The 92007-nt window shown below is 72.4% G+C and carries 74 protein-coding genes, 2 tRNA genes, 4 pseudogenes and 1 riboswitch; of the genes and pseudogenes, 50 read left to right on the top strand and 30 right to left on the bottom strand.

Going from position 1 to position 92007, the window contains the following annotated elements:
- The first annotated feature begins 149 nt into the window (after positions 1-149).
- Positions 150-896 carry a cobalt-precorrin-6A reductase gene (locus tag ACFXI4_RS33735; protein ID WP_384998089.1) on the top strand — a complete coding sequence of 249 codons (747 nt, stop codon included), beginning with the start codon at positions 150-152 and terminating at the stop codon, positions 894-896.
- Positions 897-906: 10 nt separating this feature from the next.
- On the opposite strand, the gene cobF is transcribed toward ACFXI4_RS33735, so the two are convergent.
- Together cobF and ACFXI4_RS33725 are read right to left on the bottom strand one after the other, a co-directional pair.
- On the bottom strand, positions 907-1689 hold the full coding sequence (gene cobF / locus ACFXI4_RS33730) for a precorrin-6A synthase (deacetylating) (RefSeq protein WP_384998087.1): 783 nt from the start codon (positions 1687-1689) through the stop codon (positions 907-909).
- 33 nt (positions 1690-1722) lie between these two features.
- Positions 1723-2178, bottom strand: a complete 456-nt coding sequence (locus ACFXI4_RS33725; RefSeq protein ID WP_384998153.1) for a DUF309 domain-containing protein — start codon at positions 2176-2178, stop codon at positions 1723-1725.
- A gap of 186 nt (positions 2179-2364) precedes the next feature.
- Between ACFXI4_RS33725 and ACFXI4_RS33720 the strand changes: the two genes are divergently transcribed.
- Positions 2365-2441: transfer RNA gene (locus tag ACFXI4_RS33720), tRNA-Pro, on the top strand.
- A gap of 76 nt (positions 2442-2517) precedes the next feature.
- Here the strand turns inward: ACFXI4_RS33720 and ACFXI4_RS33715 are convergent.
- A complete protein-coding gene (locus ACFXI4_RS33715; RefSeq protein ID WP_384998084.1) occupies positions 2518-3039 on the bottom strand; it encodes a hypothetical protein in 522 nt (173 codons plus the stop codon).
- 144 nt (positions 3040-3183) lie between these two features.
- Between ACFXI4_RS33715 and ACFXI4_RS33710 the strand changes: the two genes are divergently transcribed.
- Positions 3184-4065: an alpha/beta fold hydrolase gene (locus ACFXI4_RS33710; protein WP_384998150.1), complete on the top strand. Its 882-nt coding sequence runs from the start codon at positions 3184-3186 to the stop codon at positions 4063-4065.
- A gap of 18 nt (positions 4066-4083) precedes the next feature.
- Here the strand turns inward: ACFXI4_RS33710 and ACFXI4_RS33705 are convergent, their stop codons facing one another.
- Positions 4084-8154: a discoidin domain-containing protein gene (locus ACFXI4_RS33705; protein WP_384998081.1), complete on the bottom strand. Its 4071-nt coding sequence runs from the start codon at positions 8152-8154 to the stop codon at positions 4084-4086.
- 377 nt (positions 8155-8531) lie between these two features.
- Here ACFXI4_RS33705 and ACFXI4_RS33700 point away from each other — a divergent pair, with 377 nt between their 5' ends.
- From ACFXI4_RS33700 to ACFXI4_RS33640, 13 genes are all read left to right on the top strand, one after another.
- Positions 8532-10559 carry a glycoside hydrolase family 27 protein gene (locus tag ACFXI4_RS33700; protein WP_384998147.1) on the top strand — a complete coding sequence of 676 codons (2028 nt, stop codon included), beginning with the start codon at positions 8532-8534 and terminating at the stop codon, positions 10557-10559.
- Between the two features lie 14 nt (positions 10560-10573).
- A complete protein-coding gene (locus ACFXI4_RS33695; protein ID WP_384998078.1) occupies positions 10574-11863 on the top strand; it encodes an ABC transporter substrate-binding protein in 1290 nt (429 codons plus the stop codon).
- Between the two features lies 1 nt (position 11864).
- On the top strand, positions 11865-12803 hold the full coding sequence (locus ACFXI4_RS33690) for a carbohydrate ABC transporter permease (protein ID WP_384998074.1): 939 nt from the start codon (positions 11865-11867) through the stop codon (positions 12801-12803).
- Complete coding sequence (locus ACFXI4_RS33685; protein ID WP_362731221.1) at positions 12803-13651, top strand: carbohydrate ABC transporter permease; 849 nt, start codon at positions 12803-12805, stop codon at positions 13649-13651. The genes ACFXI4_RS33690 and ACFXI4_RS33685 overlap by 1 nt, the downstream gene beginning before the upstream one ends.
- Positions 13648-15696: an alpha-galactosidase gene (locus ACFXI4_RS33680; protein WP_384998070.1), complete on the top strand. Its 2049-nt coding sequence runs from the start codon at positions 13648-13650 to the stop codon at positions 15694-15696. Before ACFXI4_RS33685 ends, ACFXI4_RS33680 begins: the two co-directional genes overlap by 4 nt.
- A gap of 41 nt (positions 15697-15737) precedes the next feature.
- Positions 15738-16511 carry an SDR family NAD(P)-dependent oxidoreductase gene (locus ACFXI4_RS33675; RefSeq protein WP_384998067.1) on the top strand — a complete coding sequence of 258 codons (774 nt, stop codon included), beginning with the start codon at positions 15738-15740 and terminating at the stop codon, positions 16509-16511.
- 40 nt (positions 16512-16551) lie between these two features.
- A complete protein-coding gene (locus ACFXI4_RS33670) occupies positions 16552-17292 on the top strand; it encodes an FCD domain-containing protein (RefSeq protein WP_362729614.1) in 741 nt (246 codons plus the stop codon).
- On the top strand, positions 17289-18434 hold the full coding sequence (gene dgoD / locus ACFXI4_RS33665) for a galactonate dehydratase (RefSeq protein ID WP_384998064.1): 1146 nt from the start codon (positions 17289-17291) through the stop codon (positions 18432-18434). Before ACFXI4_RS33670 ends, dgoD begins: the two co-directional genes overlap by 4 nt.
- The gene (locus ACFXI4_RS33660) at positions 18434-19240 is read left to right on the top strand and encodes a hypothetical protein (RefSeq protein WP_384998061.1); all 807 of its coding nucleotides are present in this window, start codon (positions 18434-18436) and stop codon (positions 19238-19240) included. The genes dgoD and ACFXI4_RS33660 overlap by 1 nt, the downstream gene beginning before the upstream one ends.
- 287 nt (positions 19241-19527) lie before the next feature.
- Positions 19528-20163, top strand: a complete 636-nt coding sequence (locus tag ACFXI4_RS33655) for a bifunctional 4-hydroxy-2-oxoglutarate aldolase/2-dehydro-3-deoxy-phosphogluconate aldolase (RefSeq protein ID WP_384998058.1) — start codon at positions 19528-19530, stop codon at positions 20161-20163.
- Positions 20160-21164, top strand: a complete 1005-nt coding sequence (locus ACFXI4_RS33650; RefSeq protein ID WP_384998055.1) for a sugar kinase — start codon at positions 20160-20162, stop codon at positions 21162-21164. The genes ACFXI4_RS33655 and ACFXI4_RS33650 overlap by 4 nt, the downstream gene beginning before the upstream one ends.
- A 136-nt stretch (positions 21165-21300) precedes the next feature.
- Positions 21301-23118 carry an ABC transporter ATP-binding protein gene (locus tag ACFXI4_RS33645; RefSeq protein WP_384998052.1) on the top strand — a complete coding sequence of 606 codons (1818 nt, stop codon included), beginning with the start codon at positions 21301-21303 and terminating at the stop codon, positions 23116-23118.
- 89 nt (positions 23119-23207) lie between these two features.
- Positions 23208-23873 (top strand): NUDIX domain-containing protein, encoded by a 666-nt coding sequence (locus ACFXI4_RS33640; RefSeq protein WP_384998049.1) that lies wholly within the window; start codon positions 23208-23210, stop codon positions 23871-23873.
- 97 nt (positions 23874-23970) lie between these two features.
- On the opposite strand, the gene ACFXI4_RS33635 is transcribed toward ACFXI4_RS33640, so the two are convergent.
- The 7 genes from ACFXI4_RS33635 to iolD form a co-directional block, all read right to left on the bottom strand.
- A complete protein-coding gene (locus tag ACFXI4_RS33635; RefSeq protein ID WP_384998046.1) occupies positions 23971-25983 on the bottom strand; it encodes a beta-galactosidase in 2013 nt (670 codons plus the stop codon).
- Positions 25980-27305, bottom strand: coding sequence for a glycoside hydrolase family 36 protein (locus tag ACFXI4_RS33630; RefSeq protein WP_384998044.1), 1326 nt, complete (start codon positions 27303-27305; stop codon positions 25980-25982). The genes ACFXI4_RS33635 and ACFXI4_RS33630 overlap by 4 nt, the downstream gene beginning before the upstream one ends.
- A 26-nt stretch (positions 27306-27331) precedes the next feature.
- The gene (locus tag ACFXI4_RS33625; RefSeq protein WP_351314385.1) at positions 27332-28219 is read right to left on the bottom strand and encodes a carbohydrate ABC transporter permease; all 888 of its coding nucleotides are present in this window, start codon (positions 28217-28219) and stop codon (positions 27332-27334) included.
- Complete coding sequence (locus ACFXI4_RS33620) at positions 28216-29196, bottom strand: sugar ABC transporter permease (RefSeq protein WP_351314383.1); 981 nt, start codon at positions 29194-29196, stop codon at positions 28216-28218. Before ACFXI4_RS33620 ends, ACFXI4_RS33625 begins: the two co-directional genes overlap by 4 nt.
- Before the next feature lie 8 nt (positions 29197-29204).
- Positions 29205-30515: an ABC transporter substrate-binding protein gene (locus ACFXI4_RS33615; RefSeq protein WP_384998040.1), complete on the bottom strand. Its 1311-nt coding sequence runs from the start codon at positions 30513-30515 to the stop codon at positions 29205-29207.
- 344 nt (positions 30516-30859) lie between these two features.
- Complete coding sequence (locus tag ACFXI4_RS33610; RefSeq protein ID WP_384998037.1) at positions 30860-31645, bottom strand: GntR family transcriptional regulator; 786 nt, start codon at positions 31643-31645, stop codon at positions 30860-30862.
- Positions 31646-31674: 29 nt separating this feature from the next.
- Positions 31675-33546, bottom strand: coding sequence for a 3D-(3,5/4)-trihydroxycyclohexane-1,2-dione acylhydrolase (decyclizing) (gene iolD / locus ACFXI4_RS33605; protein ID WP_384998035.1), 1872 nt, complete (start codon positions 33544-33546; stop codon positions 31675-31677).
- 311 nt (positions 33547-33857) lie between these two features.
- Here iolD and ACFXI4_RS33600 point away from each other — a divergent pair, with 311 nt between their 5' ends.
- The 5 genes from ACFXI4_RS33600 (at position 33858) to ACFXI4_RS33580 (ending at position 38082) form a co-directional block, all read left to right on the top strand.
- Entirely contained in the window at positions 33858-34877 is a 1020-nt protein-coding gene (locus ACFXI4_RS33600; protein ID WP_384998032.1) for a sugar ABC transporter substrate-binding protein, read from the top strand.
- A 5-nt stretch (positions 34878-34882) separates the two neighbouring features.
- The gene (locus ACFXI4_RS33595; RefSeq protein WP_384998029.1) at positions 34883-35953 is read left to right on the top strand and encodes an ABC transporter permease; all 1071 of its coding nucleotides are present in this window, start codon (positions 34883-34885) and stop codon (positions 35951-35953) included.
- Between the two features lie 4 nt (positions 35954-35957).
- Positions 35958-36869 (top strand): ATP-binding cassette domain-containing protein, encoded by a 912-nt coding sequence (locus ACFXI4_RS33590; protein WP_362725270.1) that lies wholly within the window; start codon positions 35958-35960, stop codon positions 36867-36869.
- Between the two features lie 2 nt (positions 36870-36871).
- The gene (locus ACFXI4_RS33585) at positions 36872-37774 is read left to right on the top strand and encodes a sugar phosphate isomerase/epimerase (protein WP_362725272.1); all 903 of its coding nucleotides are present in this window, start codon (positions 36872-36874) and stop codon (positions 37772-37774) included.
- Positions 37775-37893: 119 nt separating this feature from the next.
- On the top strand, positions 37894-38082 hold the full coding sequence (locus ACFXI4_RS33580) for a hypothetical protein (RefSeq protein ID WP_384998025.1): 189 nt from the start codon (positions 37894-37896) through the stop codon (positions 38080-38082).
- On the opposite strand, the gene ACFXI4_RS33575 is transcribed toward ACFXI4_RS33580, so the two are convergent.
- Positions 38070-38996, bottom strand: coding sequence for an NAD-dependent epimerase/dehydratase family protein (locus tag ACFXI4_RS33575; RefSeq protein WP_384998022.1), 927 nt, complete (start codon positions 38994-38996; stop codon positions 38070-38072). The genes ACFXI4_RS33580 and ACFXI4_RS33575 overlap by 13 nt on opposite strands.
- A gap of 455 nt (positions 38997-39451) precedes the next feature.
- Between ACFXI4_RS33575 and ACFXI4_RS33570 the strand changes: the two genes are divergently transcribed.
- Positions 39452-39685: a hypothetical protein gene (locus tag ACFXI4_RS33570; RefSeq protein ID WP_384998019.1), complete on the top strand. Its 234-nt coding sequence runs from the start codon at positions 39452-39454 to the stop codon at positions 39683-39685.
- A gap of 88 nt (positions 39686-39773) precedes the next feature.
- Here ACFXI4_RS33570 and ACFXI4_RS33565 read toward each other — a convergent pair whose 3' ends face one another.
- From ACFXI4_RS33565 to ACFXI4_RS33555, 3 genes are all read right to left on the bottom strand, one after another.
- The gene (locus tag ACFXI4_RS33565) at positions 39774-40778 is read right to left on the bottom strand and encodes a Gfo/Idh/MocA family oxidoreductase (protein WP_384998016.1); all 1005 of its coding nucleotides are present in this window, start codon (positions 40776-40778) and stop codon (positions 39774-39776) included.
- A gap of 130 nt (positions 40779-40908) precedes the next feature.
- On the bottom strand, positions 40909-41685 hold the full coding sequence (locus ACFXI4_RS33560; protein WP_384998013.1) for an SDR family oxidoreductase: 777 nt from the start codon (positions 41683-41685) through the stop codon (positions 40909-40911).
- A 15-nt stretch (positions 41686-41700) separates the two neighbouring features.
- Entirely contained in the window at positions 41701-42867 is a 1167-nt protein-coding gene (locus ACFXI4_RS33555) for a phytanoyl-CoA dioxygenase family protein (RefSeq protein WP_384998011.1), read from the bottom strand.
- 152 nt (positions 42868-43019) lie between these two features.
- On the opposite strand from ACFXI4_RS33555, the gene ACFXI4_RS33550 reads away from it, so the two are divergent.
- Positions 43020-44051 carry a LacI family DNA-binding transcriptional regulator gene (locus tag ACFXI4_RS33550; RefSeq protein ID WP_384998008.1) on the top strand — a complete coding sequence of 344 codons (1032 nt, stop codon included), beginning with the start codon at positions 43020-43022 and terminating at the stop codon, positions 44049-44051.
- Positions 44052-44057: 6 nt separating this feature from the next.
- Here ACFXI4_RS33550 and ACFXI4_RS33545 read toward each other — a convergent pair whose 3' ends face one another.
- Positions 44058-44405, bottom strand: a complete 348-nt coding sequence (locus ACFXI4_RS33545; protein WP_384998005.1) for a cupin domain-containing protein — start codon at positions 44403-44405, stop codon at positions 44058-44060.
- A gap of 130 nt (positions 44406-44535) precedes the next feature.
- On the opposite strand from ACFXI4_RS33545, the gene ACFXI4_RS33540 reads away from it, so the two are divergent.
- From ACFXI4_RS33540 to ACFXI4_RS33530, 3 genes and pseudogenes are all read left to right on the top strand, one after another.
- Positions 44536-45042 carry a hypothetical protein gene (locus tag ACFXI4_RS33540; RefSeq protein ID WP_362729547.1) on the top strand — a complete coding sequence of 169 codons (507 nt, stop codon included), beginning with the start codon at positions 44536-44538 and terminating at the stop codon, positions 45040-45042.
- Between the two features lie 70 nt (positions 45043-45112).
- Positions 45113-45970, top strand: coding sequence for a dioxygenase (locus ACFXI4_RS33535; protein WP_384998002.1), 858 nt, complete (start codon positions 45113-45115; stop codon positions 45968-45970).
- Positions 45971-45972: 2 nt separating this feature from the next.
- Positions 45973-47033 (top strand): annotated as a pseudogene (locus tag ACFXI4_RS33530) (maleylacetate reductase).
- On the opposite strand, the gene ACFXI4_RS33525 reads toward ACFXI4_RS33530, so the two are convergent.
- Positions 47018-47623, bottom strand: coding sequence for a TetR/AcrR family transcriptional regulator (locus ACFXI4_RS33525; RefSeq protein WP_384998000.1), 606 nt, complete (start codon positions 47621-47623; stop codon positions 47018-47020). The pseudogene ACFXI4_RS33530 and the gene ACFXI4_RS33525 sit on opposite strands and share 16 nt — an antisense overlap.
- A gap of 209 nt (positions 47624-47832) precedes the next feature.
- Between ACFXI4_RS33525 and ACFXI4_RS33520 the strand changes: the two genes are divergently transcribed.
- Together ACFXI4_RS33520 and ACFXI4_RS33515 are read left to right on the top strand one after the other, a co-directional pair.
- On the top strand, positions 47833-49260 hold the full coding sequence (locus tag ACFXI4_RS33520; RefSeq protein WP_384997997.1) for an MFS transporter: 1428 nt from the start codon (positions 47833-47835) through the stop codon (positions 49258-49260).
- Positions 49261-49305: 45 nt separating this feature from the next.
- Positions 49306-49379: transfer RNA gene (locus tag ACFXI4_RS33515), tRNA-Pro, on the top strand.
- Between the two features lie 547 nt (positions 49380-49926).
- Here the strand turns inward: ACFXI4_RS33515 and ACFXI4_RS33510 are convergent.
- Positions 49927-50506 (bottom strand): annotated as a pseudogene (locus tag ACFXI4_RS33510) (cyclase family protein); the annotation flags it as partial.
- Positions 50507-50566: 60 nt separating this feature from the next.
- Between ACFXI4_RS33510 and ACFXI4_RS33505 the strand changes: the two are divergent.
- From ACFXI4_RS33505 to ACFXI4_RS33490, 4 genes and pseudogenes are all read left to right on the top strand, one after another.
- Positions 50567-50874 (top strand): annotated as a pseudogene (locus ACFXI4_RS33505) (PAS domain S-box protein); the annotation flags it as partial.
- A gap of 198 nt (positions 50875-51072) precedes the next feature.
- Positions 51073-51807, top strand: a complete 735-nt coding sequence (locus ACFXI4_RS33500) for a hypothetical protein (RefSeq protein ID WP_384998144.1) — start codon at positions 51073-51075, stop codon at positions 51805-51807.
- Between the two features lie 28 nt (positions 51808-51835).
- Complete coding sequence (locus ACFXI4_RS33495; RefSeq protein WP_362729285.1) at positions 51836-52264, top strand: OsmC family protein; 429 nt, start codon at positions 51836-51838, stop codon at positions 52262-52264.
- 102 nt (positions 52265-52366) lie between these two features.
- Positions 52367-53530: a cytochrome P450 gene (locus tag ACFXI4_RS33490; RefSeq protein ID WP_384997994.1), complete on the top strand. Its 1164-nt coding sequence runs from the start codon at positions 52367-52369 to the stop codon at positions 53528-53530.
- Between the two features lie 124 nt (positions 53531-53654).
- Here the strand turns inward: ACFXI4_RS33490 and ACFXI4_RS33485 are convergent.
- A pseudogene (locus ACFXI4_RS33485) lies at positions 53655-54050 on the bottom strand (iron-containing alcohol dehydrogenase); the annotation flags it as partial.
- Between the two features lie 238 nt (positions 54051-54288).
- Here ACFXI4_RS33485 and ACFXI4_RS33480 point away from each other — a divergent pair.
- Positions 54289-54630: an MFS transporter gene (locus tag ACFXI4_RS33480; RefSeq protein WP_384997991.1), complete on the top strand. Its 342-nt coding sequence runs from the start codon at positions 54289-54291 to the stop codon at positions 54628-54630.
- A gap of 280 nt (positions 54631-54910) precedes the next feature.
- Here the strand turns inward: ACFXI4_RS33480 and ACFXI4_RS33475 are convergent, their stop codons facing one another.
- Positions 54911-55720, bottom strand: a complete 810-nt coding sequence (locus ACFXI4_RS33475) for a hypothetical protein (RefSeq protein ID WP_384997988.1) — start codon at positions 55718-55720, stop codon at positions 54911-54913.
- Between the two features lie 141 nt (positions 55721-55861).
- Positions 55862-56119 (bottom strand): hypothetical protein, encoded by a 258-nt coding sequence (locus ACFXI4_RS33470; RefSeq protein ID WP_384997985.1) that lies wholly within the window; start codon positions 56117-56119, stop codon positions 55862-55864.
- Between the two features lie 435 nt (positions 56120-56554).
- Between ACFXI4_RS33470 and ACFXI4_RS33465 the strand changes: the two genes are divergently transcribed.
- From ACFXI4_RS33465 to ACFXI4_RS33425, 9 genes are all read left to right on the top strand, one after another.
- Entirely contained in the window at positions 56555-57427 is an 873-nt protein-coding gene (locus ACFXI4_RS33465) for a glutathione S-transferase C-terminal domain-containing protein (protein ID WP_384997982.1), read from the top strand.
- Positions 57428-57504: 77 nt separating this feature from the next.
- Positions 57505-57616, top strand: a riboswitch (SAM riboswitch).
- 402 nt (positions 57617-58018) lie between these two features.
- Positions 58019-58999, top strand: coding sequence for an amino acid ABC transporter permease (locus ACFXI4_RS33460; RefSeq protein ID WP_384997979.1), 981 nt, complete (start codon positions 58019-58021; stop codon positions 58997-58999).
- Complete coding sequence (locus ACFXI4_RS33455) at positions 58996-59790, top strand: amino acid ABC transporter ATP-binding protein (protein WP_384997976.1); 795 nt, start codon at positions 58996-58998, stop codon at positions 59788-59790. Before ACFXI4_RS33460 ends, ACFXI4_RS33455 begins: the two co-directional genes overlap by 4 nt.
- A gap of 66 nt (positions 59791-59856) precedes the next feature.
- Positions 59857-60882: a transporter substrate-binding domain-containing protein gene (locus ACFXI4_RS33450; RefSeq protein WP_384997973.1), complete on the top strand. Its 1026-nt coding sequence runs from the start codon at positions 59857-59859 to the stop codon at positions 60880-60882.
- A 344-nt stretch (positions 60883-61226) separates the two neighbouring features.
- The gene (locus ACFXI4_RS33445) at positions 61227-61538 is read left to right on the top strand and encodes a putative leader peptide (protein WP_384998141.1); all 312 of its coding nucleotides are present in this window, start codon (positions 61227-61229) and stop codon (positions 61536-61538) included.
- Positions 61539-61608: 70 nt separating this feature from the next.
- The gene (locus ACFXI4_RS33440) at positions 61609-62829 is read left to right on the top strand and encodes an LLM class flavin-dependent oxidoreductase (RefSeq protein WP_384997970.1); all 1221 of its coding nucleotides are present in this window, start codon (positions 61609-61611) and stop codon (positions 62827-62829) included.
- A gap of 21 nt (positions 62830-62850) precedes the next feature.
- Positions 62851-64224, top strand: coding sequence for an NtaA/DmoA family FMN-dependent monooxygenase (locus ACFXI4_RS33435; protein ID WP_384997967.1), 1374 nt, complete (start codon positions 62851-62853; stop codon positions 64222-64224).
- Positions 64221-65303, top strand: coding sequence for an LLM class flavin-dependent oxidoreductase (locus ACFXI4_RS33430; protein ID WP_384997964.1), 1083 nt, complete (start codon positions 64221-64223; stop codon positions 65301-65303). The genes ACFXI4_RS33435 and ACFXI4_RS33430 overlap by 4 nt, the downstream gene beginning before the upstream one ends.
- A complete protein-coding gene (locus ACFXI4_RS33425; RefSeq protein ID WP_384997961.1) occupies positions 65296-66417 on the top strand; it encodes an LLM class flavin-dependent oxidoreductase in 1122 nt (373 codons plus the stop codon). Before ACFXI4_RS33430 ends, ACFXI4_RS33425 begins: the two co-directional genes overlap by 8 nt.
- Before the next feature lie 111 nt (positions 66418-66528).
- Here the strand turns inward: ACFXI4_RS33425 and ACFXI4_RS33420 are convergent, their stop codons facing one another.
- Positions 66529-67608, bottom strand: coding sequence for a M12 family metallopeptidase (locus ACFXI4_RS33420; RefSeq protein WP_384997958.1), 1080 nt, complete (start codon positions 67606-67608; stop codon positions 66529-66531).
- Positions 67609-67702: 94 nt separating this feature from the next.
- On the opposite strand from ACFXI4_RS33420, the gene ACFXI4_RS33415 reads away from it, so the two are divergent.
- Complete coding sequence (locus ACFXI4_RS33415) at positions 67703-69430, top strand: LuxR C-terminal-related transcriptional regulator (protein WP_384997955.1); 1728 nt, start codon at positions 67703-67705, stop codon at positions 69428-69430.
- An 85-nt stretch (positions 69431-69515) separates the two neighbouring features.
- Here the strand turns inward: ACFXI4_RS33415 and ACFXI4_RS33410 are convergent, their stop codons facing one another.
- On the bottom strand, positions 69516-72080 hold the full coding sequence (locus ACFXI4_RS33410; protein ID WP_384998138.1) for a CHAT domain-containing protein: 2565 nt from the start codon (positions 72078-72080) through the stop codon (positions 69516-69518).
- Between the two features lie 152 nt (positions 72081-72232).
- On the opposite strand from ACFXI4_RS33410, the gene ACFXI4_RS33405 reads away from it, so the two are divergent.
- The 3 genes from ACFXI4_RS33405 to ACFXI4_RS33395 are packed head-to-tail and all read left to right on the top strand — an operon-like array spanning position 72233 to position 74786.
- Positions 72233-73675, top strand: a complete 1443-nt coding sequence (locus ACFXI4_RS33405; RefSeq protein WP_384997952.1) for a S8/S53 family peptidase — start codon at positions 72233-72235, stop codon at positions 73673-73675.
- Positions 73676-73710: 35 nt separating this feature from the next.
- Positions 73711-74310 carry a sigma-70 family RNA polymerase sigma factor gene (locus ACFXI4_RS33400; protein WP_362728466.1) on the top strand — a complete coding sequence of 200 codons (600 nt, stop codon included), beginning with the start codon at positions 73711-73713 and terminating at the stop codon, positions 74308-74310.
- Positions 74307-74786 (top strand): hypothetical protein, encoded by a 480-nt coding sequence (locus ACFXI4_RS33395; RefSeq protein ID WP_384997949.1) that lies wholly within the window; start codon positions 74307-74309, stop codon positions 74784-74786. Before ACFXI4_RS33400 ends, ACFXI4_RS33395 begins: the two co-directional genes overlap by 4 nt.
- 120 nt (positions 74787-74906) lie before the next feature.
- Here ACFXI4_RS33395 and ACFXI4_RS33390 read toward each other — a convergent pair whose 3' ends face one another.
- The 4 genes from ACFXI4_RS33390 to ACFXI4_RS33375 all read right to left on the bottom strand — a co-directional run bounded on the left by ACFXI4_RS33390 (position 74907) and on the right by ACFXI4_RS33375 (position 80934).
- Entirely contained in the window at positions 74907-75698 is a 792-nt protein-coding gene (locus ACFXI4_RS33390; RefSeq protein ID WP_384997946.1) for an N-formylglutamate amidohydrolase, read from the bottom strand.
- A 159-nt stretch (positions 75699-75857) separates the two neighbouring features.
- Positions 75858-77003, bottom strand: a complete 1146-nt coding sequence (locus ACFXI4_RS33385) for a homoserine O-acetyltransferase (protein ID WP_384998136.1) — start codon at positions 77001-77003, stop codon at positions 75858-75860.
- Positions 77000-78364 carry a bifunctional o-acetylhomoserine/o-acetylserine sulfhydrylase gene (locus ACFXI4_RS33380; RefSeq protein WP_384997943.1) on the bottom strand — a complete coding sequence of 455 codons (1365 nt, stop codon included), beginning with the start codon at positions 78362-78364 and terminating at the stop codon, positions 77000-77002. Before ACFXI4_RS33380 ends, ACFXI4_RS33385 begins: the two co-directional genes overlap by 4 nt.
- 353 nt (positions 78365-78717) lie before the next feature.
- A complete protein-coding gene (locus ACFXI4_RS33375) occupies positions 78718-80934 on the bottom strand; it encodes an NADP-dependent isocitrate dehydrogenase (RefSeq protein ID WP_384997940.1) in 2217 nt (738 codons plus the stop codon).
- A 203-nt stretch (positions 80935-81137) separates the two neighbouring features.
- Here ACFXI4_RS33375 and ACFXI4_RS33370 point away from each other — a divergent pair, with 203 nt between their 5' ends.
- Complete coding sequence (locus ACFXI4_RS33370) at positions 81138-82721, top strand: M1 family metallopeptidase (protein ID WP_384997938.1); 1584 nt, start codon at positions 81138-81140, stop codon at positions 82719-82721.
- 62 nt (positions 82722-82783) lie between these two features.
- Here the strand turns inward: ACFXI4_RS33370 and ACFXI4_RS33365 are convergent, their stop codons facing one another.
- The 3 genes from ACFXI4_RS33365 to ACFXI4_RS33355 form a co-directional block, all read right to left on the bottom strand.
- Positions 82784-83875: a mechanosensitive ion channel family protein gene (locus ACFXI4_RS33365; protein WP_362730926.1), complete on the bottom strand. Its 1092-nt coding sequence runs from the start codon at positions 83873-83875 to the stop codon at positions 82784-82786.
- Positions 83876-84170: 295 nt separating this feature from the next.
- Positions 84171-84971 carry a crotonase/enoyl-CoA hydratase family protein gene (locus tag ACFXI4_RS33360; protein ID WP_384997934.1) on the bottom strand — a complete coding sequence of 267 codons (801 nt, stop codon included), beginning with the start codon at positions 84969-84971 and terminating at the stop codon, positions 84171-84173.
- Positions 84972-85002: 31 nt separating this feature from the next.
- Positions 85003-85986 (bottom strand): YbhN family protein, encoded by a 984-nt coding sequence (locus tag ACFXI4_RS33355; RefSeq protein WP_384997931.1) that lies wholly within the window; start codon positions 85984-85986, stop codon positions 85003-85005.
- A 225-nt stretch (positions 85987-86211) separates the two neighbouring features.
- Between ACFXI4_RS33355 and ACFXI4_RS33350 the strand changes: the two genes are divergently transcribed.
- The 3 genes from ACFXI4_RS33350 (at position 86212) to ACFXI4_RS33340 (ending at position 91853) form a co-directional block, all read left to right on the top strand.
- Positions 86212-88077, top strand: a complete 1866-nt coding sequence (locus ACFXI4_RS33350; RefSeq protein ID WP_384998133.1) for an ABC transporter ATP-binding protein — start codon at positions 86212-86214, stop codon at positions 88075-88077.
- A gap of 194 nt (positions 88078-88271) precedes the next feature.
- Positions 88272-89636, top strand: coding sequence for a ricin-type beta-trefoil lectin domain protein (locus ACFXI4_RS33345; protein WP_384997928.1), 1365 nt, complete (start codon positions 88272-88274; stop codon positions 89634-89636).
- A 27-nt stretch (positions 89637-89663) separates the two neighbouring features.
- The gene (locus tag ACFXI4_RS33340; RefSeq protein WP_384997925.1) at positions 89664-91853 is read left to right on the top strand and encodes an RICIN domain-containing protein; all 2190 of its coding nucleotides are present in this window, start codon (positions 89664-89666) and stop codon (positions 91851-91853) included.
- The last annotated feature ends 154 nt before the right edge of the window (positions 91854-92007 follow it).

The raw sequence follows: 92007 nt of genomic DNA, 5'->3' as shown, positions 1-92007 counted from the left end.
GCGTGTGCCAATACGTAAACAACACCCAGCCCCCCCCCACATCGCCCCGCCCGTGTGCGCGGTATTCCATCCCGCGCCCCCCCCCCCCCCCCCCGCGGGCCCCCCGTCCCGCGTCCCGGGCCCGCCGACGGGACCCGTACGCTCGCCCCATGTCCCCGCACGTCCTCGTCCTCGGCGGCACCACCGAGGCCCGCGAACTGGCCGCCGCGCTCGCCGCGCGTCCCGGTGTCCGCGTCACGACCTCCTTGGCGGGGCGCGTCACCCGGCCGGGCGCGCTGGCCGGGGAGGTGCGCGTCGGAGGCTTCGGCGGGGCGGCGGGCCTCGCCGACTGGCTGCGCGACCGGCGTGTGGACGTCCTCGTCGACGCCACCCATCCGTTCGCCGAGACGATCACCGCCAACGCGGCGGCGGCCGCGGCCCGGACCGGCGTCCCGGCCCTGGTACTGCGCCGCCCGGGCTGGCGTCCCGGTCCCGGGGACCGCTGGCACCCGGTCGCGTCCCTGCCCGCCGCGGCGGACCTGCTGCCACGCTTCGGACCCCGGGTCCTCCTGACCACCGGACGCCTCGGCCTGTCCGCCTTCGCCCACCTGGACGACCGGCACTTCGTCGTCCGCTCGGTGGAGCCTCCCGAGCCTCCGGTACCCCCGCACACCGAAGTGCTGCTGGCCCGCGGGCCGTTCACGGTGGCCGACGAGACCGCGCTGCTGCAGGAGAACCTGATCGACGTCCTGGTCACGAAGGACAGCGGGGGAGCGGCGACGGCCGCCAAGCTGACGGCGGCCCGCGGACTGGGCCTGCCGGTGGTCGTCGTACGCCGGCCACCGCTGCCGGCGGGGATGGCGGCGGTGCCCGATGTGGCGGCGGCACTGGAACGGCTGGGGTGGGGACCGGCGTGACGGGGGCCGCTCAGCCCTCCGGCGCGACCTCCGGGTGGCGGCGCAGCAGATAGGTGTCCATGATCCAGCCCTTGCGCTCGCGCGCCTCGGCCCGCAACCGCTCGATCCGCGGACCGGCCTCGGCGATCGGACCGGAGACCAGGATCTCGTCGGGTGTGCCGATGTAGGCGCCCCAGTAGATGTCGATGTCCTGGTCCGCGTACCGCCGGAAGGCCTGGTGGGCGTCCAGCATCACGACCACGTCGTCCACGTCCTGCGGGAGCCCCTCGGCGAGCCGCCGCCCGGTGGTGATCTGCACCGGCCGGGCCACCCGGTTCAGCCCCGTGCGATGCCGCGCCATCAGCGCCGAGACACTGCTGATGCCCGGCACCACGTCGTACTCGAACGCCACCGCGCCGCGGGCCAGCACCTCTTCGAGGATCGCCAGCGTGCTGTCGTACAGCGAGGGATCGCCCCACACCAGGAAGGCGCCGGTCTGCTCCGCGCCCAGTTCCCCGCGGATCAGCTGTTCGTAGATGTCCGCGCGGGCGCTGCGCCAGTCCCCGACGGCCGGCGAGTACGCCCCGCCGTTGGCGGCCCGGTCCCGGTCCGGGTCCCGGGCCTCGACCAGCCGGTAGCCGCGGTCCGGCAGGTGCGTGTCGAGCATGTCCCGGCGCAGCCGGGTGAGGTCGCTCTTGACCTCGCCCTTGTCGAGCAGGAAGAACACGTCCGTGCCCCGCAGCGCCCGGACCGCCTGGAGGGTGAGCTGGTCGGGGTCGCCCGCGCCGATACCGATGACATGAATCTTTCGCACGCCCCGAGTCTGCCGTATGCCACTGGCGAGGGATCACTCCCGGTACGGCCCGGTGCCGCGCAACCGCGGCGCCTCGGCCCCGGCCCCGACGGTCCCGGAATCCTTCTCGTCCTTCTCCACCCGCCCGGCCAGCTCCCGCGCCCACGCGGCGAGCCCGTCGAGATCCATCCCGTACGGGCGCCGGACCCCGCTGCCGGACGACCACTCCTCGACCGCGCCCGCGCCGCGCCGCAGCAGCCGCGCGCCACCGGTCACGTTCCCCCGGGCCGCGTGCGTGAGCCCCACGGCCAGCTGGGCCAGCCCCCGCCACAGCGCCCGCTCCGCCTCGGGCCCCGACTTCCAGGCATCCTCGAACACCTCGTGCGCATGGAAGGGCTTCCCGGCGTCCAGCAGCGCCTGCGCTTCGGCGACGGTCTCCGCCGGGGCCCGTACGACTCCCTCGGCCTGCCGCTCGACGCCCGGAACGCCGTACGGCAACGGCCGCCCCAGCCCGTCCCGCGGCCGGGCGCTGCGCGCCCGCCCCTCGGCGTCCCGGTCCCGTGCTCCTGATCCGGCGTTTCCCGTACGGCCCATACGACCGATTGTCCCCCGTCCCACGTCCTCTTTCGGTCCGCCCGGGGAGGTGGGGTAAAGTGCTGTCCGCGTGATCACGCGGGTCACCGCGAGTGAGCGCACCGGGACGTGGCGCAGCTTGGTAGCGCACTTGACTGGGGGTCAAGGGGTCGCAGGTTCAAATCCTGTCGTCCCGACCAGCCTTGTGGCAGGTCGGAGGCCGTTCTCCCGTAGCCGGGGAGGGCGGCTTCTCGCGTTCCCGGCGCGCGCCGACCGTCAGCAGGATTCCTCGCCCCCGTCCCGCCCGGTGCCGATCGACACCGAGTAGGCGAAGCCCGTGCCGGTCTCGGGCTCGGGGGAGAAGCCGGTGGGACGCAGGTCCACGTCGAGCAGGAGATGCCGGCCCTGCTCGGTCCTGGTCCAGCACGTCTCCGACACCCTGGCGGCTGTCCGCCGGACGAGCCAGCCAGCCGCGGCGGCTGTCTTCGTGTAGTGCGCGAGGACGTCGTCGGGGCCGCCCGAGAAAGCGTACAGGCGGTCCGCGTGCAGCCAGGGTGGTCCGCTGCTGTCGTCGTCGCATCCGGTGGTCACGCCCACCCCGCGGTAGTTGGCGGGTGCCGAGGCGCCGGTCGGGGCCGAGGCGAGCAGCGGCTGCTCGGCCAGCCGCCGGAGTTCGGCGGCCGTGCCGTGGCAGCCGTCCTCGCCGACGACGGAACAGGCGCCGGCGAAGGTCGCCGGCAGCAGCAGGGCGGTCGCCAGCAGGACGCGGCGGCCGACGGACGGTGCGGTGGGGGACAACAGCGCTCCTGGGATCAGCGGACCGGGCGGGTCGGCACCCGCTGATTATCGTCCGGCCGCGCGTTGCGCGGGACCGGTTTCGCGGTCATGGCAGCGAAGGGCAATCCGGGTGCGCCGACCGGCCGGACCTGGCAGGATCCGGATGTGCCGATCGTCGACGTGTCGCCCGGAGTGTCCATCGCCTACGACGATTTCGGTGACCCCGGGGACCCGGCGGTGCTGCTCGTGATGGGCTTCGGTGCCCAGATGATCGCCTGGCACGAGGACTTCTGCCGCGAGCTGGCCGGCCGCGGCCGCCATGTGATCCGGTACGACAACCGGGACAGCGGTCTGTCCACCAAGTTCGACGACCACCCGGTCGACATCGGCCGGTTCCTCGCCGCGGTGAGCTCGGGAGACGTCCCCGGTGCCCTCGCGATGGTCCCCTACGGTCTGGCGGACATGGCCGAGGACGGACTGGGCCTGCTCACCGCGCTCGGTATCGAACGCGCGCACGTGGTCGGAGCGTCGATGGGCGGAATGATCGCCCAGACGATGGCCATCTCCCGGCCGGAGCGGGTGCTCACGCTGACCTCGATGATGTCCTCGACCGGCGAGAGCGAATACGGTCGCGCGACTCCCGAGGCGCAGGCGGTGCTGCTCAGTCCGAAGCCCCGGGACCGCGAGGGGTACATCGCCGCTGCGGAGCGGGACCTCGTGTGGGCGTCCAGGCGCTACGGCGACCCCGCGCTCGTGCGGGAGCTGGCCGCGGACAGCTACGACCGCGCGTACTACCCCGCGGGCGTGGGACGTCAGCTCGGCGCGATGATCCTCGGCGGTTCGCGTGCGGAGGCACTCCGCGGACTCCGGGTGCCGACGCTGGTGATCCACGGCCTGGACGACACCCTGATCGACGTCAGCGGCGGCCGGCGCACCGCGGACCTGGTCCCCGATGCCGAACTCCTCCTCATCCCCGACATGGGCCACGACCGCCCGCGTGAACTCTGGCCCGAGATCATCGACGCCGTCGCGGCCCATACCGGATGAGGTGACAGCCCCCGGTGGCTACCGCGCCGTGGACCGGGGCACGTTGTGCCCCTCGACCTGCAGGCTCGGCCGTGCGACCACCGTGTCGGCCGGCCAGGAGGCGGTGACGGTCCGTGCCTCGCCGGGCAGCAGCCACAGGTAGTTGTCGCTGTAGAGCGTGGGCAGGACGCGCTGTCCCGTGCGGGCGTCGCGCAGCGAGACGCGGAGCATGGCCGCGACGGACGAACCGCGGTTGGTCACCCGGGCGGTCACCGTGTGCCGCTGTGTGCTCGGGTCACGGTCCGTGCCGGTGACGTCGACCGAGACCCGTGTCGCGGGCATCTTGTTCATGGCCCGCATGGCCTCGGGGGTGCGGTACCTCCAGTAGGTGTTCTCCGACAGCAGCGTGTCCCGCGCGTCCGTGAGGCGCAGTCGCAGCAGATGGAGGTCCGGCAGCCCGTCCTCGCTCGCGGTGAACGCGGTCGTGGCGGCGGACGACGCGATGTCGACGCCGGCGCGGCGCTCCGCGGCGACCTGGCGGCCGGACAGGTCGTACCGGCGTGCCACGACCGTGGCACCGCGGATCGGCCGCGCGGTGTGGTTGACGGCGATCACCCTGCCGTCGACGGGACTCGCCTGCACATGGACGGGTTCGGCTGCCTTGCGGGCACCGTAGTAGGCGCCGTTGACGTCGAAGTCGTAGTCGTACGTCTGCCACACCGTGCTGTACCAGGCGGGATGCGACATCCACAGCATCAGTCCGCTCGCGTCCTCCCAGAGCCGGTCGTTCCAGGCCTCGAACATGGCGCGGAAGTTCTCGTAGTTGACGAACTGAGCCTTGCGGCAGAAGTCGTCCAGATCCGTCGCCGTACCCAGCCGTGACTCGATGGCGGCCCGGTAGTTCTGCGGGGCCTGGTTCCCCCTGGTGCTCCAGTCGTGGTAGTACCAGGCGCCCCCGACGGGCCACGCCGGCTCGTCGCCGACGAGGTGGCGCATCGTCTCCGCGGTGGACACGGCCGGCATGCCGATCTCCGTGTGGAACCCGAAGGTCCCGCCGCCGTAGGTCGCGGCGGAGTAGTAGCGCTCCGGCTCGACCCAGCCGTAGGGCCCGCCGCCGGAGACGATCCCCCCGGCCGAGTTGTTCTGGTAGAGGACGGCCGGTGCCTCCGCCTGGACCGCTGCCCGCATGCCGTCGTCCACCGGGCCGGGCGGGTTGCCCTCGTTGGCTCCGCACCACACGGCCACGCTGGGGTGGATGCGGTAGCGCCGTACGGTGTCCTGGGCCACGTCGAGGAAGAGCTGGTGGTCCGGCGGGTCCATGCCCCAGGCGTTGGGGAAGTCGTTCCACACGAGCAGACCGTGCTCGTCGCAGCTGGCGTAGAACTCCTCGCGGTCGGAGCAGCCCACCCAGTTGCGGATCATGGTGAAGTTCATGTCGCGGTGCATCCGCACCGCCGCGTCCATGCGCGTGGCCGGCATCCGCCGCAGCAACTCGTCCCAGCCCCAGTTGCCGCCGCGGCAGAACACCCGGACGCCGTTGACGCTGATCTTCAGCGGCACGGTGGAGTTGTCGACGGACTCGGCGTCCACCCAGTCGGAGCCGTTGTCGGAGACCTGGATCGTGAACGTCTTCGCGTAGGCCTGCTCCCACAGCAGCAGCACCCGGTCGAACCGCACCCGCGAGCCCAGGTCGACCTGGATCCACTGGTCGTCCTCGTACGCCGAGGACCACCGGGTGTCCGGATTTCCGTCCACGGCCTGGGCGGCATGGGTCCCGTCGCTCTCGGAGGACGCGGTGGCCTCCTTGCGCAGGGCCAGGTCGGTGCCCGCAGAGGCGCTGTCCACGACGGACAGGCTCCACAGCGACGAGCCCCAACTGGTCGCCCGGGTACGGCAGAACACCCGCACGTACCGGGCCGTCGCCGCGGTCAGCTCGACGGTCTGCAGGCTCGCCGCGCCGGACGTCCGGAACGGCAGCGGGACCGCCGTGTTGTCGACGTCGCGCACATCGGTCCACTCCGTGCCGTCGGCGGAGGCCTGGACGGTGTACGTCGCTGCGTAAGCCCGCTCCCAGGTGACGACGACGCGGTCGAACGCGACCTGGGACCCGAGGTCGACCTGGATCCACTGGCCGTCCTCGAAGGCGGAGGACCAACGGGTGTCCGAGTCCCCGTCGGTGGCGTTGCCCGGCCCGTTCCCGGGGTCGTCGACGGAGGACGCGGTGGCGTCCTTGTGCAGGGCCAGGTCGTTCGCCGGCACGGAGCTGTCGAGCACCGACAGGCTCCACATGGACGAGCCCCAGTCCGTCGCGCGGGTGCGGCACAGGACGCGCACGTACCTGGCCGTGTGCCGGGTGAAGTCCACGGTCTGGGCGTAGGCGTCGCTGCCCGTCTGGAAGGTCAGCGGCACCTCGTAGGCGTAGCCGAACTGACGTATCCCGAAGCGGGTGGTGCGCCGGTCGCTCTCGGTGCCGTCCAGGGAGGCGGTCAGCGTGAGCCCGTGCAGGGCCGGCTCGCCGTAGCCGTTGGGCCACCACAGCTCCGGGTCCTTCAGGCGCAGTCGCGGATACTCGGCCGGGGTGAAGACGACGTCCGTGCTCTCGCCGGCGGGCACGGTGACCGTCCGCGTCACCCGCACCGTCCCGAAGGCCGCCGCGACGGTGATCCGCGCGGCGTCGGTGCCGGCGTTGCGCACCGGGACGACAACGGTCAGTTCCGCCGTGCCGGTGTCGGGCAGGTCGGGCAGCACGGTGTCCACCCGGGGGTCGCCGAGTACCGCCGCGCCGGTGGAGCGCAGCCGTACGTGGTTCCAGATGCCGGCCGCCCGGTCCCGTACCGCGGGCATCCAGTCCCAGCCCGAAGAGGCGAGGTAGGTCGGCGAGTTGCGGTTCATCATGTTCGCGCCCGCGTCCACGAACGCCAGCCCCGCCGGGCCCTTGTCCGCGGGGCTGCCGGGGAACGGCATCGGGGCGATCCGGACCGCGAGGGCCTGCTCGCCGTCGCCGAGCAGCCGGGTGACGTCGTAGGCGGCACGGGCGAAGGGGGAGGTGAAGTCGCCGACCCGGGTGCCGTTGAGCCAGACCTCGGCCTTGTGGTTGACCCCGTCGAACTCCAGCCAGACATGGCGTCCCGAGCCGGTGCGCAGGCTCTCGGGGAGCCGGAACTCGCGGCGGTACCACCAGGAGTGCCGGGACAGCGCCTCCGGGACGTGGAGGTTGCCGAAGCCGGCCACCGGGTCGGGCAGCCGTCCCTGCTCCACCAGCGAGCCCAGCACGGTGCCGGGGACCGTGGCCGGCAGCCAGCGGCTGGTGTCGACCGACGGCCCCGACAGGGAGGCACCGTCCCCGCCCGCCCGGTCATCCATCGTCAGGACCCAGCCGGACTCCAGGGGAACCGTGCCGTCCGCGTCGGCCCGCAGCGGTTCGGGGGTGTGGTGCCGGGTCTCCCAGTCCGTCCAGCCGGTCACCTCGGGGCGCGCGGTGCGGCAGGTGCCGTACACCTGGAGGCCGTTGAGGCCCAGGGGGTTGCTGTTGGAACGCTTGTGGACCGTCATGCGGACCCAACGCGCGGTGGCGGGCTCGGGCAGCGCGATCTCCATGACCCCGCCGGTGCCGGACTCGGTGCGGTACACCGTGGTCCAGGACCGGTGGTCGGTGGAGGTCTCGACGACGAAGCCGACCGCGCAACTCGACAGGATCTCCTGCCCGGTGGTGTTGTCCCGGGGGCTGCCGCTCGGCGAGTCGGTGAACGGCGGGTCGTCCGCGGTCGCCTCGAAGACGAGCCGGAGCGACTCCACCCGGCACTGCGCCTGGAGGTCGACGGAGATCCACTGCGGATCCCCGGCCGCGGCCCGCCATCCGGTGCCCCGGACGCCGACGGTGTCGAGACCGTCCACGGCGAACTCCGCGGGGGTGGGCGCGTAGTCGGTGGAGGACACCGACACCGGCCGGTAGGCGGCGAGTTCGCCCCGAGAGACACCCGGGTGCGGCTGTCCGGATACCGCCGTGGCGGCGGAGGCGAACGGGCCCACACCGAGCCCGAAGCCGGCCAGCAACGTGGTGCCGGCGGACAGAACGGCACGGCGGGAGGGCGAGGTTGACTGATCCGACATGGACGAGCGCTCCGATCGGGGGAGTTCGAAGAACGGCACAGCCGGGAAGACCAAGTGATGACAACGTTGCCATCGACCATGACAACGTTGCCGAACACTGCACCCCCGCGTTGACGCTGTCAAGGTTCCGTGCTCGCCTCCACCTCGCTTCTATTAAATTAGTAATTAATCTTGACAGTGTTTCGGCCACACGCCACAGTCATCGCCGTGACGTCGTCGGCCTCTGCCGCGGAGCGGCCCGCGTCCTTGTTCTCCTGCTTCCCAATCCCCGGGAGAGGCACGTGACTTTGCACCCGCCCGTACCACCCAGATCCAGGCACCACCGGTTTACCCGGCCCGCCCTCGCGACCGCGATCGCGGCCGTCCTGGCCGCCACCATGGCCCCCGACGCCGTCGCGCGGACGGCCGTCGACCAGGGCGCACCCGGCTTCTACGACAGCGGCCTCGCGCCGACTCCCTACATGGGATGGAACACCTACTACGGACTGGGCGCGCCCACCGAGAAGGAGGTGCGCTCCGTCGCCGACCGGCTGGTCAGCAGCGGTCTGCGCGACAGCGGATACGACATCGTGTGGCTGGACGGCGGCTGGCAGGCCGACAACCCCCGCGACGCGCAGGGGCACCTGGTCGCCAACCCGGACCGCTTCCCGTCCGGCATCCCGGCCCTCGTCTCCTACCTGCACAAGCGCGGTCTGCGGGCCGGCATCTACACCGACGGCGGCACCTACGACGGCGGCAAGAGCTGCGGCCTCGGCAGCCGCGGGTACTACGACCAGGACGCACGGCAGTTCGCGAACTGGAAGATCGACGCCATCAAGGTGGACTTCCTCTGCGGCATCGGCGCGAAGCTCGATCCGGGCCCCGCCTACAAGGAGTTCAGTGACGCGGTCGCCAAGTCCGGCCGCAGGATGCTGCTGAACCTCTGCAACCCGCTCACCGACGACTGGGGCCTGCCGCACACCCCCGAGCAGGACGCCCACAACACCTACGTCTACGCCCCGGCCATCGCCGACTCCTGGCGCACCGGCACCGACATCGCCTGGGGCACCCCGAGCCCCGGCGAGTGGCCCAACATCCTGCGCAACATGGACGCCAACGCCTGGCACCCCGAGGCGCAGGGCCCCGGCCACTACAACGACCCGGACTACCTCATTCCCATGCGGAAGATGACCGACGGGTCGTACGAGCTGACGCAGGAGGAGTCCACCAGCCAGTTCGTGATGTGGGCCGAGATGGGCTCGCCGCTGGTCCTGGGATCCGACCCGCGGACGCTGTCGGACTCGATGCTCGCGACCCTGCGCAACCCGGAGATCATCGCCGTGGACCAGGACCCCCTCGCCGTCCAGGGCGTGCGGGTCGCCACCGACTCGGCCGGAGACGTCTACAGCAAGGTGCTCCAGGGGCGCGGACAGCGCGCGGTCGTCCTGCTCAACCGGTCCGACCAGCCCGCCCAGCGCACCGTCCATTTCTCGGACACCGGCCTCGGCGGACCGGTGCGCGTGCGCGACCTGAGGGCGCGTACCGACCGGGGCACGCACACCGGCTCGTACACCGTCGAGGTGCCCGCGCACGGCACCGCGTTCCTGAAGCTCACCGGCGCCGACGTGCTGCCGGGCACCGACCTCGGGGTCACGGCCACGGCGAGCCCGGCCGTCGCGAGCGGTGGCGCCGCCTTCTTCCGCGGACCGCACGGCTCGCTCGTCGAGAAGGCGGACGGCAGGGCGCGGGACCTCGGTGGCCCGGTCCACGGCGGGATCCTCGGCCAGCCCGCGGTGTACGCCTCCGCCGGCGGCCGGATCGACGTCTTCGTACGCGGCGACGACTCCCGCGCCTACCGGCGGATCTACGCCGACGGCCGCTGGGGCCACTGGCAGTCCCTGGGCGGGCAGTTGGCCGACGCGCCGTCCGTCGCCTTCACCGACCCCGCGCACTGGACGCTGCTGGCGACCGGCACCGACGGCACCGTCGTCCAGCGCGGCCCGGCGTCCGGCTGGTCCTCGCTCGGCGCGCCCGGCGACCGGCAGGTGTACGGCCGCCCCTCCGCCGCCGTCGACGCGCAGGGGCGCGTCCATGTCGCCGTACGCGGCGCCGCCGACGACGTGTGGACACGGAGCCGGGACACCGCGGGGGAGTGGTCCGGCTGGACGTCCCTCGGCGGGACCGTCAGCGGCAGCCCGACCCTGGTCGCCGTCGGCGACACGGTGCTGCTGTACGCCCGGGCGGCCGACTACACGCTGTGGCAGCAGCGGTACGCCGAGGGCGCCTGGCAGGGCTGGAGCAAACGGCAGGAGTTCCCGAGCGCCGCGTTCGACGGTGCGCTCGGCGCGGTCGCCGGACCGGAAGGCGCCGTCGACGCGGTGTTCCGCGGCGTCGACGGCCACGTGTACCGCACCCGAATCAAGTGACTGAGGAAACGACCATGACCGACCAACAGCCCAGCCGACGCCGGTTCCTCGCCGGACTCGGGGCCGCCGGGACAGCGGCCCTGCTCAGCGGCTGCGTCACCGACAGCTCCTCCGCCAAGGGCTCCTCGAAGGGCGCGGTGACCCTCCAGTCCAACCTGTCCGCCCCGCAGGCCAAGTCCGCGATGGAGGACCTGGTCGCGGCGTACGCGAAGAAGGGGTCCGGCAAGGCGAGTCTCAACACGGTCGCCGCCGAGACCTTCCGCACCCAGCTGCCGACCTACCTCACCTCGGCCAACCCGCCGGACGTGTACACCTGGTACCCCGGCTCGGTCGCGGACGCCTACGCGAAGAAGAACCTGCTGCTCGACCTCGACGAGGTGTGGGCCTCCTCGCCCGACCTCAAGCGCTACTCCAAGGCGCTGAACACGCTCTGCACGGCGAGCTCCGGCAAGAAGGTCTTCGTGCCCAACACCTACTACTGGTGGGGCATGTTCTACCGGAAGTCCCAGTTCGCCAAGTGGGGTGTGAGCGAGCCCACCAGCTGGGACGGCTTCCTCGACCTGTGCGACAAGCTCAAGAGCAAGGGCATCGCCCCGATCGGGCTCGGCGCCGGCGGCAACACGCCGTGGGTGGCGTCCGCCTGGTTCGACTACCTCGACATCCGGATCAACGGCGCCCAGTACCACCGCGAACTCCTCGCGGGCAAGCACCGGTTCGACGACCCCGAGGTGCGCAAGGTCTTCGACCGCTGGCAGGAGGTGCTGCCGTACTTCGACCCGAACGGCACCGCCCTGGCCTTCCAGGACGCGACGACCGCCCTGCTCGGCGGCAAGACCGGCATGATGCTCATCGGCACCTTCTTCGCCGACTCGGCGCCCAAGAACGCCATCGACGACATCGACTTCTTCCGCTTCCCGGTCATCGACTCCAAGGTCCCGCTCGCCGAGGAGGCGCCCGTCGACGGCTACTTCGCCAGTGCCCGCACCGGACGCGGCGACCAGGTCCGCGACCTGATGAGCTACCTCGCCACGGCCGAGGCCCAGGAGATCTACATCAAGGGCTCCTCCGGCACCGTGCTGCCCTGCAACCCGGACGCCAAGGACGCCGGCACCGCACTGGTGAAGAAGGGCCGCGCGCACGTCGACGCGGCCGCCGAGATCACCCAGTTCTTCAACCGGGACTCCAGCGACGCCCTCCAGCCCACCGCGGACACCGCGCTCACCAAGTTCTTCGCCAGGCCCAAGTCGATCGGGAGCATCCTGACCGACTGGCAGCGGGACGCCGAGAAGATCTGGAACGCCTGAGATGGCTGTCCTGACCGCTCCGGACCAGAAGTCCCCGGCCCGCCCGCCCGCCCGAACGCGGCGGGCGGGCCGGGGGCCCCGGCACACCCCGCCCCTGGTCCTCGCCTTCGTCCTGGTGCCGCTCCTGGCCGAGGCCGTGTGGGTGTTCTGGCCCGCCGTGCAGGGCTTCTACCTCGCCCTGACGAAGTGGGACGGTGTCTCCCCGCCGCAGTTCGTCGGCCTGGACAACTTCCGGGAGATGGCCCACGACGACGTCTTCCGCAGCGCGGCCGGGCACACCGTGCTGTGGCTGGTCCTGTTCGGCGGGCTGTCCGCCGTGCTGGGCCTTGCCGCCGCGCTGTTCCTCCAGCAGGAGCGGCGCGGGATCGGCTTCTACCGGGCCGCGCTGTTCCTGCCGGTGGTCTTCTCCCTGGTCGCCACCGCCCTCGTCTGGCAGGCGATCTACCAACCCGACGGCGTGCTCAACCAGTTGCTGCAGGGCGTGGGCCTCGGCAGCCTCCGGCACGCCTGGCTCGCCGACCAGGACACCGCCCTGTACGCGGTGATCGTGCCCGCGCTGTGGCGGCAGATCGGCTACGTCATGGTCCTGTACCTGGCCGGCCTCAAGGGCATCGACCCGGCGCTCTACGAGGCCGCCAGGGTCGACGGCGCGAGCGCGCTGCAGCGCTTCCGGCACGTGACCCTGCCCCAACTGCGCAGTGTCAACGCGGTGGTGCTGTCCGTCATCGTGATCGACTCGCTGCGCTCCTTCGACGTCGTCTGGTCACTGACCCGCGGCGGCCCCTACCACTCGTCCGAACTGCTGAGCACCTACATGTACTCGACCGCCTTCCAGTCGCTTCGCCTCGGCTACGGGTCCGCCCTGGCCGTCGTCATCTTCGTCCTCGCCTTCGGGGTCATCGCCTCCTATCTGGTCCGCGCGTTCCGGGAGGCCGACTGATGTCCGCCGACTCGACGGCACTGCGCCGCAGGCGTGCCGCCACCGCCGGATTCCACCTGGGCGCCGGTGCGCTGGCCGTGCTGTGGCTGCTGCCCATCCTCCTGGTCGTGGTCACCAGCCTGCGTACCTTCGACGACATCGCCGGCCACGGACTGGGCAGTTGGCCGCACTCCTTCACCCTCGGCAACTTCCGGCAGGCCTGGACCGACGGCGGCCAGCAGCGCGCGCTGATCAACAGCCTGCTGGTGACCGTCCCCAGCGTCCTGGTGACCCTCGCCCTCGCCGCGATGGCCGCGTTCGCCCTCAGCCGCTACGAACTCCCCTTCCGGCGCTCGCTGCTGCTCCTGATGCTCGGCGGCAACCTGCTGCCCCCGCAGATCCTGCTCATCCCGGTGTCCAAGCTGAGCGAACTGATGGGCGTCTACGACACCCTGCCCGCGCTCATCGGTGTGCAGATCGGCTTCGGCGTCGGTTTCTACGTCTTCGTCCTGCACGGGTTCATGCGGTCCATCCCCGTCGAGATCCAGCAGGCGGCGGTGGTGGACGGTGCCGGGCCGTGGCAGATCTTCTGGCGGATCATCCTCCCGCTGACCCGCCCCGCCCTGGCGGCCCTCAGCGCGCTGTCCTTCACCTGGATCTTCAACGACCTGCTCTGGGCGATCACCGTCCTGCGCAGCGACTCCAAGATGCCTATCACCGCCGCCCTCATCGGACTCCAGGGCCAGTACGTGTCCATGTGGAACGTGATCGCCGCCGGCTCGGTCATCGCCGCCGCGCCCACGGTCGCCGTGTTCCTCCGCTTCCAGCGCCACTTCGTTGCCGGACTCAACCTCGGAGCGGTCAAGTGACGTACACCCGCTGGACCCTGCGCACGGAGCACACCTCCTACACCGTCCGTCTCTCCCCGGACGGCCCCTGGGCCGAGCTCGACGCCTGGGGCCCGCTCGGCGTCGAGGACGGGCCGTCGGCCCTCGACTGGTCCCACCGCACCCACTTCATCACGCCCGCCGACGCCGCCCCGGCCGAGTATCTGCCGTACGGGCTGCGTCCGTTCACCGGCTCCGAGCTGATCGCCGGCGACGAGCGGGGCGTGTGGTGGGAGTTCGACGGCGCGGAGCAGGCGGAGGGCGGGCTGCGGCTGGCCTTCACCGACGAGAAGACCGGGTTGCGCACGGTCCTGTGCTACGAGACCGTGCCGGGCACCGATGTGATCCTGCGCTGGACCGAGTTCACCGCCGCCGGGGAACTCCGCCTGGAACGCCTCGACTCGGCCGCCGTGAACATCCCGGTGACCGGTGCGGCCCGGCTGACCTACCTCGCCGGGCAGTGGTCGCAGGAGTTCCAGCTCACCCATCTCGACCTGGAACGCGGCACGTTCACCATCGGCAGCCTCCAGGGCGCGCCGGGGCACGCCTACGCGCCCTGGCTGGCCGTGCGCAGCGACGGGGACGCGGCGTACGGCATCGCCCTGGAATGGTCCGGCAACTGGCACATCACGGCGGAGGCCGAACCCGGCGGCGCCGTGCGGGTCCGCGCCGGCCGGGTCCCGCACGAGGGCGCCGTCCTGCTGGCCGCGGGGGAGACCCTCAGCACCCCGCGCCTCGCCTGCGCGTTCAGCCCGGACGGCCTCGACGGCCTGTCCCGGGTCTGGCACCGCTACGAACGCCGGCTCACCGGGGAGCGGCTGCACCGGCCGCGCAAGGTGCTCTACAACTCCTGGGAGGCGACCGGCTTCGACGTCGACGCGGCCGGGCAGCTGGAGCTGGCCAAGGCGGCCGCGGACATCGGGGCCGAACTGTTCGTCGTGGACGACGGCTGGTTCACCGGCCGCGCCGACGACACCGGCGGACTCGGCGACTGGTACCCGGACCCTCAGGCGTTCCCGGAGGGCTTCGACCGGTTCGTGGCGGAGGTCCGCGCCCTCGGCCTGGACTTCGGGCTGTGGGTCGAGCCGGAGGCGGTCAGCCCCGGCAGCCGGCTGTACGCCGAACACCCCGAGTGGGTGTACCGCGTCGACGGCCGCCCCTCCCGGCTGGTCCGCAACCAGCTCCTCCTGGACCTCGGCCGCACCGACGTCCAGGAGTTCGTCATCGCGACCCTGGACCGGCTGCTCGGCACCTACGACATCGGCTACCTCAAGTGGGACATGAACCGCCCGCCCACCGAGCGCGGCCGGCCCGGCGCCGGCCCCGTGGACCTGGACGCCGAGCATGTCGCCGGATACCTGCGCGTCCTCGACCACCTGCGCACCGCCCACCCGGACGTCACCGTCGAGGGCTGCGCCGGCGGCGGCGGCCGGATCGAGCACGCCACCGTCGCCCGCACCGACGTCGTCTGGCCCAGCGACAACACCGCACCCATGGACCGGCTGCGCATCCAGCACGGCTTCCTGCACGCGCACGCCCCGCACGTGATGAGCTCCTGGGTCACCGACGCCCCCGGAATCCTCGACCCGCGGCCGCGCAGCCTCGCCTTCCGCTTCGTCAACGCCCTGTGCGGGGTCCTGGGCATCGGCGCCGACCTGCGCGTCTGGACCCCCGCTGAGCAGGCCGAGGCCGCCCGGTGGATCGCCCGCTACAAGGAGGTCCGGGACGTCGTCCACCTCGGCGAGGCCCGGCTGCTGGGCACCCCGGACGACACCAGCTGCGGAGTGCAGTACGACCACGGGGACCGTACCGTCGTCGCCGCGTTCTCCACCGGCCGCCTCGACGGCGCCCCGCTGCTGACCGGCCGCCCCGACCGGCTCCGGCTGCGCGGCCTGGACCCGGCGGCCCGCTACCGGGACACGGCGACCGGAACGACGTACGGCGGAGCCCATCTGCTCCACCACGGCCTGCCGTTCGCCTGGAGCGCCGACCACGATGCGGACCTGGTGGTGCTGACCCGCCGGTAGGCCGCATATGTTTCCAGCAAGCTCACCCTCTAAGGAGCCCGATGGACCAGTCCGTACGACGGTACGGTGCCCGCTTCACCGGCCGTACCGCCGTGGTGACCGGTGCCGCCTCCGGCATCGGAGCCGCCACCGCCGAACGCCTCGCCCGGGAGGAGGCCGCCGTCGTCCTCGTCGACATCGCGGACGAACGCGGGCAGACCGTGGTGGACGGCATCACCAAGGACGGCGGCCGGGCCTGTTACGTGCACGCCGACGTCGCCGCCGAGGACGACTGGGCCCGGATCGTCACCGCCGCCCATGCCTACGGCCCGGTCGACGTGCTCGTCAGCAACGCCTACACCGTCGACGTCCTACCGGCGCACGAGATGCCGGCCGAGTCCTGGCAGCGGCAGCTCGCCGTCAACCTCACCGCGAGCTTCCTCGGCTTCAAGGCGGTCCTCGCCGACCTGCGGGCCCGCCGCGGGGCCGTGGTGCTCACCTCGTCGGTGCACGCCCACGCCGGCATCCCCGGACACCCCGCCTACGCGGCGTCCAAGGGCGCCCTGCTCTCCCTGGGCGGGCAGCTCGCCGTCGAGTACGGGCCCGAGGTACGCGTCAACACGGTGCTCCCCGGGCCGGTCCTGACCGGTGCCTGGGACCGGGTGCCGCCCGAGGAGCGGGAGCGCAGCGTCGCGCAGACCGCCGCCCGCCGGTTCGGCACGCCCGAGGAGGTGGCCGCTGCGATCGCGTTCCTGTGCGCCGACGAGGCCTCGTTCGTCACCGGGGCCAGGCTCGTCGTGGACGGCGGCTGGAGTGTCGTGAAGGACTCGGTGTGAGCGCCGCCGAACCACGTCGTGAACAGAAAGGCTGTACGACATGACGCCCTACGCCCGCCGCGGTGTGCACGGCCAGACCGTGGAGGCCCTGGCGCGCCGCATCCTGGGCGGCGAGATCCCGGAAGGGGCCACCCTCGACCTGGTGGCGCTGCAGCGCGAACTCGACGTCAGCCTGACCGCCCTGCGCGAGTCCCTCAAGGTGCTCGCCGCCAAGGGGATGGTCGACGCCCGCCAGAAGCGCGGCACGTTCGTGCGCGCCCGGGCGGACTGGAACCTGCTCGACGCCGACGTACTGCGCTGGCAGTTCGAGGGCGCCGGTACCGCCGACGCCGACCGGTCGCTGCTGCACAACCTCGCCGAGGTCCGGGCGATCATCGAACCGGCCGCCGTCCGGCTCGCCGCCGAGCGCCGCACCGACGCCGACCTGCTGGCCCTGGAGGCGGCCCTGGACGCCATGGGACGGCACGACGACGCCGACCCGGGCCACGCGGTCGACGCCGACCTCGCCTTCCACCGCGCACTGCTCGCCGCCACCCACAACGAACTCCTCGAACGCATGGAGATGGTGATCGAGTCGGGGCTCGCCCACCGCGACCGCCTCGTGCACAGCTCACCGCACAGCGAGCCCCCCGTCCCCGCCCACCGCGCCGTCCTGGACGCCGTCCGCGACGGCGACCCCGGGGCCGCCGAGCGCGCCATGCGTGCCCTGCTCGACCAGGCGGGCCGCGACCTGGCCCGGCTCGACGGCACCGACGAACCGAAAGGCAACGGCGGCCAGTGAAGATCGAACGAATAGAGACCTTCCTCGTCCCGCCACGCTGGCTGTTCTGCCGTGTCGAGACCGACGAGGGGGTCGTGGGCTGGGGCGAACCCGTCGTCGAGGGCCGCGCCGAGGTGGTGCGCGCAGCCGTCGAGGTCCTCGCCGAGTACCTGGTGGGGCAGGACCCGCTGCGGGTCCAGGACCACTGGCAGGTGCTCACCAAGGGCGGCTTCTACCGGGGCGGCCCCGTCCTGTCCAGCGCCGTCGCCGGACTCGACCAGGCGCTGTGGGACATCGCCGGCAAGACCTACGGCGCGCCCGTGCACGCGTTGCTCGGCGGCCCGGTACGCGACCGGGTCCGGGTGTACGCCTGGGTCGGCGGCGACGAACCCGCCGAACTCACCGAACAGGTCACCGCCCAGGTGGAGGCGGGCTTCACCGCCGTGAAGATGAACGCGGCCGGGGCCACCTCGCCCATCACCACGGCGGCGGAGACCGCGGCCGTGGTCGCCCGGGTGGCGGCCGCCCGCGACGTCCTCGGCCCCGACCGCGATGTCGCCGTCGACTTCCACGGCCGTTTCACCGCCGCCGGCGCCCGCCGGGTCCTCACCGAACTCGCCCCTCTGCACCCGCTGTTCGTCGAGGAGCCCGTCGTCCCCGAGCAGGGTCACCTGCTGCCCGGCCTGGTCGCGGCGAGCCCGGTACCGCTGGCCACCGGTGAACGCCTGTACTCGCGGGCCGAGTTCCTGCCCGTCCTCGCCGCGGGTGTCGCGGTGGCCCAGCCGGACCTGTCCCACGCGGGCGGCATCTCCGAGGTGCACCGCATCGCCTCGCTCGCCGAGACCTACGGCGCGCAGCTCGCCCCGCACTGCCCGCTCGGGCCCATCGCGCTCGCGGCGAGTCTCCAGGTCGCCTTCGCCACGCCGAACTTCCTGATCCAGGAGCAGAGCCGGGGCATCCACTACAACAAGGAGGCCGATCTCCTGTCCTACCTGGTCGACACCGAACCCTTCCGGTTCGTCGACGGGCACGCCCGGCGCGGCGACGCCCCGGGGCTCGGCATCACCGTCGACGAGGCGGCCGTCCGTGCCGCCGACCGGGCCGGCCACCAGTGGCGCAACCCGGTGTGGCGGCACCCCGACGGTTCCTTCGCGGAGTGGTGATGGACGTCCTGACCGACCTCGCGCACGGCGGCCGCTGGACCTCACTGCGCCACGGTGGCCGCGAGTGGCTGTGGCGGCGGGGCGACACCGGACGCGACGGCGTGGCACCCGGCGACGCGTTCGTGGACGCCGGAGGACTGGAGGAGTGCGTCCCCACCGTGCGCGGCACCCCCGATCACGGGGACGCCTGGTCCCGGGCCTGGACCCGGGAGGGGGACGCCGAGCGGGTCCGCTGCGAACGCTTCACCCTGACGCGCAGGCTGAGCGGCACGGCCGACGGCGTCCAGGCCGACTACGTGCTGACGGCCGAACCAGGCTTCCGTTTCCTGTGGGCCGCGCACGCCCTGCTGGACCTCTCCGAGGAGGCCGTGGTCAAGGCCCGGCACACGGCGCCGACCCGGCTGTTCCCGGAGGCGGCACCGCTGCTGAACCGGCCCTGGCCGGACGGCGCCCGCTGGCTGGAGGACGGCTGGCCGGCACCGCTCGGGCTGCGGCTCGACCGGTTCGGACCGGACGACGGGACGGCGGCCGGGGCGGTGCTGGCCGACGGCCGGTGCTGTGTGCACGACGACGGGGACCGGCTCTCCTTCACCGTCGAGGCGGACGGTCAGCCGGTCTCGGTCGCCCTGTGGCGCAACCTCGGCGGCTTCCCGGCGGGCCGGCCCTACCGCAGCACCGGCGTGGAACCCATGCTCGGCCGGGTCTTCGACCTCGCCGACGCGGGCCCGGACGACGCGGCCCGGGTCGGCGCCTCCGGCGAGGTCCACTGGCGCCTCACGGTACGAGCCGCCTGCCGCTGCCCCTGAGAACACCCGAGCCGCGGACGGTGACCGATACCCCCGGGAGAGAGTCCCCTGTCGTAGCGGCGGCCGACGGCGCCTGCGAGTCCCGAAGCTCACGGCGCCCGGGCCCGCCCGGGAGACCTGGCCGCGGAGGTGGCCGATGCCGCCGAGATACCCGGACCTCGCGGCGGCCGGTGTCCTCGAGAGCCCCGAATCGCAGAGACGACCCTCGCCCCACCCGAGAGGCCCGAACCTCGCGGAGGCGGGTGGCGGTCACCCCCGAAACCCGAACCCCACAAGGAGCCCTGGCCGTGGACCTGCGCGCCGCCCTCACCTCCCGCCGACTGCTCGCCATCGTGCGCGGCACCGACCCGGAAGCCGCCCTGCGAACCGTGCTGACCCTGGCCGAGGAGGGCATCGAACTGATCGAGGTGTCCCTCAGCGGCACCGACGCGCTCTCCGTCCTGGCGCGGGCCGCCAAGGAGCTGGGGCCCGGCCGGCCGCTGGGCGCCGGCACCGTGCTGACCGCCGCAGACGCGCGGGCCGCCCACGAGGCCGGCGCCACCTTCGCGGTCACCCCCGGCCTCGGCGCCGGCGTGGACACCGCGCTGGACCTCGGGATGCCGGTCCTTGCGGGTGTGCTGACCCCCACCGACGTGATCGCCGCGCAGGCCCGGGGCGCGGCCGCGCTGAAGCTCTTCCCCGCCGCCGAGGCCGGGGGAGTGGCCTATCTGAAGGCGCTGCGCGGCCCGTTCCCCGACGCCGTGCTGGTGCCGGTGGGCGGCGTCGACGTCCCGGCGGCCCGCGCCTACCTCGCGGCCGGGGCGACCGCCGTCGGCGTCGGCTCCCCGCTGGTCGGCGACGCGGCCGACGGCGGCGACGGCGCCGGACTGCGCGACCGGGCCCGGGCGTTCCTGGCCGCCGTGGCGGAGGACGGACAGGCATGACGGCACCCTGGCGGCCGGCCCCGGGCCGGGTCGTCTGCGTCGGCGAGACCATGGCGGCCCTCGCCCCCGACCCGCCCCGGCCGCTCGCCGAGGCCGAGCGACTGAGGCTGTCCACGGCCGGTGCCGAGTCCAACGTGGCCATGTACCTCGCGGACCACGGCATCCCGGCCGTCTGGCTCTCGGCCGTCGGCGACGATCCGCTGGGCCACCGGGTGCGCGCGGCGGTCGCCGCCGCCGGGGTCGACGTCAGCCATGTGCGCACCGATCCGCACCGGCCCACCGGCCTCCTGGTCAAGAACCCCGGCCCCGCCGGAACCCGCGTCCACTACTACCGCACGGGTTCGGCGGCCTCGGCGCTCGGCCCAGGCGTCCTGGACGGCGAACCGCTGCGCTCCGCCGCCCTCCTGCACCTCACCGGCATCACCCCCGCCCTCTCGGCGTCCTGCCGCGACCTGGTGACCCGCGCCCTCGCCACGCCGGCCGCCGAACGGCCGTACGCCATCAGCTTCGACGTCAACCACCGCGCCGCCCTGTGGCCCGACGGCACGGCGCCGACGACCCTGCGCGCCCTCGCCGACCGGGCGGACATCGCCCTCGTGGGCCTGGACGAGGCGCAGGCGCTGTGGGGCGAGGACCTCACCGTCACCGGCGTGCGGGACCTGCTGCCCGGTCCGCGGATCCTCGTCGTCAAGGACGGCGCCCGCGCGGCCACGGCCGTCACCGCGGACGGCCTTCGCACGGTGCCCGCGCTGCGCACGACCGTGGTGGAACCCGTTGGCGCGGGCGACGCGTTCGCGGCGGGCTTCCTGGCCGGGCTGCTGCACGGCGGGACGACGGACCGTGCCCTGCGGCTCGGCCACATCACCGCCGTCTCCGCCCTCAAGGTGACAGGAGACCACGGTCCGTTGCCCGGCCCTGCTCAGACCCGGCGGCTCCTCGGCCTCGTGGCCGGTGACTGGGAGCGGTACGACGACCGGGTCGACCGCGTGTTCGGACAGTAGCCGCCGTCCGGAAAACACGTGGACTCAGTGACCGTCGTCGCGGCACACTTCCCTTTCCTGACCTGCCGATTCGAGGCCGCCGCAGACCATGCGCCGGCCGACTCGGCATGCCGTACGACGACTACACAGGGTTGAGATGACATCCTCAGTCGATTTACCTGCGAGCGGACCGCGACAAGGTGCCGTCCTGCTCGCACTTCGTTACTACGGACGGGAACTGGCGCGGCTCAAGTGGTTCACCCTGCCCGGAATGCTGCTGCCGGCGCTCGGCAACATCGGCATCAACTACGTGGCGCCGCTGGTCGTCGCCAAGCTGGTCGGCAGGGTCGCCGACGGCCGCGGCCTGGGCCTCGGCGCCGCACTGCCGTACGTCCTCGGCTTCGGCGGTGTCCTGCTGCTGGCGGAGACCTTCTGGCGGATCGGTCTGCACTGCCTCAACCGCCTGGACGCGCTCGGCATCGAGCAGCTGTACGTCACCGGCATGGACGAACTGTTCGCCAAGGACTCCGCGTTCTTCCACGACAACTTCGCCGGGTCGCTCACCAAGCGGGTGCTGAGCTTCGCCACCCGCTTCGAGGAGTTCGCCGACACGCTCACCTTCAACATCGTGGGCAGCTTCGTGCCGCTGCTCTTCGGGTCGGTGGTGCTGTGGCGCTACGAACCGCTCCTGGTCGTCGGGCTGCTCACGATGATCGCGGTCACCGCGGTGTGCGTGGTGCCGCTGATCCGGCGGCGGCAGCGGCTGGTCGCCCAGCGGGAGGAGGCCATCGCACGGGTGTCCGGCCATGTCGCGGACAGCCTGATGAACATGGACACGGTCCGCGCGTTCGCCGCCGAACGGCGCGAGGCCGCCGAACACCGCTCCCGGGTGGCCGAGTCCAGGCGGCGCACCCTGCGCTCCTGGGACTACGGCAACCTGCGCATCGACACCTTCGTCGCGCCGATGTCCGTGGCGACCAACGCGCTGGGCCTGCTGCTCGCGGTCGGGCTCTCCGGCGGCGGGCACGGCGTGGAGGCGGTCGTGGTCGCGTTCACCTACTACACCAACGCGACGCGGATCATGTTCGAGTTCAACCAGATCTACCGGCGTATGGAGAGCTCCATGACGGAGGCGGCCCAGTTCACCGAACTGCTCCTGGACCCGCCGACCGTGCTGGACCCGGTGACCCCGGAACCGCTGGCGCCGCGGGCCGCCGACGTCCGGTTCGAGAAGGTCTCCTTCACCCACGCGGGTGCCAAACCGCTGTTCGAAGGGCTGGAGCTGGACGTGCCCAGCGGCTCGAAGTTCGGGTTCGTCGGCCGGTCGGGCGGCGGCAAGACCACGCTCACCCGGCTGCTGCTGCGGATGACCGACATCGACGGCGGCCGGATCACCATCGGCGGCCAGGACATCAGCAGGCTGAGCCAGGCCGACCTGCGCAGCCAGATCGCGTACGTGCCGCAGGATCCGGCGATGTTCCACCGCACCCTGCGGGACAACATCGCCTTCGCCCGGCCCGACGCCGGCGACGCCGAGATCCGGCTCGCCGCCGAGGCCGCCCATGTCACGGAGTTCGCCGACGCGCTGCCGGACGGCTTCGACACGATGGTCGGTGAACGTGGCGTCAAGCTCTCCGGCGGCCAGCGCCAGCGGGTGGCGCTGGCCCGGGCCATCCTGCGGGACGCCCCGATCCTGCTCCTGGACGAGGCGACCAGCGCGCTGGACTCCGAGAGCGAGATGCTGGTCCAGGAGGCGCTGTGGCGTCTCATGGAGGGCCGCACGGCACTCGTCGTGGCGCACCGGCTGAGCACGGTCGCCTCCATGGACCGGCTGGTGGTCCTGGACCGCGGCCGGATCGTCGAGCAGGGCACGCACCACGAACTGCTCACCGCCGAGGGCGCCTACGCCAAGCTCTGGCAGCACCAGTCGGGCGGCTTCCTCGACGAGGGCCCGGCACGGGCCGAGGCGCACTAGGACCGGTCCGGCGGACCAGTTCCGCGGGCGGGTGGTAGACAGGGGATCGTGAACGATCCGAACGCTCCCGCCCGCCCGGCGGGCCCGCGGTGACCGCCGGGGCCGACACCCCCGACCGCCGGGGCCGCACCGGACTCGACCGCACGGGCCTCGACCTGACCGGCAACCCGCGCGTGCGGGTCCGGGAGGTGAAGCTGCTCTCCAGCCACTGGTACGTCGAGCGGGCCACCACCTTCGACTACCGGCATGCCGACGGCACCTGGCACACCGAGGAACGCGAGACCCACGACCGCGGCAACGGCGCCACGCTGCTGCTCTACGACACCGAGCGCGAAACCGTCCTGCTCACCCGGCAGTTCCGCTTCCCGGTGTACGTCAACGGCCACCCCGACGGCATGCTCATCGAGACCCCGGCGGGCCTCCTGGACGCCGACGACGAACACCCCGAGCACGCGGTGCGCCGGGAGGTCGTCGAGGAGACCGGTCACACCGTCGGGGACGTCGAGCACGTCTTCGACGTCTACATGAGCCCCGGTTCGGTGACCGAGCGGATCTCCTTCTACGCGGCCGCCTGCACACCGGCGACCCGCACGCACGAGGGCGGCGGCCTGGACGAGGAGGGCGAGGACATCGAGATCCTCGAACTCCCCTTCCGTCGCGCCCTGGAGATGATCCGCACCGGAGAGATCGCCGACGCCAAGACCATCATGCTGCTCCAATGGGCGGCCCTGGACGGCCCGTTCGCAGCCAGGTGAAACCAGCCCCCGCGGCCTCGCCCCGTCAGGGGCGCGGGGAACTGCGTGACCGGTCACGACGAACCCGCTGCCCCGTGACGGCCTTGCCGCCCCGGCGCTACGCCCGCCGCCGGGCCTCCCGCACCACGGCGATCTCACCCGGAGCCACCACGACGGCCCCGTCGACCGCCTTGCCGGACAGCAGCTCCACCGACCCCGGCGCCACCGGCACCTCGGCTCCCGACCCCGTGTGGTCGATCACGAACACATAGTCCGCGTCCGCCCCGCGCCGCACGACGACCTCCACACCCGCCGGCGCGCTACGCCCCGCGGTCACGCCCGCCTCCGCGCGGATCCGGTCCAGCAGCGCGGCCAGGGTCCCCGCGTCCGGCAGCGTCGCCAGGTACCAGGCGCTGCCCGCGCCGTACCCGTGCCGCGTCACCGCCGGGAGACCGGCCAGCGGGCCGCCGGAGTAGGACGTGAGGACCTCGGCGCCCTCCGGACGCACCCGCTCCGACCAGAGCGAGCCGGTGCCGCCCTCGCCGAGCGCCACCCGCTCACCCGGCAGCAGCGGGAACAGTTCGTCCGTGCGGACGCCCAGCACCTCCCGGAACGCCCCCGGGTAACCGCCCAGCCGGACATGGCTGTTCTCGTCCACCATGCCGCTGTGGAAGCCGACGGCGAGGGTGCCGCCGGCCTCCGCGAAGGCGGTGAGGTTCGCCGCGCCCGCGTCGTCCACCAGGTACAGGCTCGGCGCCAGTACCGCCTTGTACGCCGACAGGTCCGCCTGCGGCCGGACGAAGTCCACGGCCACCCCGGCCCGCCACAGCGGCTCGTACCAGGCCCGGACCAGGTCCAGGTAACGCAGTTCGCCGCTCGGCTGGGAGGGGAACTCCAGCGCCCAGCGGGCGTCCCAGTCCCAGACCACGGCCACCTCGGCGGTGCCGCCGCTGCCGCGCACCTCCGCCAGCGCCCGCAGATCCGCGCCCAGCCGGACCACGTCCCGCCAGATCTGGCTGTCGGTGCCCGCGTGCGGCAGCATCGCGGAGTGCCACTGTTCGGCACCGGCCTTGGCCGCCCGCCACTGGAAGTAGCAGATGCCGTCGGCGCCGTGCGCCACATGGGCGAGCGCGTTGCGCCGCAACTCACCCGGGCTCTTCGCCCGGTTGACGGGCTGCCAGTTCACCGCGCCCGTCGAGTGCTCCATCAGCAGCCACGGGCCGCCCGCCAGCGACCGCATCACGTCACCGCTGAGGGCGACGTCGATCTGCGACTCGGGGTCGGCGGACATCAGGTAGTGGTCGTTGGCCACCACGTCCAGCTCCGGGGCCCACCGCCAGTAGTCGAGGGCGTCGAAGTTGTGCATCACCATGAAGTTGGTGGTGGCGGGGATCGCCGGGGCCGCCTCCCGGAGCACGTCCCGTTCCGCCGTGTACAGCGACAGCAGCTCGTCCGAGCAGAACCGCCGCCAGTCCAGCTGGTGCGTCGGGTTGGGTACGGCACCGGTCGCACGGGGCGGCAGGATCTCGTCCCAGTCGTAGTACCACTGGCTCCAGAAGGTGGTGCCCCAGGCGTGGTTGAGGGCGGCCAGGTCGTCGCCGTAGCGGGCCCGCAGCCAGCGGCGGAAGGACTCCGCGCTGGTGTCGCAGTAGCAGGCCGCGTTGTGGCAGCCGTACTCGTTGTGGACGTGCCACATCGTCACGGCCGGGTGGCTCGCGTACCGCCCGGCGAGGGCGCCGGCGATCCGCAGTGCGGCGGCCCGGTAGGCGGGGCTGGTCGGGCAGAACGTCTGGCGGCTGCCGTACGACAGGGTGCGGCCGTCGTGGTCGACCGGCAGCGCCTCGGGGTGGGCGCGGAAGAACCAGGCGGGCGGGGCGGCCGTCGGGGTGGCGAGGTCGGCGGCGATGCCGTTCTCGTGAAGGAGATCGAGGATCCGGTCCATCCGCGAGAAGTCGTGGACGCCCTCGGCCGGCTCCAGCAGCGCCCACGAGAAGATGCCGACGCTCACCATGTTCACGCCCGCCTCGCGCATCAGGCGGACGTCCTCGGCCCACACCTCCTCGGGCCACTGCTCGGGGTTGTAGTCGCCGCCGTAGACGATGCCGGGGACGGTGAGGGTGCGGTCGTTCATCGGGTGGCTCCGGTGAGAAGGCGGCGGGTGGTGTCCACGCCCCACGGGTCGAGGGAGAGCAGGCGGTCGCTGGAGGCGACCAGGCCGCCGACGGCCTCCACATGGGCCGCCCAGCGGGCGCGGGTCTCCACGGCGGGCCGGGCCATCAGGCAGTCGGGGTCGTTGACCCAGAGCCGGCCGTGCTGCCACTGGCGGCCGGCCCCGGTGAACTCGGCCGGGTCCTGGCCCGGCTGGCTGTAGTCGCGGGCCTCGGAGCGGCGGTGCGGCGCGGTGTCGGGGCTGACCCGCATCGCGTCGAACAGCCCGATGGAGGGCAGCATCGGCGCCCCGCAGCCCAGCAGGTAGGCGTCCGCCCCGATGGCCTCCCGGATCAGCGCGATGCCCAGCCGGTAGGCGGTGAGCGGGTCCGCCCCCGAGTGCCGTACGCCGTCCATCGCGCCCGCGTAGAGGAAGTCGGTCTTGAAGTAGTCGTAGCCCTCGGCGCGCAGCGTGGCGAAGACCTCGGTGAGGTAGGCCGCGGCGGCCGGGTGGGTGGTGTCCAGGACGTACAGGTCGTGGCCCCGGTCGTGGCCCCGGTTGCGGCCCGCGTGCAGCGGGTTGCCGTCGGGGTCGCGGACCAGCCAGTCCGGGTACGTCTCGGCGAGCGCGCTCGCCGGGTCGACCAGGAAGGGCGCCGTCCAGATGCCCGCCCGGCGGCCGCGGCCGCGGATGACGTCCGCGATGCCCCGCCGTGAGCGGAAGCGGCCGGAGAGGTTCAGCCAGTCGCCCAGGGCGCTCTGGTGGCCGTCGTCGATCTGCACCACGTCGATGGGCAGGTCGAGGGTGTCCATCGCCCGCAGGTTCTCGTGGATGTCGTCCTCGGTGACGGCGGTGAAGTACTCGTACCAGGAGCACCACACGGTGGGCGCCGGGCGGGGCGCCGGCAGGGCCAGGGAGTCCGCCCACTCGGCCAGCACGGACTGGATGCCCGTGCCGGTCCACTCCTTGACCGGGCCGTCGGCCTCCACCTCGGCGACACCGCCCGACACGGTCAGCCGGATCGACGGCACCTCGTGCGGCGGGTTCGCCGCCGCCCAGAGCCGGACCGGGGAGCCGTCACCCGGGTCGAGCGCCAGCAGACCCTCGCCCTGGTACGACCTGGCGGGCACCGTGCGCCCGGGGCGGTAGCACACGCTTGCCCAGTCGGCGTTCGCCGGGCGGTGCGGGGCGGCGCCGAGGGGGTAGGAGCCGCTCGGCGACCAGGACTGCCAGCCCTCCTCGTGGACACGGGCGGAGCAGGTGTCCACGGGTACGGAGGCGACCGGGGTGAACGGGTTGTGCACGGGGTTCTCTTTCGGAGGGGGCCGGATCAGCCCTTGGCGGAGCCCAGGGTCAGACCGCTGACGAACTGCTTCTGCAGCGCGAAGTACACGACCAGCGTCGGGATCGCGGTGAGCAGGGAACCGGCGGCGACCAGGTTAGGGTCGGTGAAGTACTGGCCCGAGAGGTTGTTGAGCGCCGAGGTGATCGGCATGTTCTCACCGGTCGAGATCAGCACCAGCGCCCAGAAGAAGTCGTTGTAGATCCAGATCGACAACAGGGTCGCCAGGGCCGCCATCGCCGGCCGGCACAGCGGCAGCGTGATCTGCCAGTACAGCCGCCACACCGACGCGCCGTCCACCAGCGCCGCCTCGGTCAGCTCGTGCGGCAGCGACCGCATGTAGTTGCTGAGCACGAACGCGCAGAACCCGGACTGGAACGCCACATGGATCAGCACCAGGCCGAGCGCCGAGTCGTACAGCTTGCCGCTCTGCGTGATGCCCGGCAGGTTCGTCAGCAGGTACATCCGGTACAGGGGGGTGATGATGACCTGCTGGGGGAGCAGGTTGCCCGCCGTGAAGACCAGCAGCAGCGCCAGGTTGAGCCGGAAGTCGAAGCGGCTGACGTAGAAGGCGACCATCGACGACAGGAACAGCGTGAGCAGCACGGCCGGGACCGCGATGATCAACGTGTTCATGAAGTAGTGCGTCATGTCCGACTGCGTGAACGCGTTGGTGAAGTTGTCGAAGTTCAGCGTGTGCGGCCAGGACACGTAGCCGCGGTCGCTGGTCTCGCTGTACGGGCGCAGCGCCGAGAAGACCGCCCACAGCAGCGGGGCGAGCCACGCCAGCGCGGTGACGGCGAGGAAGACGTGCAGCAGGACGCGGGCCGGACGGATCGGGGTGCGCTGTTTGCCCAGCGCGCTCACGGTGCTCATGCGCGCCGCTCCTTCCGGAAGGTCGCGATCAGGTACGGGATGATCACGATCAGGGAGATGACCAGCAGGACCACCGCGATCGCCGAGCCGTAACCGATGCGGCTGGACTCGCCGATGATGTTGTTGGTCACCAGGATGGAGAGCAACTCGGTGCCCTGGGCGCCCTTGTTGAAGACGAAGACCAGGTCGAAGGCGCGCAGCGCCTCGATGATGGTGACGACCAGGACGACCGTGTTGGTGGGCCGCAGGGTCGGGAAGATGACGTTCTTGAACGTCTGCCACTCGTTGGCGCCGTCGAGGGCCGAGGCCTCGCGCAGCGACGGGTCGACGCTCTTCAGACCGGCCAGGTAAAGGATCATCATGTAGCCGGCGTGCCGCCAGGACGCGGCGATCAGGACCGCCCACAGGTTGAGCTTCGGGTCGCCGATCCAGTCGATGTAGTGCCCCGGCTTGTTGGCGCCGATGATGCTGTTGATCAGGCCCGTGTCCGGGTTGTAGATCAGCTGCCAGACGAAGCCGATGCACGCCATGGAGATGACGACCGGCAGGAAGAACGCCGTCTGGTAGATCCGGGTGAACCGGATCCGCTTGTCCAGTTGTACGGCCAGGAACAGGCCGAACGGCGTGGGTATCAGGATCAGTACGACGAACCAGATGACGTTGTGCTGGACCGCGGGCCAGAACTGCGGGTTGTCGCTGAAGAGTTGGTGGAAGTTGTCGAACCCGACCCACTTGATGGAGTCGAAGCCGATGCCGTCCCAGGTGGTGAAGGCCAGCAGGATCGAGGCGAGGGCGGTCACCCAGACGAGCAGGACGTGGAGGACCGTCGGCACGCCGGCCATGAAGGCCAGCGTGATGCGGTCGCGGCGGGTCAGCAGGCGCTTGTGCCCCTGCCGGACCCGCTTCTTCTCGGACGCGCGCCCAGGAGGCGGCACGGCGGCCGCCTCCTGGGACTTCGTGGTGATGTCAGTCGTCATTCAGCCGCTCACTCGGACGCGAAGATGGTCTTCTTCTGGCGCTCGATCGACGAGAGCAGGCTGTCGACGCCCTTCGGGTTCTGCAGGAACTTCTGCAGACCGGGCTGCATCACCGTGGAGGTGAAGTCCGGGCGGGAGTCGCGGTCCATGAACTGGGTGAGGCTCTTGGCGTTGCTGATCATGTCGTACGCCTTCTTCTGCAGGGCGGAGTACGACGAAGTGTCCGCCTTGGAGGAGGCGGCGACCACACTGGAGTCGGCCTTGAGGTAGATCTGCTCGGCCGAGGGGGTACCGAGGTACTCCATCAGCTTGAAGGCGCCGGACTTGTTCTTCGGGGCCTTGCTGACCATGTAGCCGTCGGTGGGCGCCTCGACGGTGTCCTGGCCGTACGCGGAGTTGATCTCCGGGAAGGCGAAGAAGTCCAGGTCGTCCAGGTCGGCCTTGTTGGTGAACTGCTGGGCCACGAAGGAGCCGAGGAGGTACATGCCGGCCTTCTTGGAGACCAGGGTCTGCGCGGCGTCCTGCCAGGTGCGGCCCATGAAGCCGTCCTGGTGGTAGGGGAGGATCTCGGCCCAGTGGTCGAAGACGGCCTTGACCTTGGGGTCGGTCCACTCGGCCTTGCCGCCCATCAGGTCGACGTGGAAGTCGTAGCCGTTGATGCGGAAGTTGAGCTGGTCGAAGGTGCCCATCGCCGGCCACGCGTCCTTGTCGCCGAACGCGATCGGGACCAGGCCGTCCTTCTTCATCTGCTTGCACAGGGCCACGAAGTCGTCCCAGGTGGTGGGGACCTTGTAGCCCTTCTCCTGGAAGAGGCTCTTGCGGTAGAAGATCGCCCAGGGGTAGGTGTCCAGCGGCACGAAGTAGTACTTGCCGTCCTCGCCCTTGCTGAGCTTCTTCATCGCGTCGGGGAAGCCGTCGCCGATCTTGTCCCAGACCTCGTCGATCGGGGTCGCGAGACCCTTCTTCGCGAAGAACTGCATCCGGTACCCGGCGAACCAGTTGAACACGTCGTCCGGCGTACCCTGCAGGTAGGAGTTGATCTGCTCCTGGAAGGTGTTGTGGTCCTTCGTGTTGACATCGACCGTGATGCCCGACTGCTTCTTGAAGGTCGCGTACATCTCCGCGTATGCCTTCTTCGGCACGGCGTCCGAGCCGTTGGAGCCCAGGGTGACGGTCTTCGGGTCGGAGGAGGACCCGCTGCCGCCGCAGGCGGAGAGCAGGGGTATGCCGCCGGCGACGAGGGCGGCCGAACCGGCCCCACGCAGAACGGTACGGCGGCTCGGACCCGGCAGGTGAAGACCGGACGGGGAGATGCGCATGGCGGCTCCTGAGTAACAGGGTTCGGCAAGGGGAAGAGTTGATCTTCGAAAGGTCCCGAAACCGATCAGAAACCAACTCGGCCGAACATCGTGGGCGCAATAACAGCCGCTTGTCCGCTCATGCGTCAATAGCCTGCGTCCCTCTCGCCCGTCTCTTGCCCGAAACGTAATCGACACAGTTGCCTGCCGCTTTGTTGAACACGGGGAGACGACGGAGCCCCCGGGGGGCGAACTTCGTGAGGGCTCGTGTGCGGGCGTGTTGGTTTCCGGTGGCGGGACCAGCGGTTTAGCGCGCGGCGGCCGCGGCGGCATGCGCCGTTCCGCGTGCCGTTCACCGCAACGGGCTAGGGCCGTACCAGCAGTTGGAAGTCGAAGGCGTACCGGGACGCCCGGTAGACGTGGCTGCCGTACTCCACCGGGCGCCCGGTGTCGTCGTAGGCCGTGCGCCGCATGGTGAGCAGGGCGGCGCCCTCCTTCTCGTCGAGGCGGGCGGCCTCCTCGGCGGTGGCGCTGCGGGCGCCCACGGTCTGCCGGGCGCTGTGCAGGGTGATGCCGGCCGTGCGCATCATCCGGTACAGACCGGTCGACTCCAGGCGTGCGGTGTCGAGTTCGAGCAGGCCGGCGGGCAGGTAGTTGCAGAGGAACGCCACCGGCTGGCCGTGCGTGCAGCGCAGCCGCTCCAGGACGACCACCTCCGCGCCGTCCGCGATGCCGAGCGCGGCGGCCGCCTCGCCGGCCGCCGGGATCCGCTCGTTGCGCAGCACCCGGGTGGTGGGGCCCTGTCCGGCCGACTCCAGGTCGTCGTAGAGGCTGCTCAGCTCCAGCGGCCGTCTGACCTGACTGTGCACCACCTGGGTGCCCACGCCCCTGCGGCGCACCAGGAGGCCCTTGTCGACCAGCGACTGGATGGCCTGGCGGACCGTGGGCCGGGACAGGCCGAGCCGCACCGACAGTTCGATCTCGTTGCCGAGGAGGTTGCCCGGGGCGAGCACGCCGTGCTCGATGGCCTCCTCCAGCTGCCGGGCGAGCTGGTAGTAGAGCGGCACCGGACTCCCGCGGTCCAGGGAGAAGTCCAGGGAGTCGAGTGCCGAGACGGTCGCGGTCCGGGCGGAACCACCGGTTCGGGCCACCGGGACACCTCCTTCCGGGGGTCGGGGGATCACAGGTGCCGGCGGCGGCCGGCGACCTGCCGCTCGTAGTCCTCACGGGCCCGTACGGCGGCCTCGCGGGTGGCGGTCGCCGCGACCGGCACGTCCCACCAGGCCTCGGCACCGGGGGCGGTGGGCGCCGGGTCCGTCTCGACGTACACACAGGTCGGCCGGTCGCTCGCGCGGGCCGCGGCGAGCGCCTCGCGCAGCTCGCGCACGGTCTTGGCGCGCAGCACCTCCATGCCGAGGCTGGCCGCGTTGGCGGCGAGGTCGACCGGCAGCGGGGCGCCGCCGAAGGTGCCGTCGGCGACCCGGTAGCGGTAGGCGGTGCCGAACCGCTCGCCGCCCACCGACTCGGAGAGTCCGCCGATGGAGGCGTACCCGTGGTTCTGGATCAGCACCAGGTTGACGGGCAGGCCCTCCTGGACGGCGGTGACGATCTCGGTCGGGTTCATCAGGTAGGTGCCGTCGCCGACCAGCGCCCAGACCACGGTGTCCGGGGCGGCCTGCTGCACGCCGATGCCGGCCGGGATCTCGTAGCCCATGCAGGAGTAGCCGTACTCCAGGTGGTACTGGCGCGGCGAGCGGGCCCGCCAGAGCTTGTGGAGGTCGCCGGGGAGCGAGCCGGCCGCGTTGATGACGACGTCGTCGTCGCCCACCACCGCGTCCAGGGCGCCGAGCACCTGGGTCTGGGTCGGCACCGCGTCCTCGTCGTCCGCGCGGTAGGCGGCCTCGACGACGGCCTCCCAACGCTCCTTCCCGGCCCGGTACTCGGCCTCGTAGACCGCGGCCGCCCGGTGCCCGGCGAGGGCCTTTGTGAGGGCGTCCAGCCCCGCCCGCGCGTCGCACACGAGGGTGCGGCCGGCCAGCTTGTGGGCGTCGAAGCCGGTGATGTTCAGGTTGAGGAAGCGGACGTCCGGGTTCTGGAAGAGGGTGCCGGAGGCCGTGGTGAAGTCCGTGTACCGGGTGCCGACGCCGATGACCAGGTCGGCGGTGCGTGCCAGGTCGTCGGCGACGGCGGTGCCGGTGTGGCCGACCCCGCCCAGGTCGGCCGGGTGGTCGTGGCGCAGGGCGCCCTTGCCGGCCTGGGTCGAGGCCACGGGGATGCCGGTCGCCTCCACGAGGGCCCTCAGGGCGTCCTCGGCGCGGCTGTGGTGGACTCCGCCGCCCGCCACGATCAACGGCCGCTCAGCGGCCCGTACGGCGCTCACGGCGGCCGCCAGCTCGGCCGGGTCGGGTGCGGGCCGCCGGACCCGCCAGACGCGCTCGGCGAAGAACTCCTCGGGCCAGTCGTACGCCTCCGCCTGGACGTCCTGCGGAAGGGCGAGGGTGACCGCGCCGGTCTCGGCCGGGTCGGCGAGCACCCGCATGGCGTTCAGGGCGGACGGGATCAGCGCCTCGGGGCGGGTGATCCGGTCGAAGTAGCGGGAGACCGGGCGCAGCGTGTCGTTGACGGAGACGTCGAACTCGACCGGGTGCTCCAGCTGTTGCAGCAGCGGGTCGGGCGCGTGGCTGGCGAAGTAGTCGCCGGGCAGCAGCAGCACCGGCAGCCGGTTGATGGTCGCCAGGGCCGCGCCGGTCACCAGGTTGGTGGCGCCCGGCCCGATGGACGTGGTCACCGCCTGCGCGGAGAGCCGGTCCAGCTGGCGGGCGTGGCCCACGGCCGCGTGCACCATCGCCTGCTCGTTGCGGCCCTGGTGGTAGGGCATGACGTCGCCGTACTCCAGCAGCGCCTGGCCGATGCCCGCCACGTTGCCGTGGCCGAAGATGCCCCAGGTGCCGGCGATCAGCCGGTGCCGGACGCCGTCGCGCTCGGTGTACTGCGCGGACAGGAACCGCACCAGCGCCTGGGCGACGGTCAGTCGGGTGGTCGGCTGGCTCATGGGGACCTCATTCGGGCGGGGTGGTGTACAGGGGTACGCCGGGCGGGAGCGGGTAGGGATCGCGGGGCTCCCAGGGTGGGGCGGGATGCCTCTCAGGTGTAGATCGGGACAGGCCGAACTGTCAATGGTTTGTACTTACATTCGGACCTGAGTGTGAAATGATGTCTTAACAAAGTATTGACAGCGGGCCGCACAGGGACTTGGATCCCGTCCCAACGCACAGCACGGCCCGGACCGGCACCCTCCGGACCGGGTCCATGACCTTCACGGATCCCGTTCTTTTCCCCGTCGCACAGTGAGGTGCAGGCAAGATGGAGCGCTCATCCCGTATCCGTCCGCGGAGACTGGCCCCCTTCGTGGCCGTGGCCGCGGCGGCCGCCCTGGCCCTCGCAGGCTGCTCCAGCAGTTCCGGAGGAAAGAAGTCGGAGGAGGGCGGCGCGTCGGCCGCGGCAGGCAAGGCGAGCACCCCGCGCATGACGGTCGCGCTGGTCACCCATCAGGCACCCGGTGACACCTTCTGGGACATCGTCCGCAAGGGTGCCCAGGCGGCGGCCGACAAGGACAACGTCAAGCTCGTCTACTCCGCCGACCCGAACGCCGGCAACCAGGCCAACCTGGTGCAGAACGCGATCGACCAGAAGGTCGACGGGATCGCCGTCACCCTCGCCAAGCCGGACGCCCTCAAGGCCGTCATCGGCAAGGCGACCGCGGCGAACATCCCGGTCGTCGGGCTCAACTCCGGTGTGAGCGACTGGAAGAAGCTCGGCCTGCTGGAGTTCTTCGGCCAGGACGAGACGGTGGCGGGCGAGGCGCTCGGCAACCGGCTGAACACGGAAGGCGCCAAGAAGGTCGTCTGTGTCATCCAGGAGCAGGGCAACGTCGGCCTCACCCAGCGGTGCGACGGGGTGAAGAAGACGTTCTCGGGGACGACGGAGACCCTGTACGTCGACGGCACGTCCCCGACCGCGGTCAAGTCCACGATCACCGCCAAGCTCAAGACGGACGGCGCCATCGACCACGTGATCACGCTCGGCGCCCCCATCGCGCTGATCGCCGTGCAGTCGGTGTCGGACGCGGGCAGCAAGGCGCAGATCGCGACCTTCGACCTCAACAAGGACCTGACCGGCGCCATCAGCAAGGGGACCATCGAGTTCGCCGTGGACCAGCAGCCGTACCTGCAGGGCTACCTGGCGGTCGACTCGCTGTGGCTCTACAAGAACAACGGCAACTACATGGGCGGCGGTGAGCAGCCGGTGCTGACCGGGCCGGCCTTCGTCGACAAGTCCAACGTGGACAAGGTCGCCCAGTTCGCCGCGAAGGGCACACGGTGATCGGTATGAGTCACCAGGCACCGCCGGCGGTGGCCACACCGCCGGCCCCTGGCCCCGGCGAGAAGGACGGCCGTACGGCCCGACGCCCGCTCGCGCTGCGGGTGCTGGCCCGTCCGGACGTGGGCGTGTTCCTCGGCGCCGTCGCGGTGTACGTCTTCTTCCTGATCGCGGCGCCACCGGTGCGCGAGGCCGGCGCGATGGCGAACATCCTGTACCAGTCGTCCACCATCGGGATCATGGCGCTGCCGGTGGCCCTGCTGATGATCGGCGGCGAGTTCGACCTCTCGGCCGGTGTCGCGGTGGTCAGTTCGGCGCTCACCGCGAGCATGCTCAGCTACCAGCTGACGCTCAACGTGTGGATGGGCGTGATCGTCGCCCTGGTCGTGTCGCTCGCCATCGGTGCCTTCAACGGCTGGATGGTGGTGAAGACCGGGCTGCCCAGCTTCCTGGTCACCCTGGGCACCTTCCTGATCCTGCAGGGCGTCAACCTCGCGGTGACCAAGCTGGTCACCGGCAACGTTGCCACCGACGACATCAGCAACATGGACGGCTTCGACCAGGTCAGGAGCGTCTTCGCCTCCTCCTTCCACATCGGTGGCGTCGAAGTGAAGATCACCATCGTGTGGTGGCTGGTCTTCGCGGCCATCGCCACCTGGGTGCTGCTGCGCACCAAGTACGGCAACTGGATCTTCGCGGTCGGCGGCAACAAGGAGAGCGCCCGCGCGGTCGGCGTCCCGGTGACCTTCACCAAGATCTCGCTGTTCATGCTGGTCGGCTTCGGCGCCTGGTTCGTCGGGATGCACCAGCTGTTCTCCTTCAACACCGTGCAGTCCGGCGAGGGCGTCGGCCAGGAGCTGATCTACATCTCAGCCGCGGTCATCGGCGGCTGCCTGCTGACCGGCGGTGCGGGCTCGGCGATCGGCCCGGTCTTCGGCGCCTTCATGTTCGGCATGGTGCAGCAGGGCATCGTCTACGCCGGCTGGAACCCGGACTGGTTCAAGGCCTTCCTCGGCGTGATGCTGCTCGGCGCCGTCCTGATCAACCTGTGGGTCCAGCGCACCGCGACCAGGAGGTGACCCGATGACAGACAACGGAACCGGAACCCACGGCGTCACCCTCCCGGACACGGCACCCGCCGAGGGGGCCCCGATCGTCGAACTGCGCGGCGCGGGCAAGTCCTACGGCAACATCCGCGCCCTGCACGGCGTCGACCTCCAGGTGTTCCCCGGCCGGGTCACCTGCGTCCTCGGCGACAACGGGGCCGGCAAGTCGACCCTCATCAAGATCATCTCGGGGCTGCACCAGCACACCGAGGGCGACTTCCTCGTGGACGGCACCCCGGTGCGCTTCAGCACCCCGCGCGAGGCTCTCGACAAGGGCATCGCCACCGTCTACCAGGACCTCGCCACCGTCCCGCTGATGCCGGTGTGGCGCAACTTCTTCCTCGGCTCCGAGATGACCAAGGGCCCCTGGCCGGTCCGGCGCCTGGACATCGCGAGGATGAAGGAGACCGCCGACCGCGAACTGCGCAACATGGGCATCGTCCTGGACGACCTGGAGCAGCCCATCGGCACCCTCTCCGGCGGCCAGCGCCAGTGCGTGGCCATCGCCCGCGCCGTGTACTTCGGCGCCCGGGTGCTGATCCTGGACGAGCCGACGGCGGCGCTCGGCGTCAAGCAGTCCGGTGTGGTCCTGAAGTACATCGCCGCCGCCCGCGAGCGCGGCCTCGGCGTCATCTTCATCACCCACAACCCGCACCACGCCTACATGGTCGGCGACCACTTCAGCGTGCTGCGGCTCGGCACCCTCGAACTCTCCGCCGAGCGCAGCGAGATCACCCTCGAAGAGCTCACCAACCACATGGCGGGCGGCGCCGAACTGGCCGCCCTCAAGCACGAACTGTCCCAGGTCCGCGGAGTCGACACCGAGGAGCTCCCGGAAGAAGAGGACCTCACCGCACCCGCGGTGACCGGTCCGGAAGGAAAGTCCTGAGCATGGCGAACGCCCTCGACCGCATCCGTGTCGGCTCGGCCCCCGACTCCTGGGGCGTCTGGTTCCCGGACGACCCCCAGCAGGTCCCCTGGGAACGCTTCCTCGACGAGGTCGCCGAGGCCGGGTATTCCTGGATCGAGCTCGGCCCGTACGGCTACCTCCCGAGCGACCCGGCGCGGCTGACCGACGAGGTCTCCCGGCGCGGCCTGAAGGTCTCGGCCGGCACCGTCTTCACCGGCCTGCACCGCGGCCCCGCCGTCTGGGACGCCACCTGGGAGCACGTCAGCCAGGTCGCCGCGCTCACCCAGGCGATGGACGCGAAGCACCTGGTGGTCATCCCCTCCTTCTGGCGGGACGACAAGACCGCCGAGATCCTGGAGCCGCACGAGCTGACCGGCGAGCAGTGGGCCCACCTGACCAAGGGCATGGAGCGGCTCGGACACGAGGTCAAGGAGACGTACGGCCTGGACATCGTCGTCCATCCGCACGCCGACACCCACATCGACACCGAGGAGCACGTGGAACGCTTCCTCGACTCGACCGACGCGGACCTGGTCAACCTCTGCCTGGACACCGGCCACTACGCCTACTGCGGCGGCGACAGCGTCAAGCTGATCGAGACCTACGGCGAGCGGATCGGGTACCTCCACCTCAAGCAGGTGGATCCGGCGGTCCTGGCCGACGTCCAGGCCAAGGGCACCCCGTTCGGGCCGGCGGTGGCCCAGGGCGTGATGTGCGAACCACCCGCCGGGGTACCGGAGCTGGGCCCGGTGATGGAGGCGGCGCAGCGCCTCGGCGTCGACCTGTTCGCCATCGTCGAGCAGGACATGTACCCCTGCGAGCCGGACAAGCCACTGCCCATCGCGGTGCGTACCCGGCAGTTCCTGCGCTCCTGCGGCGCCTGAGCCCGGGAACACGCGCCGCGACCCGGACGTTCTCCCGGTCGACGGGACGGGACCGGACTCCGCCCCGCCGGCCGGCACACGGCCGCCAGGGGCGCAGGACACGGGCGACAGGGGTGGGCATGACGGACGAACAGCACGCGGAGCCGGACGCCGACGAGGCCGCCGAGGTGCAGCGGCACCGGCGCTTCGGCGCGCTGCCCGAGCGGATCCGCCCGGAGGACATGGTCGAGACCAGGCCGGCCATCGGGCACGACCCGGACCGGGAGGCCTACGACCCGGACGGGTTCGCGGTCCGTTACGGCCTCTGAGCGGCCGGGACCCGGACCGCGCCGTGGGCGAGCAGGCTCCCGGCGCAGTCCAGCACCGTCTCCCGGGCCGGGCCGGGGCGCGGCCGCCGGCCCGGCGCGGGGGTGATCTCGCGCAGCGCGGGATCCCGGAAGCGGGCCCCGAGGCGCACCGCGAAGTCCGGCAGCCGGCGCGTCGGCACCTGCCGCCCGCGCTCCCCGAGGCCCTCCCGCAGGAACCACGGCAGGTCCGCCGTCCACACGAACTCACCGGTGGCCCGGAACCGTTCGCCGGCGGCGGCCGGTGAGGTCATCGCCCCGGGGTGGACGTCGACCAGGTCCCGGACGTCCGCCGCCTCCAGCCCGATGCGGGGCCCGCCCGGCGCCCCGGAGAGCATCCGGGCGACGATCCCGACGGAACCGGCGGTGTCCGCCGTCGGCACCGGCCCGAACACGGCACCGGGCAGCACGGTGGCCGGTTCGGTCGGCCCGCCGTGTCCCCGCATGAACGCCCAGGCCGCCGGCTCGGCGAGGGTCTTCGAACGCCGGCAGGGGATCAGGGCCGGATCCTTTGGATCGGTCCACGGCGTCTCGTCGGTGACACCTTCCGAGGCGTGCGACGACGGGCTCGCGGTGTTCGCGGCCGACGTCGCCACCGCCCGCCGTACGCCCGCCGCGGTGGCCGCCCGCAGTACCCGCAGGGTGCCCTTACGGGCCGGGGCGAGCAGGTCCGGCGTGCCGGTGCTCACACCGGGCGGCGAGGCGAAGTCCAGCCTCCCGGCCAGGTCGGCGACCGTGGAGACCGCGTCGAGGGCCGCCCGCTCCCGGCCCGGCGAGCGTACGGTCGTCCGCACGTCGTAGCCGCGTCGCAGCAGCTCTGCGACGCACCGGCCGGCGATGTCTCCGGTGCCGCCGGTCACCAGGACGAGCCCGGGCATGACTGACCGCCACGGATGCGGTGGGAGGTGCCACAATCGGCCAGGAAACGGAGATCCCTCCGCTCGTCCGCCAGCGTACCGGAGAGGTCTCCGGATATCAGTCCACCTCGGACGGACGACTGACACCCGTGAGCCCGCAGCCCCCTCGAAGCCGACCAGGAAGGACGCCCGCGACAACCGGGACCGGATCCTCGCCGCCGCCCGGGCGGAGCTCGCCGTGGCCACCTCCGCCTCGCTCTCCGCGACCGCCCGCAGGGCCGGCGCCGGCATCGGCACGCTCTGCCGGCACTTCCCGACCCGGGAGGCGCTGATCACGGAGCTGTACCGGCACGATCTCCAGCATCTGATCGACCTCGGGCCGCGGCTGGTGCGCGTATCCGCCGCTGGAGGCCCTGCGCCGCTGGTTCGACGAGGCGGCGCACTAAAGCCGGCTCACGTCCGGCGTCTCCGAGGCCGTGCACGCGGCGGCCGGCGGCGGCGCCGACCCGATGTACGAGCCGTTCGTGGACGCCATCGCGACGCTGCTCCGCGCCGGCGCGGCGGACGGCACGCTGAAGCCGGACGTCGACCCGGAGGACGTACTCCTCCAGCTCGGCGTGTTGTGGCGGATCGACCCGGCGCGCGGCGACGCGGAGGCCAGGGCGGCGCGGATCCTGGGCCTGATCGTGGACGGGCTGCGGGCCGGGTGAGGGGAAGGACGGGGCAAAGGGCGACGGGGCGGGCCGCCGGGACCGCGTGCTTCGGTCCTGGTGCCCCGCCCCGCCGCCGTGCGCGGTGTCAGGCTCCGCGCACCTCCGCGACGGTCACCGGACGGTGCTCGCGCAGAGACAGGGTGCAGGCCTCCGCGATCCAGCCGGCCTGCAGTGCGTCCTCGACCGTGCAGGGGGACGGGCGGTCGCCGGCCACGACCTCGGTGAACGCGGCGAGTTCGGCACGGTAGGCCGCGGCGAAGCGGTCCATGAAGAAGTCGTGCGGGGTTCCCGCGGGGAAGGTCACCCCGGGCTCGACGGAACGCAGCGGGAGCTTGTCCTCCAGGCCGACGGCGATCGAGTCCCGGAAGCCGTGCAGCTCCATGCGGACGTCGTAACCCCGGGCGTTGTGGCGGGAGTTGGAGACCACTGCGATGGTGCCGTCGTCCAGGGTGAGGATCGCGCCGGTGGTGTCGGCGTCGCCCGCCTCCTTGATGTACTCGGCGCCTCGGTTGCCGCCGACCGCGTACACCTCGGTGACCTCACGGCCGGTCACCCAGCGGATGATGTCGAAGTCGTGCACGGAACAGTCCCGGAAGATGCCGCCGGACACGGCGACGTAGGCGGCGGGCGGCGGGGCCGGGTCCAGGGTGGTGGAGCGGACGGTGTGCAGTTTGCCCAGTTCACCGGCCTGGACGGCGGCACGCGCGGCGACGAAGCCCGCGTCGAAGCGCCGGTTGTACCCGATCTGGATCGGCACGTCCTTGCCCTGGACCGCCTTGAGGACCTCGACACCGTCACTCATGTGCTTGGCGACGGGCTTCTCGCAGAAGACGGGGATGCCGGCCTCGACGCCGGCCAGGATCAGGGCGGGGTGGGCATCGGTGGCGGCGGCCACCACGATGCCGTCCACGCCGGCTGCCAGCAGCGCCTCGGGCGAGTCCACGACCTCGCCGCCGAACTTCTCGGCGGCGGCCTTGGCGGCGTCCGCGAACGGATCCGTGAAGACGAGCGACTCGACGGCGTCGAGCCCGGACAGGGTCTCGGCGTGGAACGCGCCGATGCGGCCGAGACCGAGGATTCCCATACGCATAGGGGTGTTACTCCTTGATGTGTACGCGCCCGAAGGGGGCGCGGGGGTGTGTCGATGTGCGGCTCCGCCGCGTGGGCGCCGTCAGCCACGACGCGGCCGCGGGCGACCCATGACCCGGCGTGGCGACCCCTTAGTCGAGACCCCCCAGCACGTTCTGGTCCCAGTCGATCACCGACCCGGTCACCACCCCCGACCGGTCCGACAGCAGCAGCACCACGAAGTCCGCGATCTCGTCCGGCTGGCCGAGCTTGCCCATCGGCAGCCTCGCGGCGGCCTCGTCGAGCCAGCCGTCTCCCGCCCCGTGGAACGCCCGCTGTGTCGCGTCCTCGCCCTCCGTCGCCGTCCAGCCGATGTTCAGGCCGTTGATCCGCACCCGGTCCCAGCGGTGCGCGTGCGCCGCGTTGCGGGTAAGGCCGATCAGGCCGGCCTTCGCGGCGACGTAGGGCGCGAGGAACGGCTGCCCGCCGTGCGCGGAGGAGGTGATGATGTTGACCACCGTGCCGGGCGCCTTGCGCGCGACCATGTCGGTGACCGCCGCCTGCATCGCGAAGAACGGCCCCTTGAGGTTGATCGCGATGTGCTGGTCGAACAGCTCGGGCGTGGTGTCGAGGAGGGTGCCCCGGGAGGTGAGCCCCGCCGAGTTGACCAGGCAGTCGATCCGGCCGTACGCGTCGATGACCTCGGCCACCGAGGCCTTGGCCTGTCCGGCGTCCGAGAGGTCGGCCCGTACGTAGCGGGCCTCCGAGCCGGCGGCGGCGAGTTCCGCCACCAGGGCCGCGCCGGGCCCGGGGCGGCGGCCGGTGACGGCGACCGTGGCGCCCTCACGCGCCGCGGCCCGCGCGATGGCCGCGCCGACGCCCTGGCTGCCGCCGTTGACGAGGACGACCTTGTCGTCGAGAAGTCCCATGAGGTCCTGGCCCCTTCAGCTCTCGCGCCGGGCCGAGGCGGCCCGCAGCTCGTCCCGCAGGGCCCGTGTCGCCCAGTCCTCGCGCAGCGCCCGCCGCACCAGGTCCGCCTGTGAGGGCGGGGCCATGCCGTCGACCGGCGGATCGCTGTCGAGGTTGGTCGGGAACGGGTAGCCCTCGGCGCTCGCCGCGATGACGTGCTCCAGCCAGGCCGCGGCGGCCCCCTCGCTCCGGCGCCGGCGCAGCACCGGGTAGACCGCGTTGGTCACCGCCTCCCGGTCCACCGTCTCCATGGCCCGTCCGAAGGCCGAGGACACCTGGAGCAGGTTGGCCATCCGCCGTACGTCGACACTCCGGTTGGTGCCGGCCCCGTGGAACACCGCCGGGTTGAAGAACACCGCGTCGCCCTTGGCCAGCGGCAGTTGCACGTGGTGGGCCTTGAAGTAGTCCTGGAACTCCGGCCGCCGCCAGGCCAGATAACCCGGCTCGTAGGTCTGGGAGTAGGGAAGGTACATCGTCGGCCCGGACTCCACCGGCATGTCGCAGTGCGCCACCGCGCCCTGGAGGGTGAGCACGGGGGAGAGGCGGTGGACGTGCCCCGGGTAGGCCTCGGCCTGCTCGTCGGAGAGGAAACCGAGGTGGTAGTCGCGGTGCGCGGTCTGGGCCACCCCGCCCGGGTTGACCACGTTGACCTGCGAGGTGACCTGGTAGCCGGGGCCCAGCCAGGCCCGGGAGACCAGGGCCAGGATGTCGTTGGCGTAGTAGTCGGCGAACACCTCCGGGTCGTAGAGGGCCGCCTTCTCCAGCGCGTTCCACACCCGTTCGTTGGCCCCCGGCTTCGCGAAGTGGTCGCCGGCCTGCGCGCCCGACTCCTTCTGCTCCGAGATCAGTGCCTCGAACACCGCGGTGGCCCGGTCGACGATCTCCGGGTCGGGGAACGCGCCCTTGAAGACGACGACCCCGGGGCCGTCGGTGAGGGCGCGCACGAGTTCGGTCCGCACCGGGTGGGGCGACTCGGCGGCGCGCAGCCGCTCACTGTCGTAGACGAGGACGTCGCCCTCGACGGCCGAGGCGTGCGGATAGGCGGCCGGGTCGGTGGTCCGCTCGACCAGCGCGCGGAAGGTGTCGAGGTCGCAGTCCTGCGGGGAGAGCCAGGCGCTGTCCTGTTCGGCGGCGAGGGACATCGGTGTCCTTCTTTCGGTCACGGCCACGGTCACGGCCGCGCTCACGGCCTCGAAGAGGGCCGTGGGAGCGGCGGGGCTCTGTCATTCTTGTCAGTACAAACCCCTCGAACAACCAGCAGCGAACCATCAAAAACCCCTCAAGGAGCCAGGCTGTGGGCCATCCCTTCCCGATCCGCGAGATCGCACGTCAGGCAGGGCTCAGCGAGGCCACCGTGGACCGGGTGCTGAACGGCAGGGGAGGGGTGCGGGAGAGCACCCGGCGTGAGGTGTGGCAGGCCATCGCCGACCTGGACCGGCAGCGCACCCAGGTCAGGCTGGTGGGCCGCACCTTCATGGTCGACATCGTGATGCAGGCGCCCGAGCGGTTCACCACAGCGGTGCGCGGGGCACTGGAGGCCGAGCTGCCCTCACTGCACCCGGCGGTGGTGCGTTCCCGGTTCCACTTCCGCGAGACCGGGCCGGTGGCGGAGCTGGTGGCCACGCTCGACCGGACAGCCCGCCGGGGCTCGCAGGGCGTGATCCTCAAGGCGCCGGACGTCCCCGAGGTGACCGCCGCCGTGGGCCGGCTCAGGTCGGCGGGGATCCCGGTGGTCACCCTGGTCACCGACCTGCCCGCCAGCGGCCGGCTCGCCTACGTCGGCAGCGACAACCGGGCGGCCGGCGCCACCGCCGCCTATCTGATGGGCCAGTGGCTCGGCGACCGGCCCGGCAATGTCCTCACGAGCCTCAGCAGCGGCTTCTTCCGCAACGAGGAGGAGCGCGAGATGGGCTTCCGCAGCGTCATGCGCGCCACCCACCCCGAGCGCACCGTGGTGGAGATCGCCGAGGGCCAGGGGCTGGACGCCACCCAGTACGACCTGGTCCGCGCCGCACTCGAACGGGACCCGGAGATCCGTGCCGTGTACTCGATCGGCGGCGGCAACAACGCGACCCTGCGGGCCTTCGCCGAACTGGGCCGGGAGTGCGCGGTGTTCGTCGCCCACGACCTCGACCACGACAACACCCGCCTGCTGCGCGAGCACCGCCTGTCCGCCGTCCTCCACCACGACCTGCGGCAGGACATGCGCGAGGCCTGCCATCTGGTGATGCGCGCGCAGGGGGCGCTGCCCCCGGCGGGCCCGAGCCTGCCGTCGCCGATCCAGGTGGTCACGCCGTACAACATGCCGGCGTCCACGGCCCGCTGAGCCTGCTCACAGACTGATCGCGTACGCCTTGCGCAGGGTCTCGTGCACCGTCCACGTCGTACGGTCGCCCGCGCGGAGGACGGCCATGTCCCCGGGGCCCACCGTGAGCGTGGGGCCGCCCTCGACCTCGATCGTCGCGGAGCCGCTGACCACCACGAACAGCTCGTCCGCCTCGGTGTCGGTGACCACCCCCGGAGTGATCTGCCAGACCCCGCGGAGCTGTCTGCCGTCGGCCGACTCCCAGACCACCTTCCCGGTGACCTCGGGCGTGCCGGAGACGATCTGCGCGGGGTCCAGCGGCTCGGGTTCGAGTGCGGCGTCGGGGATGTGGAGGGCGAAGCTGTGCGTCGTCATACGGCGACCCTAGCGAGCGCCCCGGCGTCCTGGGCGTGGACAGGGTGTGGGGCATCGGGCCTGGTGGGAGGACACTTCGTCGGGCCGTCCGGACTGGCGGGGGCGGCGCGCCGGGGTGATCGTGGAGGGCATGGCCGACTCCACGGCGGCGGAGCCGCACCCGCACGACACCCGCGAGGCCGTCCTGTTCGGCGGGGTGTACGGCGCCGTACTGGCCTCCTCGATGGTCGCGGCGCTCACCCAGTACGGGCACACCTCCGCCGCGAGCCGCCGCTATGACGCCCTCTGGCTCCTGGTGACCGCCTGCGCCTCCGCCCTGGCCCACGGCTACGCCCACTACATCGCCGAGCGTGCCCCGCACCGGCGCTGGGACGGGCTGCGTGCCCTGGCCGAGGAGTGGCCGCTGGTCACGGCCGTCCTGCCCACGGTCTTCCTGCTCGCGGGCGCCGGCTGGGGCTGGTGGCCGCCCAAGGGCGTCGAGTATCCGGCGTTTCTTCTGAACATCGTGATCCTGTTCGGTCTGGGACTCGTCACGGCCCGCTGGTCCGCGCGGAGTTGGCCCGCGGCCGTGTTCATCGGCCTCCTCGACGCGCTGCTCGGGGTGATCGTGGTGGTGGCCAACGCGCTCATCAAGTAGATCCGGTTCATTGAACGCTGAACGGTTTACGATCACTCATCGTCACCGTTACGCCGGGCAAGGCGCCGTCATGACAACCGAAGACGCGGTGACCGCGGAGGCCGTCGAGAGCCGGCGGGGCACCGACGACCCCCGGCCGCGCGAGGTGCTCGCGGCGCTGATCCGCCCTCTGCCCGCCTTCGCGCGCGAGACCCGGCCGACCCGGGGCGAGCGGGCGGCGGCCGTCGCCTTCCTCACCGCGACCGCGCAGGCCTGTACGGACACCAGGCAGGAGTTCGTCCCGCTCTCCGACGTCCCGGGCCTGTCGATGCTGGTGGAGACGGTCAACGGGCACAGCGGCCCCGGCAGCACCGAGTCCACCGTCCTCGGCCCCTTCCACATGACCGGGTCCCCGGTCCGGGAACCGGGGGCGGACATCGACCTGGTCGGAGCCGGCGAACCCTGCGTGGTCGGCGGTGTGGTCCGGTCCGCCGACGGCACCCCGCTGCCCGGTGCGGTCCCGGACGTCTGGCAGGCCGACCCGCACGGCTTCCACGACGTGCAGCAGCCCGGGCACCAGCCGGCCGGCAGCCGCCGGGGCCTGTTCACGGCCGACGGCGAGGGCCGCTTCCGGTTCCGGACCTGTGTGCCCAGCCCCTGCCCGATCCCGGCCGACGATCCGTCGGGCGCCCTGCTGAAGGCCACCGGACGGCACCCCTGCCGACCCGCCCACATCCACTTCACCGCCTCGGCCGAGGGGCACGCGCCGGTGACCACGCACATCTTCGCGGCCGGCGGCGGACATCTGGACTCCGACGCGGTGTTCGCGGTCAAGGGGAGCCTGGTGAAGGACTTCACGCCGACCGACGGTGCGGCGCCTGCGGGGGAGTTCGGGGTGCCGAACCCGTTCCGGCACGCCCGGTTCGACCTCGTAAGGGAGCGTGCGTGAATCTGGACTTCGTCTACGAGACCCGCCCCGCCCGGGTGGTCTTCCGGCCCGGTGCCGCGCTCACCGCGCCCGCAGAGGAGGCCGGGCTGCTCGGTCTGCGGCGGCTGCTGGTGCTCAGCGGCGAGCGGGGTGCGGGGGACCGCGCGGGCTGTCGCCGACTCCCTCGGGCCCCTCTGCGCCGGCCTGCACACGGGGGCCCGGATGCACGTCCCCGCGGAGGTCGCCGACCGGGGGGTCGAGGCGGCCCGGGCGGCGGGCGCCGACGGCTGCGTGGCCGTCGGCGGCGGCTCGGCCATCGGCCTCGGCAAGGCCGTCGCCCTGCGCACCGGCCTCCCCTGATCGCGGTGCCCTCGACCTGCGCGGGCTCCGAGATGACCCCGGTCTGGGGCCCCACCGGGCACGGCGTCAAACGCACCGGCCGCGACCCGGCCGTCCTGCCGCGCAGTGTCGTCCACGACCCCGAGCTCACCCTCTCCCTGCCCGTCCCGCTCTCGGTGACCAGCGGGATCAACGCCATCGCCCACGCGGTGGAGGCCCTGTACGCGCCGGACGGCTCGCCGCTGGTGGGGCTGATGGCCGAGGAGGGCGTCAGGGCGCTGGCGGGCGCGCTGCCCCGGATCGCCGCCGCCGCGGACTCGGTACCGGCCCGCTCCCGCGCCCTGTACGGCGCCTGGCTGTGCGGGGTCTGCCTGGGCGCCACCACCATGGGCCTGCACCACAAGCTGTGCCATGTCCTCGGCGGCACGTCGGGCTCCCGCACGCGCAGATCCACACCGTCGTCCTGCCCTACGTCCTCGCGTTCAACGCACCGGCCGTGCCGGAGGCCGCCGCCGCGGTGTGCCGGGCGCTCGGGGCGGGGGACGCCCCGACGGTGTTGCAGGCCCGGCGTCTCGGCGCCCCCCGTTCTCTCGCCGAACTCGGCCTCGGGGAGGGTGGCTTGGCGGCGGCTGCCGAGCAGGTGGCAGGGCAGGCGTACGCCAATCCGCGGCCGGTGACCGCAGACGACGCGCGGGACGTGCTGCGGGCGGCGTACGAGGGGCGAGCCGTTCAGGCAAGGGGCTGAGCGAGAGGCGCCGGCCGCGCCGTCCGTACCCCGTCCAGGGCGATGCCCATCACCCGGTCCCGCTGGGCTTCGTCCTCGAAGGCCGTGCCCGTGATGCCGGAGACCATCCGGAGCAGATCGCCGATCTCCATGTCCGTCCGCACCACGCCCGCCTGCTGGGCCCGCTCCAGCAGCGGGCCGCCGGCGCCGTACATCGAGTCGCGGCAGGCCTGGAAGATCTCCGACTCGTCGTTGAGGGCGTCGCGGACCGCCCGCTTGGTGACCATGTAGTCCGTGAAGCGGTCCAGCCAGGAGGTCAGGGCCTGCCACGGCTCCAGCTCGGCCAGCTCCACGGCCGCCCGGCACAGGGTGTTGACCTCGTCGGCGTAGACGCTCTCGAAGAGGTCGCGGCGGGTGGGGAAGTTGCGGTACAGCGTGCCGATGCCGACTCCGGCACGGCGGGCGACGTCCTCCAGGGAGGCCTCCGCACCCTTCTCGGCGAACGCCTCGCGGGCGGCCGCGAGCAGCGCGTCGTAGTTGCGGGCCGCGTCTTTGCGGTGCGGTCTGCGGGACGCGACGATCTCACTGACGGGGAAGGGGCCGGCCGTCACTGCTGCCTCCCGGGTGACGTGGGTGAACCGGAGGGATTCCTCGACTTCGGTTGAAGCGGAGGATTGCCTCCAGTACAGTGGAGGGGTACCTCCACTTTAGCAGTGCGAGAGGGGCCCGCCACGGCCGGACGCGGCCTGCGCTCCGTGCCCCTCCGCACCCACCCAGACATCTCTTTCCCTCCGTGTCCGATGTTCGGAGAGGCTCCTTCATGCCCCGGAAGTCCACCCGCCTCACCTTCGCGGTCCTCGCGACCGGTGCCGGCGTGTTCTCCATGCTCCAGTCGCTGGTCGCGCCGGCCCTGCCGACCGTTCAGCACGCCCTGCACACCTCGCAGTCCAACGCGACCTGGGTGATGACGGCCTATCTGCTGTCCGCCTCGGTCTTCACCCCGATACTCGGCCGTGTCGGCGACCTGACCGGCAAGAAGCGCACCCTCGTCGCCGTCCTGCTGGCGGTCCTGGCCGGCTGCCTGCTCGCCGCCCTCGCGCCGAACATCGGAGTCCTGATCGTCGCCCGGGTCGTCCAGGGCGTCGGCGGCGCCCTGTTCCCGCTCTCCTTCGGCATCATCCGGGACGAGTTCGCCCCGGGCGAGGTCAGCGGCAGCATCAGCAACCTGTCCGCGGTGATCGCGGCCGGCGGCGGTGTCGGCATCGTGGCCGCCGGCCCCATCGTCTCCGCGCTGGACTACCGCTGGCTGTTCTGGATCCCGGTCGGCGTGGTCGCCGTGACCGTCCTCATCGCCGCCCGCTACGTCCCCGAGTCGCCCAAGAGGGCCGAGGGCAGCGTGAGTTGGCTCGGAGCCGTACTGCTCTCCGCCTGGCTGGTGACGCTGCTGCTGCCGCTGAGCCAGGCCGGTCAGTGGGGCTGGGGCTCGGCGAAGGTGCTCGGCCTGTTCGGTACGGCCGTCGTGCTCTTCGCGGTGTGGCTGCTCACCGAGGCCCGCTCCCGCACCCCGCTGATCGACCTGCGCGTCATGCGGCTGCCCGTCGTCTGGACCACCAATGCCGCCGCCCTGCTGTTCGGCGCGGGCATGTACGCGCTCTGGTCCTTCCTGCCCGGCTTCGTCCAGACGCCGTCCGCCGCCGGATACGGCTTCGGTGCCAGCGTCACCGCCTCCGGACTGCTGATGCTCCCGATGCTGATCGCGATGTTCGGCTCGGGAATCCTCAGCGGCCGGCTGGAGCCCAGGGTGGGCGCCAAGGCACTCCTGACCGCCGGTGCGGCCTTCGGTGCCCTCGCGCTCGCGCTGCTCGCCCTGTGGCACACCGCCCAGTGGCAGATCGCCGTGGTCTCCGGCCTGTTCGGCCTCGGCATCGGTCTGGCCTTCGCCTCGATGGCCAACCTCGTCGTCGGCAGCGTGCCGCCCGAGCAGACCGGCGCCGCGACCGGCATGAACGCCAACATCCGCACCATCGGCGGCTCCATCGGCGCCGCACTCACCAGCGTCCTGGTCACCGGCCGGCTCCAGCCCTCCGGACTGCCCTACGCCTCCGGCTACACCCACGCCTGGACCCTGCTCGCCGTGTTCTGCCTGGCCGCCGCCGGGGCGGCGCTCCTGGTCCCGGTCCGCCGCGCACAGCACGTCATCGCACCGGTCACGGAGCGGGCGGCAGCGGCACCGGCACGCGTGCGGTAGTGTTGACCTGCGTGATCACGCGGTGACCGCCGCGTGACTCCGCAGCGGGACGTGGCGCAGCTTGGTAGCGCACTTGACTGGGGGTCAAGGGGTCGCAGGTTCAAATCCTGTCGTCCCGACTTTTCGAAGTCGCCGGTGAGGGGCTGTCACGGAGAGATCCGGGACAGCCCCTCGATCGTTTCCGGGGCCGGGCCCGGCGTGTTCAACCCCGCTCGAGCCGCCGGGAGTTGCGGATCCGCCACCTGTGCCGGTCTTCCGGCGGGCCTCCCGGTAGCCCGACGGGTCCAAGGCCGAGGCCCCTTCGCTGTCCGCCGCCATGGAGACGAGCACGGGCGGCACGCAACCGCCGGCCGGACGACCGGAGAAGGCGCGGTCGAACCCGTCGGCGATCTGCCCGCCCCGCAGTGACAGCGGCTCGGGGACGGCGGCGGCCTGGTACAGCCGGCTGTCGGTGCGCTGGAAGGCGGAGACGGCGTCGGCGAAGTACAGGTCGTTGATCGCCACGGAGCGGGTCCACCGGCCGCCGAACCGGGCCGGCAGGACGCAGACCTCCATGGCGGTACGGGTGCCCGTGTCCGGACCGGGACGTTTCCGTACGCCGGCAGCCGCACGCCCCGGACAGGCGGCGGGCCCCCTTCTGACGTCGGTGACGGGGACGGCCGCGGGGTGGCGCCGGGGTACGGGCGAGGGCCGTACGTCACTGTCGCCGTCACCGCCGAACAGCGCGGCACCGCGCTCCGCCGGCAGCGGCACCGAATCTCCCCCGCCGATCGTCACCCCGAGCGCCCGCTCCGCGTCGGTGACGTCCCGCGCGTGTACCGCCCGTCCCGGCTCCAGCCGGCCGACCCCGAGGACGGCGGGGAGGTGCAGGAGCACACCTCGGGTGGCGAGGGGCCCGAGCGCCGACGCCGCCCGAAGCGGGCGCCCGCGCTGCCTGCGACGTCGGTGGCCGCCCGGCCGTCGTGGAGGCGCCCCCGGCAGACGACGTGACACAGGCCGTCGAGGTGCGTGACGCCCCGCCCCGGCAGTCGGCGCCCACGAAGTCCCTGTGCACGGGGGGCTCGGGTCACGCCACGCCGGACCGCACGCCGGACGTAGCCCGCCGCACACGGTCCGTGATCGGCCGCCCCGGCGTACCCAGGGCGCGGGCCGCCTCGACGAACGCGTCGGACTCCCGCCGCGAGACGGCGGGCGCCCCGCGCGGACCGGCCCCGATGTGTCCCCCGCGGCCGGGGCGACCATGGATGCACAGCACGCCCGCCGATGTTGCACGAGCCCGCGCACCGGGCGGGAGGGAAGATGAGGGATGGGCACGACGGACTCCTCCCGAGCGGTCACCGGCCGGTCCGCGGCCGTTCCCGCCGCGCCGCCCAGCGGTCTGCTGGATCTGCTCAGCGTCGCCGCGGTGGTGCTGAACGCGGAGGGCCGGGTCGTCCTGTGGAGCCCGAAGGCCGAGGAGCTGTTCGGCCACAGCGCGGCGGAGGCCCTGGGCGGTACGCGGCCCAGCTGATGGCCGACGAGGAGCACTGGGACGAGGTCATGGGGCTGTTCGCACACGTCATGGAAACCGGCCAGGACTGGGCCGGAGTCGTCCCGGTCCGGCACAAGGACGGCTCGCGCGATCCGCGGCCACGGTCTGGAGGAGACCTGCGAACGCATCCTGGAGACGCTGCGGCCGCCCGGCGGCGAGGGCGACGTCGCCCTGCTCATCGCCAGGGCCCGGCCCCTGCTCCCGGCGGGCCCGGCGGGTCCCGGGCGGCCTCCCGCTCCCTGACCGCGGGCCGGCCGGCGGTCTCGGGGACAATCGTCGCCATGGACGACCGCATGAGCGATGCCGAGCACCGGCTGACCAGGCTTGAGCGGCTGCTGGCGGACGGCGGGCGTGACGTGGTGCCCGCGTGGCGCAGGGCCACGCAGGGCGAGCCGCGGTGGGCCGTGACCGCGGTGATCCTGGTGGCCGTGGGGCTCCAGCTGGCGCTGCCGCACCGGCTCGCCCTCCAGCCGTACTGGGCCCTGCCGGCCCTGGAACTGGCGCTGCTGGCGGGCCTGGTCGCCGGCAACCCGCGGCGGGTGGAGCCCCGCACCCGGTGGCTGCGGGTCCTGGGCCTGGTGCTGATGTGCGTGATCAGTCTCGCCAACGGCTGGGCGGCGGTCCGGCTGGTGGCCGGCCTGGTGAACGGCACCGAGGGCGAGGAGGCCGGACCGCTGCTGCTGACCGGCGGCGGCATCTGGCTGACGAACGTGATCGTGTTCGCCCTGTGGTACTGGGAGTGGGACCGGGGCGGACCGATGGCCCGGGTCCGGGGCCACCACCAGTACGCGGACTTCCTGTTCGTGCAGATGCAGAGCCCCGAGACCGCCCCGCCCGACTGGGAGCCCGCCTTCCTGGACTACCTGTACCTGTCCTTCACCAACTCCACGGCCTTCAGCCCGACCGACGTGATGCCGCTGTCGCGCTGGGCCAAGATGCTGATGATGCTGCAGTCCTCCGTCTCCCTGGTGACGGTCGTGCTGGTGGTGGCACGGGCCGTGAACATCCTGCACTGACGGCCCGGGCTGCCCTAGGTTCGGCGGTATGAACGAAGACTCCCTGCGCCGGGTCACCGTCGAGCGCACCGCCACCGGACACTTCACCGCGACGAACGCGCGCGGCGGCACGATCGGCTTCGGTACCGCCGACGGCACCGAGTTCACACCGGTGGAGCTCCTGCTCGCCGCGATCGGCGGCTGCACCGCGGCCGACGTCGACGTCGCCACCGGTCGGCACGCCGAACCGGCCGCCTTCACCGTCACCGTCAGCGGTCAGAAGGTCACCGACGAGGGCGGCAACCGGATGACCGACCTCGCGGTCTCCTTCTCCGTCAGCTTCCCGGACGGCCCGTCGGGCGACCGGGCCCGCGCCATCCTGCCCCGCGCCGTCGCCGTCTCGCACGACCGGCTGTGCACGGTCAGCCGCACCATCGAGGCCGGGACACCCGTCGCCGTCTCGGTCGAGGACGACTGAGCCGGCGACGGCCCGTCGCTCCCGGGGCGGCCGCCGGGCCGCCGGGCCGCCGTGATTGGGTGGGGAGGTGAACGGATTCCCTTCCTCCGGCCGGACCGCTCGATGAGCACCGTCGGCGACTTCCCGCTCGGCGCCTCCACCACGCTCGCCGAACTCGCCCGTGATCCGCACCCGCGTCTGGCCCGGCTGCGCGCCGGTGAACCGGTGTCCTGGCTGCCCGAGTTGAACGGCTGGCTGGTCACCCGCCGCGACCTCGCGGTGGACGTGATGCGGGACTCCGCCACCTTCACCGTGGACGACCCGCGCTTCTCCACCGCCCAGGTCGTCGGCCCGAGCATGCTCTCCCTCGACGGTGCCGCGCACGCCCGCCACCGCGAGCCGTTCGCCGCTCCCTTCCGGCCCCGCGCCGTGCACGACGGCTTCGCCGCGTTCATCGAGCGGGAGACGGACCGGCTCATCACGGAACTGGAACCGTCCGGAGCCGCCGAACTGCGCCGTACCTTCGCCGGACCGCTCGCCGTCGCCGTGGTGACCGAGGCGCTCGGCCTGGCCGGTGCGACCACGGACACGGTGCTGGCCTGGTACGACGCGATCGTACGGGCCGTCTCGGACATCACCGAGGGGCTGGAGGCGGGTCCGGCCGGTGCCGCCGCCTACACGGAGCTGCGGGCCGCCGTGGAGGCCACGATCGCCGACCGGCACGCGTCCTCGCTCCTCGTCTCCGCCGCCGGCCGGCTGACACCGCCCGAAGTGGCCTCCAACGCGGCGGTCATGATGTTCGGGGGCATCGAGACCACCGAGGCGATGATCACCAACGCGCTGCTCCACCTGCTCGGTGACCCCGCCCAACTCGCCCTGGTCCGGGCCGATCCGGCCCTCCTGGACGGCGCGGTCGAGGAGTCCCTGCGCCTGGAGCCCGGAGCGGCGGTGGTGGACCGCTACGCCACCCGCGACGTGGTCCTCGGGACGGCGGCCGTCCGCCACGGCGACCTGGTCACCGTCTCCCTCACCGGTGCCAACCGCGACCCCGCGGTCTTCCCCGACCCGGACCGGTTCGACGTCCGCCGCGACAACGCCCGCCTCCAACTGGGCTTCGCCCACGGCCCGCACCACTGCATCGCCGCGCACCTCGCCCGCCTGGAGACCCGGATCGCCCTCCATCGCCTGCTCGACCGCCTGCCGGAGCTGCGCCTGGACCTGGAACGGCCCGCCGCACCGCACGGGTTGGTGTTCCGCAAGCCGCCGAGCCTGCACGTGCGCTGGTGACGGTCCGGCCCGGCACGCCGGACCTTCGCGACACGCCCCAGTACACCGCCTCGATGATCCGGAGGACCTGCTCCTCGGTCGGATGCCGCGGGGCGTTCTCGATGACCGCGTCCGCCACGGCGCCCGCGGCGACGGGACGCAACAGGTGCGGGCGGACGCCGAGTTCACGCAGCGGCTGCTTGACGCCGAGCGCACCGGAGATCTCGCCGACGGCGTCCACCGCGGCGCGGGCCCAGTCGCCGTCGGCGGGCGGATCCAGGCGCAGGGCGCGGGCGGTCTGTTCGTACGCGTCCGTCGCGGCCGGTGCGCCGACCTCCAGGACCTCCTCCAGGACGGCGGCCGGCGCGACCCCGTGCGGGGTGCCGGTGTGCGCGGTCGGCGCGTGGCCGATGCCGTGCACGAGGCCCAGCCCGGAGACGGTCAGCGCCTGGCCCGCCAGGTGGGCGCCGACCATCAGCCGGGCCGGCGCCTGCAGGTCCGAGCCGTCGGCGTGGGCGCGGGGCAGCCAGCGGCCGATCACGGTCACCGCCTGGGTCGCGTACGCCTGCGACACCGGGTTGGCGACATGGCACGTTCTGGACGCAGGTCTTCGACGCCCTCCACATGGGCGACAACGCGGTGGCGGCACTGCTCGTCTACTCGTTCACCGCGGTCGCCGGTGTCACCGCCGGCTGTCTGGTCGTGGACCGCATCGGCCGCCGCGGGCTGCTGATCCCGCCGTCGTGGATCACCGCCGCCTGTCAAGCGCTGGTCGCGGTGTGGCCGCACTCGACGCCCGTCGTCGTGGCGGCTTCCTCTTCTTCATCTTCCTCAACGCCGCCTCCAGCGCGCTCACCGCGGTCCACCCGCTGGAGGTGTTCCCCATCTCGCTGCGTGCCACCGGCGCCGGCTTCGCCACCGCGATGAGCCGGGTCGGCGCGGCCGTCGTCACCTTCCTGCCGCCGATGGGCCTCGACCGCTTCGGCGTGGAGTTCGTGCTGCTCGTCGGTGCGGGGGTGCTCGCGGTCGGCGGTCCGGTCTCCCAGGTCCTCGCCCCGGAGACCACCGACCTTGACCTCGCGAAGGCGGCCCGCACCGCACGCGGCCCGGTGAACGGCTGAGGCCTTCCGACGCCGGGGAAGGCCCCGCGGGCGGTCACCCGCGGGGCCTGTGCGATGTCCTGGCGGCAGGCAGGTGACGCATCGGGCACGCATGGCCTGCGGATCCGGTACGGCGCCGCACCTCCCGCCCCGACGTAGCGTGAGCCCGTCACCGCAGGGCCGTCCGCAGCACCGGGAGGGCGGGATCGTCTTCCAGAACGGCACCCTCACGGCCACCGAGGGCGCCCTGCTGCTCACCGCGGAGACCTGTGGCGACAGTCCCGCCTGCCGTGCGACCCCCCTAGTCGAGCTGGCCCGGCGTCGGTGCCGGGGTCCTGCCGGACAGGACGTCCTTGAGACGCTGGGCGCCGCTCTGCACGGCGAGCGCGGTGCTGTCGTGGTCGACGCCGGACAGGCCGCCGTTGGTGACCGCGGCGCCGGAGGCGCCGATGCGCAGCACCGCCACGTCCGTGGTGTAGGTGGCGGACTGGCCGTTGGCGTCACCCTGGACGGTCACCGTCACGGCCTCGCGCGCGTCGCCCGACGTCGGCACCTTCGCCGAGACGACCTGCACGGTCCGCTTGCCGCCGTCCTTGCCGGTGGCCGTGAACTGGTCGCACTTCTGCGGCAGGCTCTTCAGCCAGGCCAGGGTGGCGTCCAGGTTCGCCGAGCCGTAGTCGCCGACCTGGTACAGCATCCGGGAGTCCTCGGAGGTGAACCCGCGCAGTCCGGAGGCTCCGGAGGCGCGGCCCAGGAGACTGTCGGAGTAGAGCCCGTCGAGGAGGCGCTGGCAGTCGGCGGCGTCGGACTTGGCGGTGAGGAAGCCGGCCACGTCGACCTTGCCGACCAGCATCGAGTTGCGCCAGGTCGCCGCGTCGGTGGCCGGCTGCCAGTTGTCCTCGATGTCGGCCGACGTGATCAGCGCGGCCTGCGCGCCGGCCCCGGTGAGGGCGGGGGTGGCCGACGGGTACGCGGGGGAGCGCTCGCCGGCCGGCGAGACCGCCACGGCACCGGGGCCGCCGCTCTCGTCCGCACAGGCCGCCGTGGCGAGCAGGATCCCCGCCGCCAGGGCCGCGGCGAGAACACGCACGGGTCGGAACGGACGGATCATCGCGACTGCCTCCTCGGGAACGCGGTACGTCACTCCACGGGGCAGCGGTGCTGCGTCACTCCACGGGCGACGGCGGTACGTGCCTCCACGCCACCATCCGGCACGGCCGCCGACCACCCGCGCGTGTCATCCGGGTGAGCGTCATGATCCGGGCACGGTGATCCGCACCCGCCGGCTGCCGCAGCGCGGGCACACCGCGTCGGTGAGCGGCGACCGCACGGCCCGCCCGGCCTCGTCGACGTACTCCTGGGTGGTCTGCAGGTCCGGATCGGCGATCGGGTCGGTGAAGAACACCGCCTGGAAGGTCGCCTCCCAGACCTCGCCGCACCGCCCGCAGACGAACGCGAAGGTCTCGGGCACCGCGCCGGGCACGGGCCCGGGACCCGGGGGCTGGCTCATCGCATCCGGCTCCTGTCACTCGGCCTGCGTCTCCAGCGGACAGCCCCGGTCGCCCCGGGGCAAGCCGGGGCCGGTGTCCCAGGCGTGGACGCCCCCTTGACGGCACGCGGAGGCCGATCGACACTCCAGGTGGGAATCCTAGTGAAGAGGTAGGGAAAGATGGGCCGGCCGCGCACGCTCACCGGCGCAGAGCGCCGAGAGAGCCGTACGCCCTGCCCCGTCCCGTCGCTCACCCCTCGTCTGCTCACCTCCCGTCTGCACATCGACCTGCAGCGCGTGTGCAGCGCCATCAGCCGCACCGGCTGAGCACCCGCCGCCGGCCCGCAGCAGCCCTGCGGCCGAGCGCCGCCGCCGGCCGTACCCGCCGGGCACCCCCCTCCGACGACCGCTTCCGTCGCGCGGACGTCCGCGCGCCCGCACCCCCCGGGGAGACGCATGTCCATCACTCCGCTCGCCGCCCTCCCGTACGTCCGCACCGGCCCCGCCTTCCGCGGTCGCATCGGCCGGGACGCGCGCAGCGGGCACTACGCCGTGCCGCGCCGCTACCGGCTCCATCTCGCCACCGCCTGTCCCGACGGCCTCCGCATCGCCGTCGGTCACAGCCTCCTCGCCCTCGACGACTGTTGTCCGGTCACCTTCCTGCCCGCCGTCCCGGACTGTCCCGACGGCAGTCACACGGCACTGCGCCCGCTGTACGAGGCGAGCGCCCACCGCTACTCGGGACCGGCCCTCGCGCCGGTCCTCAGCGACGACTGGTCCGGCCGGATCGTCTCCACCCACAGCCGGGACATCCTGCGTGACCTGGACCGCCACTTCGGCGACGGCGTCGTCCGCCTGTACCCCTGCGGTGCGGAGGCCGAGATCGAGGAGGCCGAGCGGCTGTGCGCCGACGACATCGAGCAGGCGGCACAGCATGCCGGCCGGGAGGGCGGAGACCCGCAGGCGCTGGAGGTGCTGCTCGCCGCCCTGGACGGGCTGGAACGCCGGCTGGCCGGTTCCGAGTTCCTCGTCGGCGGACGACTCACGGCCGCGGACGTCGAGTTGTGGGTGACCCTGGTCCAACTCGACACCGTGCACCGCAACCACCTGGACGCCGCCGCCGTGCACGCCATCGCCGGTCATCCGGTCCTGTGGGCCTACGCCCGCCGGCTGGCCGCCCGCCCGGCCTTCGGCGCCCACCTCGACCTCGACGGCATCGCCCGCCGCCACCACGGCCGTTGCCAAGGCCTGGAAGCCGCCGGCGCGGCTGTCCAGATCCTGGACTGGGCCGGCCACGCGGCGGAGGCTCCCGGCGCTCCGCGCAGGTGAGAGGGGCCCGAGCTGTTTCGCCAGTCGGACAGGCGTTGACATTCGTTCGGGCAACTGCCTTACTTGCGGGACAGAACGGTCAAGAGCGTCAGCATCGAGCCCTGGCTTGCTGACCGGCAACCCTCGCATCGCGGTGGGGTGCCCCAGGTGACGACCGGACCGGATGACGACGTTCGGTAAGCGCGAGGCCCCCAGGGGCCGCCACGACAGCGACAGGTGACGGGACATGTACGCAGCTTCCAGGTCGGCCGAAGGCCGCGCCCAGGGCTGCGTACAGCCGTATCCGAGCCCGCTGGTCGCCGACCGCGCCGTCGATCTGCTCCGTGTCAACAGCGCCCTGTGTAGCGCGTGTACCGCACCGGGCCGCGCCCGCTGTCGGATCTGACCAGGCCTTTCCGCCTCACCCGCAGCAGGTCTCGCGCAGCCTCGCGTCCCCGCGTCCTCGACGAAGCACCGGCCGCCCCGGTGCGAAGCCGTCCGCCCCATCCCGTGTCCCGCGCGCCCCCGCGTACCCGTGCCGTGTCCTGACGCGGCGCGGTGCCGCGGCCCCGGCCGTGTGATCCGGGGTGTCCGACTCCGCCGGAGCCCGTCATGAGTGAACCCCCAGGCGCCCTGTCCGTGGCCGAGGCGCCACCATCCACCGACACACCGTCAAAACCTCCGCGGGATCAGCGGGTTCGGCCACTGCGCCGACCCGGACGATGGCTCGCCACCGCCGTCGCCCTGGTACTCGTCGCGCAGTTCGCCCACGGACTGGCCACCAACCCCTTCTACCAGTGGGACCGCTTCCGTTACTGGTTCCTGCGCCCCACCGTCCTCGACGGGCTCGTCGTCACCCTCGAAGTCGCCGCGCTCAGCGCCGTACTGGGCCTGCTCGGCGGGGTCGTGCTGGCGCTGGCCCGGCTCTCCGGCAGCCCCGTGCTGCGGGCGGTGAGCTGGACCTACACCTGGCTGTTCCGCTCGGTGCCGCTGATCGTCCTGCTGATCTTCCTCTACAACTTCTCCGCCCTCTACCAGACGCTGAGCCTGGGCGTTCCCTTCGGCCCTTCCTTCGTCTCCTTCGACGAGTCCGAGCTCGCCACCGACATGGCCATCGCCGTGATCGGCCTCAGCCTCAACGAGGCCGCCTACGCGGCCGAGGTGGTGCGCGGCGGCATCCTCTCCGTAGACCAGGGCCAGCACGAGGCGGCCGCCGCCCTCGGCCTGCCCAAGGGCTACCAGTTCACCCGGATCGTCTTCCCGCAGGCCCTGCGCTCCATCGTGCCGAACTACGTCAACCAGCTCATCGGCCTGATCAAGAGCACGTCCCTGGTGTTCTACGTCTCGCTGCTCGACCTCTTCGGCTCGGTGCAGTCCATGGGCAGCACCTACCCCGGCGACATCGTGCCGCTGCTGCTCGTCGCCACCGTCTGGTACCTGATCCTGACCAGCGCCGTCTCCGTCGTCCAGTACTACGTCGAGCGGTACTTCGCCCGCGGCGCCACCCGCACCCTGCCGCCGACCCCCCTGCACAGACTCCGCACCGGCCTGGCCGGCCTGCGGGAACGGATACGCCGGGAGGCCGCCGTATGACCACCGCACCGGACACGGCACCGGAGACCGCCCCGGCCGCCCTGGAGATCCACGACGTCCACAAGTCGTACGGCGCCCACCGCGTCCTCGACGGCATCGACCTGACCGTCCGCCCCGGCGAGGTCACCGTCGTCCTCGGTCCGTCCGGCTCCGGCAAGTCCACGCTGCTGCGCGTCGTCAACCACCTGGAGAAGCCCGAGACCGGCTACGTCAGCGTCGGCGGCGAGCTGATCGGGGTCAAGCGCCACGGCGACGGTCTCAAGGAGCTGAGCGAACGCGCCATCCTGGCCCAGCGCAGCCGGATCGGCTTCGTCTTCCAGAACTTCAACCTGTTCCCGCACCTGACGGTCCTCGACAACGTCGCGGCCGCTCCCGTCGCCACCGGGAAGCTGACCAGGCCGCAGGCCCAGCAGCTGGCCAAGGAACTCCTCGAACGGGTCGGCCTCGGCGAGCGCGTCGGCGCCTATCCCCGCCAGCTGTCGGGCGGCCAGCAGCAGCGCGTCGCCATCGCCCGCGCCCTCGCGCTGCGCCCCGGGATCATCCTCTTCGACGAACCGACCTCGGCGCTCGACCCCGAACTCGTCGGCGAAGTCCTCTCCGTCATCAAGGATCTGGCCTCCGGCGGCACCACCCTCGTGATCGTCACCCACGAGATCGGCTTCGCCCGCGAGGTCGCCGACCGGATCGTCTTCATCGACGGCGGAAAGATCGTCGAACAGGGCCCACCCGCCGAGGTCCTCGACCGTCCGCGGCACGAACGGACCCGGGACTTCCTGCGCAAGGTCCTCTGAACCAGCCCCTTTCCGCCTTCGCTTCACCTCTCGACTCTCCCTCCGGCCCGAACACGAAGGACAGCCATGCCCACGCTCCTCTCCCGACGCAGCCTGATCCGCGGCCTCACCACGGCGACCGCCGTCGCGACCCTCGCCACCGGGCTCGCCGCCTGCGGGGGCGACAGCGACGCGGCCACCACGACCGGCAGCGCCAAGAGCGGCGAGGTCGTCATCGGGCAGGTCTCCAACGGCGCCGCCCAGCAGACCACCGTCAAGGTCTCCGAGGTCAAGTCCATCAGCGCCGAACTGCCCGCCGCCGTCCGCAAGAGCGGCAGGCTCGTCATCGGCGAGGGCGCCCTGCCCGCCGGATTCCCGCCGCTCGCCTACGTGGGCGGCGACCAGAAGACCCTCACCGGTTCCGAACCCGACCTGGGCCGCCTGGTGGCCGCGGTGTTCGGCCTCACCCCCGAGGTGAAGAACTTCACCTGGGAGAACATGTTCGTCGGCATCGACAGCGGCAAGGTCGACGTGGCCCTCTCCAACATCACCGACACCGAGGAGCGGAAGAAGAAGTACGAGTTCGCCTCCTACCGCCAGGACAACCTCGCCTTCACCGTCCCGAAGAAGAGCACCTGGAACTTCGCCGGGAACTACCAGAACCTCGCCGGCAAGACCGTCTCCGTCAGTGCCGGAACCAACCAGGAGAAGATCCTCCTGGAGTGGAAGGCCAAGCTGGCCAAGGAGGGCAAGAATCTGACGGTCAAGTACTACCAGGACAGCAACAGCGTCTACCTGGCCCTCGCCGGCGGCAAGATCGACGCCTACCTCGGGCCCAACCCCGGCATCGCGTACCACAACAGGCAGACCGCGAACACGCCCGACGCCACCCGCACCGCGGGTACCTACTCCGGCGCGGGCGCCGGCCTCCAGGGCCTGATCGCCGCCACCGCGAAGAAGGACAGCGGCCTCGCCGAGCCGCTCGCCGACGCCGTCAACTACCTGATCGACAACGGTCAGTACGCCCAGTGGCTCAAGGCCTACAACCTCTCCGACGAAGCCGTCGCCAAGTCCGAGGTCAACCCGCCCGGACTGCCCCTCGACAACTCCTGATCCACCGTCAAGAGGTCATCCGGCGAGCAGAGAAGGGACCCCGCCCCGTGATACTCCAGACCGGCTCCCACGGCGGCGTGGCCCCGCTCGGCACGGCCGTCCGGCCGGCCCTCGCCGGCCCGCACCCCCACCTCGTGGAGCAGGTCGGCCGGGCCGCCCGTCACCCCGACGACGTGTACGGCTACGCCGCCCCCGCGGACGGTCGTGAGGATCAAGCCGGTCGAGGAGGCGCCGCCCGGCTGGGCGGTGGCCGGCGGCGGGACCGGCGTGCAGTTCGTCGGCACGGCGCTGCGGCCGGGCCCGCCCCCGAGGCGGTCCGGGTCGGGCCGGACGACGTGCCCGAGATGCTGGACCTGGTCGCCCGCACCGAGCCCGGCCCGTTCCGTGAGCGGACCTCGAGAGGGGCGCCTGTCCCGCGATCCGGCTGTACGAGTCGACCGGCCTCACCGAGCGGCTGCGCACCCGCACCCTGCTGGTGCGCAGCCCGGGAACAACCACGGAAACCGGTCTGTTGTGAGCTACGGCGAGATGTACGCGGAGCAGGCCGGGAGGTGCGGGGCGTGACACGTGTCCCCAGTCCCAGCCGCCGTACCGTCCTGTACTCCCGGCCGCACATCGACCTGGCGCGCGTGGCCGGCGCGCTCTGTTGTTCCTGACCAGTCGTCCCCGCCGCGCCCCCCTGGCACTTGGCGCGCCCACGTACGGACCCCTCAGGAAGGCATCCCTGTGTCCTCATCTCCCGCTTCACCCCCCGCTTCCCACCTGCACCTGGCCGTCGCCCTGGACGGCACCGGCTGGCACCCCGCGTCCTGGCGCGAGCCGTCCGCCCGCCCCCGGGGCCTGTTCACCGCCGGCTACTGGGCCGATCTGGTCGCCGAGGCCGAGCGCGGTCTCCTCGACTTCGTCACCATCGAGGACGGCCTCGGCCTGCAGTCCTCGCACTACGGCGAGCTCGACGGCCGCACCGACCAGGTCCGCGGCCGCCTGGACGCCGTGCTGATCGCGTCCCGGATCGCGCCGCTCTCCCACCACATCGGCCTGGTGCCGACGGTGATCGCCACCCACACCGAGCCGTTCCACATCTCCAAGGCGATCGCCACCCTCGACTACGTCAGCACCGGCCGTGCCGGTCTGCGGGTGCAGATCTCCGCCCGCCCGCACGAGGCGGACCACTTCGGACGCCGTACCTTCCCGCCGATCGACCTCGCACAACTGCGGTCACCGGCCGGGCAGCAGCGGCTCGCCGAGCACTTCGACGAGGCCGCCGACTACGTCGAGGCGGTGCGCCGGCTCTGGGACAGCTGGGAGGACGACGCCGAGATCCGGGACACCGCCACCGGCCGCTTCATCGACCGCGACAAGCTGCACTACATCGACTTCGAGGGCCGGCAGTTCAGCGTCAAGGGCCCCTCCATCACGCCGCGCCCGCCGCAGGGCCAGCCGCTCGTCACCGCCCTCGGCCACCAGACCGTGCCCTACCGGCTGATCGCCCGCCAGGCCGACGTCGGCTACGTCACCCCGAAGGACGGCGCCGACGCCCGCGCGGTCGTCGCCGAGATCCGCGCCGAGCAGGAAGCCGCCGGACGGGCCGGCGAGACCGTGCACGTCTTCGGTGACCTCGTGGTCCTCCTCGACGACGACCGGGCCGCCGCCGACGCCCGCAAGGAGCGCCTCGACGCCCTCGACGGCGGCGAACTCGCCAGCGACGCCCGCGTCTTCACCGGTACCGCGGCCGAACTCGCCGACCTGCTGGAGGAGTTCGCCGCCGAAGGTCTAGCCGGGTTCCGGCTCCGGCCCGCCGTACTCGGCCACGACCTGCCGCGCATCACGGCGGACCTGGTCCCCGAACTCCAGCGCCGCGGCCGGTTCCGCACCGCCTACGAGGCGGACACCCTGCGCGGTCTGCTCGGGCTCGCCCGCCCCGCCAACCGCTACGCCGCCGTCTGAGCCGGAAGGACCGCACCCGACATGAGCAAGCCGCTGAAGCAGATCCACCTGGCCGCGCACTTCCCCGGCGTCAACAACACCACCGTGTGGAGCGACCCGGCCGCCGGCAGCCACATCGAGTTCAGCTCCTTCGCGCACTTCGCGAGGACCGCGGAACGCGCGAGGTTCGACTTCCTGTTCCTCGCCGAGGGCCTGCGCCTGCGCGAACAGGGCGGCAAGATATACGACCTGGACGTGGTGGGCCGCCCCGACACCTTCACGGTGCTGGCCGCGCTGGCCGCCGTCACCGAGCACCTCGGCCTGACCGGCACCATCAACTCCACCTTCAACGAGCCCTACGAGGTGGCCCGTCAGTTCGCCAGCCTCGACCACCTCTCCGGCGGCCGGGCCGCCTGGAACGTGGTCACCTCCTGGGACGCCTTCACCGGGGAGAACTTCCGGCGCGGCGGCTTCCTGCCGCAGGACGAGCGCTACTCCCGCGCCAAGGAGTTCCTCGCCACCGCGGGTGAGCTCTTCGACTCCTGGCACGGCGACGAGATCGTCGCCGACCAGGCGACCGGTACCTTCCTGAGCGATGCCAGGGCCGGGTCCTTCGTGCACCAGGGCCCGCAGTTCGACATCCACGGACAGTTCAACGTGCCGCGGTCCCCGCAGGGCCGCCCGGTGGTCTTCCAGGCCGGCGAGTCCGACGAAGGCCGCGAGTTCGCCGCCTCCAGCGCCGACGCCATCTTCAGCCGGTACGCCACCCTCGACGCCGGTCAGGCCTTCTACACCGACGTGAAGTCCCGGCTCGCCAAGTACGGCCGCCGTCCCGAGGACCTGCTGATCCTGCCCGCCGCCAGCTTCGTCCTCGGCGACACCGACGAGGAGGCCGAGGAGATCGCCCACCAGGTGCGCCGCCGGCAGGTCAGCGGGGCCACCGCCCTCAAGCACCTGGAGTTCGTCTGGAACCGGGACCTGTCGTCGTACGACCCGGAGGGGCCGCTGCCGGACGTGGACCCGCTGGTCAGCGAGGAGCACATCTCCCGGGGCCGGGCCCAGGTCCGGATGTACCGCGACCCGGTCGCCGTCGCCCGCGAGTGGCGGGAGCTCGCCGAGGCCAACAAGTGGTCCATCCGCGACCTCGTGATCAACACCGGCAACCGGCAGACCTTCGTCGGCTCCCCGGCCACCGTCGCCCGCACGATCAACGACTTCGTGCAGGCCGACGTCTCCGACGGCTTCATCCTGGTCCCGCACATCACCCCCGGCGGCCTCGACACCTTCGCCGACACGGTCGTCCCGCTCCTCCAGGAGCAGGGCGTCTTCCGCACCGAGTACGAGGGCACCACCCTGCGCGACCACCTCGGCCTCGCCCACCCGGACGAGCCCCGGGGCGAGCGGGCGGCCTCGTGAGATTCCTGGCGATCACCCTGATCGTGCACCGCCCGGACCCGGTCACGGGCAGACGGAAGTCCACCCACGAGCGGTTCCGGGAGGTCCTCGGCAACGCGGTACTGGCCGAGGAGCTGGGCTTCGACGGCTTCGGGGTGGGGGAGCGGCACGAGCGGCCCTTCATCTCCTCCTCGCCCACCGTGGTGCTCAGCCACGTCGCCGCGCTCACCCGGCGCATCCGCCTGTTCACCGCCGTCACCACGCTCAGCCTGCTGGACCCGGTCCGGGCCTACGAGGACTACGCGACCCTCGACCATCTCTCCGAGGGCCGCCTCGACCTGATCATCGGCAAGGGCAACGGCACCGCACAGCGCGAGCTGTTCCATGTCACGCCCGAGGACCAGTGGGACCGCAACGCCGAGAGCTACGAGGTGTTCCGGCAGCTGTGGCGCCGGGACAAGGTGACCGCGAAGACCCGGTTCCGGCCGGAACTGACCGACGCCGAGGTCTGGCCGCGTCCCTACCAGCGGCCGGTCCGGGTCTGGCACGGCAGCGCCACCAGCAGGGAGTCCGTCGACCTCGCCGCCCGCTACGGCGACCCGCTGTTCTCCGCGAACGTCACCAACCCCATCGAACCCTACGCCGAGTTGGTCCGGTACTACCGGGAACGCTGGGAGCACTACGGCCACGACCCCGCGGACATCGCGGTCGGCGCGGGTTCGGCGGGCCTCCTGGTGGCGCCCACCACACAGCAGGCGCTGGCCGCCTACCGCCCGGTGTTCGAGGCGAACCTGGCCTTCTTCCGCAGGGCCGGACTGCCCGTCGTCTTCGAGACCCTGGAGGACTTCGTCGAGCGCAGCTCCGCGCTGATCGGCAGCCCGCAGCAGGTCATCGACAAAGTGCACCGCTACCACGAGCAGTTCGGGCACACCGTCCTGCATCTGCACGCCGACGCGGGCGGGCTGACGGACACGCGGCACCGCGACTCGCTGGAGCTGTTCCAGTCGGCGGTGGCCCCGGTGCTGCGCAAGGACATCCCCGACCCGCCGTTCCCGTGGGCACCCGTGCACCCGGCCGCCGAGGAGCCCGCCCATGTCTGACATCCCGCTCGGCGTCCTCGACCTGGTGCCGGTACCGAGCGGTGCCACCGCCGCGGACGCCCTGCGCAACTCCGCCGAACTCGCCCGGCGCACCGAGGAGTTCGGCTACGCCCGCTACTGGTTCGCCGAGCACCACCTCAACCCGGGGGTGGCCGGCACCTCCCCCGCGGTGGTCCTGGCACTGACCGCCGCCGCGACCTCCACCATCCGGCTCGGCTCCGGCGCGGTACAGCTCGGACACCGCACCGCGCTGTCCACGGTCGAGGAGTTCGGCCTCCTGGACGCCGTGTACCCGGGCCGCCTCGACCTGGGCCTGGGCCGCTCCGGCGGCCGCCCGCCCGGCGAGAAGGCGGCGCCGGCGGCGACCCCGGTGGCCGCCGGCCGGGCACCCGACGGTCTGGTCGTCCCGCCCCGCTTCTCCCTCGCCCGTCTCCTCCGCTCCCCCCGGTTCGCCCTCCACCGCAAGCTGCTCCTGCTCCCGAACGCCGAGTCCCAGGACTACGCCGAACAGATCGACGACATCCTCGCGCTGCTGGCCGGGACCTACCGCACCGAGCACGGCATCGAGGCGCACATCGTCCCGGGGGAGGGTGCCGAGGTCGAGGTGTGGATCCTGGGGAGCAGCGGTGGTGAGAGCGCACGGGTCGCGGGCGAGCGGGGCCTGCGGTTCGCCGCCAACTACCACGTCAGCCCGTCCACGGTCCTGGAGGCGGTGGACGGATACCGGTCCGGCTTCCAGCCCTCGGGCGTCCTCGACAAGCCCTACGTCAGCGTCTCCGCCGACGTCGTGGTCGCCGAGGACGACGCCACAGCCCGTGAACTCGCCGCCGGCTACGGCGCCTGGGTCCGCAGCATCCGCACCGCCGAGGGGGCCATCCCCTTCCCCACCCCCGAGGAGGCCCGGGCCCACGTCTGGACGGACGAGGACCGGGCACTGGTCCAGGACCGCCTCGACACCCAGTTCGTGGGCAGTCCGCGGCACGTCGCCGACCGCCTGCAGCAGCTCCAGGAGGCCACCGGCGCCGACGAGCTCCTCATCACGACGATCACCCACGACCAGGCCGACCGGGTCCGCTCCTACGAACTGCTCGCGCGGGAGTGGGCCCGGCGCTGACGGCACACAGGCAGGACTGCGAGACGTCTCCCTCCCCCGAAGGTGACGTCTCGCAGCCGCTTCCCCCGCGCCGGACTGGTGGTCCGACCTCCGCGTCGCGGTCGTGCCGGTCTACCAGCACATGACCGCTGTCTCCCCCGACCCCCACGTGGAATGGAGACGGACGCGGACGAAATAGCGCCGGCCCTTGACGAGCCGGACCCTGAGCCCGGTGTTGTGCGGGGTGCCCCCGTCGTCGTGGCCGGCGAGGTAGCGCGGTTCCCCGCCGCGCTCCTCGAAGACCACGACGACGCAGTCGCTCTCTCCGAAGGTGCCCACGCGGTACACGCGGGTCTCCAGCGGCGCCACGGTGAAGTCCGCCTGCTCGCCCGGACCGAGCCCGAGCGGCGCCGACCGGAACGGCACCAGCGGGGCCGGGACGTCGGCGGGCGGATACCAGCGGAGCACGAACTCCTTGTCGGCCGGGGACAGCGAACCCGGCGGGTACAGACCGTTGTGGTACTGCTCCGGCTCCAGGATCAGCCCCGGGCCGAACGGGAACTGCATCACGGACTGCGGGTCCCACACCGAACCGTTGGCCTCGGCCGGGTCCAGCTTCCGCAGGACGCTGGCGTCCGTCCGGTCCCGGCTCCAGTGGTTCGGCGGTCCGGCGAGGTCGGCGTAGACCGCCTCGTCGTCCCAGTGGACCCCGGCGAACGGGCTCTGGTGCTCGTGCCGCATCCCGAGGGCGTGCCCGATCTCGTGCAGGGCCGTCCAGCGGCCGCCGGGCTCGGTCAGGTCCCAGCCCAGGTTCATGGTGCGCTCGCCGGCGCCCACCGAGAGCGCGTCCCGGCCGACCTCCGACCAGGAGCCGTCCCCCAGCTGGAAGCCGATCCGCAGCTCGGCCTCGCACCTGTCCGAGACCTCGGCGAACGTCACCCCGATACCGAGGTCCTGCCACTCCCGGAAGCACTCGCGCACCACGTCCAGCTGCTCCCTGGCACCGGCCCACGGCACCCGGCGGGTCTCCCCGGTCCCCGGGACCGGGATCACCGAGGCATCGGTGTCGGCTTCGAGGAAGCAGTAGTGCAGGACGGTGCCGTTGACCCACATCCGCCGCCCGCCGATCAGCGCGCCGAGCCGCTCGGCGGCCAGCCCCGGGGTGAACGCCGGGACCGACTGCCGCGGGAGCGAGCAGTAGCGTCGGGTCATGCGCCCAGACTGCCGTTCCCCCCGCCCGGCCGCCTGAGTCGGAAGCTACTCAAGTCCCCCTGTATCAGAGCTGAGCAACGCGACTCCTACTCATGTGACGAGCTACGAACAGGACACGCGGACCCTTTGGCCGTCCTGGCCGTTCACCGGCCGGGAGGTCGAACTGGAGCTGGTCAGGCGGTCGCTGGGCATCGGCCGGCAGGGTGTGGTGGTGACCGGACCGGCCGGCGGCGGCAAGACCCGGCTGATCACGGAGGCCGTGCGGGGCACCGACTGCGTCCGCGTGACCGGCACCCCCGAGACCTCCGCCCTCCCCTTCGCGGCGTTCGCGCACCTGCTCCCCGGCGGGCTCTCACTGCCCGGCGCGATCCGGCACCTGTCGGGAGTACGGCTCCTCGTCGTCGACGACGCCCACCTCCTCGACGAGGCCTCGGCCGCCCTCGTCCACCAGCTCGCCGTGCACGGCCGCACCCGGCTCGTGGTCGCCGCCACCGACCCGGCACCCCTGCCCGGCGCGGTCTCCCGGCTGTGGACCGGTGAACTCCTCACCCGTCTCGCCCTGGAGCCGCTGCCGTACGACGAGACGGCCCACCTGCTCGCCGGCGGCGGCCTGGAGCCGCTCACCGTGCGCCGGCTGCACCGGGTGTGCCGGGGCGACCTGCGGCTGCTGCGGGACCTGCTCGGCGCGCTGCGCGAGACCGGCGCGCTGGACCGGGTCGCGGACACCGGCGAGTGGGCCTGGCACGGCCCGCTGCCGCTCACCGCGACCGTACGGGACCGGATCGCCCCCCTCCTTGACCGGCCGGATCCCGGTGAGCGCGACACCCTCGAACGGCTCGCCTTCGCCGAGCCGCTGCCGCCGCACCTCGACGAAGGACTCGACCTCGGCATCCTCGAACGGCTGGAGACCGACGGCCTGATCCATGTCGACGACCGGGGCGCGGTCCGACTCGCCCACCCGCTGCACGGCCCCGCGCTGCGCGCCCGCGCCGGCCGGCTCCGGGCCCGCCGCCTGGCCCGCACCCCGGCCCAGTGCGAGCCCGCCCTGAAGGACGAGCAAGAACAACTAAGCCGATCTGTCGACCAATTGGACGTACGGGAGGTGCCGGCCCCAGTGGGGGAGTGGCTGGCCGCGGGAGGCCTGCCCGTACCGGCCGGGTACGCGGCGGTGCGTGCCCGGTACTCGTGGCTTCGGGGGGAGCTGCGAGAGGCGGCGGCGTGGGCGAGGGAGGGACTGCGGACGGCGCCGGGGGACGCCTCCTGCCGTTTCGAACTCGCCCGTGCCGCCGCCGAGTCGGGAGAAGCTGCCGTAGTGCGCGGGGACGGGGGTCTCGCGCACTACGGCGCGGTCCGGCGGGGGGATCCCGCGGGGGCCGCCGGGCGGCTGGACGGCGTCCTGGCCCGGCATGCGGAGGCCCTGGCGCGGGGCGACGGGCCCGCCCTGGACCGGGCCGCGGAGGGGCTCGCCGAACGGGGTCTGCTGCTGTTCGCAGCCGAGGCCCACGCCCAGGCGGTCCGCGCGCACCGCGACCCGCGGGCGGCCCGGATGTCACGCACCCGCGCCGTCGCCCTCGCCCGTCGCTGCCAGGGCGCCCGCACGCCGGCCCTGTCCGGCCTGGTCCTAGGTGAACTCACCGCCCGGCAGCGGCAGATCGTCACGCTCGCCGCGACCGGTCTGAGCAACCGCCAGATCGCCGAGCGGCTGACCCTGTCCGTACGCACGGTGGGCAATCACCTCTACGGCGCGTACACCCGCCTCGGTGCGAGCGACCGGACGGCACTGCCGTGGCTGATGGAGGAACCCGAGCGGAGATCGGCGTGAACGATCCCGTGCCCCACAGGGGCGCGGGGAACGGCGCGATCAGCCACGACGTCGCCGCACCCGGCCGAACCGCGACCGGCTCGGCTCAGGCCGCCCCGAACGCCGCGAACGCCCACCCCGTCGCCTGATGGACCGCGTCGCCCGGCAGGGCGGCCCGGGCGTCCCGCAGTGCCTCCGCCAACGACAGGCCCGCGCCGAGCCCCTTGTGCAGGGCCAGCATCAGCGGGACCACGGCCGCGTCGTTGACCGGCGCGCTGCTCGCCACCACGCCGGCCGTGCCCAGCGGCAGCAACGCCGTGACCAGGCCGAGGAGTTCGTCGGCGCCGACGGAGGCGAGCCGGGCGGTGTCGCAGCTGGAGAGGATGATCCGGTAGGGGCTGCGGGCGAGGCGCTCGAAGTCGTGGACGATCAGCGGGCCGTCGGCCATGCGCAGCGAGGAGAAGAGCGGGCTGTCGGCGCGGAAGGTGCCGTGCGCCGCGATGTGCGCCAGCGCCGCCCCGTCCAGTTCGCGCAGGACGCGGGGGACGTGGGCCTCCTCGTCTTCGAGGATCCGGGCCGTCGCGTACTGCCCTGCCACCTCGGGCACCTCCGCGCCCCCGGTGGCCAGTCCCGGCCCGCGAACGAGCACATGACGGCCGCCGGGCGGCGGCTCGGTCTCCCGGGCCCGCAGCCAGCTCCCCGCCGACGGCGACACGCTGAGCACCCGCTCCCGCAGCGAGGGCAGCAGGGCCCACGGCACCCGGTGCAGCGCCCCCGGCGGGACGATCACCACCGGTCCCGAGCCGAGCTGGTCCGCCGCCGCGCCCAGCAGCAGTTCCTCCAGGCGCCGCCCGGCCGCCTCCACCACCGCGAGCCGCCGCTCCGCCCCCGGATGCGCGAGCCGCCGCAGTCCGGCCTGGACGTGTTCCGCCTCGGCGACCGCCTCCGCCAGCAGACCGCCCTCGAAGCGCCGTACCCGGCCCCGCCCGCACAACAGGATGTGCACCCGCCCCTCCAGCACGGCCAGTTCGACCAGGCGGGCGTCGCCGAGCCGGTCGAGCAGCCGGGCCGGGTCGAAACGGTCACCCCCGCCGGGGCCGTCACCGTGCATGTGATGGGTGCGGGAGCGGATCTCCCCTTCCAGGCGGCGCTGTTCACGCTCCAGGGCGGGCACCGGGCGGCCCTGCCTGCGGGCGTCCTCCGCGCGGGAGGCGATCTCACGGAACGCGGTGAGCGAGGTGAGCAGGGCCGGGTCGGCGGGCGGCCGGGTCGGGGGAGTGGACAGGACCGTGGCCCGCCAGCGCTCGCTCCACTCCAGGAGCCGCCGCGGGCCGCCGTGCGCCAGGCTCGCCTGCTGGGCCAGCGCGGCCAGCTCCGCGCCCTGCGCGGTGGCCCGGGCCCGCAACTCCGAGGCGCCCAGCGTCATCCGGTGGTCGTCCAGGACGTCCAGGCCCCGCCGGCAGGCCTCCAGCACACCCCGCCGCGAACCCGCCACCCGGGCGCGCAGCGCCTGCGCCGCCCAGCCGGTCATCCGGGCCAGCGGCGGTCCGCCGTGCCTGCTGCGCGCGGCCACCGCCAGGTGCCGTTCCGCGTCCGCGGTCCAGCCCAGCGCCAGCGCGATCCGGCCCGCGAGCAGCGAGGCCTCCGGCGCGGCCGGCGCCCCGAAGGACGCCAGCTGGTCGGCGACCGCCGCCGCCTCCTGCACCAGCCGTCCCGAGGCGGCCCCGCCCGCCACCCGCGCCTCGATCAGCACCAGCCGGGCATGGGTCTCCCACCAGCTGCGCCGCTGCCCCGAGAAGAGCCGGACGGCGACCGCGGCGCGGGCGATGGCGGTCTGCGCGTCCCCCGCCGATCGCGCGGCCCGGGCGGCGGCCAGCAGCAGCTCGGCCTTGCGCGTGGACTGCCCGCCGAGCCGGTCCAGCGCCGCGATGGCCGCGTCCGCCTCGGCCAGCGCCTCGGGCGCCAGCCCGGCCGCCATCAGCACCTCGCAGCGCCGGATGTACAGCATGAACGTCGGAGTTCCCAGCTCGGCGTACCGCTCCTCGGCCTCGGCGAGCAGCCGCAGGGACGCCGGGATGTCGCCCGCCCGGAACGCGGCCAGGCCCCGGCTCTCCACCGCGTCCGCCTTGTCGTGCTCCTGGCCCGTCGTCTCCCACAACAGCTCCGCCGCCGTGAAGTCCGCGTCGGCCCGGTCCACCGCGCCGAGGGCCAGATGCACCGTGGCCCGCAGCGTCAGCGCCCGGGCCGTCCAGATGACGTCGTCGGCCTGCCGCAGCACGGGTATCGCCCGCCGTACGTCCTCCAGGGCTTCCTTGTGCCGGCCCAGCACCCACCACACGTACGCCCTGCGGTACAGCACCCGGGCCCGGGTGTGCCCGCTGCCCCGCGCCACCCCGCGCTCGAACGCGGTCAGCCCCTCCCGGGTGCGCCCCGCGTGCACCAGCGCGACCCCGAGCGTGGCGAGGACGTCCGCCTCCCGCTCCGCCGAGTCCGCGCGCGCCGCGAAGTCCCGGGCGCGCCGCAGATGGTCGAGGGCGACGCCGAGGTCCCCGAAGTCCCGTTGCCAGATGCCGATGACCTGGTGGGCGACGGACGCGTCCAGCGGCGGCGGATCGGACCGCAGGACCCGCTCCGCACGTGCCAGGGCCTCGCCGGGGGCGGCGAACACCATCGGCAGGAGTTCCGCAACCGATTCGCTTCGCGCAGTCACCCCTCGGATGGTAGTGGCCTGGACATACATGCCCCACTGGTTTGGCGCTGTATCAGACGGGCTGCGCGAGACTCTGACTGAAGAACGCCGTTTCTGGGGGAGGACGACAGGCCATGGCACCTCAGCGATTCCACGAGCAGTTCGATCAGATCCAGCGCTCCATGCCGGACGTTCCGCTGGCGATGGGGCCGGACGACTCCGCGGAGTTCCTCTACGAGAAGGGGGTCGTCCTCGCCCGGGACGGAGAGGAGGCCCGAGTCGTCGAGGACACCGTGCGCGCCCACTTCACCGCCACCACCGGCCTGGTAGCCGACCACGTGCGGCGGGCCGGCCCGGAGACCAACCGCACCGGAATCACCCGCATCCAGGTCGGCGACCCGAACCACGGCGACCGGACCGGCGACCGTGCGGTCGGCCACGCGCTGCGCGCGCTGCGGGAGCCGGAGGGCCGCGCCGGACGCCGACTGGTCAGCCGTAACCACGTGGTGTCCACCACCCCGGGCGTCAACGCCTGCAATCCCTGCGAGCCCCTGCCCGCGCTGCTCACCCAGACGCCCAACCCCGGTCCGGTGAGCGGGAGTCACGATCCCCAGACCGCCGTGGGCGTGCTGGTGATCGACACCGGCCTGGTGCACGACTACCGCTCCTACCCGCTGCTCGACCGCGTCCAGGGCGATCCGCAGCTGACCGAGACGGACGCCGACGGCGTCCTCCAGCAGTACGTCGGCCACGGCACGTTCATCGCCGGACTCGTCGCGGCGCTGGCGCCCAACACCGACATCACCGTCACCAACACCCTCAACGACGCGGGCGCCATCCTGGAGTCCGAGTTCGGCGGGAAGCTCTTCGAGGCCGTCGACCGGCACGGCTGGCCCGCGATCATCAGCCTCTCCGCGGGCACCCCGAACGGCAGTACCGCGGGACTGCTCGGCATGGAGGCCTTCATGGAGGCCCTGCGCGAGCAGCCCACCCTGCTCGTAGCCGCCGCGGGCAACAACGCGAGCGCCACCCCGTTCTGGCCCGCCGCCTACGCCGACGTGCCCGGCTACGAGAACTCGGTCCTCTCGGTCGGCGCGCTGCGCAGCGACGGCGAGTACGGCGCCTGTTTCACCAACCACGGCGGCTGGGTCAAGGTCTACGCCCCCGGCGAGCAACTCACCGGCGCCCTTGCCGGGTTCGACGCCCCGGTGCCGTACGTGTACCAGCACACCACCTACGAGGCCTGCCGGTTCGGCTTCACCTACGCCTGCACCTGCCAGTACCCGCGCCACACAGGCGTGTTGACCGACACCGGGGCCACCGGCCCCGGCAAACCGGACCAAGTCATGTTCGAAGGGTTCGCACAGTGGAGCGGAACGTCGTTCGCCACCCCCATCGCCGCCGGCCTCGTCGCCGACCGGATGAACACGGCCAAGGAGCCGGACCCGCGTGCCGCGCGCACCCAACTCCTGGCGGGGATCACGGATTACGCCGAGGTACGCGGGGCGCACGTACCGGCGCTCCGCCCGGCGAGCTGGCAGCCGGTCCCGGTCGTACGGCTGGCTCCTCCGGCCTGAGTTCCGGAACACTCCACTCCACGGCGTACCATGACTTGCCGTACACGAGGGGTGGGACCGTGGACCGAGCAGAGGTCGGCGCGCTGGTCCAGTCCGCCGTCGACGGCGACGCGGCGGCCTGGAAGGCGCTCGTGGAGGGGCTGAGCCCACTGGTGTGGTCCGTGGTGCGCGCGCATCGGCTCTCCGACGCCGACGGGCACGAGGTGTACCAGACCGTGTGGTTCCGCTTCGCCCAGCACCTGGGCCGGATCCGGGAGCCCGACAAGGCGGGCTCCTGGCTGGCCAGCACGGCACGCAACGAGTGCCTGAAGGTGATCCGCGGGCTGACCCGCCTGCTGCCCACCGACGATCCGCAGGTACTGGACCGGGTCAGCGAGGACCGTACGCCGGAACAGTCCCTGATCGACGCGGAGGACCGGGCGGACGAGGCCGAGCGGATCCGTCTGCTGTGGCAGGAGTTCGAGGAACTAGGCGACCGGTGCAGGCAGTTGCTGCGGGTCCTGATGGCCTCGCCGCCGCCCAGCTATGTCGAGGTGTCCGTGGCGCTGGGTATCGCGGTGGGCAGCATCGGCCCGCTGCGCCAGCGCTGTCTGCGCCGGCTGCGGGCCCGGCTCGACGCGAGGGGTGCGGTATGAGCGACGACGGGTTCCCGGTGGAGGAGGACCTCGAGGGCACCGGGTTCGACGCGGACCTCCTGGAGGAGGAGCTGCGCCAGGCGGCCGCCGTCCTCGACCCGCTCCCGGCCGGACTGCTCCAACTGGCCATGGACGCCTACGTGCTGCACGACCTGGACGCCCGGATCGCCGAGCTGACCTTCGACTCCCTGGTCGACGCCATCCCGGTCAGAGGGGCCGAGGCCCCGCCCCGGATGCTGACCTTCCAGGCGGGCGACCTCACCGTGGACATCGAGGTCACCGGCGACGGCCTGCTCGGGCAGGTGCTGCCCCCGCAGTCCGCGCGGATCGAGGTGCTCGGCGGTCCGGGGGCGGCCCGTCCGCTCACGGCCGACGGCATGGGCCGCTTCGCCAGTGACACCGCGCCCGTCGGCCCGTTCGCGCTCCGGCTGCACGCCGGCGGGGACGTGATCGTCACGGAGTGGCTGCGGGCCTGAGTCCGGCACCGTCTCACCAGGTGCCGGGCAGGGTCCGCGGCCCGCGGATCATCGTCCTGCGGGGCCACCGCACGGACTTCGCCGGTCCGCGTGTCCCGCGGGGGCGCTCCGGCCGGAGGGTCAGCGGGCGACGGAGTCCACGAGCGCGGCGAGCGCGACGGCCAGCCGGTCCGCCCCCGCCCCCGCCGGTCCGCCCGGCTCCGTCATGTAGAGGTCGCGCCGGATCTCGATCATCAGGGCGCCGACGCGCGGGTCTGACCCGTAGAACTCCAGCGGCACGTAGGCCCCGCCGAACGGGCTGTCCAGCCCTGTCCCCCCGCACTCCGCGAAGGCCTCGCGGGCCGCCGCCGTCAGGCCGGTCGGCGTGTGGAAGCCGTCCGTACCCAGACACACCGGCGGCCGCGGCCCCGCACCGTGCAGCTCGTACGGCAGCGCCCGGCTCGGATAGGAGTGCACGTCGATCACCACGGCCCGTCCGGTCGCCGCCAGCCGCCCGGCGACGGCCTCCGTCATCGCCCGGGCGTACGGCCGGAAGTACCGCTCGACCAGGGGGCCTTGATCGAACGGCTCGTCCCGCAGCACACCGCGGTGCGTGGTCCGCGTGTACACGGCCCCCATCCCGACGGCGAGCATCTCCTCCCGCTCGTCCGGGAACCGCTCCGGGTCCACCACCAGCCGGGACAGCCGGTTGACGAACCGCCAGGGCCGCACCCCGGCGAGCACGGCCGCCGCCTCGGCGAGTTCGGCCGTGTGGGCGTCCGTGATGTGGTCCAGCTCCCGCTCCAGCGCGCCGTCGTCGAGCACGATGCCGCTGCGCACCCCCGCCGGGATCGTCCGTGCCGAGTGCGGCACGTGCAGGATCACCGGCGACTCGGCGGCGCCGGGCAGCAGTTCGTAGGACGGCTCGGACACGGGCGGCTCCCGGGGCGTTGTCTGTCAGGGGCAGGGCGCAGGATCAAGGTGTCACATCGCCCAGGGAGACAGGCGGCGGTCTCCGGGTCACGCCCGGGTCCGCGGTTTCGCGGACGCGGACGTCGCGGAGCCGATCGCGACCAGGGGGCGGGTGAGTCCTCAGGCCAGCAGCTCCCGCAGCAGCGTGCCCACCTGCTCCGTCTCGATCAGGAAGCCGTCGTGCCCGTACGGCGACTCGATCAGCCGCAGTCCGTCGGCGGCGGGGATCAGCGCGGCCAGCTCGGCCTGCTGGGCCGGGGGATAGAGGCGGTCGGAGTCCACGCCCGCCACCAGGGCGCGGGCCGTGACCCGGCCGAGCGCCGCGCGCAGCCCGCCCCGGTCGCGGCCGGCGTCATGGGCGTTCATCGCCTCCGACAGGACGACGTAACTGCCCGCGTCGAAGCGCCCGGTCAGCTTGGCGGCGTGGTGGTCGAGGTACGACTCGACCTGGTAGCGGCCGCCGGCGAAGGGGTTCTCGGCGCCCTGCGCCGCCCGGCCGAAGCGCACCGCGAGTTCCGGTTCGCTGCGATAGGTCACATGGGCGATCCGGCGGGCCAGGCCCAGGCCCGTGTGCGGGGCGCGGCCGGTGCCGTGGTAGTCGCCGCCCTGCCAGTCCGGGTCGGCGCGGATCGCGGTGAGCTGCATGGCGGACCACGCGATCTGCTCCGCGCTCGCCGCCGCCGTCGTGGCGAGCAGCAGCAGCGCGCCGACCCGTTCCGGATAGGACACCGCCCACTCCAGGGCGCGCATCCCGCCCATCGAGCCGCCGGCCACCAGCGCCCAGCGCCCGATGCCCAGTGCGTCCGCCAGCCCGGCCTCGGCGGCGACCTGGTCCCGCTGGGTCAGGAAGGGGAACCCGCCGCCCCAGCGCCCGCGTCCGCCGGCGCGCGGGGAGGACGGGCCGGTGCTGCCCCGGCAGCCGCCCAGGACGTTCGGGGCGACGACGAACCAGCGGTCGGTGTCCAGCGCCAGGTCCGGTCCGACCACGCCGTCCCACCAGCCCGGGGTCGGATGTCCCGGCCCGGCGGGCCCGGCGACATGGCTGTCACCGGTGAGCGCGTGCAGTACGAGCACGGCGTTTCCGGCGTCGGGGGCGAGCCGGCCCCAGGTCTCGAACGCCAGCCGCAGCCCCGGCAGTTCGCCGCCCGCCTCCAGGGGCAGCGGCTTCTCCGCCGCGTACCACTGCCTGCGGCCCGGCGGATCCCCCTCCCGCCAGGCCACCGCGGCCGGCGGCAGGGGCACCCCGTGCGGCGGTACGGCGTTCAGGACGCGGCGCCCTTGGCGGCGCGGAATCCGGCCTCCAGGTCGGCCTTGAGGTCGGCCAGGTTCTCGATGCCGACCGACAGCCGCACCAGGCCCGGCGCGGTCCCGGTCGCCGTCAGCTGTTCCTCGTCCAGCTGGCTGTGGGTGGTGGACGCCGGATGGATGATCAGGCTGCGGACGTCCCCGATGTTCGCGAGATGGCTGAACAGCTCGACGGCGTCCACGAAACGCTTGCCCGCCTCGATCCCGTCCCTCAGCTCGAAGGAGACGATCGCGCCCGCCCCGCGCGGCAGATACCGCTGCCCCGCCCCGTACCAGCGGCTGGAGGGCAGGCCCGGATAGTGCACGGCGGCCACCTCGTCCCGCTGCTCCAGCCACTCGGCCAGGGCCAGCGCGTTCGCGGAGTGCCGCTCCAGCCGCAGGCTCAGCGTCTCCACGCCCTGGAGCAGCAGGAACGCCGAGTGCGGGGAGAGGGCCGGGCCGAGGTCGCGCAGCAGCTGCACCCGCAGCTTGGTCGCGTACGCGCCCCGGCCGAGCGCCGGCCAGTAGCGCAGCCCGTGGTAGCTGGGGTCGGGCTCGGAGAAGTCGGGGAAGCGGTCGGAATGCGCGCCGAAGTCGAAGCCGCCGCCGTCCACGACCACACCCGCGATGGCCGTGCCGTGCCCGCCGAGGAACTTGGTCGCCGAGTGCACCACGATGTCCGCGCCGTGTTCGAGAGGCCGCAGCAGATAGGGGGTCGGGACCGTGTTGTCCACGATCAGCGGCACGCCCGCCGCGTGCGCCACGTCCGCGACCGCCCGCACGTCGAGCACGTTGCCGCGCGGGTTGCCCAGCGTCTCCGCGAACAGCGCCTTGGTGTTCGGACGGACGGCCGCCCGCCAGGCCTCGGCGTCGTCCGGGTCGTCCACGAAGGACACCTCGATGCCGAACCTGGGCAGCGTGTGCCGGAACAGGTTGTAGGTGCCGCCGTACAGGGACGTGCTCGACACGATGTGGTCGCCCGCACTCGCCAGCGTCAGGATCGCCAGCGTCTCCGCCGCCTGCCCGGAGGACAGCGCCACCGCCGCGACCCCGCCCTCCAGGGCGGCGACCCGCTGCTCGAAGACGTCCTGGGTGGGGTTGTGGATGCGGGTGTAGATGTTGCCGGGCTCGGCGAGGGCGAACAGGTCGGCGGCGTGCCGGGTGTCGCGGAACACGAACGACGTCGTCTGGTAGATCGGCGTCGCCCGGGCGCCGGTCGTCGGGTCCGGGACCGCCCCGGCGTGGACCTGCCGGGTCTCGAACGACCAGCCCGGGGTGTCGGGTCCGGTGGGCGGCTCCTCGGGCGTGTGACCGGCGGTGACGGAGTCGATGGGCTGGCTCATGGTGCTGCTCCTCGTGCGGGAAGGCAGGACGGTGTGCGCGTGCGGGCACGCGTCGGAAGGACGGGGCAGGAGGGGAGGGGAGGGCCGGAGCGGAGCGTCAGCTCTCGGCGCGACACCCCGTGGTGGTGGCACGCGCGTGATCGACATGGCGTCGGGTCACCAGCACCGTCATGAGTCGAGCGAACCACAGCGGGTCACGGCGGACCAGCCGCCCGCCGCCCGCGACACGCAGACTTCACGAACGACATACGCACGTCACGAAGGGCGCACATGGCTCCGCCCCGGCGGGCGGGATGCCTGCCGGGGCGGAGATTCGGGAACCCTCGGCGGGTTCCCGGAGCCAGGGGGCCGGCTCAGAGGGCGGCGAGCGCCGCGTTCCAGGTGGCCGACGGGCGCATGACCGCGTCCGCCTTGGCCTTGTCGGGCTGGTAGTAGCCGCCGATGTCGGCCGGGGAGCCCTGGACGGCGAGCAGCTCGTCGACGATCTGCCGCTCGTTGGCGGCGAGCGTCTCGGCGAGCGGCGCGAACGCCTTGGCGAGCTCGGCGTCGTCGGTCTGGCGGGCCAGCTCCTGCGCCCAGTACAGCGACAGGTAGAAGTGGCTGCCGCGGTTGTCGATGCCGCCGACGCGACGGGTCGGGGACTTGTCCTCGTTGAGGAAGGTCGCCGTGGCGCGGTCGAGGGTGTCGGCCAGCACCTTGGCCCGGGCGTTGCCGGTGGCCGTGGCGTACTGCTCGAAGGACGGGACGAGCGCGAAGAACTCGCCGAGGGAGTCCCAGCGCAGGTAGTTCTCCTTGACCAGCTGCTGCACGTGCTTCGGCGCGCTGCCGCCGGCGCCCGTCTCGAAGAGGCCACCGCCCGCCATCAGCGGGACGACCGACAGCATCTTGGCGCTGGTGCCCAGCTCCAGGATCGGGAAGAGGTCGGTCAGGTAGTCGCGGAGCACGTTGCCGGTGACGGAGATGGTGTTCTCGCCGCGGCGGATGCGCTCCACGGACAGCTTGGTGGCCTCGACCGGCGCGAGGATCCGGATGTCCAGGCCCTCGGTGTCGTGCTCCGGCAGGTACTGCTTGACCTTGGCGATCAGCTGCGCGTCGTGGGCGCGGTCCTCGTCCAGCCAGAAGACGGCCGGGTCGCCGGTGGCGCGGGCGCGGGTGACGGCCAGCTTCACCCAGTCCTTGATCGGCGCGTCCTTGGTCTGGCAGGCGCGGAAGATGTCACCGGCGGCGACCGGCTGCTCGATCACGGCGTTGCCGGCCGCGTCGACCAGGCGGACCGTGCCGGCGGTGGCGATCTCGAAGGTCTTGTCGTGGGAGCCGTACTCCTCGGCCTTCTGCGCCATCAGGCCCACGTTCGGGACCGAGCCCATGGTGGACGGGTCGAAGGCGCCGTTGGCCCGGCAGTCCTCGATCACGGCCCGGTAGACACCGGCGTAGGAGGAGTCCGGGATGACCGCGAGGGTGTCGGCCTCCTGGCCGTCCGGGCCCCACATGTGGCCGGAGGTGCGGATCATGGCCGGCATCGAGGCGTCGATGATGACGTCGGAGGGCACGTGCAGGTTGGTGATGCCCTTGTCGGAGTCGACCATGGCCAGCGCCGGGCCGTCGGCGATCTCGGCGTCGAAGGAGGCCTTGATCTCGGCGCCCTCGGGCAGGTTCTCCAGGCCCTTGAGGATGCCGCCCAGACCGTCGTTCGCGCTGAGGCCGGCCGCCTTGAGGGTCTGGCCGTACTTCGCGAACGTCTTCGGGAAGAAGACGCGCACCACGTGACCGAAGATGATCGGGTCGGAGACCTTCATCATCGTGGCCTTGAGGTGCACGGAGAACAGCACGCCCTCCTGCTTGGCGCGGGCGATCTGCGCGGCCAGGAAGTCGTTGAGCTGGGCGACGTGCAGCACGGAGGCGTCCACGACCTCGCCCGCCAGGACCGGTACGGAGTCCTTGAGCACGGTCGTGGTGCCGTCCTCGGCGACCAGCTCGATCTTCAGGGCGCCGGCCTCGGAGATCACCACGGACTTCTCGGTGGAGCGGAAGTCGTTCTCGCCCATGGTGCTGACATCGGTCTTGGACTCGGAGGTCCAGGCACCCATGCGGTGCGGGTGGGTCTTGGCGTAGTTCTTGACCGACGCGGGGGCACGGCGGTCCGAGTTGCCCTCACGCAGGACCGGGTTCACGGCGGAACCCTTGATCTTGTCGTAGCGGGCGCGGATCTCGCGCTCCTCGTCGGTCTTCGGGTCGTCCGGATAGTCCGGCAGCGCGTAGCCCTTGCCCTGGAGCTCGGCTACGGCGGCCTTGAGCTGCGGGATCGACGCCGAGATGTTCGGCAGCTTGACGATGTTGGCCTCGGGCGTCTTGGCCAGGTCGCCCAGCTCGGCCAGGGCGTCCGGGACGCGCTGGTCCTCGTTCAGGTACTCCGGGAAGTGGGCGATGATGCGCCCGGCCAGCGAGATGTCGCGGATGTCCACGGCGACACCGGCCTGCGAGGCGTACGCCTGGATCACCGGCAGGAACGAGTGCGTCGCGAGGGCCGGGGCCTCGTCTGTGTAGGTGTAGAAGATGGTCGAGTCAGTCACCGGGTGCTCCGCTCCACGTCTGCAACATTGCTCGACATCAAGATATCTCGTGAACGACCCGGGCTCGACAGGGGTCCGCGACTCGGAGGATCCGTTTGTCATACGGCAGGCAACCGGATCGGTCAAAAGGGTGGTCAAGAGGAACGAGCCACCATCGACCGACGGCCGGAGCGACCATCCGGCCGCCCGAGCGAAAGCGGACCATGAGAAATCGCACCAGAGTGACGGCCCCGGCGGCCGCCCTGCTCGGCACGGCGGCCGTGCTGGCCACGGGGACCCCGGCCCTTGCGCGTCCCTTCTCCACGGGGGAGAAAAGCGGCGACGCGGGGGCCGGGGGCAAGACGCCCGCACCGGGCCCCGAGACCCTCGGCGACCCCGTCTACCCGGCCCTCGGCAACGACGGCTACCGGGTCCTCGCCTACCACCTCGACCTCGCCTACGACGCCACGACCCGGCTGGTCGACGGCACCGCGACGCTGCGCGTCCGCACCACCGGACAGCTGTCCCGCCTCTCCCTGGACGCGCTCGGCCTCGACATACGCGCCGTGCGCGTGGACGGCCGCGCGGCCGCCTTCGAGCAGGCCGACGAGAAGCTGCGCATCACCCCGGCCCGCCCGCTGCGGGAGGACGACCACGTCACCGTGTGCGTGGAGTACGGCGCCGACCCGAGCCGCACTCTCCCGCACACCGCCTGGGTGCCCACCCCGGACGGCTTCGCCGTCTGCCCGCAGCCGAACTCCGCGCACACCGTCTTCCCGTGCAACGACCACCCCTCGGACAAGGCGGACTTCACCTTCCGCATCACGGTCCCGAGCGGTCTGCGCGGGGTCGCGAACGGCAGCGCGACCCGCACCGAACGCCTCCCCGGCGACCGGACGGCCTTCTCGTACCGGTCCCGCGCGCCGATCGCCACCGAACTCGTCCAGATCACCGTGGGCGACTACGTGATCAAGGACCGGCAGGGCCCGCACGGCCTGCCGCTGCGCGACGTCGTCCCGGCCGCCCGCGCCGCCGCCCTCGAACCGGCGCTCGCCCTGACCGCCGGCCAGGTGGCGTGGCTGGAGGACCGGCTCGGCGTGGCCTTCCCGTTCGAGACGTACGGCCTGCTGCCCTGCAACTCCGACGACCCGGACGCCTTCGACTTCACGGGCCTGGAGACCCAGACCCTCACCCTCTACAAGCCGAACTTCCTGCTCCAGGAGGAGGCGAAGATCGGCTCGCACATGATGCACGAGCTGGTCCACTCCTGGTTCGGCAACCTGGTCTCCCCGGCCACCTGGGCCGACCTCTGGCTGAACGAGGGGCACGCCGACTTCTACGGGCTGCTCTACCGCTACGAACGCGGCTGGCCGGACTCCCTGGGCATGACGACCATGGAGGCCCGGATGAAGGACACCTACGCCCGCGGCGACCAGTGGCGCCACGACTCGGGGCCGGTGGCGGCCCCGGACGCGGTCAACCTCTTCGACAGCCAGCGCTACCTCGGCGGCGTCCTGACGCTGTTCGCCTTCCGCGAGCTGGTCGGCGAGGACGTCTTCCACCGGGTCGAGCGCACCTTCCTGGACCGCTTCCGGAACCGCTCGGCCTCGACGGAGGACTACATCGCCGTCGCCTCCGAGGTCTGCGGCCAGGACCGGTCGGGCTTCCTGCGCGACTGGCTCTACGGGACCACCACCCCGCGGATGCCCAACCACCCCGACTGGACGGTCACCCCGGTGACCCCGACCCAGGCCGCCCCGCACAGCCTGCGCGGCGGCCACCACCACGACAACTCCGCGACCCTGTAAGCGGCACGGCAGGGGGCTGGGGCGTGTTGCGAAAGTCCCGCCTGCCGCGCGACACGCCCTAGCTAGTCGGTGTGCGGCAGGCCCGGCCGCAGATCGTCCGGGACGCGCTGCTGCGGGATCACCACGGCCCCCTGCTGGAGCGCGACCGTGCGGGTCGGGGACGGGATGCGGATGCCCTCCTCGCGGTAGCGGCGGTGCAGGCGCTTGATGAACTCGTGCTTGATCCGGAACTGGTCGCTGAACTCGCCGACGCCCAGGATCACCGTGAACCCGATCCGCGAGTCGCCGAAGGTGTGGAAGCGGATGGCCGGTTCGTGCTCCGGGACCGCTCCGGTGATCTCGGTCATGGTCTCGGCGATGACCTCGTGCGTGATGCGCTCGACCTGGTCAAGGTCGCTGTCGTAGCTCACGCCCACCTGGACCAGGATCGTCAACTGCTGCTCGGGGCGCGTGTAGTTGGTCATGTTCGTCTTCGCCAGCTGGCCGTTGGGGACGACCACCAGGTTGTTGGAGAGCTGACGGACGGTCGTCTGCCGCCAGTTGATGTCCACGACGTAGCCCTCCTCGCCGCTGCTCAACTGGATGTAGTCGCCCGGCTGCACGGTCTTGGAGGCCAGGATGTGGATGCCCGCGAAGAGGTTGGCCAGGGTGTCCTGGAGCGCCAGCGCGACCGCGAGGCCACCGACGCCAAGGGCGGTGAGCAGGGGCGCTATGGAGACGCCCAGCGTCTGGAGCACCACCAGGAAGCCGATCGCCAGGACCAGCACCCGGGTGATGTTCACGAAGATCGTGGCCGACCCGGCGACCCCGGAACGGGACTGGGTGACCGACTGCACCAGGCCGGCGATCACCCGCGCCGCCGAGACCGTCACCGCGAAGATGAGCAGCACCTTCAGGCACTGGTCGGTGTGGTGCTGGACGGTCCTGGTCAGCGGCAGCACCGCCGCCGCGGATGCCGCGCCGCCCGTCAGCGCCGCCCACGGGACCACCGTGCGCAGCGCGTCCACGACGACGTCGTCACCGCTCCAACGGGTCCGCTTCGCGTGCTTGGCCAGCCAGCGCAGCACGCCGCGCGACAGAAAGGCCAGCAACAGGCCCGCGGCCAGAGCGATGCCGGCCAGGACCAGGTCATCGACGGTGAGCGCTCGGTCCACCGGTTACCTCCCATTCGATTGTGCAACTGCTCATCCTGCCGTATCCACGGACCCGAATCCGCACAGAGGTTCGCGCGGCGGACCCCGACGGCCGGTACGGCGGTGAGGCCGATGGGAATCGAACTCCCGTGAAAGCCCGCCCGGTTGGCTCCGGCAGTCGTGCGCCGGCAGGCTGCCCCCTTCGCCCGGCGGCCCTCGCGCGCACCGGCGACACCCCGCACCCCGAACCCGGGGCCCGTTCCGCCCCGTCGCCTTGCCGCGCGGCCAGGTTGCCGCCGGGACGGCGGCGTGGCCGTCAGGCGTCCGGGAGGGACCCCTGGTCGGCGAAGGACCCCCGGTCCGTGAAGGATCCGTGCCGGCCCGCTCCCGCGGCGAAGCGCGCCGCCCCCTGCACGCCTTCCGCCAGCACGTCCATGCCGTACTGGACCTCGGCGACCATCGCCGCCTCTTCGTCCAGCCCCTCCTGGTCCAGCACCGACGCCCGGTCGCTGCGCAGACAGGCCTGCGGGAACGCGGCGATGGTCAGGGCCAGTTCCTCCGCCGCCTCGCGTGCCCGGCCGGCTGGGACCAGGCGGTTGGCCAGGCCCATCTCGTACGCCTCGGGGGCCGGGACCGGGCGGCCGGTCAGGATCAGGTCCATGGCCCGGCCGGTGCCGATCAGCCGGGGGAGCCGTACCGTGCCGCCGTCGATCAGCGGCACGCCCCAGCGGCGGCAGAAGACGCCGAACACCGCGTCCTCCTCGGCGACCCGCAGGTCGCACCACAGGGCCAGCTCCAGGCCTCCCGCCACCGCGTGCCCGGCGATCGCCGCGATCACCGGCTTGGACAGCCGCAGCCGGGTCGGGCCCATCGGGCCGTCCCCGTCCTCCGCCACCCGGTTGCCGCGCTCGCCGCCCATCGCCTTCAGGTCCGCGCCCGCGCAGAAGGTGCCGCCCTCACCCCACAGCACCGCCACCCGGGCCGCGTCGTCCGCCTCGAACTCCCGGAAGGCGGCGGCCAGTGCGGCCGCCGTCGGCCCGTCCACCGCGTTGCGCGCCTCGGGGCGGGAGAGGACGACCGTGGTGACGGGACCCTGGCGTTCCAGGCGGACCGGCATGCGTTTCCTTCCGTCGGAAGGCCACCCGGGGTCAGATGACCTTCAGTCGTACCAGCGCTCCCAGTGTCAGTGCTCCCGGCAGCAACGGCACCCACACGGTGATGATCCGGTAAGCGAGGACGACGGCGGTGGCGACCGCCACCGGACCGCCCGCGGCCACCAGCGCCACGATCAGCGCCGCCTCCACCGAACCCAGGCCGCCCGGAGTGGGGATCAGCGCGACGGCGACCGTGGCCGCCAGGTACGCGAGCGCCATGTGCGCGGGCGGCACCGGCAGCCCCAGTGCCTGTCCCACCGCGACCAGACCGGCCGCCTGAAGGGCGGGGAAGGCGAGCGAGCCGCCCCACAGCGCCAGCGCCCGGGACGGCCGGGTGTGCACCGAGCGGGCCTCGCTCAGCGCGGAGCGCGCGAAACGCAACACCGGCTCGCGCACCCGTCGCAGGAGGAACAGCGCTGCCAGCGCCACGGCGACCAGTGCGCCGGCGACGGCCAGGACCGGGCCGACCGTCCCGTGCGGGAGCAGGCTGCCGAGGTGCAGCGCGTCCGGGAAGGCGACGAAGAACACCGCCATCAGGCCCACCCGGGCCACCGACTCGGCGAGCAGGTACAGGGCGAGCGCCGCCGAGGAGGTGGCCAGCGGCACCCCGCACACGGTCATGAACCGCAGGTTGACCGCGCCGGAACCCAGACCCGTCGGCAGCAGGTGGTTGGCCGAGCCGGCCGCGAGCTGGGTCGCGAGCAGCCGCCAGCGGGGGAGCTGCTGGACCACCGCGCCCTGCCGGGTGAAGGCCGCCGCCACCCAGGTCAGACAGGTGGCGGCACCCGCCGCCAGCAGCCAGGGCCAGGAGGCGTCGCGGAGGTGGGCGAAGCCCTCCACGAGGACCGACCGGTGCTGCACCGCGATGACCGCCACGAGCAGCAGCGGAACCAGGGTGAGGACGTGCCGCCAGGGGACACGGCGGGCGAGCCGGGGCAGACGGCTCTCACGGAAGCCGGGGATTCTTACCGCTGTCACATCGGGAGAGGTTTTCCGCGCCGCGCCAACTGCGGGTGGCGGAAGAGGAGACGCCGGATGACGGACGGGAAGCGGGTGAGGGGGGAGGCCGGTCCGGGCTTCGGCGGGGGCCTTCGCGGAGCTGGGCGGTGCCTTCGGGAGGCTCATCGGGTCCTTCGTACGGGGGGACGGCGAGCGGACATTGACCTCAACGAAGCTTGAGGTCCTACGTTCTCTCCCATGAGTATGGAGACCACCGCCTGGACGCAGCTGCACAGCGTGATGACCGCCGAGCAGCAGCGGCGCCCGTTCGACCGGGCCACGTTGCGCCGCATCGCCGCTTTCGCCCGCCCGCACCGGGGCGGCATAGTCCGTTTCGTTCTGCTCGGGGTGGTCACCGCCCTGCTCGCCGTCGCGACCCCGGTGCTGGCCGGCAAGGTCGTCGACGCGATCGTGTCGGGGCACGACGACGGCACGATCGTACGGCTGTCGTTGCTGATCGCCGGCGTCGCCGTCGCCGAGGCGGCGCTCGGGGTGCTGGGGCGCCGCCTCTCGGCGACGCTCGGGGAGGGACTCATCCTCGATCTGCGAACGGCTGTGTTCGATCATGTGCAGCGCATGCCCGTCGCGTTCTTCACGCGTACTCGTACGGGAGCGCTGGTCAGTCGTCTCAACAACGACGTGATCGGTGCCCAGCGCGCCTTCGCCAACACCCTCTCCGGCGTGGTCAGCAACCTGGTCACGCTGCTTCTCACCCTCGCGGTGATGCTCACCCTGTCCTGGCAGATCACCCTGCTCGCCCTGGTGCTGCTGCCGGTGTTCGTGGTGCCCGCCCGCCGCATGGGCGGCCGGATGGCCCGGATGCAGCGCGAGGCCGCCGCGCTCAACGCGGCCATGGGCACCCGGATGACCGAACGTTTCTCCGCACCCGGCGCCACCCTGATCAAGCTCTTCGGCCGCCCCGAGGAGGAGTCGGCGGAGTTCACGGCGCGCGCCGCCCGGGTCCGGGACATCGGGGTGCGCACCGCCACCGCCCAGTCGGTGTTCATGACCGCCCTCACCCTGGTCTCCTCGCTCGCGCTCGCCCTGGTCTACGGCCTCGGAGGCTGGTTCGCGCTGCGCGGCACCCTGGAGCCGGGCGCCGTCGTCGCCCTCGCCCTCCTCCTGACCCGGCTCTACGCCCCGCTCACCTCCCTCGCCGGTGCCCGCGTGGAGGTGATGAGCGCGCTGGTCAGCTTCGAGCGGGTCTTCGAGGTCCTCGACCTGAAGCCCCTGATCGAGGAGAAACCGGACGCCCGCGAGGTGCCCGAGGGCCCGGTGGCCGCCGAGTTCGAGGACGTCCGGTTCGCCTACCCGGCCGCCGACCAGGTCTCCCTGGCCTCACTCGAAGAGGTCGCGACCCTGGACGGCCGCGGCGGCGCCGAGGTCCTGCACGGCATCTCCTTCCGCGCCGAACCCGGCCAGACCGTCGCCCTGGTGGGCTCCTCGGGGGCCGGCAAGTCCACCATCGCCCAGCTGCTGCCGCGCCTGTACGACGTCGACGGGGGCGCCGTACGCGTCGGCGGCGTCGACGTCCGCGACCTGACCGCCGGCTCCCTGCGCGCCACGATCGGCATGGTCACCCAGGACGGCCACCTCTTCCACGACAGCGTCCGCGCCAACCTGCTGCTCGCCCGGCCGGCCGCCACCGACGAGGAGCTGTGGGACGCCCTCGGCCGGGCCCGCCTCGACGCCGTCGTACGGTCCCTGCCGGACGGCCTGGACACGGTGGTGGGCGAGCGCGGCTACCGGCTCTCCGGCGGCGAGCGGCAGCGCATGACCATCGCCAGGCTGCTGCTGGCCCGGCAGCGTGTGGTCATTCTCGACGAGGCCACCGCGCACCTGGACAACACCTCGGAGGCGGCCGTCCAGGAGGCTCTCGCCGAGGCGCTGGAAGGGCGTACGGCCGTGGTCATCGCCCACCGGTTGTCCACGATCCGGGCCGCCGACCAGATCCTGGTGATCGAGGCCGGCCGGATCGTGGAGCGCGGCACCCACGAGGAACTCCTGTTGGCGGACGGGCGGTACGCCGAGCTGCACCGTACCCAGTTCGCGGCGGCACCGACGCCCTGACGGTGCCGTTCACCTCATCGTCATCTTTTTCCTCGATTCCGCGAAGGGAGCGCTCCCGCCCTTGACGGCACTGGTCCGGACCTTTAGCTTCACGCCTTAAACAAAGCCTCACGGCTGTACCCAACGCCCGGTGACCGCAGGGGTGTTGGGTACACGCCGTGCTGCATCCCCCCGCGTGAAAGGCCAACCCCCCCATGGCCAGACCCCTCCCCACGGCCGCCGCGCTTGCCGCCCTGACCCTCTCCGCAGGCCTGTTCGCCGCGTCCCCCGCGCAGGCCGCCACCGGTACCATCACCGGTCTCGGCGGCAAGTGCCTGGACGTGGCGGGCGCCAGCTCCGCCGACGGCACCGCCGTCCAGCTCTACGACTGCAACGGCACCGCGGCCCAGCAGTGGACCGTCGGCAGCGACGGCACCATACGCGCCCTCGGCAAGTGCCTGGACGTGACCGGGAATTCGACCGCGGACGGCGCCAAGGCCCAGCTGTGGACCTGTTCCGGCGGCGCCAACCAGAAGTGGACGGTCAGCTCCGCCCACGACATCGTCAACCCGCAGGCGAACAAGTGCCTGGACGCCACCGGCAACTCCTCGGCGAACGGCACCCGCGCGCAGATCTGGACGTGCGGCGGCACCGCCAACCAGAAGTGGACCGCGCCCGCGTCGGACGGCGGCGGCACCACGCCGTCCTCGCCGATGGCCGTGGCGCCGTACCTGTACAACGGCTGGGGCGACCCGCCGAGCCCGACCACCATCACCAACGCGACCGGCGTGAAGTACTACACGCTCGCGTTCGTCCTCAGCAACGGCTACTGCAACCCGCAGTGGGACGGCAGCCGGGCGCTGACCGGCGGGGTCGACCAGCAGACCGTCAACACCGTGCGCGCGGGCGGCGGTGACGTCATACCGTCCTTCGGCGGCTACAGCGGCAACAAGCTGGAGAGCTCCTGCTCCAGCGCCGGTGAACTGGCGGCGGCCTACCAGAAGGTCATCAACGCCTACGGCGGTCTCAAGGCGATCGACATCGACCTGGAGGCCGACGCCTACAGCAACGGGACCGTGCAGCAGCGGGTCGTGGACGCGCTGAAGACGGTGAAGGCCAACAACCCGGGCACGAAGGTGTACATCACCATCGGCACCGGCCAGAGCGGACCCGACACCAGCCTGATCAACCGGGCCGCGTCCTCCGGGCTGACCGTGGACGCCTGGGCCATCATGCCGTTCGACTTCGGCGGCGCCGGCCAGAACATGGGCAACCTCACCACGCAGGCGGCCGAGGGGCTCAAGAACGCGCTGAAGAACGCCTACCACTACAGCGACGACCAGGCCTACCGGGACATGGGCATCTCGTCCATGAACGGCATCACCGACAACAACGAGACCGTGACGGTCGCCGACTTCCGGACCATCCTCGCCTACGCCCAGCAGCACCACCTGGCCCGGCTCACCTTCTGGTCCGCCAACCGCGACCGGCCCTGCACCGGCGGTTCCGCCGACAGCTGCTCGGGCGTGAGCCAGTCCGACTGGGACTACACGCGCGTCTTCGCCGGCTACACCGGCTGAACCCCCCACCTCTGACCAGGAGATCCAGTGCTTCGCCTTTCCTTGCGTCGCAGACCGACGGCCGCCGCGGTGCTGGCCGTTCTCGGGGCGTCCCTGCTGACCGCCGCCCCGTCCGCGCAGGCGGCCGCCACCGCCCTGCCCACCGGCCTCGCCACCCTCACCAACGCCGCCAGCGGCAAGTGCCTGGACGCCCGGGCGGCCGCCACCGCGAACGGCACCGCCGTCCAGCAGTACACCTGTAACGACACCACCGCCCAGCAGTGGAGTCTCACCGCCACCAGCGACGGCTACGTCCGGATCGGCAACGGCAACAACACCAGCCAGGTGGTCGACGTCACCGACGTCTCCACCGCCGACAACGCCCTGACCCAGCTGTGGGCCTACGGCGGCGGGGCCAACCAGCAGTGGCTGCCGGTCGACGAGGGCGGCGGCGCCTACCACTTCGTCAACCGCAACAGCGGCAAGTGCCTCGACGACCCGGCGGCCTCGACCGCGGACAGCGTGCAGCTGGTCCAGTACACCTGCAACGGCACGGCGGCCCAGCGCTTCCAGGTGACCGCCGTGACGCCGCCGTCGTCCCAGAACCCCGACCTCGGCCCGAACGTGGTCGTCTTCGACCCGTCGATGTCCGCGTCGACCATCCAGAGCCGCCTCAACTCGATCTTCCAGCAGCAGGAGACGAACCAGTTCGGCTCCCAGCGCTACGCCGTGATGTTCAAGCCGGGCACCTACAGCGCGAACGTCAACGTCGGCTTCTACACCCAGGTCCTCGGCCTCGGCCTGACCCCGGACTCGGTCAACATCAACGGGGCGGTGCACGCCGAGGCCGACTGGTTCCAGGGCAACGCCACCCAGAACTTCTGGCGGGGCGCGGAGAACCTGTCCGTCACCCCGACCGGCGGCGCCGACCGCTGGGCGGTCTCGCAGGCCTCCGCCTACCGCCGGATGCACCTGCGCGGCAACCTCGCCCTGGACGACGGCGGCTGGTCCAGCGGCGGCCTGATCGCCGACAGCAAGATCGACGGACAGGTCAACTCCGGCAGCCAGCAGCAGTGGCTGACCCGTAACTCGCAGCTCGGCAGCTGGACCGGCTCCAACTGGAACATGGTCTTCGTCGGCAGCCAGGGCGTCCCGGGCACCAGCTTCCCCAACCCGCCGGACACCTCGGTCGCGCAGACCCCGGTCACCCGTGAGAAGCCCTTCCTGTACGTCGACAGCGCCGGCGCCTACCAGGTCTTCGTGCCCTCGACCCGCTCCAACTCGACTGGCACCAGCTGGAGTTCGGGCAGCCCGTCCGGTACCTCGCTCTCCCTGGACAGCTTCTACGTCGTGAAGGCGGGCGCGACCGCCGCACAGATCAACGCGGCCCTCGCGGCGGGCAAGAACCTGCTGGTCACCCCGGGCGTCTACCACCTCGATCAGACGCTCCAGGTCAACCGGGCCGACACGGTCGTGCTCGGCCTCGGCCTCGCCACGTTCGTCCCGGACAACGGCGTCACCGCCATGAAGGTCGCCGACGTCGACGGAGTGAACATCGCGGGCCTGCTCTTCGACGCGGGCACCACCAACTCGCCCTCCCTGATGGAGGTCGGGCCGACGGGCTCGTCCGCGACCCACAGCGCCGATCCCACGTCCCTGCACGACGTGTACTTCCGTATCGGCGGCGCGGGCGTCGGCAAGGCCACCACCAGCCTCGTCGTCAACAGCGACAACGTGATCGGCGACCACATGTGGATCTGGCGCGCCGACCACGGCAGCGGAGTCGGCTGGACCAGCAACACCGCCGACACCGGCCTGGTCGTCAACGGCGACAACGTGACGATGTACGGCCTGTTCGTCGAGCATTTCCAGAAGTACCAGACCGTCTGGAACGGCAACGGCGGCCGGACGTACTTCTACCAGAACGAGATGCCCTACGACCCGCCCAACCAGGCGGCCTGGATGAACGGCTCGACCCAGGGCTACGCCGCCTACAAGGTCGCCGACTCGGTCACCAGCCACCAGGCGTACGGCCTCGGAAGCTACTGCTACTTCAACGTCAACCCGGGTGTGGTGGCGGCGCACGCCATCGAGGCACCGAACACCTCGGGCGTCCGCTTCACCAGCATGGTGACGGTCTCCCTGGGCGGCACCGGCACCATCAGCCATGTCATCAACAACACGGGAGGACCGTCGAACTCGTCGAGCAACGTGGCGAACCTGACGTCGTACCCCTGATGCGAGCGGCCGTGGGCGGGGGGGGGGGGCCGGCGCGCGGACCGCCCACCCCCCCGGGGGGATCAACGAGAAAACGGGGGGGGGGGGGGGGGGGGCGACCGCGCGCGCCCTGGACTCCTAGGGGGGCCCGGCGGGGGTGGCGGCGCGCCCGGCC

The sequence above is a fragment of the Streptomyces sp. NPDC059224 genome, assembly GCF_042754285.1.
Classification (GTDB): Bacteria; Actinomycetota; Actinomycetes; order Streptomycetales; family Streptomycetaceae; genus Streptomyces.
Note: the sequence above shows the minus strand (reverse complement) of the source record. Positions and strands in the feature narration are given on the sequence as shown.

Bases quoted from the DNA above. Each gene is read 5' to 3' on its own strand.
- ACFXI4_RS33735 (WP_384998089.1), top strand. From the start codon at position 150: ATGTCCCCGCACGTCCTCGTCCTCGGCGGCACCACCGAGGCCCGCGAA.
- ACFXI4_RS33705 (WP_384998081.1), bottom strand. From the start codon at position 8,154: ATGTCGGATCAGTCAACCTCGCCCTCCCGCCGTGCCGTTCTGTCCGCC.
- ACFXI4_RS33700 (WP_384998147.1), top strand. From the start codon at position 8,532: ATGGCCCCCGACGCCGTCGCGCGGACGGCCGTCGACCAGGGCGCACCC.
- ACFXI4_RS33695 (WP_384998078.1), top strand. From the start codon at position 10,574: ATGACCGACCAACAGCCCAGCCGACGCCGGTTCCTCGCCGGACTCGGG.
- ACFXI4_RS33690 (WP_384998074.1), top strand. From the start codon at position 11,865: ATGGCTGTCCTGACCGCTCCGGACCAGAAGTCCCCGGCCCGCCCGCCC.
- ACFXI4_RS33685 (WP_362731221.1), top strand. From the start codon at position 12,803: ATGTCCGCCGACTCGACGGCACTGCGCCGCAGGCGTGCCGCCACCGCC.
- ACFXI4_RS33675 (WP_384998067.1), top strand. From the start codon at position 15,738: ATGGACCAGTCCGTACGACGGTACGGTGCCCGCTTCACCGGCCGTACC.
- ACFXI4_RS33670 (WP_362729614.1), top strand. From the start codon at position 16,552: ATGACGCCCTACGCCCGCCGCGGTGTGCACGGCCAGACCGTGGAGGCC.
- ACFXI4_RS33660 (WP_384998061.1), top strand. From the start codon at position 18,434: ATGGACGTCCTGACCGACCTCGCGCACGGCGGCCGCTGGACCTCACTG.
- ACFXI4_RS33650 (WP_384998055.1), top strand. From the start codon at position 20,160: ATGACGGCACCCTGGCGGCCGGCCCCGGGCCGGGTCGTCTGCGTCGGC.
- ACFXI4_RS33645 (WP_384998052.1), top strand. From the start codon at position 21,301: ATGACATCCTCAGTCGATTTACCTGCGAGCGGACCGCGACAAGGTGCC.
- ACFXI4_RS33635 (WP_384998046.1), bottom strand. From the start codon at position 25,983: ATGAACGACCGCACCCTCACCGTCCCCGGCATCGTCTACGGCGGCGAC.
- ACFXI4_RS33625 (WP_351314385.1), bottom strand. From the start codon at position 28,219: ATGAGCACCGTGAGCGCGCTGGGCAAACAGCGCACCCCGATCCGTCCG.
- ACFXI4_RS33620 (WP_351314383.1), bottom strand. From the start codon at position 29,196: ATGACGACTGACATCACCACGAAGTCCCAGGAGGCGGCCGCCGTGCCG.
- ACFXI4_RS33615 (WP_384998040.1), bottom strand. From the start codon at position 30,515: ATGCGCATCTCCCCGTCCGGTCTTCACCTGCCGGGTCCGAGCCGCCGT.
- iolD (WP_384998035.1), bottom strand. From the start codon at position 33,546: ATGAGCCAGCCGACCACCCGACTGACCGTCGCCCAGGCGCTGGTGCGG.
- ACFXI4_RS33600 (WP_384998032.1), top strand. From the start codon at position 33,858: ATGGAGCGCTCATCCCGTATCCGTCCGCGGAGACTGGCCCCCTTCGTG.
- ACFXI4_RS33595 (WP_384998029.1), top strand. From the start codon at position 34,883: ATGAGTCACCAGGCACCGCCGGCGGTGGCCACACCGCCGGCCCCTGGC.
- ACFXI4_RS33590 (WP_362725270.1), top strand. From the start codon at position 35,958: ATGACAGACAACGGAACCGGAACCCACGGCGTCACCCTCCCGGACACG.
- ACFXI4_RS33585 (WP_362725272.1), top strand. From the start codon at position 36,872: ATGGCGAACGCCCTCGACCGCATCCGTGTCGGCTCGGCCCCCGACTCC.
- ACFXI4_RS33580 (WP_384998025.1), top strand. From the start codon at position 37,894: ATGACGGACGAACAGCACGCGGAGCCGGACGCCGACGAGGCCGCCGAG.
- ACFXI4_RS33575 (WP_384998022.1), bottom strand. From the start codon at position 38,996: ATGCCCGGGCTCGTCCTGGTGACCGGCGGCACCGGAGACATCGCCGGC.
- ACFXI4_RS33565 (WP_384998016.1), bottom strand. From the start codon at position 40,778: ATGCGTATGGGAATCCTCGGTCTCGGCCGCATCGGCGCGTTCCACGCC.
- ACFXI4_RS33560 (WP_384998013.1), bottom strand. From the start codon at position 41,685: ATGGGACTTCTCGACGACAAGGTCGTCCTCGTCAACGGCGGCAGCCAG.
- ACFXI4_RS33555 (WP_384998011.1), bottom strand. From the start codon at position 42,867: ATGTCCCTCGCCGCCGAACAGGACAGCGCCTGGCTCTCCCCGCAGGAC.
- ACFXI4_RS33545 (WP_384998005.1), bottom strand. From the start codon at position 44,405: ATGACGACGCACAGCTTCGCCCTCCACATCCCCGACGCCGCACTCGAA.
- ACFXI4_RS33540 (WP_362729547.1), top strand. From the start codon at position 44,536: ATGGCCGACTCCACGGCGGCGGAGCCGCACCCGCACGACACCCGCGAG.
- ACFXI4_RS33535 (WP_384998002.1), top strand. From the start codon at position 45,113: ATGACAACCGAAGACGCGGTGACCGCGGAGGCCGTCGAGAGCCGGCGG.
- ACFXI4_RS33520 (WP_384997997.1), top strand. From the start codon at position 47,833: ATGCCCCGGAAGTCCACCCGCCTCACCTTCGCGGTCCTCGCGACCGGT.
- ACFXI4_RS33500 (WP_384998144.1), top strand. From the start codon at position 51,073: ATGGACGACCGCATGAGCGATGCCGAGCACCGGCTGACCAGGCTTGAG.
- ACFXI4_RS33495 (WP_362729285.1), top strand. From the start codon at position 51,836: ATGAACGAAGACTCCCTGCGCCGGGTCACCGTCGAGCGCACCGCCACC.
- ACFXI4_RS33490 (WP_384997994.1), top strand. From the start codon at position 52,367: ATGAGCACCGTCGGCGACTTCCCGCTCGGCGCCTCCACCACGCTCGCC.
- ACFXI4_RS33475 (WP_384997988.1), bottom strand. From the start codon at position 55,720: ATGATCCGTCCGTTCCGACCCGTGCGTGTTCTCGCCGCGGCCCTGGCG.
- ACFXI4_RS33470 (WP_384997985.1), bottom strand. From the start codon at position 56,119: ATGAGCCAGCCCCCGGGTCCCGGGCCCGTGCCCGGCGCGGTGCCCGAG.
- ACFXI4_RS33465 (WP_384997982.1), top strand. From the start codon at position 56,555: ATGTCCATCACTCCGCTCGCCGCCCTCCCGTACGTCCGCACCGGCCCC.
- ACFXI4_RS33460 (WP_384997979.1), top strand. From the start codon at position 58,019: ATGAGTGAACCCCCAGGCGCCCTGTCCGTGGCCGAGGCGCCACCATCC.
- ACFXI4_RS33455 (WP_384997976.1), top strand. From the start codon at position 58,996: ATGACCACCGCACCGGACACGGCACCGGAGACCGCCCCGGCCGCCCTG.
- ACFXI4_RS33450 (WP_384997973.1), top strand. From the start codon at position 59,857: ATGCCCACGCTCCTCTCCCGACGCAGCCTGATCCGCGGCCTCACCACG.
- ACFXI4_RS33445 (WP_384998141.1), top strand. From the start codon at position 61,227: ATGCTGGACCTGGTCGCCCGCACCGAGCCCGGCCCGTTCCGTGAGCGG.
- ACFXI4_RS33435 (WP_384997967.1), top strand. From the start codon at position 62,851: ATGAGCAAGCCGCTGAAGCAGATCCACCTGGCCGCGCACTTCCCCGGC.
- ACFXI4_RS33425 (WP_384997961.1), top strand. From the start codon at position 65,296: ATGTCTGACATCCCGCTCGGCGTCCTCGACCTGGTGCCGGTACCGAGC.
- ACFXI4_RS33420 (WP_384997958.1), bottom strand. From the start codon at position 67,608: ATGACCCGACGCTACTGCTCGCTCCCGCGGCAGTCGGTCCCGGCGTTC.
- ACFXI4_RS33410 (WP_384998138.1), bottom strand. From the start codon at position 72,080: ATGGTGTTCGCCGCCCCCGGCGAGGCCCTGGCACGTGCGGAGCGGGTC.
- ACFXI4_RS33405 (WP_384997952.1), top strand. From the start codon at position 72,233: ATGGCACCTCAGCGATTCCACGAGCAGTTCGATCAGATCCAGCGCTCC.
- ACFXI4_RS33395 (WP_384997949.1), top strand. From the start codon at position 74,307: ATGAGCGACGACGGGTTCCCGGTGGAGGAGGACCTCGAGGGCACCGGG.
- ACFXI4_RS33380 (WP_384997943.1), bottom strand. From the start codon at position 78,364: ATGAGCCAGCCCATCGACTCCGTCACCGCCGGTCACACGCCCGAGGAG.
- ACFXI4_RS33370 (WP_384997938.1), top strand. From the start codon at position 81,138: ATGAGAAATCGCACCAGAGTGACGGCCCCGGCGGCCGCCCTGCTCGGC.
- ACFXI4_RS33360 (WP_384997934.1), bottom strand. From the start codon at position 84,971: ATGCCGGTCCGCCTGGAACGCCAGGGTCCCGTCACCACGGTCGTCCTC.
- ACFXI4_RS33350 (WP_384998133.1), top strand. From the start codon at position 86,212: ATGGAGACCACCGCCTGGACGCAGCTGCACAGCGTGATGACCGCCGAG.
- ACFXI4_RS33345 (WP_384997928.1), top strand. From the start codon at position 88,272: ATGGCCAGACCCCTCCCCACGGCCGCCGCGCTTGCCGCCCTGACCCTC.